The organism is Olsenella phocaeensis (genome assembly GCF_048189965.1).
Classification (GTDB): Bacteria; Actinomycetota; Coriobacteriia; order Coriobacteriales; family Atopobiaceae; genus Olsenella_I; species Olsenella_I phocaeensis.
Map to the genome: position 1 here is coordinate 1 of NZ_DBEZHV010000013.1, position 108,539 is coordinate 108,539.

Sequence of the window (108,539 nt, forward strand, 5' to 3'; positions counted from 1 at the left end):
CGCCCAGGGCGAAGGCGATGTCGGTGGCGATGGGGATGGCCCAGCCGTGGACGTTGCCCGCGGGGAGGTTGAGGGCCAGGTAGATGAAGGCCGGAACGCATACGCCGCCGACGGCCGCGAGCATGGGCAGGGCCGCCTGGCGGGGGCGACGGAGCTGGCCGACGGTCATCTCGTACTTGTGCTCGATGCCCACGAGGAGGAAGAAGATGGCCATGAGGAAGTCGTTCACGAAGGCCTCGACGCTCATGGAGGCGACGACGGGGCCCAGCCCGAGGACGAGCGGCGCCTCGAGGAACTTGTGCACCAGCAGGTAGGCCGGGGAGTTTGCCACGGCGACGGCGAGCAGCGCCGCCGCGACCATGACGGCGGCGGCGATGGTCCCGTTGCTGGTGATACGCTCTATCGAGCTCGAGCGGGAGAGGCGCCTCACCACCGCCGGCTCCCTGATGATCCCCGGATGGCGACGCAGCGCCGCTGCGCTGTGCCTCTTGCCGGACGCTTCCCTCTTGTCGGTCATTGCGCTCCCTGCATGCGTGTTCGTGTCTGGTTCGTGTCTGGTTCGTGTCTGAACCCGTGGCCCGGCGCCCGCTGGCGCCGACCTCCCGTGCGGGGCCGTCCCTATAGCTTACCCATGCCCCTCTCGCCTTCGGATGGGCCTGGGGCCGTTTCCATCACTCGCCCAAGGCGAGGAACCCTCTGCCGCCGCGGCATGCAGGAGGCGCGCCCATGCCCTACCATCGGCGTAGGGCGACGTCTCCTTCGCCCCATCCCAGCAGGCCGCAGACCCGGGAGGGCGCAGGCGCCATGAACGATCAACGCATCGCCGTAATCACCGATTCCGGAGCCGACGTCGACGCGACGTTCGCCCGGGTGCACGACGTCCGGGTGGTGCCTCTGCGCATCATCTACTCGGACGGCTCGACCTTCCAGAGCGGCGTGGACATAAGCCCCGACGAGGTCGTGAGGCGGCTCGCCGAAGAGATTCCCACCACCTCGCTGCCGTCGCCCAAGCAGATCCAGGCCACGATCGAGCAGGCGCGCGACGACGGCTACCAAAGCGCCGTCGTGGTGACCATCGCGAGCGCGCTCTCGGCCACCAACCAGACGGCACACATGGTCGCGGAGTCCATGGACTTCCCCGTCACCGTGGTCGACACGAAGTCCATCGGCATGATGGCCGGATTCGTGGTGGAGCGCGCGGTCGAGATGATCGAGGCCGGCGTGCCCTACGAGGAGCTGGGGAACCGCCTCGCCGACGTGGCCGAGAAGACCGACGTGTTCTTTGCCGTCAAGTCGCTCGAGTACCTCTACAAGGGCGGGCGTATCAACAAGCACATCTACCGCATAGGCAGCATGCTCAACATCAAGCCGGTGCTCACCTGCGACGAGGGTGGCTACTACGTCATGGCCAAGAAGGCCCGCGGATGGGAGAAGGCCCTCTCGACCATGGTCGAGCTCTGCGCCGAGAAGGCGGGCCGCTACGAGCGCTGCCACATCGGGCTCTGCGCCTCCATCAACACCAAGGACCTGCTCGATGACCTCGAGGCGCGCATCCGCGAGAAGGTGCCCAACGTCGCCTCCGTCCAGCGCTACGAGCTCTCGGCCGACCTTCTGGTCCATACCGGCCCGGATCTCGTGGGCATGGGCGCGCAGGAGGCGTAGGCGACGGGCGTGACGGCTCTGGATGAGACGAGCGTGCTGGGCCTCGGCCTGGGGGAGCTCGCCACGAGGGCGGGCTTTCTGGTCGTGGTGCTGGGCATCGCCCTGGTGGTGCAGCACTTCGTGGTGCGTGCCGCGCGCAAGGCGCTTGACGGCTCCAACGTGCCCTCCGCGTCGATCTTCGTCAACCTCCTGAGGGCGCTGGTGTGGTCCTTCGCCCTCCTGGGAGTGCTCAAGCCCGTCTTCGGCGTGGAGCCCACCGCCTTCGTCACGGCGCTGGGCGTCACCTCGCTCGTGGTCTCGCTCGGCCTGCAGGACACCATATCCAACCTGGTGGGTGGCCTGGGGCTCATGGTGGCGCGCGTGGTGAAGCCCGGGGACCAGGTGACCGTCGGTGACATCTCGGGCGAGGTGGTGGACGTGACCTGGAGGTCCACCATGGTCCGCGCGCGGGACGGCAAGCTCCAGCTCATCCCCAACTCGGTGCTCAACAAGACGGCGCTGACGCGCAGGACCCGCTGGCAGGTGACCGTGGCCGACCTGCCGCTCGTGGTCGCGCCGGGCGCGGACCTGGACGCCGTGACGGAGGAGGTGCGCGGGCTGGCCCAAACGCTGCTCGCAGGGCAGCTCGACCCGGAGTTCGACGTGGAGCTGACCTTCGGGGAGCTCACGCCGTTTGGCGCACGGGGTGTGGTGCACCTCCACGTGCGCGACGACGTGGTGCCTGCAGCCGCCGTGGACACACTGGCGCGGGCGCTGGCGGGGCGTGCCTGGCTCGCGCGGGCCGGGGTCGGGCAGACCTAGGCGTCGCGTACCATGATGACGTTGACGCCCGCGACGCATGACGTAGGCAGGAGGCCGCGGCGAAGGCCGCACGCCACTCTCGCCTGATGTTCTGCCCTCGCCTGACGCGTCGCTCTCACCTGGCATATCATCTGCTGGAAACGACATCGCAGCCGTGGGCGCGACCCCGGCAAGGAGGACAAGCATGGAGAAGATCGCCAGCTTCCAGATCGACCACCTCACGCTCGAGCCGGGCGTCTACGTGTCGCGCGTGGACTCGTGGCAGGGCGTGGACGTGACCACCTTCGACCTGCGCCTCACCGCGCCCAACCGGGAACCGCCGATGGACACCGCCGCGGCGCACGCGGTCGAGCACCTCGCCGCGACCTTCCTGCGCAACGATCCCGAGTGGTCCGACCGCGTGGTCTACTTCGGGCCCATGGGTTGCCGCACTGGCTTCTACCTGCTGCTCTTTGGCCTGCTCGAGTCCAAGGACGTGATTGGCCTGGTGACGAGGCTCTTCGAGTTCATCGAGGGCTTCGAGGGCGAGGTGCCCGGCGCCCGACCCGAGGAGTGCGGCAACTGGCACGACAGCGACCTCGCACAGGCGCGCTGGTGGGCACGGCGCTACCTTGAGGGGACGCTGCGCGGCATCGACGAGGCTCACATGAGCTATCCCACCGGAGTGTAGGACCTGGCGCCACCGGAGATTGCGCACTCGACCGTCTCCTGCGCTCAAGTCATGCCTCCCAGGACGCCCAGTGCGCACTTCTCGGCTGCCACTACGTCCGGCGCGCGCCTCTCATCCGCCACTACGTCAAACGCGCGCGAGCATCGCCCTCGCAACGTCAAATGCGTGCCTCGCTGCATCGACTACGTCCAGCACGCGTAAGCATCACCCGACTGCGCCCGACGCGCGCCGAATGCAGCCGAAAGCGTCCAATGCGTCCGAGAGCGTCACGTTTGCCCAGTTGGGCGATTGCCGCAAAGCGCGTTCGACGTTGTCGAGCGAAATTCGCACGCACCGGACGCCGCCGATGGCGCATGGCGCGCGTTGGACGTAGCCAGTAGCGCATGGCGCACGTTGGACGTAGCCAGTAGTGCATGGCGCACGTCGGACGCCGCCAGTAGCGCATGGCGCGCGTCGGGCGCCGTCGGTGACTGCCAACACGCACTGGGCGCTCCCGGCAGCCCCGGACGCTCGTACGAAACTCCGCTCGAAGGCCTAGAATCCGTGACGTCGACGAACGGAGCACAAGAAAGCCAAATCGCACGGCATGGCAGGGAGGAGCCGCACATGAAGGTCGGAATCATCGGCGCCATGGAAGTCGAGGTCGAGAGCCTCGTCGCAGGCATCGCAGACGACGAGGTCACGAGTCTCGCGGGTATGGAGTTCCACGAGGGCACTCTCGAAGGCGTTCCCGTCGTGGTGGTGCGCTGCGGCGTGGGCAAGGTCAACGCAGCCGTCTGTGCGGAGGCCCTGGCGGTCCGCTTCGACGTCACGCACGTCATCAACACCGGCGTCGCCGGCTCGCTCAACGCCCGCCTCGACATCGGAGACATCCTCGTCTCGCACGACGCCGTCCACCACGACATGGACGTGAGCGCGCTGGGATACGCCAAGGGAGAGGTGCCCGGCCTCCCCGTCGTGGCCTTCCCGGCAAGCGAGGGGCTCGTCTCTGCCGTGGCTCGCGCCGTAAGCCAACTTGACCTGGGCATCTCTTGCATAGAGGGACGAGTCGCCTCGGGCGACCAGTTCGTGAGCGGCCAGGGCCAGAAGGACCGCATCGTCCAAGAGTTCCAGGCCGACTGCTGCGAGATGGAGGGCGCGTCCATCGCGCATGCCTGCTGGCTGAACGGCATCCCCTTTGCCATCGTGCGTGCGATCAGCGACAAGGCGGACGGCTCGGCACAGCAGGACTACCCCAGCTTCGAGCGCAAGGCCGCCCACGACTGCGCGGCAATCGTGCGAAAGACCCTCGAGCTGCTGGGCGCCTGAGCTGCTGGGCGCCTGAGCCGCTAGCCCTCGATCTTGACGATGGGAGCGAAGCCCTTCATCAGCTTCTTCGTCTTGCCCGTCCGGCTGAAGAAGACCTCGATCGTGTCCCCCAAGGCGGACTTCACGACGCCAGGACCAAAGGTCTTGTGAGAGACGCGGTCCCCGGGGGCAAAGCTCTCGGCCGCCTTCGCGCGGTCGCGCTGGATCGGCACAGGACCCGTGGGACGGACCGCGGGAGAGCCTCCGGTCGAACGGGTCCGCGAGCCGAAGACGTGCCCTCCGTAGACCTCCGAGCCACGTCCGGAACCGTAGGTTCCATGGCGGTCGCCACGTTTCTCCCAGCCCACGCCGCTGAAGCCCGAGGAGCCCACACCGGTGGCATGGACGTCCTCCGCGGGAATTTCGTTCAGGAAGCGGCTGCGTGGGTTCGTCGAGACCGAGCCAAAGGTCCTGCGCGTCGCGGCATAGGTGAGATAGAGCCGCCTCTCCGCACGCGTGATGGCGACGTAGGCGAGCCTCCTCTCCTCCTCGATGCTCTCGGGGTCCCCCTCATGGGCACGGTGCGGGAAGATGCCCTCCTCGAGGCCGGCCACGAAGACGACGGGGAACTCCAGTCCCTTGGCGGAGTGCACGGTCATCATGGTGACGGCGCTGGACTGGCCCGCCAGGGAGTCGAGGTCGGAGCGCAGGGCGAGCCACTCCATGAGGGCGGGAAGCTTCTCCGCGGCTGCAGGTGGCATCTCTCTGTCTTCTGGCAGTTCGACGTTCGCTTCGCTCGCTTGCCAAGGCGACTCACTGTCAGAGGACGGAGAGACGGCAGCTGCGGGAGCTTGGTCCGCCGACACGTCAGGGGCATCGGCGAGGTCGAGGGCGCCGGCCTCGCGAAGCTGGCGCAGGCTCTCCAACGTCTCGGTGACGTCGTCGTGAGTCTCGTCGAACTCCTGCGCGACACCGAAGAACTCCTTGATGTTCTCTATGCGGCTGTCCGCCTCGACCGTCTGCTCCGCCTCGAGCGCCTTTATGAGGCCCGAGCGCTCCACGATCATCTGGACCACGTCGCCCAGGTCGCCCGAGAAGTGACGGGCGACCTCGATGGCACCGGTAAACTGGGCGAGGCCGCCTCGGGCCTTTGCGCCCACGATGCCAGGCTCGTCCACGCAGGCCTCCGCGGCGGCGAAGAACGAGATGCCCTCCTCGGCGGCGTACTGCTGGATCTTGCGGATCGAGGTGCTGCCGATGCCGCGCCTCGGCGTGTTGACCACGCGCAGGGCGCTCACGTCGTCGTTGGGGTTCACGACGAGCTTAAGGTATGCCATCACGTCACGGATCTCTGCGCGGTCGAAGAAGCGCGTGCCACCCACGATCTTGTAGGGCACGCCCGCGCGCAGGAACATGTCCTCGAGGATGCGCGACTGCGCGTTGGTCCGGTAGAAGACTGCCACGTCGTCGTAGCTGGTGCCCTGGTCGTGCAGCTTCTCTATCTCGGAGCCGATCCAACGTCCCTCGTCGCGCTCGTCGGAGGCCTGGAAGACCTCGATCTTCTCGCCATCGCCACCATCCGTGAACAGGCGCTTCGCCTCGCGACGCGAGTTGTTGCGCACCACGGCGTTGGCGGCGCTCAGGATGTGGCCGGTGGAGCGGTAGTTCTGCTCGAGCTTCACCACCGTGGCCCCCGGGTAGTCCTTGCGGAAGCTCAGGATGTTCTGGATGTCGGCGCCGCGCCAGGAGTAGATGGACTGGTCGTCGTCGCCCACGACCATGAGGTTCTTGTACTTGCGCGCCAGGAGGTTGGTGATGGCGTACTGCACGCCATTGGTGTCCTGGTACTCGTCCACGCTGATCTGGCGGAAGCGCTCCTGGTAGGAGTCGAGCACCTCGGGATACTTGGAGAGGAGCTCGAAGGTCTTGACCAGGAGGTCGTCGAAGTCCATGGCGTTGGCCCGGGCGAGGCGGCGCTCGAGGGAGTGGTACACGCGAGCGGCCGCGCGCTCGACGGGCGACTTGGCCTGCGCCTCCATCTCGTCGGGCGAGACGAGCGCGTTCTTCGCCTTGCTGATGAGCGAGCGGATGGCGGGGAGCGGGCATTGCTTCTGGTCTATGTCGAGGTCCGACATGATGGACTTGACCAGGCGCTTCGAGTCGTCGTCGTCGTAGATGCTGAAGTTGCCCCGGTAGCCCAGGCGCTCGCCGTCCTCGCGGAGCATGCGCACGCACATGGCGTGGAAGGTGCAGACCCACATGCCGCGGGTACCACCAGGCAGGAGCTTGCCCAGGCGCTCGCGCATCTCGGCCGCAGCCTTGTTGGTGAAGGTGATGGCCAGGACCTGCCAGGGTCGCACCCCCTCGTCCTGGATCATGTGGGCGATGCGGAAGGTGAGGACGCGCGTCTTGCCCGACCCCGCACCAGCGAGCACCAGCAGGGGCCCCTTCGTGCACTCCGCCGCCCTGCGCTGGGCGGGGTTGAGGCCCGCGAGGTCCACGCCGCCTTGCACGGCGCGGGGGTTCGCGGGCGGGACCCGGGCGGGCTCTTCCGCGGCACGGGCCGCATCGGCAGCCACGGGGGCTGTCGCAGCATCGGGCCGGGCGGGATGCGCCGGCATCGTGGGCACGGGCGCGGTCGTAAGGTCACTGCCAAAGAGGCTGGTCTGGAACTCGTCGAAGCTGGGCATTGCACTCCTGAGGTCGGTGGCGTCCGTAAGAGTCTAACCCCCGCCCCGGACACATTGGCAAACCCCATGCCCAATCCGCACGGTTGGCCTCATTCCCCGTCAGTCGGCAGCTCGTGCATAGTGTCGACGCCACACTCCTCGCAAAGTGACAGGAGCCCCTTGTCCAAGGTGAAGAGCGTTGCCCCGAGCCTACGAGCGAGCACCAGGTAAAAGAGGTCGTAGGCGGGATGGCCCAGCCTCATGGACTCGCCCAGCGCCTCACGGGCGAGCACCGCCATGTCCGCGAAGCCATCCACGAGCGCGAGAGAGTCTTCGAGAAGCGCCAGGGCACCAGCCCTGTCAAGCAGCCCCGCCCGGAAATACTTGAAGGCGACGTTGCTCGCCTCTGCCAGCAGGAGGGAGGGCGCGACAATGGTCTCGTCCTCATGCATCAGTCCCGCAAGCGCCCTGCCCTCAGCACTGTCTCGGGCAATCTCCACGGCCGCCGAGCAATCCAGCACGATCATCGGGTATCACGGTCCTCTCTCACGAGTTCCGCAGCGTTGGGAAAGCCATCCGGGAGCTCGAAGCAGACGCGTGAGCGAATCCTCTCGAGAACAAGCCGGCGCCTCGCCCTGCGCTCCTCGCGATTCCCCTCGATGCGGATTCCTAGGCTCTCGAGCTCGGGGGTCTCGATGTGGCGGTTCCGCTCACGGAGGACACGCCCCTCTGCGAAGTGCTCCTCGATAATCACTGTCATCTGCTGCGCCAAGGAGCGGCGCTCGAGCCGCGCCTCCTCCGCCACTTTCTCGTAGAGGTCCTGGGGCATCTCCCTCACCTGTACGGCTGGCATCTTATCTCCTTCGTTTTGCATGCGCCACGCATCCATACTAGCATGGTGAGAAAGCCAGAAAGACATGATTGGCGGCATGCCGTTCGCCAAGACGGGTTCGGGGTACCATTCCACGTTACCGGGCATCGCAAGCCCACGGACTCCAGAGCGGCGGTCGAGTCAGGAGGTAGCGGGTGTCTCACAAGATTCTTCTCCACACCGTCGTAGACGACGAGGAGGTCATGCGCATGGCCATAGGCGCAACCTGCGAGCTTCTCGTCGAGGGACGAACGTTGGCCCATGTCGTGGCCGCCACATCCCACTACAAGGAGGGCCATGACTGAGTGGCTGGTGCGGACCTTCGTCAGGGACGCGGACAACGCCTCGTCGGCAGCGGTGCGCTCGGGCTACGGCAGGCTCTCGAGCGTCACCTGCATCGTGCTCAACGTCCTGCTCTGCCTCTCCAAGGGCATGGTCGGCGTCGTGGTGGGCTCCGTCTCGATCGTCGCCGATGCCATCAACAACCTCTCCGACGCCTCGAGCAACGTGGTGAGCCTCATCGGCTTCAAGCTCGCCAGCCGCCCTGCCGACGAGGGCCATCCCTACGGGCACGGCCGCTACGAGTATCTCGCCGGCATGGTGGTGGCGGTCCTGGTCGTGGCCGTCGGCGTGCAGCTCGCCCGCTCCTCGGTGGAGAGGATCCTCGCCCCCCAGGCCCCCGGCCTCGACCTGGTGACCGTGGGAATCCTGCTCCTTTCCATCGTGGTAAAGCTGTGGATGGCACGCTTCAACAGGTCGCTCGCCCGACGCATCGGCTCGGGCGTACTCGAGGCCACGGCCGTCGACTCCAGGAATGACGTCATCGCCACCTCGGCCGTCCTTCTCGCCTCGCTCGCCTCCGCGGCAAGCGGACGCGACCTGGACGGCTGGGCGGGACTTGCCGTCGCCGCCTTCATCGTGGCGAGCGGCATCGGCCTGTTGCGCGACACCGTGGACCCCCTCATGGGCCAGACGCCCTCCGCCGAGCTGGTGCAGCGGGTGTACGAGAGGATCATGTCATATCCGGGGGTGTTGGGCACGCATGACCTGCTGATTCACGACTACGGTCCCGGAAGGCAGTTTGCCAGTGCCCACGTCGAGATGGCTGCGGACGCCACCGTGCGGCAGAGCCACCTGGTCCTGGACCGGATCGAACGGGAGCTGCTTCAGGACGAGCACCTGCGCATCATCCTGCACTGCGACCCCATCGAGACCGAGGTCGGCAGCGATGACCTGCGCAACTGGGTCTCGGGTGAGCTCGCTGGGCTCGACCGGCGCCTGAGCGTCCACGACGTGGACTTCTGGCGGGACCGGGGACTCATGCGCGTGCGACTGGACTGCAGGAAGCCGGACGGCGTGGACATCTCGGACGACGAGCTGCGCCAGGCGGTCGAGGCCATCGTGCGCAGGCGCGTGCCTGGCGCGGACGTGGAGCTCACCATCGACACGGGCTACGTCTCCCCCGCCTCAGAGGAGTAGCGCCCCCTCGGCTTGCGCTCTCGCGACCCCAAAGTTAGTCTTGACTAATGGACTCAACGAATGACTTCGTCGGGCGACGGAACGGGCGGGCCGAATTGGGCAAGGACGAAAAGGTTGAGAGAAAGCGCCGACGCGAGGCCGAGGTCGTCTCGCAGATGATCGCCCTGCGCTGCCATGCGCTCCATGGCTCGCGTGACGGCCTGTGCGACGAATGCGCCGACCTGCTCGACTACGCGCTCGCCCGCATAGCTCGCTGCCCCCACATGGCGACGAAGACCTTCTGCTCGCAGTGCCCCACGCACTGCTACGCCCCGGCGCGTGCGGAACAGATCCGCGAGGTGATGCGCTGGGCGGGACCCCGCATGCTCCTGCACCACCCCGTCATGGCCATCCATCACGCACTCGAGACCATGGCTGCGGCGTGGCGCGCCAGGCGCGCTCAGGCGAGCTGAGCGAGAGGCGCTCCCTTCTCCTCCGATCGCCCTGACTACGAGCCGACCTTTATCGCAAGCAAGGCATCTCGACTCGAATCCAAATCCAGACTCGTCAGATAGGGGATCGCACGGTCCAGCTGCCCGTCGCTGAAGTCCCACCACCTTAGGGCCTCGAGGAACTCGATGGTCTCGTCCTCGAAGCGAAACCTGACGACCTTGGCGGGGTTGCCCACGACAACCGCATATGCGGGAACGTCCTTGGCCACCACGGCACGCGCGCCGATGATTGCCCCATCCCCGATGCGCACGCCCGGCATGATGGTCGCCTGACGCCCGATCCAGACGTCGTTGCCTATGATCGTGTCGCCCCTGTCGGGCATGTCCTTCTTCTCGATCGTCGTCCAGCGCGCCCAATCCAGGCTCACCTGGTTGAAGGGAAAGGACGAGAAGCAGTCGGTCGCATGGTTCGCCGCACCCATGATTATCTCCACGCCCACCGCAATCGAGACGAAGCTTCCTATCTTCAGGCTCCCATGGCCGGGATAGTTGTAATGGACGACGTCCCGGTCAAAGACCGTGTCCGGGTCGTCGTCCAGCGAGTAGTAGGAGTACTTCCCGACCGAGATGTTATTGGCCAGCCTTTGCTCGCTCAGTATCAGCATGTTCTTGTTTCTGACGTCCATGCCAGGCTCTTTCCTCTCCGCTATGCCAGCTGCTATGCCAGCGCACTTCGTTCCGCCAGCAAGATGAAGTCGTCCGCCTTACTGGTACCCAGCGTCAATGCGCCTGGTCGTCGCAGACGAGCCGGGCGAGAAGCGCCGCACACCCAACGCTCACGTCACGATACGTTGCGTCGAAGTCGCCCGTGTACCAGGGGTCGGCCACGTCTCGACCCTCCCCCGCCCAGTCCAGGAGCTTCGAGACCTTGCCTTCCGGGTCGTCGCCGATGATGCGCGAGAGGCCCCGGCGGTTCTCCTCGTCCATGATCACCAGATAGTCGAAGGAGTCGTAGTCAGCGCGCGTGACCTGGCGGGCGCGATGGTGCCCACAGGGCACGCCCTCGCGCTCGAGCTTCCTCCGGGTGCCGGGATGGACGTCGTTGCCTATCTCCTCGCGGCTGGTCGCCGCGGAGTCAATCCGGAACTCCGTCTCGAGCCCCGTCTCGCGCACGAGCTGCTCCATCACGTACTGCGCCATGGTCGAGCGGCAGATGTTGCCGTGGCAGATGAACAGGATGCTGGTCATGGGTCTCCTCGTCAGTCTTGCCTTGCCCGGATGTAGTCCCACAAAGCACCCTTGGATGGTAGCAAGCACCGCAGCCAGCTGCGGACCTCCCTTTTGGCAAAGTCCGCAGCTGGCTCAAGCACACAAGGAGAAGCGGGCGAGAGAGGCGCCCCCTCTGGTCAGGGCCGACAGCCAAGAGGACCACCCCCTCGGCCCGAACCTCCGCAGCTCTCGCCTAGTGGCCCTTGATGGAGTCCAGGAAGTCCCTCGCACGCTGGGACTTGGGATGGTCGAAGAACTCCGCCGGCGAGCCCTCCTCCACGATTTGGCCGTCGGCCATGAAGACCACGCGGTCGCTCACGCGGCGGGCGAAGTTCATCTCGTGCGTGACCACCACCATGGTCATGCCCTGGCGGGCGAGCTCGACCATGACGTCCAGGACCTCGTTGATCATCTCGGGGTCAAGGGCACTCGTGGGTTCGTCGAAGAGCATGGCCTTGGGGTGCATGGCCAGCGAGCGCGCGATGGCCACGCGCTGCTGCTGCCCGCCCGAGAGCTGGGCCGGCACCTTCTGCGCCTGCTCGGCCACGCCCACGCGCCTCAGGAGCTCCATCGCCTCGGCCTCGGCCTCCTTGCGGGGCCTCCCCAGCACCTCGACCGGCCCCATGGTCACGTTGTCCAGGATGCTCTTGTGCGCGAAAAGGTTGAAGGACTGGAACACCATGCCGATCTCGGCGCGCACGGCGGCAAGATCGCGGCCCTCCTCGGGAAGCGGCTTCCCCTCGATGAGGATCCGGCCGCCGTCGATGGTCTCGAGCCGGTTGATGGTGCGGCAGAGGGTCGACTTGCCGGAGCCCGAGGGCCCGATGACCACGACGACCTCGCCCTTCTTGACCTTGAGGCTCACGTCGCGCAGGACGTGGAGGTCTCCGTAGTGCTTGTTGACGTGGTCAAGCTCGATGACGGGCAGCTGGGTGCTGGTCTCTTCCATGGCCATCTGTGTCTCCGATCGACGTTGCGTTTGGTTCTTTGCCCTGCATCGCGGCAGGGAATGGTTCGTGGCTCTCGCCTGCATGGGATGCGTCCGCTCGCCTCGCGCCGACGGACTTGGACAGACGAGCTGCCACGACGTCCGCGCGACCGGCGACTTCCCTACACGGCGGCCGTGCTCGTGCGCGAGATGATCTTGGTCCCCGTCTTGCGCGCCACCGCGACAGACGCCTTGTTGATGAGGTAGTTGAGCAGGATGTAGATGATCGCGATCACGAAGTAGGTGCTCACGAGCGCGTCGTAGTTGGTGATGAGCACGCGCGCGTTCTGCAGCATGTCGGGGTAGCTCACCACGTAGGCGACCGTCGTGTCCTTGACCACGACCACCAGCTGCGAGATGAGCGTGGGAATCACGAAGCGGATGGCCTGGGGCAGCACGATCTTGAAGGTGATCTTGTGCTTGCTCATGCCCAACGACATGGCCGCCTCGACCTGGCCGCGCGGCACGGCGTTGACGCCCGCGCGGAAGACCTCGGCGAGCACGCCCGAGGCGGCAAGCCCCACCGGCAGCGTGATCATCCAGAAGGACGAGAGCTTGATGCCGTACTGGGGAACGACCAGGAAGAAGAAGTAGATCAGAAGCAGGCTGGGCACGCCGCGGAAGAAGTCGATGACCACGCGCGAGACGAGCGCGACCGGCCTCAGGGCGCTGGTCCTTCCCAGCATGAGCACGAGACCCAGCACCAGGGCGATGACGCCCGCCACCAGGGCGACCTGGATGGTGCCCAAAAAGCCGCGACCCAGGAAGGCCCAGGTGGACGCCTGGCCGAAGAAGGTCCAGTACTTGGCGGCGAGCTGGCCTGTCAGGTAGAAGCGCTGGACGACGAGCCCCAGCGCGACGGCGACGAGGACAAGGGAGATGGCGGTGCCCACACGGATGTTGCGGCGCATCCTCGGGCCGGGCGCCTCGAAGAGGGCGTCCCTCATGGACATGGTATCGGTATGGGAGCTCATCGGACGATCCTCACCCTCTTGTCGATGCGGTTTCCGACGAAGCCGATGACCACGGCGGTCAGCACGTAGCCCAAGGCCGAGATGGCGAAGGCAAGGATGCCGCCAGTGGACCTCGTGTTGATGTACGACACTGCCCCCGTGAGCTCATTGGGGCTCAGCGGCACCTGGGATCCCAGGGCCGTGGTGAGCATCACCGCGATGAGCAGGTTGGTCATGGGGAGGACCGCCGAGCGCAGCGCCTGGGGAATCACGACCTGTCGCTGGATCTGGACGAAGCCCATGCCCAACGAGCGTGCCGCCTCGATCTGTCCCACGCCGATGGTGTTGATGCCGCTCATGAAGTTCTCGGAGCCGAAGGCGGATCCCAGGAGCACGCAGGCGATGACCACGCTTGGCCCATAGTCCAGCACGACCTTGAGGACGGGCAGCGCGTAGACGATGATGATCACCAGCGAGACGCCCGGGATGTTGCGGAACACCTGGACGTAGAGGTCGCCCACGACGCGCAGGGGCCTGATGGGGGACACGCGCATGACGGTGACCACCAGCGCGAGCACCATCGCGCCCACGTACGAGACGGCAGTCATCTTCCAGGTGGTGAGCAACGCCGTCAGGTAGACGTCGCCATATGTGGTGAGAAGCTCAGAGAGCCCCATGTGCCTCTCCTTACCGCAGCGGGGCCATCGCGCGCAGGGAACGCACGAAGGCCCCGTTGCCAAGGTTCATGTCGTGGGCGACTCGCCGCGGCCGTCCCGTCCGCTTCGGGCTAGGCCTGGATGGCAGGGGCCTCGGGAGCGGAGGCGACACCGGTGCGGTCACCGATGGCGATCTGCCAGAGCTTGGCCCAGGTGCCCTCGTCCTCGACCTTCTTGAGGAAGGCGTTCACGAAGGCGACGCCGTCGGAGTCGAGAGGCAGGCCGATGCCGTAGGGGTCGTCGGGGCCGAAGGGGTCGCCGGCGATGCGGTACTTGCCCGGGTTCTTGGCGACGCTGCCGTAGTGCAAGGTGATGTCGATGATGTAGGCGTCGACGCGGCCCTGCTCCAGAGCGGTACGCGCCTCCTCGTCGGTGCTGAACTCCTGGACCTTCGCCTCGGGCGCGAATTCGGCGACGACGCCGGGGCCGGTGGAGCCGGACTGCGCGGCGACGTTCTTGCCCTTCAGGTCGTCCACGCCGTTGATGTCGGTGTTGTCAGCCTTGACGAGGATGCCCTGCTGCGAGGTGTAGTAGGGGCCGGCGAACGAGATGAGCTTCTTGCGCGCGTCGGTGATGGAGTAGGTGGCGAAGACGGCGTCGACCTGGCCGTTGGTCAGCACGGACTCGCGGGTGTCCGAGGTCACCTGGGTGACCTCGATCTTGGACTCGTCGCCCAGGATGTAGCGGGCGAGGAGCTGCGAGAGGCCCGCGTCGAAGCCGCGGAGCTTGCCGTCCGTCTCGTTGAGGAGACTGAAGAGGGTCGAGGTGCGCGTGGTGCCCACACGGAAGCTGCCGGCGTCCTTGATGGCCTTGGCCCAGCTGCTGGCCTGGACGGTGGCGTCGTCGGCGACGGCACCGGAGGCGATCAGGCTGTCGTAGGCGGTGGCGTCGATGGCGACGGGGGTGGCGTCAGCCGAGGCGTCGGAGGAGCTGGCGCCATTGCTGGAGCTGGCGTCGTCGGGGCTGCAGGCGGCGAGCGCGAGGGCCGCGAACCCACCGACGCCCAGGCCGAGGGCCTGGCGACGAGTCGCGAAGGGCGTGCGCTTGGTAGCATCGTTCTTCATGGTGGTGCCTTTCTCCTTGGGCGGGCGCGGGCATGATGCCCTCCCGCACTCCTGCCCTCACGGGCAAGGTAGCAAAGCTAATCATACTTGACGGGTAGGAATAAGCTTCAGCTACGATACCCCCAAGGGGTGCCGTCCTATACAGCCGTTACCCCCTGTTCATCAAAATGCTCAGGGTCGCGGACGCGTCCCCTGAAAAGTCGAGCCGCCATCTCACGCCGCCATCCGCGACGATGCGGCAAAAAATGTGCTCCGGGCAGGTCTGATGGGACCAAGGCCGGGGCAGAGACTCGCGACGGGCAGGCAAGGCGAGAGGGGCGAGCGCCCCCTCCCCTGGCCCTAGGCCAGGAGGAAGTAAGCGATGACCGCCGCGCCCAGCGCGATGCGGTACCAGCCGAAGGACCGGAAGTCGTGCCTTCGGATGTATCCCATGAGGAAGCGGATGACGGCGAGGGAGACCACGAACGCCACCACGCACCCCACGGCGAGGACCATGGCCTCGTTGGGCGCGAATCCGTTGCCCTTGAGGAAGAACTTGACGAGTCGGAGGGCGCTCGCGCCAAACATCACGGGGATGGCCAGGTAGAAGGTGAACTCCGCCGCGACCTTGCGGGAGCAGCCCAGGATCAGGCCGCCGATGATGGTGGAGCCGGAGCGAGACGTGCCTGGCACCATCGAGAGCACCTGGAACACGCCGATGCCGATCGCCGTGGGCCAGTCGAGGGAGTCTATGTCACGCACGCGGGCGCCCGCGTCGGCAAGGGCAGACGGCCCGTCCGTCTCCGGCCCCTCGGCACGCGCCGCGAGGTGGCGCGGACCCTCCGCGGTGCCAGCGCGGCGCGCAGCCGACATGACGGCCCCGGCCCCACCCGCGGCGGCAAGCGCGGAGGCACGCCTCTCTCGCCCGGACTCGATGACGATGAAGGCGATGCCATAGACGATGAGGGCACCGGCGATCACGAAGGGACCGCCCAGGTGCTCCTCCATCCAGTCGTTGAGGGGGATGCCGATGACCGCGGCGGGAAGGCAGGCGACGACGATCTTGGCCCACAGCGACCAGGTGGCCCTGCGTCGCGCGGCGTCCTTCTCGCGCGAGAAGGGGTTGAGCTCGCCGAAGTAGAGCACGCAGACGGCGAGGATGGCGCCCAGCTGGATCACGACCAGGAACATGTTCCAGAAGTCGACGGACACGTCGAGGCTCACGAACTGCTGGAGCAGCAGCATGTGTCCTGTGGACGAGACGGGAAGCCACTCCGTGACCCCCTCGACCAGACCGAAGAGCGCGGCCTTCAGAAACTCGACCAGATCCATGGGCCCTCCCTACGACGCGGTTCCCGGGACGGACCCCGAGCGTTCGGGCTAACTATGACAGCGCCGGCACATGCCGGGCGCCGGGACGGCCTCTCACCACGAGAAACGCGAACGGCCCCGACACCACGTGCATGCCGGGGCCGTTCATGTCTGCCGCGGTGGCCAGGGCTAGCGTACGGAGAAGAGCACGTCCCCGCGGCGCAGGCTGCCGGAAGCGAAGTCGCTGACCTGCCGGTCGTCGGCGTCCGTCACCGTGACCACGGTCTCGGTGCTCTTGCCCGCCTTCCGGATGGCATCGAGGTCGGCATCGAGCAGGGGCTGTCCCGCCCTCACGCGGTCGCCCACCCTGACGTGCGCCACGAAGGGCGCCGCATTGAGCTCGACGGTGTCGATGCCCACGTGGAGCATCACGTCAAGGCCCGAGTCGGACCTGATGCCGATGGCGTGCAGGGTGTCGAAGACCACCTCGACGCTACCGTCCACGGGCGAGCAGAGCCGTCCCTCGCTGGGCAGGAGCACCACGCCCCGACCCATCATCCCCTGGGCGAACACCGGGTCGGAGCAGCTCGAGAGCGGGAGCGCCTCGCCAGCCGCAGGGCTCAGGACGCGCACCCCGCCCCTGCCCGAAAAAAGGTCGAAGAGCCCCATCCCTACTCCATCTCCAGAATCTCGCGCATCTGCGTGGCATAGAGCGACGCCTTGTTGCCATAGACGATCTGGACGCCACCGCTCACGTGGACTATGCCGTGGGCGCCCAGCTCCTTGGTGAAGTACTCGTCAGGCTCGACCGCGGAGGGGTCGACCAGCATGAGGCGGAGTCGGCTGAAGCAGGCGTCGGCGTTGCCGATGTTCTGGGGCCCGCCCACGGCCTCGACGATCCTCTCCACGAGCTCGGAGCTCGGCGCGCCGGCGCTGGCCACCTCCTTGACGTCCTGGCCGTCGTCCTCGCGGCCAGGGGTCTTGAGGTCCTGCTTGAGGATGAGGAAGCGGAACGAGAGGTAGTACACGGCGAAGTAGATGGGGCCGAGGACCAGGATCACCCACCAGTTGGAGCCCTTGGCGCTGCCCAGGATGCCGTTGAACACGAGCGAGAGGAACGGGCCTCCGAAGGCGGTCGACCCCGCCACGTTGAAGTTGAGCAGGTAGGTGAGGGCGTAGGCGAGGCCCGCCATGATGGCATGCACGACGAAGAGCACGGGAGCGACGAAGAGGAAGGCGTACTCGACGGGTTCGGTGATTCCCATGAAGACGCAGGGGATCAGCGAGGCCACCATGAGGGCGCCGACCTTGCGCCTGTTCTGGGGAAGCGCGGTGCGCCAGAAGGCGAGCGCGGCACCGGGCAGGCCGAACATGGCGAAGACGACCTTGCCGTTCATGACGAAGCGCGAGACCTCGATGTCGAAGCTCCTGTCGTTGGAGCTGACGATCGCGTTGTAGATGTTGACCGCACCGCTCACCGCGTTGCCGTCGATGGTCTGGCTGCCGCCCAGGTTGGTAAACATGAAGGGCAGGTACACGAAGTGGTGGAGGCCAAAGGGCAGCAGCAGCCTCTCGCAGGAGCCATAGACGAAGCTGCCCAGGGCACCCGCGCTACGGATGAAGGCGCTGAGGGCGCCGAGCGAGGCCTGGATGGGCGGGAACACGAAGGACATCACGATGCCCAGGAGGCTGCAGAAGGCGATGGTGGCGGCGGGGATGAAGCGCGTGCCGTTGAAGATCGAGAGCACGGGTGGGAGCTCGATCTTGTACCAGCGGTTGTGGACCCAGGCCACGAGCGCGCCCACGACGAGGCCGCCGATGACGCCGGTGTCGAGCGTGACGGTGCCAAGGATGGCCGCCTGGCCGGTCGCCAGATTCTTGGGGTCTATGGTCCCCAGCTTGGTGAGGAAGGTCCCCATGACGGCGTTCATCGTCATGTATCCGATGAAGCCGCAGAGGGCCGCGGTGGCCTTCTCGGACTTGGCGAAGCCGTAGGCCACGCAGATGGCGAAGAGCATGGGGATGTTGCCCATGACCACGTTGCCCGCCACCTTGCAGAGCGAGAAGAGCATGCCCGGCACCGCAGCGCCCAGCCAAGGCGCCACGTTGAGCAGGGACTTGCTGGTGAAGGCGCTGCCCAGGCCGACCAAGATGCCCGCGATGGGCAGGATCAGGACCGGCGTCATGAGCACCTTGCCGAGCCGCTGGAACTTGGCGAGTGCCTCTTCCTTGTTCATAGCCAACTGCCTTTCCTTGTGCGGGGGCGGCGCGCCCGGGCAGGGCCCCTGTCGCGCGCGTCGCCGCTCGCAGCTCCCCTGATGGTGCGGGACGCGACCCTGACGACGCGCCCCGCCGTTGCCCAAGGCCCCTAGTGGAGCTCGGGCCAGTAGCCCTCGTTGGCCTCGACGAGCTTGTCGAGGACCTTGCGGGCCTCCTTGCCGTCGTTGACGAGCCTGTTGAGGGTGAGCGCCTGAAGCGCCTTGCCGTAGGAGTGCTCGAGGTAGGCCTCGATGGCCAGGCGCTCGTAGGAGTACTGGTTCACCATGAGACCGTGGTAGAAGGTGTCGATCTTGCCCACCGCGTACGGCACGGGGCCGTTGACGCCCACGCTCGCGGCGACCTCGACCTGGGCGTCGTCAGGGAAGTCCTTGATGATGCCGTCGTTGCGCACCATGACGATGAAGGTCTTGCGGGTGTTGCGGTAGATCGCGGAGGAGACCTCGACGATCATGTCGCCGTGGGCGTCGTTCTGGACGACCGACGAGCCCTGGGCGGTGCCCACCTTCGCCACGCGGCGGCACTCCTCGAAGACGCGCTTCTCTCGCCCGTTTATGACCTCGTCGCTGCGGGTGTAGTTGGGGTCGAGGTGCGCGACCTTGTACTTGGGGTACAGGTAGTACTGCAGGTAGGTGTTGGGCAGGTACTCGGGGAAGTCGTCGAGCATGTCAGCCACCATGGCGTAGGTGTCGAGCCAGGACTGGTCGCGCTGCTCGGCGTCGACGGGCTTGAAGCCAAACTTCTTGGTGTGCTCCTTGATGTCGGGCACCAGGTCGTGGCCGGACTCGTCATAGAGGTGCGTGAACCATCCGAAGTGGTTGAGGCCGAAGTAGGTAGGCTCCCAGTTGCTGGGGTCCTTGCCCAGGAGCCTGCCATAGGAGCGCAGCAGGTTGACGGGCTGGTCGCAGATGTTGAGGATGCGCCTCTCGTCCGGGAAGACGCGTGCCAGGCCGTAGGCGACGAGGGCCGCGGGGTTGGTGTAGTTGATGATCCACGCCTTGGGGCTGCGGGCACGCACGTCCTCGACGATCTGGATCATGTCGCTCATGGAGCGGATGCCGTAGGCCATGCCACCCGCGCCGACGGTCTCTTGGCCGATCAGGCCCATGGACAGGGGGATCTTCTCGTCCTTGGAGCGCATGTCGTAGCCGCCGGTGCGAATCTGGCAGAGCACGAAGTCGACGTCCTCGTAGGCGACGTCCTTGTCGGTCGTGTAGTCGAACTCGACGCCGGGGGCCTCCTCGCGGAAGAGGATCTTGCCGAAGTCGCCGATCACGGCCTGGCGCTCGGCGTCGGTGTCGAACATGACAACGCGCCTGAGCGGGAAGATGTCCTGGTGCTTGGTAAGGGACTTGAGGATGCCGGGGCACCAGGTGGAGCCGCCGCCGACGATGACGATGTTGAGCTTGTCCTTCATGAGGATCACTGGCCTCTCTGTGCTCAGTTGCGCCTTCTCTTCCAAGGGGCCGGGCCGTCGCCTCCCGGGATTTGGCGACCGTCCTTCCCGTCGGCAACGTTGTACAGGAGGCATCTGCCGGAAGCGCCCTTGACCACGACGTTTGGACGCGCGCCACGCATCTGGTATACGTACACAATCGTGTGTAGGAATACACGAGCGCGCTCGTCGACGGGAGACGACATGAGGTTCTACGACGCGGTGAGGGAGAACTCGCTCAAGCTCAATCGCATGGAGACCGACATCCTGCGCTACGTGGTCGCCTCCAAGGACCGCGTGCGGCAGCTCAGCGCCAAGGAGCTCGCGGGGCACTTCTACGTGGCGCCCAACGCGATCACCCGGCTTGCTCACAAGCTGGGCTTCTCCGGCTTCAACGAGATGAAGTCCTCATATCTCGTCTCGCTCGAGGAGCGCAACTTCACCATCGAGCGGACCAGCCTGGACGAGTCCATCGTCCGCACTCGCGAGCTCCTGAACGACCGCCTCGTGGAGGAGGTCGTCGATGCCATCGAGTCCGCCGACCAGGTCGTCTTCTTCGCCTCGGGCCTCTCGGTCCTGCCCTGCGAGGACCTCTGCAGCAAGCTCAAGATCCTGGGAAAGCATGCGGAGGTGCTCAGGGAGCGTCACGTTATGACCCACACCGCCAAGCTCCTGGGCAGCAACGACCTGCTCTTCGCCGTCAGCGTGAGCGGCGAGACCGGCGTCTCGATCGACTCGACGCTCATAGCCAAGGCGCGCGGCGTGAGGGTCGTGACGCTCACGGGCCTCTCGAAGAACCGCCTGGCTTCCCTGGCCGACCACGCCCTCTATGCGGTCGACCGCCAGATCACCTACGACGACATGGACCTCAACAGCCGCCTGGCCTTCTACTACGTGATGGAGGTCATCTTCGAGCGGCTCTTCGCGCGCGTGACCTCGCGAGGCGAGGGGCCCGCCTCGGACGAGGGCCGCACGGACCCCATGTCGGAGGGGCTGCTGTCCTAGGGGCGCGTCCCTCTCGCCTACAGAGGCCGGGACGCCGCCCACGCCACCAGAGGGGCCGACGGCAGCGTGGCCGCGGGTGCCATCCGCGCCCGCGGGTACACTCCAGGAAACGTGCCATTCGTCCTCTGGAGGTGTTCCCATGGCAAGCTACCAGGACCTGGGCTACGACAAGATCCTCGTCACCCTGGACGGAACCGAGCAGCAGGGGGAGGTGCTGCGACGGGCGATCATCGTCGCGGCAAACAACAACGCCGAGCTCTACATAGGCCACGTCATCGACGCCACGGCGCTCGAGGCGGCGGGGAGTTTCCCCACGGGGCTCGTGGCCACGCTGGAGGAGGACTTCCGCGCGTCCATCGCCGACCAGGTGGCCGAGGCCGAGGCGGAGGGCCAGATCAAGCGCGTCGAGGTCATCGTGCGCGCCGGACGCATCCGCGAGACCCTGAAGGAAGAGATGATCGACGTCATCCATCCCGACCTCATCATCTGCGGCGCACGCGGGCTCTCGTCGATTAAGTACGCCCTCCTGGGCTCGATCTCGACCTTCCTCACCAGGAGCGCCAGCTGCGACACGCTGGTCATCAAGTAGGCCGGCAGGAGGCTCGGCCGGTCGCAAGGGTCCCGACACGGAATCGTTCAGGACTCGCCCGAGTTGGCAGAAAGTCGCCGTCTCGGGCGAGTTCTGCATGCCATGCCACCGGCGGAGACGGACCGCCCCCCACCTCTTCCAGGAGAGAATCCCCTCCCCCTACGCCGTAAGGAAGACCATGGCGATGATCATGGCGAAGCCGGTGAGCTCAGCCGGCCCGAACACCACCCCGAGCCAGAGCACCGAGCTCAGCGTGGCAACCACGGGTTCGACCGTGCCCAGCATCGAGCCGCGAACGGAGCCCACCTCCTTCATTCCCTGCAGGTAGAGGGCATAGGCGCCAAAGGTCCCCAGCACCACCGAGGCGGCGACCATGAGCCAGCCCACGCCGTCGAGGGAGGGCATGTGCTCCCAGGGTCGGTACGCCAGCGAGAGGGCCACGCCAGACACGAGGAATGCGATGCCGTTCACGGCGAAGTTCCCCCAGCGGCGGATGAGCTCGAGCGGCTGGATGTCCAGGATCGTCGCGGCGACGGCACAGGCGAGGCCCCAGGCGAGGCCCTCCGGCGGCAGCGAGAGCGTGGCTGGGTTGCCCCCCGTGGCGACCAGATAGGTGCCCCCGAAGGCAAGCACCACTCCCGCGAGCTCCCTCCTGCGAGGCCTCCTGCGCCCGTGCACGCACACCACCAGCATGACGATGACGACGTTCAGGCTCTGGAGCACCGTCGCGGTGGCGGAGTTGGTCCAGTCGATGGCCTCGAGGTAGGCGACCTGTGAGAGCAGGATGGAGCCGAAGGCCACGCCCACCACGCCGCGCAGCGAGCGACGGTCGCGCAGGAGCCCTCCCAGGCGCCCGGGCGAGCCCAGGCCCGCCATGGCCAGGAAGAGCCAGCAGGCGGTAAGCTCCCTCACGCAGACCATCCAGAGCGGGTCCACGGCGTAGCTGCCCATGAGGAGCTTCGAGAGCGTGCCGTTGAGCCCCCAGAGCGTGCCGCCCGCCAGGGTGAGGAGCGTCCCTCTGACCTTGCGCCTCGCATCCTCGTCGGCAGCGCCGGCACGGCTTCGAACGCCCGCCCCCACGGCACCGACGGATGCCCGTGCGGCACCGGACGCGAGGCCCTCTCGCCCGCAGGCGCCGTCCGCGGCGGCTCCCCCGTCGACGGCCGTCACGCTCCCCTTTGCCTCTTTCCCCACCGCAGACCTCCGTCGCACGCCATGTGGCGCGCAGAATCGTCCCAAGCTTTTGCCTGCTGAGCTTACAACGCGGCGGGCGGGGTAAGTTAAGCACATCGGAAGTCTATGCGGTCCACAGACGCCCGCGGCCGAGACCGCGGCAACGAGGGAGAGAAGATGCCAGCAAGCAAGAGCGGAGTTTCCTTCACCACGCCCGACCCCAGCCTCGCGCCCGGCACGTGGCACGCCGGGTTCACCGTCCGTTCGGTCGAGCCCCTGGAGGAGCTGGGGGGCACCGCCTACGTCATGCGCCACGACGCGAGCGGCGCGCGCCTGATGTGGCTCGCCGTCCCGGACGACAACAAGTCCTTCTCCATCGCCTTCAAGACCCCACCCAAGGACGACACGGGCGTCTTCCACATCCTCGAGCACTCCGTGCTCTGCGGCAGCGACCGCTACCCCGTCAAGGAGCCCTTCGTCAACCTGATCAAGAGCTCCATGCAGACCTTCCTCAACGCCATCACCTTCCCCGACAAGACCATGTACCCGGTGGCCTCCACCAACGTGGCCGACCTCGAGAACCTCATGGGCGTCTACCTCGACGCCGTCCTGCACCCCTCCATCTGGAGGCGCAGGCGCATCTTCGAGCAGGAGGGCTGGCACCTCGAGCCCACGGAGGACGACGGCCTCGCCTACAACGGCGTCGTCTACAACGAGATGAGGGGTGCCACCTCGGACCCCGACGACGTCCTCTTCCAGGCCCTCGACCGCCAGCTCTTCCCCACCAACGCCTACCGCTTCGACTCCGGCGGCGACCCCTCCTCCATCCCCGACCTGAGCTACGAGGAGTTCCTGGACTCCCACGCCCGCCACTACACCCTGCCCAACAGCTACACCGTGCTCTACGGCGACCTGGACATCGAGCGCGAGCTGGCCTTCATCGCCGAGCGCTTCGACGGCGCCGAGGACCGCCACGCCGGCGCCCCCAACCCGCTCGAGCCGCAGGAGCCCGTGCGCCCCGCCCTGGCCAAGGCGCGCATGGCCACCGCCCCCGGCAACGCCGCCGTGGGCCTCTCGTACGTCATCGGCACGGCAGGCCAGCGCGAGCGCGTGCTCGCGGCGGACGTCCTGCTCGACGCCCTCTGTGGCTCCAACGAGGCGCCGCTCAAGCGCGCGGTGCTCCAGAGCGGGCTCGCGGACGAGTTCCAGGGCATCCTGGTGGACGGAGAGCTCCAGCCTCAGGTCGCCTTCCACGCCAAGGGAACCAGGCCCGACTCCGGGCCGGCGCTCCGCGAGCTCGTGGAGGGGACCTGCGCCAGGCTCGTGCGGGACGGCATCGGCAGGGAGCGCCTCGAGGCGTCGCTCGCCCAGGCGGAGTTCAACCTGCGCGAGGGCGACTGGGGCTACTACGCCGACGGAGTGGCCCTCTCCATGCAGGCGATGTCGAGCTGGCTCTACGACGACGGACGCCCGGTGGACTACCTGCGCTTCCAGGACTGCATAGACTCCATGCGAGAGGGGCTCGCCGACGGCTACTTCGAGCGGCTCCTGGACGAGCTGGTCTGCCACAGCGCGCACAACGCCGAGGTGGAGCTCGTGCCCGTGGAGGACGGTGCCGCGGCCGACGAGGCGGCACGGCTTGCGGAGCTGCGCGCGGGCATGGATGACGAGGCCTATGCCGCAGTCGCGTCCGAGCTCGAGGCCCTGAGGCGCGAGCAGGAGGCGCCGGACGACCCGGCCGACGTGGCGCGCCTCCCGCGCCTGGGCGTCGCGGACATCGCCGAGGCCCCCGCCGAGCCACGCGAGGAGCGCGTCGAGGCACCTCTCCCCTGCGTCTGGCACGGCATCCCCACGCATCGGATCGACTACGTCTACCACTACTTCGACCTGCGCCGCCTGACGGCGGACGAACTTCCCTACGCGAGCGTCCTGGCCGAGCTCCTGGGGCGCCTGGGCACCCGCGAGCACAGTGCCGCCGAGCTCGACACGCTGGTGGAGGGCCGGCTGGGCAGCCTGGACTTCTTCTGCGACTCCTACGCGTGGCAGGGCAGCCTCGACGAGGCCAGGCCCTACCTGGTCGTGGGGGTGAGCTCGCTCTCGGAGCGCGTCGCCGACGCCGCGACCATCCCCGCCGAGGTGTGGGGCTCCACCCTCTTCGACGACCAGGAGCGCATCCTGGCCATCCTCCAGCAGAGGCGCATCGCGCTCTCCCAGTACTTCCAGAACAACGGGCACGCCGCCGCGATGGCGCGTCTCTCCACCCACTACTCGCGCTCCGCCACGGCGGCTGACGCGCTGGGTGGCGTGGGCCTCTACCTCTTCCTGAGGGAGCTCCTCGCCAGCTGGGACGAGCGCAAGGACGAGCTCTGCGCGCGGCTCGCAGACGTCGCGCGGCGCGTCTTCAGCTCCGACGAGGTGCTGGTGAGCTTCACCGGACCTCGCGCGGACCTGGACGCGTTCTGGGCGGCGGGCGGCAGCCTGGGTCTCTCCCCCGCAGGGGACGCGGCGGCACACAGGCTCGAGCTCCCCGCGCCCAAGGCCCAGGACGAGGCCTTCCTCATCGCCTCCAACGTGAGCTACGTGGGAGAGGGGGCCGCCCGCTCGGCTGCCGACGCCTTCGGCCCCGGCAACTGGGCCGTCGCCTCGCGCGCGCTGAGCTTCGACTACCTCTGGAACGAGGTGCGCGTGAAGGGTGGCGCCTACGGCGTCGGCTTCCGCCGCACCACCAGCGGGCTCCCGCAGTTCTGGTCCTACCGCGACCCCGCCGTCACCCCCAGCATCGCCCGCTACGAGGGCAGCGCCGACTGGCTGCGCTCCTGGGACGCCAGCCGGACCGAGCTCGAAGGCTACGTCGTGTCCTGCGTCGCCGCACACGACAACCCGGTGAAGCCCCGCCAGCTCGCCCGCAGGCAGGACGGCCTGGACCTCTCGGGCCGCCCCGAGGGCTGGCGCGCGGAGCTGCGCGGGCAGGTCCTGGGAACCACGCAGGAGACCCTGCGCTCCATGGCAACGTGCCTGGATGGGCTTGAGGAGAGGCGCAGCCTCTGCGTCTTTGGCCCCCAGGAGCAGGTCGAAGGCTCGGGCCTCACATTTGACCAGGTCATCGACCTAAGGGACGCGGCGGTGGAGAACGAAGCCGCAGAAGGCTAGGAGCGGGCCACCAAGCAAGGCGCAGGCGGGGACGGCCACGCGAGCGGTCGCCCCCACCCCTTTGGCTACGCGCCGGCGACGGTGGTCACCCCTAGGCCAAGAGCTCCTCCACGGAGAGCTTGGGCACGTGGTTGACTCGTTCCTCGTCATGCCAATAGGCAAGTCCGCCGACCCCATCGGCATCCTCGAGGCGCACCTCCTCGGCAGGCCAGCCCACCGCGACGAGCAGCAGGCACGCCAGGCCCCTCTCTCCCAGGCCCAGGACCTGGTCGAGCTCGGGACCATAGCTCTTTATCATGCAGGCTCCCAGGCCGCGGGCGCTCGCGGCGAGCGCGATCGCCTCGGCGGCTATGCCTGCGTCGACGTTGCGGATGGGGAGCTCCGCCATCTCTGACGGCGCACAGACGGCGAGGTATGCCGTGGGCCTCTCGCCCGGCTCAGGACCGTCCCAGTCCTTGATGGCGGCCGCCCAGCGATGGGTCGCAAAGGTCGCCGCGACCTCCTCCGGCTCGAACACCAGGCGGAAGCGCAGCGTCTGGGAGTTGTTTGCGGTGGGAGCCAGCCGCGCCGCGGCAACCAGCCCCAGGAGCCCCTCCCTGCCCACGGGCCTCGACCCGTCGAACCTCCGGATGCTCCTCGCCTGCCTCAGCAGCCCCTCGAACTCGTCCGCTCGCATCTCTTCCCCTCTCGCCTTGGCCCTGCTGCGAGCATACTCGTGGAAGTGGGCCGCACCCGCGGGCGCGGCAAGACGAAACAAGGGAGAGACGCATGACACGCTACACCCTGGACGAGCTCTGCCGCCTCGTGGACCACACCAACCTCCACGCAGACGCCCGCGAAGCGGACATCCTGCGCCTCTGCGACGAGGCGAGGAGGTACCACTTCGCCATGGTCGCCGTGAACCCCGTGCAGTCCGCCCTCTGCGCCTCAGCCCTCGCGGGCACCGACGTGCGGGTAGGAGCGGCGATCGGGTTCCCCCTGGGCCAGGTCTCCGTCGCGGCGAAGGTCTTCGAGACCAAGGACGCCCTGGCCTCCGGGACGAGCGAGATAGACTACGTGGTCAACCTCACCCAGGTCAAAGAGGGCAGGTGGGACTACGTCGCCGACGAGATGCGGCAGATGGTCACCACCTGCCACGAGGCGGGCGTCCTCTGCAAGGTCATCTTCGAGAACTGCTACCTGGGCCTGGAGGAGAAACTCGCGCTCTGCCAAATCGCGCGAGAGGTGGGGCCCGACTTCGTGAAGACCTCGACCGGCTTCGGCAGCGGCGGCGCCACCGTGGAGGACGTGCGACTGATGGTGGCCAACGTGGGCGAGAGGGTCAAGGTCAAGGCGGCGGGTGGCATCCGCGACGCCGACTCCTTCCTCGCGCTGGTGGCAGCCGGTGCCCGCAGGATCGGCTGCTCGGCGGGGATCCCCATCATGGAGGAGCTGCGCCACCGGCTCGATGCCAGTGGCGCAGCGTGTCTCGAGCTATAGGCCTTGGACCAGGACGTCGGCGGTCTGGCCGCCGTCCCCCAGCCCAGGCGGGAGCAGGGTCGTGCCCTTACGCCTCGGTCACGAGTCCCAGCCTGAAGCAGGCATTGTAGATGCCGCCCTCGTCCACGTCGTCGGTGACATAGTCGGCCTGCTCGCGAACATCGTCGTTGGCGTTGCCCATGGCGATCGAGGTGCCCACCACGCCAAACATCTCGAGGTCGTTGCCGCCGTCGCCGAAGCAGATCGCCTCGTCGGGAGCGATGCCGTACTCGTCGAGCAGGCGGCGCACCGCGCGCGCCTTGCCGCCGTGGCGGGGGAAGGCGTCCACGAAGTGCGGCGACCAGCGGGTGAGGCGCATGTTGCTGGTGGCGTTGGTCACCACGTCGGTCTGGCCGGGTGCCAGGAAGATGTTGAGCTGGAAGATCTCATTGTGGAGGGCCTGCTCGATGTCCCCCTCCTCGAAGCTGAGCCCGGCGGCCTCCTCCACGGCGCGCACCTTGTCATCGTGCCCGCTCACGTAGCAGCGGCCGCGCTCCATGAAGAGGCATTCGTAGAGGCCGTCCCTGACCTGCTGCACCACCGTCGCGACGTCGGCGGGGTCCAAGGCCTCGGCATGCAGGACGTCATCGCGAGTGACGATCATCTGGCCGTTGAGGAGGATGAAGGCCTCCAGGTTGTCGATGGGGATCTCGTCCACCTGGTAGGGGGGACGGCCCGTGGCGAGGAAGCACTTCACGCCGGCCTTCCGGAGCTCCGAGAGGGCGATCTGCGCGGAGTCGGGAACCTGGTGGGTCTTGAACGAGAGCAGGGTGCCATCTGCGTCGAAGAAGGCAGCCTTGACCCTGCCGGGTGTGTTCCAAAGTGGCATCTTGCGTTGCTCCTAGCGTCTTTGGCCGACCGGTCATGTATGTTAGTCGGCCAAAAAATTGTAGGAGGCAAGCCACGAACGGCCCAGACCGCTCGGCGAACGACACGATATGAGCAATTTTCCGCCTTTTATGCACACATGACGGAGAGGGGCACCAAAGCGCGCCGCCAGCCCCTCTCCCCTGCCTAGAGCCCCGAGGAGGCGATGGCTCCAACCGCCCGGCGTATGCGCTCGGGGGGCATGACCAGCGCGAAGCGCACGTAGCCCTCCCCCGCCGGGCCGAAGCTCGCGCCCGGGCAGACGATGACGCCGGAGCGCTCCATGAGCTCCAGGGTGAAGGCCACGGAGTCGCCGCGGCCGTGGGGCAGGCGCGCCCAGACGAACATCGTGCCGTGCGCGTTGGGACGCTCCCAGCCTATGGCCTCGAGACCGTCGCAGAGCGCGTCCCTGCGCTGCTGGTAAAGCAGGCGCTGTTCCTCCACCTGGTCACGGGGTCCCCTGAGGGCGGCAATCGCCGCGTCCTGCTCGGGGAAGAACATGCCGAAGTCGACCTGGCTGCGGAGCTTGCGCGCCGCCGCCACGACGTCGGGCCGTCCCACCAGGAAGCTCAGGCGTGCCCCGGTGACGTTGAAGGACTTCGAGAGCGAGAGGAACTCCACGCCCACGTCGAGCGCGCCCTCGTACTGCAGGAAGCAGCCGCCCGCCGGGCCGTCGAAGACGATGTCGGAGTAGGCGTTGTCATGGATCACGACGATGTCATGGGCGCGGGCGAAGTCGATGACCTCGCGGTAGACCTCGGGCGTGCCCACCGAGCCGACGGGGTTGGCGGGGAGCGAGACCACCATGTACTTGGCACGGTCGGCGACCTCGTCGGGGATGTCCGCCACGTGGGGCAGAAAGTCGTGCTCGGCCGTAAGCGGGTAGTACCAGGGCTCGGCCCCGGCCAGGAGCGTGCCCGCCTGGAAGACGGGGTAGCAGGGGTCGGGGATGAGCGCCAGGTCGCCAGGGTCGGCGAGCGCGGCGCAGACGTGGCCCATGCCCTCCTGGGTGCCGCGACAGCTCATCACCATGTCGGGCTCGATGCCCGCCACGCCGAAGCGGTCGCGGTAGTAGTCGCAGACGGCCCGCGTCAGCTCGGGCTTGTCGTGCAGACTGTACTTCCAGCTGTCCGGGTCTTGGGCGCTCCTCACGAGGGCGTCGACCACGTGCTGGGGCGGCCTGAAGTCGGGCGTCCCCACGGAGAGGTCGAAGACCTCCCGGCCCTCCGCCTCAAGGGCGCGACGACGCGCGTTGAGCGTGGCGAAGACCTCGCTGCCAAACAGGTCGAGCCTCTTAGAGAACTGCATGCGCCTCTCCCCTCGCATTGCCGTCACGGTGCCGGAGACGTCCCGACGCCAGCATTCTTGCACGCGAACTTTGCCGACGTGTGACGGACGGCGCCCGAACAATGCGCGGATGTGCGCAAATGCACGACGCGCAATCCGTTTGGGCCCCCAGGACGCACGGTACGCAATCCGTTTGGGCCCCAGCCGTGTTGGCACCCCGCCCCTCTCCCCCAAGGATGGCGCTTCCGCCCGCCGTCGGCGAGCGGTGGGGGGCGTACACAAACTCATCAGACGCCCCTCTCGCCTTAGTTAAATGTTTTTATCAGAACCAATTGCGGGAGCTGGGGCTCGGCAGTTATCAACAGACTTATCGACCAACTATCAACAATATCTAGTGGCAAAGTAAACCAAATGCCCCAAGTTGTTGTGGTAGTCTTGTCCTCGCATCCAATAACTCGGCGGTGTGCCCAACCAGCTGCGAACCAGCGATGACGAAGGCGGAAGCAATGAAGATCATCAAGCGCAACGGCTCCGAGGTCCAGTTCGACCTCAGCAAGATCGAGAACGCCATCAAGGCAGCCAATGCGGAGGTGCCCGCCAACGAGCGCCTCACCGACCGCGAGGTGCGCTTCGCCTCCCTCAACGTCGAGGACGCCTGCCGCCAGGCCGGCCACACCGTGACCGTCGAGGAGGTCCAGGACCTCGTCGAGGACCAGCTCATGGCGCTCGACAGGTTCTCCGTGGCCCGCAAGTACATCATCTACCGCTACGTGCAGAACCAGAAGCGCCACAAGAACACGACGGACGACAAGATCCTCTCGCTCATCGAGAGCAACAACGAGGAGGTCAAGCAGGAGAACTCCAACAAGAACCCCTCCGTCGTCAGCGTCCAGCGCGACTACATGGCCGGCGAGGTGTCGAAGGACCTCGCCATGCGCGAGCTGCTCCCCCGCGAGGTCGTGGACGCCCACAACGAGGGCATCATCCACTTCCACGACGCGGACTACTACGCACAGCACATGCACAACTGCGACCTCGTGAACCTCGAGGACATGCTCCAGAACGGCACCGTGATCAGTGGCACCATGATCGAGAAGCCCCACAGCTTCTCGACCGCCTGCAACATCGCCACGCAGATCATCGCCCAGGTGGCCTCCTGCCAGTACGGCGGCCAGTCCATCTCGCTCGCCCACCTCGCGCCTTTCGTGGACGTGAGCCGCAAGAAGATCCGCCGCCAGGTCTTCGCCGAGATGGAGGCCATCGGCGCCCACCCCACGCCCGAGCAGATTGACCAGCTGGTCGAGAGGCGCCTGCGCGAGGAGGTCGCGCGCGGCGTCCAGACCATCCAGTACCAGGTCGTGACCCTCATGACCACCAACGGCCAGGCGCCCTTCATCACCGTATTCATGTACCTCAACGAGGCCAGGGACGAGCAGGAGAAGCACGACCTCGCGCTTTGCATCGAGGAGATGCTGCGCCAGCGCTACCAGGGCGTGCGCAACGAGGCCGGCGTGTGGATCACCCCTGCCTTCCCCAAGCTCATCTACGTGCTCGAGGAGGACAACGTCCGCGAGGGCAGCGAGTACTTCTACCTCACCAAGCTGGCCGCCAAGTGCACCGCCAAGCGCATGGTGCCCGACTACATCTCCGAGAAGAAGATGCGCGAGTACAAGCTCAGCAAGGGAGAGACCGAGGGCAACGGCGACTGCTACACCTGCATGGGCTGCCGCAGCTTCCTGACCCCCGACCGCACGGGCAACGGCTACGACAACGTCGCCCACGCCAAGAACTGGGAGCCTGGCAAACCCAAGTACTACGGCCGTTTCAACCAGGGCGTCGTGACCATCAACCTGCCCGACGTGGCTCTCTCGGCCCAGGGCGACGAGGGACGCTTCTGGCAGATCTTCGACGAGAGGCTCGAGCTCTGCCACACCGCTCTGCGCTGCCGTCACGACCGCCTCGCCGGCACGCTCTCTGACGCCGCGCCCATCCTCTGGCAGTACGGCGCGCTGGCCCGCCTGGACAAGGGCGAGAGCATCGACAAGCTGCTCTACGGCGGCTACTCCACCATCAGCCTGGGCTACGCGGGCCTCTACGAATGCGTCAAGGCCATGACCGGCCACAGCCACACCGACCCCGAGGGCACCGACTTCGGCCTGGCCGTCATGCAGCACATGAATGACAAGTGCGCCGAGTGGAAGGAGGCCGAGAACATCGACTACTCCCTCTACGGCACGCCCCTGGAGTCCACCACCTACAAGTTCTCGAAGTGCCTCCAGAAGCGCTTCGGCAAGGTGAAGGGCATCACGGACCACGGCTACATCACGAACTCCTACCACGTGAACGTGCGCGAGGACATCGACGCCTTCACCAAGCTGCAGTTCGAGAGCCAGTTTCAGCGCCTCTCGCCCGGCGGTGCCATCAGCTACGTCGAGGTGCCCAACATGCAGGACAACCTCGAAGCCGTCATCCGCGTGATGCAGTTCATCTACGACAACATCATGTACGCGGAGCTCAACACCAAGAGCGACTACTGCCAGGTCTGCGGCTACGACGGAGAGATCCAGATCGTCGAGGACGACGGCAAGCTGGTGTGGGAGTGCCCCCACTGCCACAACCGCGACCAGTCCAAGATGAACGTCGCCCGTCGCACCTGCGGCTACATCGGCACGCAGTTCTGGAACCAGGGCCGCACGGAAGAGATCAAGGACCGCGTGCTGCACCTGTAGGCAGCCGGGGCGGACGTTTTAGTCCGCATGACATCGCGCGCTCGCAACTCGCGCCGTGCCTGGAGGCTTCCAGGTACGGCGCGAGTTTCTTCACCGTGGACTTCGCAAGTCAGATGCCCTTTGCAGCGCAGAGACAAGATGCTTTCTTTTGGTATCTAAAATAGTACTGTATATGGTATCTATTCCAAGGAAAGGGGCGAGGGCATGACAACCATCTATTCCTCCGCCGCCCTCAAGACCCGACAGCGAGAGGTCAAGGATGCCGCGCTTCATGACGTGGTCCACATCACGGAGAACGGCAACGGAGCGTTCGTGCTCATGAGCGAGGAGATCTTCGAGCGGCGGCTGCAGGAGGCGGCGGAAGGAGCCACATACGAGGAGAGGCTTCGTGCATGCCTGAGGAACGGGAGGGCAGACATAGAGGAAGGCCGCTACGTGGAAGGCATGGAGGCATTCTCTGATGCCCTCGACAAGAGGCTCGCACGGCATGGCTAGGCTTCTGTTCGCGGAACAGTTCATTGATGACGCAGAGACCATCTACACGCCAAGGCTCGCAAGCCGTCCGGAGCGAATCCTGCGGATGGTCGAGTCGTTCCCGCTGAGCGGCAGCAGCGACCTTCCTGATTCCATCCGCCGCGAATTTGGAGACGGGACCAGAAAGTGCTCTCTCCCACCCTTCGACCTAATCTACGAATACGACGAGAAGGACGATGCCGTAACGCTCATGGGCATCATCCCCCAACGCCGCATGTGGTGACGAGGACCCTGCGCAAGGGCACATCACAAGTACAAATGGGTGTAAGTCGACGTGGATTGACGGCGACCCACAGGGCCGATCAACACGCACCCGGCAAGGCCGGACCAACAAGACGGGAGGGGGAGCAGGGGCCAAGGGGCTCCCACCCCACCTCCCGGTCCATCCGGCACCTCGGCGCCTACAGCACGGTGGTCGCCTCGTCCTCGGAAGGGCACTGCCTGGAATCATCCGTGTCCGCGTCCATGCTGGCAGTGACACCCGCATCCAGCGGTAGCGTGAGCTCCACCTTGAAGAGGTCCGCGTCCACGTCTAGAGAAAGGCTGCCGCCCTGGAGTTCCATCAGGCTCTGCGCGATGGAGAGCCCCAGGCCCGAGCCCTCGGTCGTACGCGACGAGTCACCGCGCACGAAGCGCTCCAGCAGCTCCTCGGCGCTCACGTCAAGCGGGGCGGCGGACACGTTCTTGAGGCTCATGCGCGCGACGCCCTCCCCTGGGGCGAGGCTGACGTAGACGCGTGTCCCCGGCTGCCCGTACTTCGCCACGTTGCCCAGCAGGTTGTCCAGCACGCGCCCCATCAGGCGCCCGTCCGCCCTCACCGCAAGGGGCAGCTCGGGCAGCCTGTCCACGAGCTCCAACCCCGCACCCTCGATCCTCTCGCCCCACTCGCCGAGTGCCTGCGAGAGGAGCACGCCCGCGTCCATGGAGACTAGGTCGACCTGGACGTTGCCCGTCTGTGCCTTGGAGGCCTCGATGAGGTCCTCGATGAGCTTCTTGAGCCGTGCGGACTGCCTGCCCAGCACGTCGGCGCACTCAGCCAGCTTCTGCTCGTCTCGCTCGCCGGGCTCGAGGACGAGCTCGGACGCGAGCAGGTCCGCATAGTTGATCACCGAGGTCAGGGGCGTCTTGAGGTCGTGGCTCACGTTGGTGATGAGCTCGGTGCGCATGAGCTCGGCACGAGTCTTGACCTGCTCGGCCTCGAGGGCCTCTCGCAGCGCCCGCGCGCGCTCCTCCGCAGCCGCTGATGCGGCGCCGGCCACCTGGTTGAGCCGCTCGGACATCTCGACCAGGTCCCCCCTCATCTGGCCCACGTCCACCTGGGCCTCGAAGTCGCCCTGCGCCAGGCGAGAGACGACCTCCCCCAGCTCCGCCAGGCGCGCCTGGCGCTCGCCGAGCATCACGAACGCGAGCGAGAGCGCGACGAGGTAGGCGAAGATCACCAGGGGCGTCAGCTCCGAGGCCAGGCCGAGGACGAGCCCCAGCACGATGCCACAGAAGGCGAGCGCCCAGCGCCAGAGGTGGAGCCATGCCACGCGGATGTCGTCCTCCATGTGCCAGCGACGCCGCGAGACAAGCAGACCCGCCACGAGCGCCGCGTCGAATATGACCAGCAAGACGAGCTCCCCGTTCATCGTGAAGCCGGATCCGTTGAGCGTCAGGTAGACGTAGTGCAGAAGCGGCATGAGAAGGACGGGCGAGAGTGCCCCCACCACGCACGCCGACCAAACCCAAATCGCGCCTGCGTTCTCGTTCGCCGACTCGATGCCGTTGCGTCTCATCTCTGGCCTCCCATCATGTAGCCGCGTCCCCAGACCACCCTGAGGTAGCGTGGGTTGGCGGGGTCGATCTCGATCTTCTCCCTGAGGTGGCGCACGTGGACCGCCACCGTGCCCTCGCTGCCGCAGGCCGGCTCGCCCCATACCGCCTCGTAGATCTGCGCCGGGCTGTACACGTGCCCCTGGCGGGCCATGAGGAAGCGGCAGATGTCGTACTCCTTGGGCGTCAGCGCCGCGGGCTCGCCGTCCACGGTAACGCGCTTGCCCGCGTCGTCCAGCTCGATGCCGCCCAGGACGAGGGCGTCGGAGCCCGCCGGGCCGTCCGCCATGCCGGAGCTGCCGCCCAGCCTCGTATAGCGCCTGAGGGCGCTCCGCACTCGGGCTAGCAGCTCGGCAGGAACGAAGGGCTTGGTCACGTAGTCGTCCGCCCCCAGGTCGAGGCCCAGGACCTTGTCCGCGTCCTCTCCCTTGGCGGTGAGCATGATCACGGGAGCGTTGGTGAGGCGGCGGATCTGCACCAGGGCCTCGGAGCCGTCCATGACCGGCATCATCACGTCCAGGAGGACGAGGTCGATGGGCTCCCCCGCCTCGATGCCCGCCCTCACCGCCGCCACGGCCTGCCTGCCGTCGTAGGCAGCGTGGAGCTCGTAGCCGGGATCGTTCAGGTAGATCCTGAGAGCGCCGACGATGTCGTGGTCGTCGTCCACCAGGAGGATGCGCTGCATGTCGTTCCTTCCTCGTACGTCGCTGGCGGCGGGGCCCTCCTGCGGTCGGAGCCCTTCCGTCCGGCGGGAGACCCTGTGCCCCGCAACCTTTATACGCGAGCGGGGCGTTAAGGGGCTAGGACGCAAACGCAGAAGACTTTCTTAAGGCTGGCAGGGGGGCGAGAGAGGCGCGGGCACGCGGAATCCCGTTCCGGGCATCCTGCGGCACGCGTGGGCTGCATGGCCTGCATGACGAACGCAGCATGCGCGACGCGCGTGGGCTGCATGGCGCACGTGGCCTGCATGGCGCGCGTGACGCGCAATCCAGCCATAGACTGCGCTCCTCTCGCTTGCGACCTGCGCATTCTCCGAATCCCGCGCAAACCACGCATGACCTGCGAGCCGGGACGCCACCCAACGCACGGCCTGCGCCCAACCCCCCCCCGCGTCACGCGTTCCGAAGGGCCCACAGCGCCTGCACCTGCCCTGCAAGCCACTCGTAGCTCCAGAGCATCTTGGACCGGGACCTGCTGTTGGGGTCGCGCACCACGATCGAGTCCCCGTCCATACCCGCAAGGACGACGAAGTGCCCCGTGGTCGTGAAATCCCCTGGCCCCATGACGCAGATGACGGGGTTTCCCGCCTCGAGGTTGGCGCGCACGCGACCCTCGTCCAGCGGGAGCTCCGTCACGTCGAGTCCCAGGAGGCTCCCTCCCTCGGGTATGAGGCTCCACTCGCTGCCGTCCGCCCGACGCGAAGCCGTGCGCCGTGGCAAACTCCGCCGCCTCGCGCGGCAAGAAGGAAGGGTCTCCCGTCAGGTAGACGTACGCCATCGACAGGCAGGTGGGACCGCAGCCAGAGAGGGCGAGGTACTGGCCGGCATACCATTGGTAGCCCCAGCGCTCGTCCCACTGGAGCAGCAGCGGCACCTCCCGCGACCCCACCAAGGACGAGAGGTCGACCGGCTGCACGAGCTCGTGCTTCGCCGCGTAGTCAAGGACGAAGCGGCGCCTCGGGGTTGCGGTCGTAGAGCTCGACGAGCTCTGCCGGGGTCCCTTCGGGCGGTCGCGCCAGGGAGCAGCCCCCCTCCTGCCAGGCAAGCCAGAACGCCGCCAGGGCAAGGAGAGCCAACGGGACCAAGGCGGCAAGGAGCGCACGTGCGACGAGCCGCTCCACAAGCGCGGGGTCTCCCAGCACGAGGTCCCTGAGCATGGGCCGCCACGTCCTGCGCGCGGGGCGCCTCCGCAGGTCGCACCACGCCCCGCGCCCGAAGCCCTGCCGGCACCGGCGCCACATCCCACACGTGGAGCCCCTGCGTGCCAGCTGCCAATCGCCGTCCCGAGCTTCGCGCACGACAGCGCCCCCTGCCCTCGCGTACATCCAGACCTCCCCCACCCGCAGGCCAACGTTCCAACTACCTGCGTTTATACGGGTAGGGCAGCTTAAGGAGCCAGGGTCCAAGCGCGAAAGACTTTCTTAAGGCAGGCAAGGCGAGAGCTGCGCGGAATCCCGTGCCGAACGTCCCGCAACACGCGTGGCGCATGAGCCAACCCGCGGCATCCGGAGCCTCCGACATGGGAGTCCCACGGCTCGCGTGGTGCGCAAAGCAGCCGTAGCCTGCGCGCCTCTCGCCCGTGAACTGCGCATTCTCCGAATCTTGCACAAACCATGCGCGGCTTGCCCCTTCTCCGAATCCCGCGCAAACCATGCGCGGTCTGCGCGCGCAAGCGGCGCCGCCAGGCCAGCCCCAGCCGTGCAGCGCCTATACTGGGTGCACCGCGACCGAGGGAGCCCCATGAACTACGCGACCATCAAGTACTTCGACATCGCCAACGGCACGGGCGTGCGCACCACGCTCTTCGTCTCGGGCTGCCGCCTGCACTGCCCCCACTGCTTCAACGAGGAGGCCTGGGACTTCAACGCAGGAAAGACCTTCGATCGCGCGACGGAGGACAAGATCATCGCCAGCCTCGAGCCCGACTTCGTGGATGGACTCTCCATCCTGGGTGGCGAGCCCACCGAGCCCGAGAACCAAGCCGGCCTCGTCGACTTCCTCGAGCGCGTGCGCCGCGAGCGCCCTGACAAGGGCATCTGGATGTACAGCGGCCACAGCTGGGAGCAGCTGCGCCCCGGCGGATCCCAGCACACGGAGCACACCGACCGCATCCTCGCCTGCCTCGACGTGCTGGTGGATGGTCCCTTCGTCCAGGACCTATACGACATCACCCTGCGCTTCCGCGGGTCGTCCAACCAGCGAATCATCGACGTCCCCGCCTCGCTCGCCGCAGGCGAGGTCGTACCGTGGCAGGACGACCCCGTCTTCGCAACGCACACCATGGAGTAGCGCATGAGAATCTCTGACCTCGGCAGGCCCACCTTCCTCAACACCCTGACTAGCCTGGACCCGCGCGAGCCGCTGACCTGGCTCATCGTCCTCCTGGCCCTGGCGGCCGTCGCCGCGGTCATCGCCTTCTTGGCCCTGCCGCAGCTCGAGGACCAGCAGCGCCTGGTGCTCGCGGTCGCGCTCTTTGCCATCATCTGGGCCGAGACCTACCTCATGCAGCGCTACCAGCGCCGCAGCTAGACGCGCCGGTGCCTCGCCGTGCCCAGTGCGAGGGCGAGGGTATCCGCTACGCAGACGGCGGCGATTGCGCAGGCGCTTGACGTGACGCCCGCCCGCTGTCGTCGGTTTCCAGGTCGGCATCGCACTTTGGGTGATTTCAAAATTTGTGTGTGGCCTTCGCTTACAATCGTCTTTCTCGGCAAGCCTTCTACCTGCTCTTATATGTTTTCTAACCTTGTAATACACCCCGTCGGACGAGAAAAACCACATACAACTCTTTGTACGATCCGGTCGGGCGAGCCGCCCTGGGGCGAGAGGAGCCGCATGCCACGCGGCAGCCCCTACCTACGCGCGCGCCTCTGCGCCTGGCCCAGAAGCAGCTGGTGCAGCCCCCGCAGCGTGAGCGTCTGGTCGCAGCTCAGAAGCCCGGACAGCGGCCCCTCTCCCAAAAGGCGCGCCATGTCCTCCGCGCGGGTGCCCGTGAGCACCACCGTAGGCTCGCAGCCCAGCTCGCCCATCACGCGGCCGACCAGGCCCTCGACACGAGCGACCTCCCCCAGCACGATTCCCGCCTGCATGGCCTCGCGCGTGGAGCGGCCTATGACGGAGCTCGGAACCTCCAGCTCCACCTGGGGAAGACGCGCCGCCGCCTGCTTCAGGGCACGCGCGCCCAAGGCCAGACCAGGGGCGATCACGCCGCCCGCAAAGGCGCCGGACGCATCAACGACCTCGACGTTCATCGTCGTGCCAAAGTCCACCACCACGACGGGCGAGCCGTGGCTCTGACGCGCCGCGAGGGCATCGGCGATGCGGTCGGGCCCCACCTCGGCGGGGTCACGGTAGGCCATGCGCATCCCCGTGCGAAGGCCCGGCCCCACCACCAGGGGGCGCACGTCCAGGCTGCGTTCCAAGGCCTGGGCCCAGACGTCGCTCAGAGAGGGAACCACGCAGGAGAGGATCGACGCGACGCGCGTCCGGGCGGCAGCCTCACCGGCACACGACACAGCGACAGCCCCGCCCACGCCACCGCCGGCGGTCGCACCCCCCACGAGCGCTCCGGCGGCAACGCCCCCGCAAAGCCCCTCTCCCCCGCCCAGAAGCTCCAGCACGGAGCCGAGCTGCAGGCAGGCTTCGTCCACCGTGAGACTTTGCGGGGTGGTGAGCTCGCAGGTTCCCAAGGGCTCGTCCGTCTCCCCTGCCGACGCGGCAAAGAGCCCGAAGGAGCTCGTCGTGTTGCCCACGTCCACGGCAAGCGAGACGACCCCCGTCCCGCCTTCCCCGCGCTGACCCATCAGACCATCTCCTTAGCTCGTGACCCATGCGCTACACTCTAGCAAGTCTGTGGCGCTCGTCCGGCCCCGCAGGCGCCCGTAGCAACCCGACTCCTCGCCCGCGCACCGGCGCGTCGGCACAGGGGGAGCGGATATCCTGAAGGGACTGCATATGGACAACGGCACCAGCCGCGCCTCGTGGCGTGGCCAGCTCACCCTGCGCGGAGCGATCATCGGCTGCGTGGGCTGCGCGATCATCACCGCCTCCTCCGTCTACACGGCGCTGCGCCTGGGGGCGCTCCCCTGGCCCATCATCTTCGCGGCCGTCATCTCGCTCTTCTTCCTCAAGCTGCTCGGAAACGCCAGCCTCAACGAGGCCAACGTCACCCACACCATCATGTCCGCGGGCGCGATGGTGGCCGGCGGCCTCGCCTTCACCATACCCGGCGCCTGGATGCTGGGCCTCGCGAGCCAGATCGGCTGGGTCCAGATCTTCCTGGTGGCGCTTGCCGGCACGGGCCTGGGCCTCGTCTGCACGGCCCTCATCCACCGGCACTTCATCGTGGACGCGAACCTCGAGTTCCCCACCGGCAACGCCGCGGCGCAGACGCTCAGGGCTACCGAGGCGGGCGGGCGCACTGGCAGGCAGCTCTTCGGCTCGATGGGTATCGCCGGGACCTACGCCCTGCTGCGCGACGGGCTGCATCTCGTGCCCGCGATGCTGCTGCAGCTGCCCATTCCCGGCGTGGTCTTTGGCATCTACAACTCGCCCATGATGCTCTCCGTCGGCTTCCTGATCGGCGGCGTGGCGGTGGCCTGGTGGCTCCTGGGCGGGGTCGTCGCCAACTTCGGCATCGTCGTGGCCGGCAGCGCCGCCGGCCTCTGGGACGTCGCCAGCGCCCAGGGCATCGTGAAGAGCCTGGGCATGGGCCTCATGATGGGATCGGGCGTGGCAGTGGTGGCCAAGGACATCCTGCCCCAGATGGCCGGCGTCGTCCGCGGCCTGGGTTCCGGCGACGCGCAGGGCGAGGACGTGGCCGCGACGACCTCGCTCGTGAGCGGCAACCTCCGCCTCGACGCGGGCATCTTGGGGCTCGCCACCGCGGCGATCGCCGTGCTCGTCTGCTTCGGGCTGCAGCTCGGCCCCATCCCGGCCGTCGCGGTGGTGCTGCTGACCTTCGTCACCACCATCATGAGCGCCCAGTCCTGCGGCCAGACGGGCATCGACCCCATGGAGATCTTCGGGCTCATCGTGCTCCTGCTGGTCTCGGCCTTCGCACGCCTGCAGGAGGTGCAGCTCTTCTTCATCGCCGGCGTCGTGGCCGTGGCCTGCGGCCTGGCAGGCGACGTGATGAACGACTTCAAGGCAGGACACGTCCTGGGAACCGACCCCCGCGCCCAGTGGCTGGGCCAGGCCATCGGCGGCGTCCTGGGGGCGCTCGTCGCGGCGGGCGTCATGGTCGCCCTGGTGAGCGCCTACGGTCCGGACGCCTTCGGGCCGGACAAGGAGTTCGTGAGCGCCCAGGCCTCCGTCGTAGCCACGATGGTGTCGGGCATCCCCAGCGTACCGGCCTTCGTGCTGGGACTTGCGGGAGGGCTTGCGCTCTACTTAGCAGGGCTTCCCGCGATGATGCTGGGCCTGGGCGTCTACCTGCCCTTCTACATGAGCGTCACCGCCGCGCTGGGTGCCGTGGCGCGCATCGTCTACGAGCAGGTCAGCGCACGCAGGAACGCGGGCCTCAGCGAGGCGGAACGCCAGGAGGCGGCCGAGAAGGCACAGGAGAGCGGCCTCGTGGTGACATCCGGACTGCTGGGCGGAGAGTCCGTCATGGGCGTGATCATCGCCTTCGCCTCGATCTTCGCCAGCATGGCGTAGGCGAGAGGGACACGGGGCTTGGCCCGGGGCGTCGCTCGTGCGGGCGGCGCCCCTCTTCTTGTGGCGGTGTCGCCTGGGGAGTGGGGCGTCGCCGTGGAGAGCGGCGGCGTCGCCGCGGGAGGCGCGATGTGGGTGGTTTGCCGGCCACGCCGCCGCGGGACGTGCGATGTGGGTGGTTTGCCGGCCATGAGAGGCCTGATGTGGGTGGTTTTGCCCCATTTTGGGGAGAAAAACTACCCACTTCTCGCATCTCGCGATGCGCTGGGGGCGGATTTCGAGATCTCCCGGCATCGAGGAACTACGTCATCTAGCGACCAGCGAGCTCTTGCAGGTGGCCAAGGTGGATGCCGATGTGGCCGACCCCGAGGACGACGGCGGAGAGGCCGGCCACAGGCGACTGGTGCCAGATGCCGAGCAGCACGAACGCGGCGACGGGCAGCGTGGCGATTGGAACTGGAACGGGGCCCAGGGGCGCGTACATGTCGGTGAGCCGCGCCCCACCTTTGAAATAGCGGGCCCAGGCGAGCTCATACAACGCCATCAGCACGAGGGCGGAGACGAGCCACAACAACCAGGGCAGCTCAAAACCCTGGGGAGAGATGAACACGACGGCGGTGCAGGTGGTGGCGACCTGGCCAATTCTCTCGAGCGCCAGCAGGATGCGGCTCTCGTGCCTGGAGATCTCGGCGTAGCCATCAGGCTGGTTCCTCGCCCACCTGATGTTGGGAACGAAGAGCATGAGCAGGAAGGCAACGCCCACCACCGAGAAGCCGAGATGCATGGTCACCCTCCGATTCTCTCACTGGCCGGAACGATGGGAGTCGACCTGCTCGGCCGCATGTCCGCGAGCATTTTAGACGCAGGGCCTTTGATGTTAGACCACCAATCAGAACGGTACTACTCCAAATCCCTCAAACCCTCACTGCCATTCCTTGAGCCGCAGGGGCGATTCTCGACCTCACGAAACCCCCGTCGGCCGGCCGGAACGAATGGGAAACGGCCTCTTCGGGCCTCGCGATGACATGCACTACAGGTCCGGAGTGATGTCACGAATGCCACAAAGCCGCACGGCCCGAGAGAGAAGGAAGGGCATCGGCGGTGATGCAAGCCACAGGCCGCGTTCTGCCTTCTGAACCGATGTCCACTTGCATGTATACGATGAACCTATACACAAGTCCCATCCACGCAATAATGCCCCCATCGCGTGAGCAGGACCGAATCTAGGCCGCGAACTTGCAGAGCCAGAAGAGAAGCCAGAGCGGGAAAAGCAGGACGAACAGGATTGCCTTAAGCAACGCCTTGATCACATTGCCACCTCCGTCACGTTATCGCCGCCACCGGATGCATATCGACTGGACCGCAGGGTCCGTAGTCGCCGATGCGACAAAAGGCAACGAAATCCTCCAACTTCGATATCGACTGCTGCGAATCATCATACGGCAATTCGCACGCAGCCTTTGGATCCCCGTCCTCGCCCAACGGTATATGCGCGGAAATGGTCGATTGAAAATCCCAACGCAACACTGAAGGACTTTCTCGCAACAGTTTGTCCTGCAATACGTCGGCAAAGCACTGCGTTGAGTTTATCAATCAACTAATGCGGACCTCCAGGGCCTGGAACTCCGTCATTGAACTAGCGGGAAATGGGTATAACCGAAGTGCCTATCAGGGACCCGCCATTCGTGGGAGGCAAGCCGGATAGGCTTTCTATTTTTTGAAGTGTCTCATGTGCTCGTCGCCCATGACATTCATCTCAATGAAGTCGCTTCTTCTCCCGAAAGCTACCTCTGCCTTTTCGCAGACCTCTGCAAACGTAAACGGAGACTTTCGCCACATCTATGACGAGCTTGCTACTCTGTCCCAAGGCCTCGTTGGGCTGGTTGTAGATGTTGAAATCATCTCCGTGCGTCGGGGACAGTCACGGAGGTTGGCACGGTCATGGTCTCCGGTCGCTCTGCTGGTCGGGGCGGCGAGACTCGGCCTCGCACGTTCGCGAAGACACATACTCCCAGGTCACGCATGTCTACCGATTCCGCCACTCTCCGAGATCGCATATACTGTCCTCGGCGCCGAGCGCCGCCCAGGTATTCGAGCCAGGGAAGAGCATTGGCGTCATTGCTATCTGAAGGCTTTTCCGAACGTCTCAGGGTGACAGTCACCTTGATGCCGTCCTACTTAGCCATCCGCTCGAGCCCCCCTACCCTATGCCTAGCCGAAAATGCGAAGTGACAGGCCACGATGATGTTTGCGCACTGTTGCACCACGTCGCAGATTCTCACATCGCGCGCTCAGCAATTGAATTGCCAGCCAAAGCGACATTGCTCAAAACAAACGACACAACGTAAATTGAAAAAAGCATCATCGAAGAGACAGGGCGCAGGATGGCAAAGTGCTCCACTTGAGGCCATCTACACCTTGCGGAACGGTTTCTCCGCTCTCTCTTCCTACGAAGACGCAAATGAGGCCGTTTCCTCCCAATTAGCTGGGTGGGCGTGCCTCGACGCAAGTATATCCAGAATCGGCCTTTGGCGGAAGCGAGGCGCATATTTCTGGCTGGCAGAGTGCCGCTCTGCGGCGGCCCCATGCGCCTCGTGGCCGAGTTTCAGTCCACTCGCCCCGTGCGGGGCGCGACATTAGCAAGCTTAGGCGTAGTAACAGCACCATCAGGTTTCAATCCACGCGCCCCGTGGGGGGCGCGACACGTCGGGGGAGCCGGGGATGATCGCCTTCTTCGGGTTTCAATCCACGCGCCCCGTGCGGGGCGCGACCATAGACGCCCAGCAGCTGCTCGGCGGCTTCCCGGTTTCAATCCACGCGCCCCGTGCGGGGCGCGACCCGGCTTCCCGTCCCCGTCGTCAGTCACGGTCCAGTTTCACTCCACGCGCCCCGTGCGGGGCGCGACCCTCGCGCACCCTCGTCTCAGGTGACTGGCCGGGGTTTCAATCCACGCGCCCCGTGCGGGGCGCGACTTACCCTCTCCCGCAGTCTTGGCGCTGCGGTAGACGTTTCAATCCACGCGCCCCGTGCGGGGCGCGACCTCCGGGTCCTTCAGGTCGATGACCTTGAGCATGTTTCAATCCACGCGCCCCGTGCGGGGCGCGACCATAGACGCCCAGCAGCTGCTCGGCGGCTTCCAGGTTTCAATCCACGCGCCCCGTGCGGGGCGCGACCCGGCTTCCCGTCCCCGTCGTCAGTCACGGTCCAGTTTCAATCCACGCGCCCCGTGCGGGGCGCGACGGGGAACCCGTCGAGGATGCCCTCCCCCTCCTCGGTTTCAATCCACGCGCCCCGTGCGGGGCGCGACTTGCGCGGACTCGGAGGGGCGCTGCCACAGCTCGGTTTCAATCCACGCGCCCCGTGCGGGGCGCGACCCGGTGGCGATAGCGAGGACCCCGGGGACGGGGACGTTTCAATCCACGCGCCCCGTGCGGGGCGCGACATGTGCACGGTGAGTTGTGGGACCCGTGCATGGTGTTTCAATCCACGCGCCCCGTGCGGGGCGCGACCGTCGTAAGACCGCACGCCAACGAGCGCGTAGGTGTTTCAATCCACGCGCCCCGTGCGGGGCGCGACCGTCAATTCATGCGCAGCCATGAATTATCTGCAAGCATACATTCCATTCTCAAGGAACGCCACCCACATGCTGCATTTTCAAGACGATCGATCACGCGTATTGAAGACAGAAATGGCGCGAACCTCCCAGAGTTACCCCGGCACTACAGGTTCGCGCAGGCTATCGGATGGCTATATGCATAAAAGCCCTTCAGGGTTGTACGTTTCCTTGGCACCAAGATGCTCCACGCGGCTTTCCCAGCGTTTGCCAAGGTTGTAAAACCGCAAGCTATCCCTCTCCTTGTCGATTAGTCCAAATAGCTCATGCTTCATGCTCTCGTATTGCGCGGGATCCACGAGGCACTCAAAGACGGAATACTGCACCCTCTGCCCATATTGCGTACATACCTTTGCCACCCGGCGCAGCCGCGCAGAACCACCCGCATCGCTACTCGCCACGTCATACGTCACGAGAACATACATCGCTACCTCCAGAGAAAGGCCGGGTAGTCATCAAGATCACCACGCAAGAAGCGCGCGAACAATTGTGCTTGCACGAACGGTACAAGACCAAGGGGCATTTTCTCTTTCAAGAACGGGTGGACAATCTGCTCCTGCTTCCTTTGCTGCCACCAGCCAATCACTTTTTTCCGAGATCCATCTCGCAGGAGAAATCCTTGAGAGAATCCCTGGAAGTCGCTCTCCGACAGCTGCCTTCTGTTGAAGAGAGAAAATGCGAAGCGGTCAACGATGGGCGCTCGAAGCTCCTCGATGAGGTCGAGTGCGAGGCTTGCCCGACCTGGCCGACACGCATGCAGATACCCCATTTGTGGATCCAGCCCAACAGACTCGCAGGCAGAAATGAGCTCCCTGGCTAGCAGCGTGTAAAGAAATGAGAGCAGGGCATTGACCGGATCTTCCGGAGGACGCTTAGTGCGACCCCGGAAGTCCATGTCCTTGTTGCGCAGCGCCCCTCCCAGCACCGAGAAGTAAGCGTGGGCAGCATTTCCCTCCACACCCCTCAGCTCATCAAGGCTATTGCAAAGCGCGACATTCCTCTTGCTCTCCGCCAACTCATCGATGACCGCAGGGGCGTTCCCCTCCTTCATGTCGGGGTAGTCCCTCAAATAGTGCTGCAGGACGAGCCTCCCGTTATGCACCTTAGCCGTAACAAACCGCCTTGCCACATCGAGACAGGCGCCCTCGTCCATCGAACGGCGGTACTGTTCGCGTCGCAAGAGGATATTTCCCGACGTAGGACCACACACGCGAGCCTGGAAACGCCCGGTCTCGTCAAGAATGACAACTGTTACGCCATGCAGAGCACATGCGCCAAGAACCGAGGTGCTGCATCCCACGTGACCAAACAGCACCACTCCGTCCAACAGATGAAATGGCACGCTCATCGCTTTCTCATCACCAAGATACACTGCTAGCGCGTCATCTTTCTTGCGGAGATAGGCATCGGGATTTGTGAGATAGAGGGTATTAAGAAGCCTCTTCATACCAATGCCTCCTCGCCGTTTTGTGCCCAGTAGTCATGCACGGTCAAGCTACCAACCTCAGGCAAACACTCATTTACGAGCGAGCAACGTCTGCACCTCGTCCCCATTTCAGCGCGAGGAGTAATAGACGACGAGAAGAGCTCATGCATGCGAGCGGCAAGGGTCTCCACCCTATCGCGAAGCTCTTGCGTAATGTCAACTCTTTCCCGTCTCCGCGTTTCGCCGTAGAAAAGGGTACCTTCCGCTATGGAAACGCCAAGCATCTCCTCGAGGCAGAGTGCCTGTGCTGTCACCTGCACGCAATCCCAGTCTTCCACCTTTGGCCTACCGACTTTGTACTCAACGGGACGCACGAGGAGGCCTGCGTCACCAGTGCTACGCTCGACGATGTCGGCGATACCGTAAATGCCCAACCTTCGGTTAACGAGGCGGACGCCGCGCTCAGCCTTTATGTCGTCCGAACAGGAATATCCTGCGGCGTCCACTCGCTCATGAAAGTAATCACCGCGCAACGTATCTGCGCTGTCCTCCCAAATCTGTTCCAGGTGGATGAGTGCCCACTGGCGTTCGCAGAAGGCGAGGTGTTGAAGGCCCGAAAGAGCCAGCAGCTCGTCATCCTGGTATATATCGCTAGGAGATCTCATCATCTCTCCCGAGCTTCCCTACTCCTGGGGTGGAATGTAATCGAAGCTTTTCACCGTCACTCCTGTGGGCAGGTTGTCCTCGTCGACCGAAATCATGTAATCGGAGAAGTGACGCCCCGGACGCGAGGGGTTCGCATCCGCCCTCTCTGCCTTCACGAGATCGAACAGTCGGTGCGCAGGGGCATTTCCGAGCCTGCTCTCGTGCCTGAACACGATCAGCCTTCGGGAGGTCATGAGTCCACGAGACGCACTGCGGTCGTTCTCGAACATATTCATAAGGGCTTCCCAGAGGAGGTTCAGGTCATCGTCGGAGAACCCGCTCTTCTCCGCAAGGGGAGCCGAGACGAAGCCCTCGAGACGATACAGGCCATAGGGCACGTACTCCTTGCGCCCCATGGTCTTTCCTTTGTCGGCATCCTTTGAGTTGGTAACTGCCATGCGAGTGATGCTCATCTCGGCAGGCATGATGGGTTCGACGGATCGGGAGAAGCAAAGCTGCACGGGACCCCTTACCTGACCGCAGTTGACTTCGGTGGTCATTACCGCACCGAAGGTGCGAATATCATAGAAGTTGTCACACATGAACTTTGTGACCTTGACTTGGTCTTCCAAGTTCTTTGGCAGTTTCTTGGACTCCTGCTTAATGTCATTATTGATGTATGATTCTTTGTTGCGATCGTTAAGCACGGCACCGTTCTGCACATAGATGCGATAGCCCGCAGTACCCTCACGCGTAAGGTCAATATAGTTGCGGACCTTACGCTTGAGGCACACGTCGGAGACGATGCCTATGCCGGTCTCGGCGTCGATGCGAGGCATGTTACCTGCGTCTGGATCTCCGTTGGGGTTGCCGTTCTCCACGTCAAAGTAAAAGACGAAGTCATAACGATTCTTGATCTCTTCCATGCTAGTCAATCCTCTCCGTTACATCGACTTTTGCTGTCTTGTCGCCTTTCTCAGACTTCTTGTAAAGCGCCTCGCGTTGCTGATAGAAACCGATGTAGAACTCCCCCTGGTCATCGTATGACAGGGTTTTTGGGAATCCGCTATCGTCGACTTTGGAGATGACCCTCTGGACGAGGACATCTATACGGCTACCCCATGAACTCTTGCTGATGTGGTGCTGCGACAACTTCAAAAGCTGGGGAAACACCCGTGCTGGAGTAGTCGAAGCGGCGCCCATGTAGCGCTCGCGAATTCCCGCATTTATGTCGCCCACAGCGTCCACCTGCACCTTGTCCAGCAAGGCGAACAACCTGCCGAGGAGGTATCCTTGATTCTCATTCTCTTCATTAAGCGCCACGGTAAGTCTCCTTTCTGCGTCTTCCCTAACTACTTGGCCTGCATTGCGTGACTTTCTCAGGAGGTACGCTCGCAATATTGCCGCACGCCTCCCCATATCAAAGGTATTCCTGGAGCCATGGTCGGCCCTTGTGCGCAAGATAATTTCTTTTGCAAGAGAATCTGGGAATGCTGTCCCATCAAGCAGGGCCCTCACACAGGAAGTGATGAGCGACCTTGGCAGGTTCTTTGACTCAACCTGCACTGCAGCTTGTTCTAGGTATCTCTTGAGGGAACAAAGCCTTACCCCAACCATTTGGGTGTCACGAAGGAACAGTGAGACGTTGCGCTCAAGGTCACCGAAACTTCCGGTCTGATAAAAGCGGACAGCGAGACGTGCCTGATATGGAGCGATTCCCATCACGTGGTACTTTGTGTCCGCCGGAACGTCTACGGGTGGAAGGCCATGGATCATCTGCTGCAGTGCCTCCTGGACGGCATCCCTCACCTCGACGTTTTCACCCCTACCAGAGATAATGGCGTTAGAGCCCCCGATGCCGTCGCTGTCGAAAATAAACGAAAGGCAGGCGTCAGCTATCGAGTCGCTCGAATTGGTCCAAAAGCAGACGTAGTCATCACCCAGACGCATATGGTGAGAATCATCCTTGAGAACGTAGTTCAAGGCGCCCCCTGCCTTCTCTGCCGCCTCCCGTGATATAGAACCCACCGTTGCGATCTTCTGTCCGTAGGAGCTAAAGGCGTCAGCATTGCAGGAAACCAGGGCAGCCCCGGCGCTCTGCGCACCAGCAAGACCGCTCACCTGAGGAAAGAGCTTCGCCCTTGGAGCGGCCTTCCCCAACACGAGGCAAGTACACTGTTCCGACTCTTGCTCCGCTGCCTCCGCATAACGGTCCCAAGCCGCGACGATGGCGGTACGCTCGTGCAGGAGGCTCCCGTCAGGGAGGAAACGGAAGACCAGATTCGACTTAAGGTTGGGGTTTTCTTTCTCATTCGAGCCTGGCCGCACGTCCTCGCCCATGGCCTCCGCACACAGACGAGGGAGCATGCCCGCTCCATAATGCCTGAGCATGCTTAGGTAGGCCCGAGCGCCGTCGTCGTCGACTTCAGAGAGAACGTCTTTCGCAAGCTGCTCGTGCATCAAGCGGAGCTCCTCGCGAAACTTGTTCTTTCCGACGCCAAACACGTGCTGAGCGTCATCACAGAGAAATCCAGGCACAGGCTTCTGGCCCGACCTAGTGACATACGCCATCGGCACCACGAGCTTCGGAAGCTTTTGCCCTTCCGCTGCAAGCGGCACGCATGAGACGATTGTCCCATCCCGATCAAGGGTCAGCTCGTACCCAACACTCGTGCGGCACCATCGTCTGGGGGGAATTGCATCTGGATCGGTCTGTCGCTTGAGGTCAAAGAGGTCGCAAAGGTCTCTGAGCATCATGCGACCACCGCCGTACGCGCCGCGGCAACATCGATTGCTCCACGATGCATAACGGCCCTATAGAACTGGGGCATTGGATCCTGACCTGTTTTATAGGAGAGGTCGTAGAGCATATAGCCGAGGTCGTGGCTCGCTTCACCCTCATAGTAGGAAGACGGTGGCTCATCTTCCTCCCCCACGGCTTCAACTTCCGCAGGAAACTCCCTGCAGCCCAGGTAGGGCTGGTTAAAGCACTGTCCCAAACGTAGCCGCCTCAAGGCAATGTTGTAGTGCTTTGAGGCGGTGTCAGCCTCCCCCGCCCGTTCGGGCACCATTTCGAAGTGGGCATCCACGACGTAGTCAACATTCCTGAGGTAAAGGGTATTCCTTTGCTGGCGGTCCTCAACCACATTGACGCCAAGGGCCCCCGTACCAGACGTATAGGCCGCCTTCGCCGCTCTATACGAAACCTTTGACGCAACCTCATTACGACGGATTGTGTCAAAGGTTATGGGGTTAAGCACCTCAATGCGATCGATTACCCAACGGATGGCTGGCTTCCAATAGACCGCCTCCAAGATTCCCCTTGCGGCAGAGGGAGTGATCACGTCGTAGCTTGTTCTCTCAACGTGCATCTCTGGCCGTGTGAAACAGGCCCTCGGACCCTTTATCCGAACCCTTATGCCATATCCCATCTCGTGTTCCTCCTCCCTTCATTGCCAAAGAGCTAAACAATCAGTGCCGAAAGATCAACGGTTTCCGGATCAAGCAGCCCCCTCTCTTCGTCATAGACAGGACGACTCCCATCGCGCATTTCCAGGACCGAGATCGGGAAACCATCGATTCGCCGAATCTGCCCTGCCTCCTGGAGCTTCTTATAACTCCAGGGTGCGACATTAATTGAGTGGCGCTGTATCTGGGGGAAGAAGTCGTATCCCCAGGCCTCATCGGACTCTATGCGCCCCAAAAGCCTCTCTCCCCCCTCACCCCATGGGACAAAAACGCCTATTTCCTCGTTGTCGATGAAACGATATCTCTCGGAAATCGTCTCGAAGGGATAGCTCCCATCAGAAAGGTATTTCTGCCAGTGGTCATCGACGATGCATCCGTAGATCGGTTTCCCATCGGTCCCATCAAGATTTCCGACCTGATGGCGCCTCTTGAAGTAGTAGGCAACGGACTGAGCACCGAATGGCTCCCAGCCCTCAAGTGCGGCAACTTTGAGCGTCTCCCTTCCTAGGGCCTTCAACTTCGCAAGCCAACTGCGCGAGGGCCTCCGCGCATTCGCAAAGTCCTTGCACTCGAACACGACGACACGACCGCGCCTTCCAAGCGCTCCTTCGCGGTTGCACCTACCGGCAGCCTGCAATATCGAATCGATGCCGGTAAGCTCCCTGAGCACAAGTGGAAAGTCGACATCCACACCCGCCTCTATCAGCTGGGTGGACACGAGGAGGCAGGGTTCCCCCACCCTCAACCTATGCCGCACCTCCTCAAGCACTTGCGTCCTGTGCTCTGGCACCATGAGTGCGCTCAGATGGAGCACGCTGTCGGCGCATCCCAACCTCTCCCTAAGCGCATCAAAGACCTGAGCTGCGGCCCGGCGTGAGCTGACGACACAGAGCGCCTGATTGGCGGACGTGATCTCGTCGGCAAGACAATCGATGTCAATCGCCCCTTCGCCGCCGGACTCCTCAGAAACATGGGAGATGTCGAATTCGACGCGTCCGCCGAAGAGCTCAGCATGGCGCGTACGCTCGTCAATAATCGATTTGACCTGCGATCTGAAGGGCATGCACTCCTCAAGCCCGGGCTGCGTAGCGGTGCAAATGACCACGCTCACATTCGCGATGCACACCAATGACTCAAGCATCGCAAGAGTCGACTTGAGCAGCTCGTCAGGAAGGTTCTGTGCCTCGTCCAATACGATGACGCTGTTGGCGATGTTATGCACCTTACGCGAGCGTGTGGTCCTATTTGAGAAGAGCGATTCAAATAGCTGAACATTCGTAGTCACTATTACGGGCGCAGACCAATTTTGAACAAGCATGCGCTCTTTTAGACCAGCATCGCCCTGCTGTGCGTTAGTCGAATCCTTATCCACCTCTGAAAAACCGAAGTCATAGCTAGAGTAATGCTCGAGTACGTTCTCTCGACCGAGCGCCTCCTTAAAGACTCGAGCGTTCTGTTCGACAATGCTCATGAAGGGTATCGCGTAGACGACGCGTGTCTGGTGGTTCTTTTTTGCATGTCTCAAGGCGAACTCAAGAGACGTAAGCGTCTTTCCGCTCCCCGTAGGCATGTCAAGCAAGAAGATGCCGGTGGGGCTATCCGCCAACTGGCATGCGCGCTCAAGCATCTCTGCACGAGCTGAGTTAACCGGAGTGTTTGGAGCACCCGAGAAGCGCTCGGATCGATAAGTCACGAGACGCTCAAGCAATTGTTCAACAGTACATTGCACTTCCCTGGCTGCTAGGCGGACTTCGTAGTTTTCCGGACTTCTCACACGCTCTGTATCAAGCCAGTCCGCATCCACGAGAGAGCTGAAGATAAGCCTTTCCATGGTGAACATATTGAACGTCGCGAGTTCTTCGCGTCTGCAATCGACTGGACGCCTCAATGGAAGCAGGGCCCTTCTCGTCGAAATATCCTCTGGTGGAAGCATCGTTTCATATGCCGCGAATTCGTCACGAAGGTCATCATCCGGGTGTGTCTCGCTGTCAAGCCGAATTCTTCCCTCGACTTCCGAATTGTTCTGCAGCCCGGTATGGTGTCCAGAAACTATAGGTACAAGGGGATTCCCCTCATTAATCTGGTTTTTCGGATACACCAAGCGAGCGAGACGGGCGCCCGCACTCGAGTGATCGAAGGCGGGGTACTTCCCCTCGAGACGCAGCTGAAACTCCGGATACGCCTTGCCCGCATCGTGGAGCGCACCGGCAGCTTCTGCCCAAGGGCCTGCATCGAACGGTGCGGCAAACTCTCCTGCCATACGGCTGACTTCGTGGAGATGGTCCTCCAGCGTCTGCCAGTCACTCTTGTCTGGCAGCAGACCTGAGTGTGCGTACTTCGTCATGCGACCCCCCGCCCATCTTGCTTCATTTCGCTAGTAGCAATATATCTTTCATGTTAGTGAGACGGGTAAATAAAATGACTTGAACGGGAGCATATTGCCGCCAAACGCAAAAGCCCTGTGGCAGATATACATGCCACAGGGCTTTTTCTGACGCGAAACCCGTCTAACAAACATGTTTCAATCCACGTTGCAGCCAAAGGCATGCAACGACAAACGCCGATTCGACTTTACCATCGAAGCGCAACTCGGCTATTCGTCAAACAAATCCGAATGAGTTCCAGTCCGTGCCGCAACGAGTATGAACGCGTCCCTATCAATGGAGTACACAAGCAACCAATCTGGCCGAACATGGCATTCTCGGAAGCCAATGTATCTACCTACAAGCGCATGGTCACGATATCGTTTTTCAAGCGTCTCTTCATTAGACAAGCTTTCAAGTACGGTCCGCAGCTCGCTCATATCTAAGCCACGTCTTTTTGCCTTCTTGTAGTCCTTTTTGAACTGCGACGTAAATACAAGCTTCAGCCACATCGCTCGTACCTACTCGTCCAGCGCGGAAAACATAGATGCAACGGAATCGTATGAGTCGGCCGACACCTTCCCATTCATGATGTCACGAGCCTCGACCATTGCCACCTCTGTTTCCGTGTTGTAGCGAGGCTGGCGTACGTCAAACGGCAGTCCGCCCTCCATGACTGACTTGCAGAGGAACACATTGATTGCCTCGGTAAGGGTCATGCCCAGGTCCGAGAAGATGGACTCAGCGTTAGTCTTCACCTGTGGATCTACACGCATGCTAATTGTGGCTGTCTTGGCCATGTTTTAATCCTCTCTTATGTATTGCATTGTGTTGTTAATGTAACACATTTGTACCAAGAGAACTTGAGTGAACAATCTGCGTCTCATGAAGTCACGCCTGAGAGAAGTCATTCGATTTGGACTTTGCTCAGACAAGAGTCAAGACCCTTACTCGCCATTGACGCAGTTAGCTCTGAAGACGGAGAGCCGACATAAATTCTTATGAATCAACTCAATCTCATACCATCGTCTCCCCCACAAAAAAGCGCGGCCCCCGGATGTCCCAGGAGCCGCGCTACGCGTTCTGCCATGTCGTCCCCGCCTTACTCGCGGAACGCAATCTCCCCCGTCTCGGAGTCCATCGACTCAACGATGGCCAGCGAGTCGACGCGGTAGCCCTTGGCCCGCAGACTGTCGCCGCCTGGCTGGAAGCCCTTCTCCACCGCGATGCCAATGCCCTCGACGGTGGCCCCAGCCGCCTCGCAAATCTGGACTAAGCCCTCCATTGCGCAGCCGTTGGCCATGAAGTCGTCGATGATCAGCACGTGGTCGTCGGGCCCGAGAAACTTGGCGGACACGATCACGTCGTACTCGCGCTTGTGGGTGAAGCTGGTGATGCGCGTGGAGTACACGGTGCCGTCCAGGTTCACGCTCTGGCTCTTCTTGGCGAAGACCACGGGCACGCCAAACTCCTCGGCCACGATGGCGGCGATGGCGATGCCGCTCGCCTCGATGGTGAGGACCTTGTTTATGGGCGCGCCGTCGAAGTCGTGCCTCCACTGGCGCGCCATCTGACGGAAGAGGCCAATGTCCATCTGGTGGTTCAGGAACGAGTCGACCTTGAGCACCTGGTCGCTCTTCACAACGCCGTCCGCCTTGATGCGCTCTTCCAGCAGCTTCACCTGCGACCCCCCGCTCGCGAATAGATTTGCAACAGGATACGACATCGCGCACGATGGCGGGCCATCCGGCGCCCAAGCCGACACAAAGCATCCCAAAGGAGGCGTCACATAGCTTCACGCAACTATTGACCTACTTTGCTCATGACTTCGCATTGCGTCGCAAATCTAGTCGCCGTCTTGCATGTTCGAGAAAATGCATGCAGGTCATTTAGAGACTTTTTTGATGCTTTACTATCTTTCGTGAAAGGCCGTAGCGCCACTCTCACCTGGTAATACACAAATCACGTAACAATCTTGAAATATATATGGAAACATGTTACAACGAACTTGGTCAGCGGTTGGCTCGCTAGCGGGGAAAGGTAGGTTGCCATGTCGGTCACTGGTGCTCTGGTCTTCGACTCCCTGTTCACGGTCATCGCCGTGCTGCTGCTCACGGCGGTCGTCTCTGGCATCGGCGCCATCTGCCACAGGAGGCAGAACCAGTCTGGGCCCGAGGCCAACCACAGCAAGCGCTGCGACAGCTCCGCACAGCGCATCCGCCCCCAGGGGCTGTATCCCCTCTAGCGCGTCGCAGGCGCTTCCGCCCAAAAACCTCGCGAGGCCGGCACGATGACCTGGCCGCGCAGACGCCCCGTGGGTCCGGCTGGCCCACGGGGCGGTTTGTTGCGCAGAAAACTGCTCGAGACACTCGCGGCAAAGAACGAAGGCTTCTCTCTTTCGTCTGCCTACTGCCGGTAATACCTCAGGAAGTCGTTGAGCTTCACCATGGCGTCCTCGAGCACCTCGATGCGCGGCAGGTAGACGATGCGGAAGTAGCCCGGGGTCTCCCAGTTGAAGCCCTTGCCGTGCACGATCAGGACCTTCTTGTCTCGCAGCAGGTCGAGGGCGAAGCGCTCGTCGTCCTGGATGTTGAACTTCTTGGGATCGAGCCGGGGGAAGATGTAGAAGGCCGCCTTGGGCTTGACCACGCTGACGCCGCCCATGTCGCACAGCGCGTTGTACACGAACTCCCTCTGCTCGTAGATGCGCCCGCCCGGCACGATGTAGTCGTTCACGCTCTGGTGCCCCCACAGCGCCGTCTGCACGATGGACTGCGCCGGCACGTTGGAGCAGAGCCGCATGTTGGACAGCATGTTGATGCCCAGCATGTAGTCCTCCGCCATGTGCTTGTTGCCGCTCAGCACCATCCAGCCGATGCGGTAGCCCGCGATCATGTGGGACTTCGAGAGCCCGCTGAAGGTCACGCAGAAGAGGTCCGGCGCCAGCGAGGCGATGCTCACGTGCTCGCCGCCGTCCATGACCAGGCGGTCGTAGATCTCGTCCGAGAAGATGATCAACTGGTGCTCGCGGGCGATGTCGACGATCTCTTGCAGGACCTCGCGGGGGTACAGAGCGCCCGTGGGGTTGTTGGGGTTGATGATCACGATGGCCTTGGTGCGATCGGTGACCTTGGAGCGGATGTCGGCCATGTCGGGGTACCAGTCGCTCTGCTCGTCGCAGAGGTAGTGCACCACGGTGCCGCCGGCCAGCATGGCGCAGGCCGTCCACAGGGGGTAGTCGGGGCTGGGAATCAGGATCTCGTCGCCGGAGTCGAGCAGCGCCGACATCGAGAGGTTTATCAGCTCGCTCACGCCGTTGCCGGTGTAGATGTCGTCTACTGAGACGTTGGGCAGGCCCTTGATCTGCGAGTACTGCATGATGGCCTTGCGAGCCGCAAAGAGGCCACGCGACGCGGAGTAGCCCTCGCAGTCGGTGAGCTGGTGGCGCATGTCATGCACGACCTCGTCGGGCGTGCGGAAGCCGAAGGGCGCCGGGTTGCCGATGTTGAGCTTGAGGACGTGGGTGCCGCTCTCCTCCATGCGGTTGGCCTCGTCGACCACGGGTCCGCGCACGTCGTAGAGGACGTTGTCGAGCTTGCTGGACTTCTTGAACTGGCGCATCTTGCTTCCCTTCGAAGGCTGCGCATCGGCAGCGTGGCTGTGGTCGGTCTGGAGGCTGGGGGTCGTGGGAAACGACGTTGTTGCAGATGCCGCATACGGCTCGCGCGCCGTAGATGCGTTGGACACCGGGGGCGTGGCCTCCGTCGCTTCGGGCCCGAAAGCCTCCATAGCTCGCCCATCGCCCCGCGCGAGCCAGTCGACGTCGACGCCGAGGAGCGACGCGAGCAGCGCCATGGAGGCCGAGCGCGGCAGGGTCTTGCCGCTCACGTACTGGCTCAGTTGGCTCTTGCCGAGCTTCTCTCCCCTGTCTTCCGCCGCGCGGATGAGGTCGACTTGCTTGAGCCCGCGCTCTGCCATCGCCTGCTCGAGGCGGGCTGAGAACGCCTGGACGTCGGTCTTTCCTGCCATGTCCCTCCTCTTGTTCAATTCTCTTGTCGTGTGAAGTTCAATTTAGGGGAGAGAATAGCACTCACACAACCGGAATAGTGGCTCAAGTTCAAAATAATTTTGAACTCCTCGTGGCGCCTATGGATCGCCGGGGCGCGAGCGGACGCGTCGGCCGCACGCCGGCACCACTCGCGTGCGCGTTGAGCACCGGTCACGTAACGACGGCATTCCTGTCAGAATGCTGTCTTTCCTCCCCATCAACTGGTCAAATGCAAGAATCGACAGCATTCTGTGAGATTTGCTGTCTTTCCAGCACGTGATGGGACGACCGATGTCAGCGTAAGCATCCGGCACGAAACTACGACAAACCCCACCCCGTGCCAGAATCGTCCTTGACCCCCACGTAACGTGAGGCCATACGCTCGTGCCAAGGAGGTGCCACAGTGGAAAAGTACACGACAAAGCAGCTGGCGGAGCTCGCAGGCACGAGCGTACGGACGCTCCACTATTACGAGGAAGTAGACCTGCTGCACCCCAAACGCATGCCCAACGGCTACCGCAGCTATGGTCCCGCTGACGTGGAGCGCCTGAGGCAGATCCTCGCCATGCGGGCATGTCGCATGCCACTCGCCGAGATCAGGCAGTTGCTCGACGGCAGCGACACCGACGCGGTCGGACTCCTCGCACGGCACCTCGAGGAACTACGCGCGCAGGAACGCCAGGTCAAGGAGGCCATCGCGCGCACGAGGGCAGCCATGGAGCTGCTGGAGGGAGTGAGCAGGATGGGAACGAAGGAAGGCTTCGAGGAGCTCAAGCAGCGTCGGCTCGAGGAATTCGAGAGCAGCTACGGCAACGAGGCGCGCAAGCGCTATGGGACTGACGTCATCGACCAGACCAACGAGCGCCTGATGGGCCTCTCACAGGAGGAGTGGAACGAGAAGGACCGGATTGAGAAGCGCATCATCGAGCTCCTGGCGGAGGCCAAGGCAGACGGTGACCCGCGAGGCCCCAAGGCTCAGGAGCTCTGCCTGCTCCACCAGCGCTGGATCAAGATCCACTGGGGAGAGGAGAGCTACAGCACAGAGGCGCACTGCGGACTGGCCAGGCTCTACCTCGCCGACCCGCGCTTCATCGACTACTACGACGGTGCAGCGGGGACGGGGGCGACGGAGTTCCTCGTCGCCGCACTCGAGGCCAACCTCTAGGCCTCACGGCGGCGCGCGAAGTGCCCTTGAGGCTATCTGCATGCCAAAAAACTGCGCATTGGATTTCTTTCAGGCGAATGCGACCTGGGCAAACGTCCGTCATCTCCACAATTCGGAGCTACCGTGCGCAATTTTTTTCGCGTGACGCCACGAAGACCACGCGACGGACGTAGTCGACGCCCCCGAACGATATCCGCGGGCCCGACGCACCGCCGCTCCCGATGCACTCGCTGCGCCCGACGCACCGCCGCTCCCGATGCACCCACAGCACAAAAGGGCTGCGACCCCAGACGGAGCCGCAGCCCTTCCCCATCCCAGCCGGCACGAGGGCCGACCAACCTGCGCTACTTGGCGGGCAGGACGTCCTGTCCGTAGGTGTCGGTGAGGTACTGCTTGAAGTCGTCGGAGGTGAGCACGGCGACCAGCTTCGCGATGCGCTCGTCGTCCTTCTTCTGGGGCGTGGTCACGATGTAGTTGGCGTACTGCTCGACGGCCTTGCTCCGTGCCGACTCGACGGCCACGGCGTCAGCCACGTGCAAGCCGGCCTCGATGGCATAGTTGCCGTTGATGACGGCGAAGTCCACGTCCTGGAGCTGACGCGCGACGGCGGCGGCCTCCACCTCGACGAACTTGAGCTCGTGGGGGTTCTGGGCCACGTCGAGAGGCGTCGCGTCGAGCTTCTCGGGGTCGCTCAACGTGAGCAGGCCCTCCTGCTGCAGGAGCAGGAACGCACGACCCTCGTTGGTGGGGTCGTTGGGCACGGCGATGGAGGCGCCGTCGGCTATGGCCTTGAGGTCACTCGACTTGCCCGCGTACACGCCGAAGGGCTCGTAGTGGATGGCGGCGACGCCCACGAGGTCGGTGCCGTTCTGCTCGTTGTAGTTGTTGAGGTAGTTGATGTGCTGGAAGTAGTTGCAGTCCACCTCTCCGGAGCTCACCACCTGGTTGGGAATGATGTAGTCGGTATACTCGCGCACGTCCAGCGTCAGGCCCTGCTCCGCCAGCTTGGGGGCGGCGAAGTCGGTCAGGATCTTGGCGTGAGGCGCGGGGGACGCGGCGACGGAGAGGGTCGAGGCGTCCGCGGCGGCGGAGCCGCTGCCAGGCTTGGAGCCGCAGGCGGCGAGGCCAGCGAGGGCAAGAGCGGCGGCGGAGGCAGAGACGAAGTTCCTACGAGTGATCATCGTTGTTCCTTCCCTTTAGCTAATAATTTATTAATTGATGTGATGGAATTCGGACAGACAAGTGCGTGGCACAAGAGGTCACACTCGGGGCAACCCAGCGCCCCGAAGCCTCCCCTAGCGGTGGTCGATGCGCTTGGCCACGAGGTCGCAGCTGCTCTGGATGGCCTGCACCAGCACCACCAAAAGCACGATGGTCAGGATCATCACGCCGTCCTCGTAGCGGTAGTAGCCGTAGCGGATGGCGATGTCTCCCAGGCCGCCGGCACCCACGGCACCCACGATGGCGGTGTATCCCAGGACCGAGATGAGCGTGACCGCCACGCCGCGCACGATGGAGGGCAGGGCCTCGGGCAAAAGCGCCGAGAAGACCACGCGGGGGACGGTGGCGCCAAAGGACTCGGCCGCCTCGATGGAGTCGCGCGGGACCTCGGCCAGCGACTGCTCGATCATGCGCGCCACGAAGGGCGCGGCCGAGAGCACCAGCGGCGGGATGGTCCCCCGCACGCCCACCACCGTTCCCACCAGCGCCTTGGTCATGGGCATGACCGCGACCAGCAGGATGATGAAGGGGATGGAGCGGGTCATGTTGACGATCCATCCCAGCACGGCGTTGAGCGCGCGATGGGGCCTAAGACCTCCGGGGACCGTCACATAGAGCACGACGCCCAGGAAGGTGCCGATGAGGTAGGCGATCGCGGTGGAGAAGAACAGCATCGCGAGCGAGGCCAAGAAGCCCTGGGCGAGGAGCCCCGAGTACTGGTCGAGAAGCGACTGCAGGCTACTCATGCCAATCACCCCTTCCGAGCAGGGCGCGGGTCGTGGGATCCTGGGGGTTGGAGAAGACCTCGTCCACGGAGCCGGTCTCGACCAGCTTGCCGCGCACCAGCACGGCGACGTCCTTGCAGATGCTCTTGACGACATCCATGGAGTGGGTGATCACCAGCATGGTGACATCGGTCTCCTGGTTGACCTGGCGCAGGGTGTCCAGCACGGAGGCGGTGCTCGCAGGGTCCAGCGCCGAGGTCGCCTCGTCACAGAGGATGTACTCCGGGTCAAGGGCCAGGGCACGCGCGATGGCGACGCGCTGCGCCTGCCCGCCCGAGAGCTGGGACGGGTAGGCCCCGGCCTTGTCTGCCAACCCGACGCGGTCCAGGAGCTCGAGGGCATGTCTGCGGTCCGCCTCGGTGACACGGCCGTTGGCGGCCAGGAAGGGGAAGCAGACGTTCTGCAGCGCCGTCTTCTGCGCCAGGAGGCCGAAGCCCTGGAAGATCATGGCGACGCGGCGACGGTAGCTGCGCAGCGCGGCGCCCTGCAGGTCGGTCACGTCCTGACCGTCCACCACGATGCGACCCGAGGTCGGGCGCTCGAGGAGGTTGACGCAGCGCACGAGCGTGGACTTGCCCGCACCCGAGATGCCTATGATGCCAAAGACGTCGCCGTCGGGAATCGTGAGCGAGACGTCCCTCAGGGCGTGCTCCGCAGGGGCTCGGCCCGGTGCGTCAAAGCTCTTGCTTATGTGTTCCAGAGATATCAAATCGTCACTCCACTCGCGAGATGCATGGAGGGCAGGCCCCCTGCCAGGGACCGCCACGTGGAAAGCCCGGTCCCTATGCGCGAAGGCAAGGGCGCCCGGGCTTGGGCATCCTCATGTCCATCCCAGGGATGGCCGGGAGCGGGGTGGTATGTGAGCTTCTGTCATTCATCAGGTCCTATATCTTAGGCGGGAGGGGTACGAGTCACAAATACCAAGTTCCACTAACTGGTTATCTGCCATTTCGATAACAGGCGAGACGAGATGGCGGCCGCACTCGAAAGCACGTCTAATCCGGCGGCACACCGTGCCTGGCAGGGCCACCTGCCTTGGCGGCATGCCAGACACGCCGACGCGGGGGGGACAGCGCGCGGCAGCAAGAAAAGCGCGCGAGCTCGACGGTGACCGTCAGCTTTTCCTCCCTCGTTCGTGTTGTTGGTAGATGGAGCCATCGAGGACATGCGGAAACGACACGCGAAGGGAGGTCCCATGAGGCAAGGAGCCAAGGGCGGGCACGAGCGCGTCGTCCAAGCGGAGGCCAGGCGCGTCGTCGATGCCTATTCGGACATGGTCCTGCGCCTGGCCATGAGCTACCTGCACTCGCTGCAGGACGGCGAGGACGTGTGTCAGGGCGTCCTTTTCAAGCTGCTCTGCCACGAGGGCGGCTTCAAGAGCCCGGAGCACGAGAGGGCCTGGGTCATACGCTGCACCGTCAACGCCTGCAAGGACCTGCTCAGAAGTGCGGGGCGCAAGAGACTGGTGCCACTTGACTCCGTGGCGGAGCCCACGGCCGCGCCAGACGAGGAGCCGGGCCGCTACGACGAGCTGCTGGAGGCGGTGCGAGAGCTGCCCGAGGCCTACCGACTGGCAGTGCACCTGCGCTACCTGGAGGGCTATGACATCGCATGGATCGCGGCGATCACGGGCGACAGCACGGCAGCCGTGACCAAGCGTCTGAGCCGCGCCCGCCAGATGCTGAGGACCAGATTGGGGGAGCATGATGAACGAGCTGTTTGACGACTACGCCAAGGGAATGGGCAAGTACTCGCTCTCTGAGGACCAGAAGGACCAGATGGCACGGCGTCTGGCAGATGCGGTGCTGGCAAGGGAGAGGGACAGCGCGAGCGCGGTGGGGACCGCATCCGACGTCACGCGTCCTGCCACCCGCAGGCACGCCTGGTGGCGCGCCGCCGCGGCGGCCGCGGCGCTGACGGCGGCCCTGGGGCTGGGCGGGGTGGCCTATGCCACCGGCACCCTCACAGACGTCCAGGGGATCTTCGACGACATCTTTGCCGGCGCCCCTGCCGCGACCGAGGTCGTGAACAAGGTGGGACACCCCCTCGACGCAACGAGCTCGGACGGCGGCATCACCGTCACCGCCGACGCGGTCATAGGCGACCGCTCCAACTACGTCGTCGTGCTGAGCCTCGCCAAGGACGACGGCACACCCTTCGAGGGTCTGAGCGCCACCAAGGACGGCAAGCTCAACCTCATGTTCGGCACGGAGGACGTGATGGTGGACGGGGTCCGCGGCGCCTACGGCAGCAGCTACTTCTACGACCGCGACCCCAGTGACAACTCCATCCAGTTCGTGCGCCAGATCTCGCTCGTGGACAGCCAGAGCCTCGTGGGCAAGACCATGCGCGTGAGCCTGGGCGACCTGCGCCTCCTCGACGACTCGGGTTCCGTCAGCACGCTCGCCGACGGCAGCTGGAAGCTCAAGTTCAAGATGGACTACGAGGACAGCAGCATCGACCTGCCCGCAGGCCAGGGCATCGAGGTCGGTGGCATCAAGGGGCAGCTCAAGAGCGCGTCCCTCTCGTCCATCGCGCTCAAGCTGGGCTACGAGCTCGACGAGGCGGCCAACGTCCCCGAGGGTCCCAGCGGCAGGATGGGCGACCAGATGTCCGCGCGCATGGACCAGCTCCTCGACCTGGGCACCGTGACGCTCAACATGAGGGACGGCACGACGGTCGAGGTCACCGACAACGGTGGCGGGAGCTTCGACGACAACTCCGCGACGTCGACCACGGTGGAGAAGAGCCTCTTCCTCCCCCAGGCCATAGACCCCACGCAGGTGGAGTCCGTCTCCCTGGCGGGAGCCACCATCCCCGTGGCGTAGGGACACGGGAGGCGGACGGGTGCCGACGTGGCAGCGCGGCAACGGCAGCACGAACGGACCCAGAGGCCAGGCGAGAGGGACCGCGCGTCCCTCTCGCATTCCCTGTCCCAGATTCGGTGACCTCTCCCTAGAAGATGACGGCAGAGAGGCTGACCACGCCATCCTTCCAGCCCGCCCGGATGCCGCCCTCGTACTGCTCGCAGATGCGCTGCGCGATGGAGAGGCCGATCCCGTAGCCCTGTTGGTTGCTGTGGGCCTCGTCCGCACGGTAGAAACGCTCGAAGAGGCGCGACCAGTCGTGACCCTCCCCCCGGGCAAAGCTGTTGGAGACCACGATCCTCGCGCCCCGCCTCCTGCGACCCGAGAGCGCGGCGCGCCTCACGGGGGACACCGACACCTGGATGCTGCCGCCCTCGTCGCAGTACTTGCAGGCGTTGTCCACCAGGAGGCGGACGAGCTGCACCACGCGCTCCACGTCCGCGAGGGCCATGACCCCGGGCTCGAGCTCGCTCGCCAGGCTCACGCCGCGCCGCTGCGCCACCGACTCGAAGGGCTCCAGCGCCTCGCGTGCGGCGGCGGAGACGTCCACCTCGCAGAGCTCCTGGGAGTCCGCCCACTCGTCGGCGCGTGCGGTGTCAACCAGGTCCCTCACCAGACCGTCCAGGTAGTCGACCTGCCTCAGGGTCGAACTGGTCCACTCTCCCTCGCCACCCAGGGCCTCGAGTATCTCGGTGTTGGCGCGGATCACGGCAAGCGGCGTCTTGAGCTCGTGGCTCGCATTGGTCACGAACTCGCTCTGGCGACGGGCCGCCTCGAGCTCGGGCTGGATGGCGCGACGCGAGAGGAACCACACGATCACGAACGAGAGCAAAAGCCCCGCCGCCAGGAAGTCCAGGGTGAGCGAGAGGACCTCCCTGCCCTCCCCCAGCTCCACGCTGCCGTCCACGAAGGCCACGACGTGCCCGCCGCCGTCGGCCTCGGCCACCTTGTAGTAGTAGTCGCCAATCGAGCCGGAGCGCAGGAGCGAGGGGATGACCGCCTGGGCGAGCTCCTGGGCTTTCTGGACGTCCATGTCCTCGTCGTAGCCCCCCACCAGCGAGCTCAGCCTGCCGTCGGCGTCAACGGTCACGAGCAAGTAGCGCAGGACACGCTGCGACTCAACGAGCGAGCGGCCGTCCACGGGCTCCTCGATCACGCCCCCGCCCTGGATGATGGCGTCGAGCACGCGGTCCATGCGCGACTGCGCGAGCACGATGTGGGCGCCGTTGACCAGCACGGCGATGAGGAGCATGGCCACGAAGAAGGCGGCGAGCATGATGGCGATGATCTTGATCCTGAGCCGCTGTATGGCACGTGCGCCCATCGATCGCTGCCCCCTACTCCGCGCTGAGCCTGTAAGAGCCGTCCTCGTCGCGCACGATGGTGGCCTTGGACGCCACCGAGGCGAGCTTCGCGCGCAGGTACGAGACATAGAGCGCCAGGGTGTCCTCGTCCGCCTCGTCCTCCCCCTCCCAGACGCGTCCCAGGATGAAGCCGGGTCCCAGCGGTCGGTCGGCGTTGAGCACGAGCAGCTGCAGGAGCTCCATCTCCTTCACGGAGAGGCGCACCGTGTTCTCGGCTGACAGCTCGAAGCTGTCAGCCCTGAGGCGCAGGTCGGCGTAGCTGAGGTCACGCGAGGAGTAGTCCGAGCGACGCTTGGTCATGGCGCGCACTCGGGCGAGGAGCTCGCGCATGGCGAAGGGCTTGGGCAGGTAGTCGTCCGCGCCTGCGTCGAGCCCCGCCACGCGGTCGTCCACCTGGGCCTTCGCCGTGAGCAGGAGGACCGGCGCCACCACGCCGCGACGGCGCATCTCGGCCAGTGCGGCAAGCCCGTCCATGCGCGGCATCATGATGTCCAGGATGATCGCATCGAAGCTCTGGGACATGACCAGGTCGAGTGCCTCCTGCCCGTCGTAGGCGGGGACCACCTCGTAGCCGTTCTGTTCCAGGATCGCCTGGAGCGCGCGGTTGAGGTCGCGCGTGTCGTCCGCAACCAGGAGCCTCATCGCCCCTCCCCTCCCGTGGCGCGCTCGCCGCGGATCATGTCGCGTATGGCCTGCATCGAGAGGTCCGTCGAGGCGAGCTCGTCGGCGCAGCGCTTGAGCTCGCTGGTTATGAGCCTGAGGTCCCCGTCCAAGTCACGCTTGTACTTGAGCTGGTGCTCCAGCGAGGCCCAGGTGTCCATCGAGACGGTCCTGACCTGGACCTCGGCGAAGAGGCCCGACTCGAGCCTCAGCAGCAGATGGTAGCTGCGGTAGCCGTTGGGCTTGACGTGGCGGATGTAGTCCTTCTCGCCCACGACCTCCGCTCCCGGGAGGCGCGCGATGGCGTCGCGCATGAGGTAGACGTCGCTCAGGAAGGCACAGACGACGCGCACGCCGATGATGTCCCTCACGTGGGCGAATGCAGACTCCGCGCTTGGCTCGAGGCCCTTGCGCAGGCACTTCTCGCGTATGCTCTGGGGCGTCTTGACGCGGCCCAGGCAATGCACCACCGGGTCCTCCCCACGGGAGTCCCTGAGCTCCGCGCGCAGGCGGTCGATGCGTTGGATGAGGGAGGCGAGCTCTGACTCCAGCTCGCCCAGGCGACCCCCGTAGATGGGGTCCTCCGCGGTCGTGGCCACGGCGTCGGCTTGCGTCGGGCCCTGGCCCGTGTTGGTCTGCGTCATGAATCAGCCCCCTGCGCTTGAGGTGTGAGAAGAACATACCCAAGGTCCTTGCGCCCGTGTCGGGCCAGCCGGCGAGCGATGCAATCGCCACAAGGGATAGACTGGTTGGACCCGCACCCATAGTCCGTTGGGGTCGCACCAAGAGACCATCAGGAGCCGCACCCAAGAACCGCCGGGTCCCTCACCCAGGACGCCGGGCACGCGGCCCGGCGGCATGCTTCGCAAGGAGACGCGCATGAGAATCACGCTCGCCATAGGACTTCTGCTCGCAGCCATAGGCGCCTACCTGCTGGTCACCGCCAAGAACCCACTCGCCCGCCAACGCGAGGGGGCCCTTGCCCGACAGGACCGCATCGGCGCGCGCACCAGCGGGATCATCGACCTCTCCGCTGCGGCGGGCCTCGTCGTGCTGGGAGTCTTTCCGCACGCGACGATAGCCGCCTCCGCCGTGATAATCGCCGGCTTCGCGGTGGCCTTCGTCTACCAGTCCCAGGCCCGCCGGGGCTAGGCCTCGAGGAACCACTTCCACGCGGGGACCTGTCGTATCCTCCGGTTCCCCTGGACGTAGGACGCCTCGTCGCCCCCCGCGACGACGAGCGTGGCCTCCTCGAGCCCCGTCTCCTCCAGCGCCTCCCAGAGCGCGCGAAGCCCCCTCGTGCGCGTCGTCTCGTCCTCGACGCCCACGCTGACCTGCACGAGCTCCAGCGCATCCTGGAACATCACGTCCCCCACCACGAAATCGACCTCGTAGCCGTGCCCCCTCGTGACGAAGGAGGAGACCGACTCCGCACGCGTGCCCACGTTCCTACGCCTCAGCTCGAGGTACACGGCGTCCTCCAGGCGCTGCCCGAGCTCGTTGGAGTTGGCACGCCCATTGGCGAGCGCCAGGCCCGGGTCGATCGCATAGACCTTGGGGGGCTTCCTCGTGCCCTCGGCCAGGGCATACGAGAACTCCTGAACGCGAAAGACCAGATAGGCCTGCTCGAGGTAGTCCAGCAGGGTGGCGAGGAGGGCACGACTCGTAGGAAGCCCAAGCGCCCTGAGGTCGCCCTCGGCGCGGCGGACCGAGAGCGTTTTGGCATTGGTCCCCAGCACCCGACGCGCGAACACGCTCGCCACGCGCGGACGGGCGAGGGCATGACGGTCGACGACATCCCTCACCACGACGCGCTGCACGTAGCCCTGCAGCAGCGACACGCGCTGCGCCGTGGGCAGCCCCAAGGCGGCCGGGAACCCGCCCTCCTCAAGATAGGCATCGAAGAGCCGCCGCAGGCTCAGCCGCTCGAGAGTCGAATGCGCCGGACCAAGCGAGAGCCCCGGCTCCTTCGCCCCGACGTATTCCCTGAACGAGAGGGGAAGCAGCTCGAAATCGATGGCCCGGCCCCTGAACTCCGTCAATATCTCCTGCGAGAGCATCTTGGACGACGAGCCGCTGACGTAGATGGTCGCCTTGGTCGTATCCACGACGCGTCGCAGCCACGCGCCCCAGCCATCCATCTCCTGCAGCTCGTCCAAGAAGAGGTAGGCCCCCTCCTCCAAGGCCGAGGGGCAGGTCGAATAGAACGTCTCGAGGACCTCGTCGCCTATGGCGGGCGTGACGGGGTCGAGCCTGTCATCCTCGAAGTTGAAGTAGCAGATGCGATCCCATGGCACGCCGGACTCGTGGACCCGAAGCATCTCCTGGAAGAGGCGATAGCTCTTCCCGCTGCATCGCATGCCCACGACGACCTTGACGAGGTTTCCCCTGCGTGGCGGCAGCAGATCGCCCAGGTCGAGCATGCGTTCGTGGATGGGCAGGTAGTCTGCTATGTCGAAGCCCCTGATCTGCTCGGCTATGAGTTCGTTCATGTTCATCCCTCCCTATCTGGCAATATAATCTTACCAGTTAGATTTTAAACTGGTAACTTCATCTTGCCAGTTAGGTATTATTGCAGGTAGAGATGGGCAAAAGCCGACGTGGCGAGAGTCGCTTCGGCCCACCGCCCGGAACCGCCGCCCACATGCGCCGAGCGCGCGGCCCCTACTCGTCGTCCGGGAAGCGCACGCCCGCCTGCCTGCGCGCCTCGTCCATTACGGCAAGCGAGTCCAGGGTCACCCGCTCGAAGCGGGCCGCCCGTGCGAGTGCCGCCTCCTCGCCCCGCGCTGCCGCGGCAAAGAGCTCCAGCTCGCAGACCATGTCGTTCTGGGGCACGTCCGCACGCACCAACTCCTCGCTCCCGCCCACCGTCGAGTAGGCCATGCCCACGTCCTCGTGGTGGACGAGCCTGAGGTCGCGGGGGCAGCTCGTCTCGTCCCAGAGGAGGGTCGCCTCGTCGCCCATGACCTGGGATTCCAGGAGGTCGTCCCCCACCTTGCTGTAGCTGAGCTCTACCACCTTGTCCGCGTACTCCAGGGCAATGCTGCCCGCCAGGTCAACGCGCTGATAGGGGGACTCCGACCCCCAGGGCACGTCGATGGTGACCAGCGAGGCCCGCACCGCCTCCGGGCGACCGAAGAGGGCCACCGCCGGCTCGACGCAGTAGACGCCTATGTCTACGAGGGCGCCCTCGCCGAGCGCCGGGTCGAACTGGTTCACGTGCTCGCCGGCGCGCAGCCTTCCGATGCGCGAGGTGACCTTGCCGAAGCGCAGGCTTGCCTGGGTCACCCTGCCCAGTCGCCCCAGCGCGCCCTCGATGTTGTCGAAGCCCTGGGTGTGCAGGTTGCGCATGGCCTCCAGGCATACCGCGCCGTTGGTATGCGCGGCGTCGAAGAGCTCCTTGGCACGCCGCTGGTTGGGGGCCAGGGACTTCTCCACCAGGACGTGCTTCCCGGCGGAGGCGAGGACGAGTGCCTGCGGGACGTGCAGGCCGTTGGGAGAGGCGACGTAGACGGCGTCCACCTCGTCCGACGCCGCAAGCGCCTCCAGGTCGTCGAAGAAGAGGCGCGCGCCGCGAGGGCGACCGAAGCCCTCGGCCCGCGAGAGCTCGCGGGAAAAGGCAGCGACGTACTCGACGTCCGCCACCTCGCCCACGGCCTCGACGAGCCGCTGAGCGATGGCGGACGTTCCGATGGTGGCTATGCGTAGGGCTGGCATGGTGGCTCCTCTCGCTTGGGTGGATGGGAACGCAGCCGGGACGCGGCGAGTGCCAGCCCGGCCCGTGGCGTCACTACTTGGATGCGCCGCGGGCGGCAGCGACGGCCGCGGCCATCTTTGCCGGGTCGTTGAGACGGTCGGTCTCTATGCCCGTGTTGAGGGCGACGCCCCAGGGCGCAAGCCGGCCGATCGCGCCACCCAGGTTCTGGGGCGTGAGGGCGCCGGCCAGGATGTAGGGACGGCACACGCCCCCGGCAAGCTCCCAGTCGAAGGCGACCCCTGCCTGCCATCCGCCATAGAGCACGACCAGGTCGGCCTTGCTCTGGTTGGCGCGCTCCACGTCCTCGGGGCCGGCCATGCGGATGGCCTGCACGATGGGAATGTCCACCAGCTCCCGCAGGAAGGTGATGTAGGGGTTGCCTTCGTTTCCGTGCAGCTGCACCACGTCCAGGACCTCGTCCGCGAGCTCGCTCACGTAGCCCAGGGGCTGGTCGACGAAGATGCCCACGGCGGGGATGGTGGGGTCCAGCTTGCCCACGAGCTCGCGCAGGCGGTCGCGGTCCACGTGTCGGTGGGAGCTAGGGTAGTTGACCACGAAGCCACAGAGGTCGGGCCTGAGCTCGTTGACCGTGGCGACGTCCTCGTCGCGGAAGATGCCGCAGAGCTCGACCCTCGTGTAGGGGTCGGGGTTGTAGAGGATGTCGTGCGTGACGATGGTGGTGATCCTGCGGCCCAGCATGCAAAGCCCCTCTCGCCAAGAACGAAGCGTGCGCACCCCTGCATCATCGCACGAGAGGGAGCCCGGACGGGCGAGAGGGGCGGGCGGCCTAGGCGCGCGGCTCCCCTCCCCTGGCGAAGAGCGCGATCATCTCGTTGGTGAGGCTCGAGTCGTCGGCGGGGTCGAGGGGGACGTCGGCGCGGCGGACCCAGCCACCCAGCTGGAGCTCGTCGTGGTCGACGTGGATGGTGGGGTCTCCGTCGACGTCGCAGAAGAAACCGGCGAGGAGGGTGTCGGTGAAGGGCCATGGCTGGCTCCTGTAGTAGCGGACGTTCTTGACCCTGAGACCCACCTCCTCCCTGACCTCGCGCGCAACGCACTGCTCCAGAGTCTCGCCCACCTCGACGAAGCCGGCCACCAGCGCGTAGTGGTTGTAGGCGCGGCCGGCGTACTTGGTCATGACCAGCTCGTCGCCGTTGGTGATGCCCACGATCACGGCGGGGCAGATCTTGGGGTAGAGAACGTTGCCGCAGGCGGGACAGGCGAGCTCCCGGCTGGTGGCGACGTGGCCCAGCTCGCTGCCGCAGTGCCCACAGTAGCGGTTGGAATGGTACCAGTTGCGCAGCTGGTAGCCAGTTATGCCGGCGAAGGCCAGACAACGGGGCCGAAGGAAGCGGAACTGGTTCACGGGCTCGAGGCGGAAGCCCTCGGGCAGCTCCTCGCTGCCACGGGGGCGCGGGTCGCGCTCGGCCATGAAGAAGCGACGGTCGTCGATCGAGAAGAGGTAGCGTGGGGCGAGGTCGGGGGCGGAGAAACCCCAGTCGCGCAGGCGCGGGAGCTCGAGCTCGCCCGTGCCGCCATCCAGGCGCACGACCGCCTGGCCGCGACCGTAGGCCAGCACGTAGTCCTCGGGCCGCGCCTCGAGCGGTCGATAGGCGTTGTCGAAGGCGTAGCTGCCGATGTCCTGGATCACAGGTCCTCCCCCGCTGGCTGTCGGGGAAACATGATACGTCTGCCCGCGACCACGGGGGGCAGGTGTGGGAAAGCACAAGCAAATCGACGTCTTGGGGCATCTGGGGAGAGATGGCTGCGGTTTGCTTGTGGGCTGCGGCTTGCTCGTGTTTCTCAACGGTCCAAACACAAGCAAAACGGCGTCTCACGCCCCATAAAGCAGAAACGGCGCAGTTTGCTCGCGTTTCTCTCCCAATGAAACGCGAGCAGACTGCGCCACCACAAGCAGACCGCTCCCGCGCCGTGGCCCTACAGCATCTGCCGGTAGATGTCCTTCAGCGCGGGATACATGCTGTGCCAGGTGCTGTAGTGCCCCCGATAGAGCGCGATGATCTCCTTGTTGGGAAAGACCATCTGCTCCTCCACCCGCGCGAGGCGGTGCGCGCACTCAGCCACGTCGGGAAAGGCCCCGCAGCAGACGCTCGCGAGCATGGCCGCGCCGAAGGCCGGGGCCTGGGGCGTCTGGGGAATCTGCAGGGGGATTCCCAGGACGTCGGCACAGATGGCCCTCCAGAGCGGGCTCGTGGCGCCGCCGCCGCAGATGGTCGAGGCCATGACCTCGACCTCCTCCGCACGGGCAATTTGCAGGCAGTCGCGCAGGGCGAAGGCGACGCCCTCCAACACGGCCTGGGTCATGTCGGCGCGGGTGGTGTCCATGCGCAGGCCCACGAAGGCGCCGCGCGCACGCGGGTCGTTGTGGGGGGTCCTCTCGCCCATGAGGTAGGGCAGGAAGTAGACGTCGTTCTGGCCCAGCTTGCCGCCGGCGACCAGCGCCTGCTCCGCGTCGTAGGAATCGGCACCCAGGATGTCGTCCATCCACCACTTGTTGCAGCCGGCGGCGGTGAGGATGCAGCCCATGAGGTTCCAGCCACCGTCGGCCGAGCAGAAGGAGTGCAGGGCGTTGTGCTCGTCCACCACGCAGCCGTCGGTGGTCATGAGGATGGTCCCGGCGGTCCCCATCACGATGTTGCAGCGGCCCGGGCCCACGGCGCCCGTGCCGACGGCGGCGGAGGCGTTGTCTCCCGCGCCGGCGCAGACCAGCGTCTCCTCGGGCAACCCCAGCTCGCGTGCCACCCCGGGAAGGAGGGTCCCCAGGGGCTCCCAGCTCTGGTGCAGCTGAGGGAGCTGCCGCTCGCGCAGGCCGCAGATAGAGAGCATCTGACGGCTCCAGCAGCGGTTGCGCACGTCGAGCAGGAGGGTGCCCGAGGCATCGGAGAAGTCCGTCGCGTGCACGCCCGTGAGGCGGAAGTTGACGTAGTCCTTTGGGAGCATGACCTTGCGGATGCGGGAGAAGTTGACGGGCTCCTCCTCGCGCATCCACAGGAGCTTGGGCGCGGTGAAGCCCGCGTAGGCCACGTTGCCGGTGTAGGAGGCGATGGTCCTGCGGCCCACCTCGCGGTTGAGGTAGTCGACCTGGTAGCGGGTGCGGCTGTCGTTCCAGAGGATGGCCGGGCGGATCACCTCGTCGTCCTTGTCCAGCACGACGAGGCCGTGCATCTGGCCGCAGGCACCGATGCCGGCCACCTGGCTGGCGTCAAAGCCCCGAAGCAGCTCGGGGATGCCCTGGCGGACGGCGTCCCACCACAGGATCGGGTCCTGCTCGCTCCAGCCCGGCTCGGGGAAGCTGATGGGGTAGCTGCGGCTCCTGATGTTGAGGACCTCGCCGTCCTCGTCCATGAGCAGGAGCTTCGTCGCCGAGGTGCCGATGTCCAGTCCGATGAAGTACATGGGACGCCCCCTTAAGGCAGCTGCGGCAGATGAGCGGTGGGGCCGTGGCCTCGCCGCGCCGTCCCCCATTCTATGCCTGCCGGAGCCGCGGGTGCTTCTTGTGCCACACCGCGCGCGGCACCGACGAGCCCCGGACAATGGAAGACCGCCCATCCCACGCCGGAGACAGGCGGTCCCACATGGCCGCAGGGCGGCCGGAATCGCAGCTGGGAAGAGGTCCAGACTACTGTGCGTAGCTCACGACGGGCTTGCCTGCCTCGATGGCGCCAGGAGCGGTGAGCTCGACGGACGAGAGGTCGTCGGAGTTGGTGATCGCCATGATGACCACGTCGTCGTGCCCGGCCGCCTTGATCTTCTCGCTCGAGAACTTGATGAGGGGCTCGCCGGCGCTCACGTGCGCACCCTTGCTGCCGAAGACGGTGAAGCCCTCGCCCTTCATCTCGACCGTGTCGACGCCGATGTGGATGAGCACCTCGGCACCGTCGTCGCACACCATGCCCAGGGCATGGAAGTTGGGCGCGCCAATGGCGCTCAGGGTCCCTGCCGCAGGCGCGTAGACCGTGTCGCCTTCGGGGAGGACCCCGCAGCCCTTGCCCATGGCACCACTGCTGAACACGGGGTCGCTCACCTCGGAGAGGGAGACGGCCTTGCCGGTGACGGGAGCCAGCAGGGTGCCCGCAGGGGCGCTGACGCCCAGGGCGGCCGGCTTCGAAGGCTTCTTGAACATGTCGAACAGACCCATTGAATACCTCCTAACCCGAGGGTCCCCCCTCGTCGCGACCCCGATGGTATGGCCTCTGGCCCGGTCGCTATATGGATTATCCCACTAAGTCCCCTCCCGGCGTAAGCCAAAGTGAATAACGCCGCCCATTCGACCTCTTGTGGGCAGACGGTCTTGCCACCAAAAAACTGCGCACGGAATTTGGAATCGAGAGAAGCGACCTGGGCAAACGCCGCTCGTCTCCATAATTCGAGGCTACCGTGCGCAGTTTTTGGCCGGCCCGCACGCATCAGCCGGCATCCACACGTGACAGCAAGAGGCCCGGGGCGTCAGCCCCGGGCCTCTCTCGTCCTATGGATCATGCACTGGCCGGCGCAAGGTGCGCCGACCGGACGCACCTACTCGCTCTCGGCGCCCTTCTGACCCGCTCCGTCGGCCTTAGGCGCGGCGCCGACTGCGTCCGCGACCTTCCGCGCGGCATCCGCGACCTCGCCCAGTCCGCCTGCGTCGATGCTCACCTTGCGGTTCACCTTCGCGTCGTAGGTGTCGGCGCGCATGACGTCGGCCAGGTCGACGCCCGTCACGCTCTTCACCATGTCGAAGGCGGCCTTGATGGACTGCGGAGCCATAGACGTCACGCCCGCGGCCGGGGAGCCCTCCCCTTCGCCGCCGACGGTCGAGTAGATGTTGATGGCGTCGATGCCCTCGATGGGCTTGGAGGCCGCGGCGATGATGTCCGGCAGCACGCCGATGATCTGCTGGGCAAGGGCGGCCTGGCCGTACTTGCGCAGGGCCTCTGCCTTCTTGTCCATGGCCTCTGCCTCGGCGATGCCCTTCGCGCGGGCCGCCTGGGCCTCGGCCTCACCCTTGGCGCGAATCGCCTCGGCGGCCTTCTGCGCGGAGTAGAGCTCTGCCTCGGCGGCCTTCTGCCTGGTCACGAGGTCCGCCTGCGCGCGCTGCTCGGCAGCGTAGCGGTCGGCGTCCGCCTGCTTGCGGATGGAGGCGTCGAGCTCCTGCTCCTTGACGGCGACCTCCTTCTGCTTCAGCTCGGCCTCGCGGTCGGCCTTGGCGATCTCGGCGTTGACCTGCTCGGTGTTGATGGCCTTCTGCTGGCGCTGCGCCTCGATGCCCTTGGCGGCGTCCGCCTTCGCGGCCGCGGTGTCCGCCTCGGTCTTGAGCGAGGCCTGGCGCAGGGCCAGGGCGTTGTTCTGCTCGGCGATGGCCGTCTCGGACGTGATGCGGGCGTCGTTGGCGATCTTGTTGGCCTCGGCACGGGCGACCGCGATCTCCTTCTCGGCGTTCGCCTTCGAGATCTGGGCGTTCTTCTGGATGGCCACGGTGTTGGCGATGCCCAGGTTCTCGATCACGCCGATGCCGTCGTCGTCGATGTTCTGGATGTTGAACGACACGATGTCCAGGCCCATGCGCTGCATGTCGGTCATCGCGTTCTCCTGCACCTTCGCGGCGAAGGTCTTGCGGTCGTTCATGATCTCGGTCAGGCGCATGCCGCCGATGATCTCGCGGAGGTTGCCCTCCAGCACGTTGACCACCATGTCGTTGATGTAGTCGGAGTCGCGGTTGAGGAAGTTCTCCGCCGCCTTGGCCAGGCCGTCCTCGGTGTTCGAGATCTTAACCACGGCGACCGAGTCAACCATGATGTTGATGTAGTCGAGGGTGGGAATGGTCTTCGTGGTCTTGACGTCGACGGAGAGCATGCGCAGCGACAGGCGGTCGACACGCTGCAGGAAGGGAATCCTGACGCCGGACTTCCCGATGAGGTAGCGGGGCTTCTTCCCGCCGCCCGAGATGATGTAGGCCTGGTCGGGCGGTGCCTTCACGTACCCGGAGGCGATGATGACGAGCACCGCGATCACGACGATGCCGATGAGGACGAACCTTATGAGCTCCATGACGCACGCTCCCTTTCTGGAGGCAACGCCAGCCCGACGCGGGTGGCGGTCCTGGCCGGCCACGAACAGAGGAGATGTTATCTGATTGGAGAGGGACAACGTCCCGGCCGGAAGGCCGGACCATCCGGAACCACATCTGCGCCACAGATGCCACGACCCGTCTGACCTGGTCGTTTACAGTTTCAATCGTCCACTCTGCGCCAGGGTGGAGCGGGGTCGGCCCCTTGGCACGAACGTGCCCCGGCATCCCCCGCCATAGCAAAACACCATCCAAACACAATAGGAGCCTCTCCCCGAAAATTAGCGACTTCTTGCTTGAAATCATCTCTCCCATTCGAGAAATGCCTGCTTCGTTGCGGTAAGTTGGTACAAAACAGTGCGACTAAACTTTTGGGGATGATCAGATGAAGGTAGGGGTCCGGGACATCAGCCGCAAGACCGGCTACTCCCCCGCCACGGTCTCGAACGCGCTCAACCACAAGCGCGGTGTGAGCAAGGAGACCGCCGAGGCCATCCTCAGGGTCGCGCAGGAGCTGGGCTACCAGCGCCCCAGCCGCCTCGACCGCATCCAGTTCGTCGTCGTGCGCAAGAGCGGCAAGGTCCTCGACGAGTCGGACTTCCACCCCGCGGTGGTGGACGGCGTCGAGCGCGAGGCGAAGCTCCACGGCCTCACCACCAGCTACGTCACCATCGACCTCGCCGACCCCGGCTCGCACTCGCAGCTGCGCGAGCTCTGCCAGGACAGCACCAGCGGCATCGTGCTCCTGGGCACCGAGATGATGGAGGAGGACTACGAGCCCTTCTACGACTCCGCCGCCCCCCTGGTGATCGTGGACGGCTGGTGCTACCACAGCTTCATCGAGTCCATCGTCATCTCCAACGAGAGCTCCGCCTACCGAGCCGTCCACTACCTCATCGGCAAGGGCCACACGCGCATCGGCTACGTCAGGGGCAACCCCGTCATCCGCAACTTCCCCCTGCGTGAGCGCGGCTGCCGGAGGGCGCTGGAGGAGGCGGGTCTCAGCTGGAACGACGACTACTGCGTGACCGTGGGGACGAGCCTCTCCACCGCCTACGCCGCCGCCAAGGAGTGGCTCGAGGGCGACCCGGAGCTCCCCACCGCCTTCTTCGCCGAGAACGACGTGATGGCCTGCGGCATGATGCGCGCCCTCCTCGAACGCGGCGTCAAGGTGCCGGAGGAGGTCTCGTTCGTCGGCTTCGACGACCTGCCCGTCGCCACCGTGATGCTCCCCGCCCTCACCACCCTGCACGTTCCCAAACACGACATCGGCGCCATGGCGGTCCAGAAGCTGATCGCACAGGTCAAGGCCCCGAGGGGCTTCACCTGCACCACCCACGTCTCCACCACCTTCGTAGAGCGGGACAGCGTGGCACAGCTGTAGGCACCTCTCCCCTCCGTGGGATAGAATCGCCTCATTCACACAAGCGCGCGCGGCCGGTCGGTCGCGGGAGGAGGAGCCATGGCAGCAGAGAACACGGACTTCCAGACGGACGCGCCCGAGCCCGAGCTCGAGTTTGGCGACGCGGCGCCCGAGGTCAGGCTCGACGAGCCCGCCGGCGCGGACCCCGTCACCTCCTCCCTCACCCCCCAGGAGCTGGAGAAGGTCTCGGCCTTCGTCCAGAAGATCGACATCACCGACACCGCCGGCGTCCTCGCCTACGGCGTGGGGTCGCAGCGCAAGGTCTCGGAGTTCTCGGAGCGCGCCCTCGCCGGCGTGCGCGGCCATGACCTGGGCGAGGTGGGCGACCAGATCAACTCGCTGGTGGTGACCCTCAAGAACTTCGACCCCGGGCAGAAGGAGGGGGGCCTCCTGGGCCTCTTCCACAAGGCCAAGAACAGCCTCGAGGCCCTGAAGGCGCGCTACAGCGACGTGGAGAAGAACGTGCGCTCAATCTCTGACGCACTCGAGGGCCATCAGGTCACCCTGCTCAAGGACATCTCGATGCTGGACCAGCTCTACGCTCTCAACGAGTCGTACTTCAAGGAGCTGACCATGTACGTGGCGGCCGGCAAGCAGAAGCTCGAGGGGGTGCGCACGGGCGAGCTCGCCGAGCTGCAGGCCAAGGCGGCGAGGACGGGGCTCGCCGAGGACGCCCAGGCCGCCCGCGACCTTTCGCAGAAGTGCGACCGCTTCGAGAAGCGCATCTACGACCTCGAGCTCACCCGCCAGGTTGCGCTCCAGACCGCGCCGCAGATTCGCATGGTCCAGGCCTCGGACGCCGTCATGGCCGAGAAGATCCAGTCCACGGTGGTCAACACCATCCCCCTGTGGAAGAACCAGATGGTCATCGCCCTGGGCATCGAGCACGCCAACCAGGCCGCCCGCGCCCAGCGCGAGGTATCGCAGATGACCAACGACCTCCTGAGGAAGAATGCCGACCAGCTCAAGGTGGCCACCGTCGAGGCCGCCAAGGAGGCCGAGCGCGGCGTGGTGGACCTCGAGACCCTGCGCCACACCAACGAGCAGCTCATCTCCACCCTGGATGAGGTCGCGCGCGTCCAGGCCGAAGGGCGCGAGAAGCGCCAGCTTGCCGAGGAGGAGCTCACGAAGATCGAGGGCGAGCTCAAGACGAAGCTCCTGGAGGCCTCGCAGCGCTAGGCTCGCCCAGTCAAGGGGCGAGGACGCAGGCGAGAGTCCCCGCATGCGAGCCCGCAAGCGCAGTCATGAGGGGCGGCGTCACGATCGCTCGTGGCGCTGCCCCTCTCGCCTGTCTTGGGAAAGCCTGGTGACGCCGTCGGTCGGGTCGACCGCCGTCAGGGACGCAGCTCGTCCCCCGTGGAGGTGAGCCCATCCTGCTCGAGCATGGTCCTCATGACCTTGAGGTCGCCCGTGAGGTCCATGCTCTGCTCCTGCAGGAGGTTGTCCAGAGTCCGGGAGAGCCCCTCGTCCACCATCTGCAGGGTCTGGGCCAACTCCGCACGCACGGACTCGACCCCGGCACCGCCAGAGCCGCTCTGCACGAGCTCGGCGTAGGACGCGGCGAGCTTCGAGGTCTGCGGCAGGTAGTAGTTGGCGACCCGCCTGAGCTGTGACGCGCACTCGGGATGCGACCTCAGGTACGACGAGAGCTGCTGCGTGCGCACGACGATGGACTCGAGCGAGGACCTGAGGCCCTCGTCCACGATGCGCACGCGGGACTCCTCGACCATGCGACCGAAGTCGGAGAACACCCCCAGGAGCTCGCGAATCTCGGGAGTCAGCCCGTCGTCCACGGACTTGGGCTTCTTGCCCTGGGACCCTCCCTGGCTCTCCTTGCGGCGGTTCCACTCCTTGCGAGCCCTCTTGTAGGAGCCGTCGGTGAGGTAGAGGGTCGTCCCGTCTCCCAGCGAGGCGATGTGCCCCTGCGGGATGAGTCCCCGGGAGATGGCCTCCTGAAGCAGGGGCTGCAGCTCCTTCACGGTGAGCTCGACCCTACCGCCCAGATCCCTCAGGCGCATGCTCGTCTCGTCTCCCACGGCCTTCGAGAGCGCAAGGCAGAGACGTGCGATCTTCCTGCGCCGGGCGCCCTTCGCGAAGGACTTGACCGCCCCCGTGCCCAGACCGACGAGAACCGCCAGACCAACGAGGAACGAGACGAGGCCGTCGAAGGCCATCATGATGGTCGGGACGATCATCATGATGGCCAGGTAGCCCAGGATGATCCCGCCGATCAGGTCCTTGGCGCGGACCTTCTCGTCGCCATGCCGACACACGACGTAGGGAGAAGAATCCACCTCCGCCATGCCCAGCTGCGCGGCGACGGCCGCGGCAGCGCGCTCGATGGAGCTGGCGATGCCATCGAAGTCGACCTTTGACATCAGCTCGCTCGCCTTCTCGGCGGCTGCGGGAATCTCCCTGTTGAGGACGTCACCCACCTGACGGGCGACGTCGGTGCCCTGGCGGACGAAGTCGTCCGCCGAGGTCCGGGGGTCCTTGGGGCCCCTCTCGTCCTGTGCGTCGTTGTCCATGGCGGCCATCCTCTGGGTTTGGCTGAAGTCACATGCGAGAAACCACCCTATGAAGGTACACGATGGCCGTGAATCCCGTGTGCTCGAAATGTCGGCAAGTCGTCACTGCCACGCCATGCAGGACGGCCCTGCGCCTACCGCAAGCGACGCCCGCAAAATGCAGGCCCCTGGCCTATGGCCTGAGCTCGTCCGCATCCTTGGTGAGCCCGTCCTGGGCGAGCATGGTCCTCATGACCTGGATGTCTCCCGCGAGGTCGATGCTCTGGTCCTCGATGAGCTCCTCCTGGAGCCGCGCGAAGCCGTCGTCGACCATGCGGAGGGCCTCCCCGAGCTCGCCCGTCACCTCCCGAGCGCGTTCGCCCTCGGCGCCGCTGCGCTCGAGCTCGAGGTAGGAGGCAACGAGCTTCGCCGTCTGGGGCAAGTAGTAGCCGACCGCACGCCCAAGCTGGCCAGCAAGCTCCGGATGGGCCTCCACGTAGCTCGCGATGAGGCCCGCCCTGCGCGCGATGCCCTCCATGGAGCCGCGCGCCGACTCGTCCGCCGCCTGGCTGGCCCGACCCGCAAGGTCCTGGCCGAAGTCCCTGAAGGCGTCGACCACCTCGCGCTGCTCGCGGGCGAGAGGGACATCGGCCGTCGTCGTGGCAACGTCCTCCCCGAGGCCGGTGCCCCGCGGCTCGGAAGCGGAAGCGGGAGCGGCGGAGAGGGCCCTCTCGTATGCCTCGCCGCTCAGGTAGAGCGCCTGCGCGGCGTTGGGAAGCGTCTTCACGCGCCCCTGGGGAAGGGAGCCCTGGCGGATGGCCTCCTCGCAGAGGCCGGCAAGATCGTCCTGCCCGATTCCCGTGCGCTCGGCGAGCTCCGCCAGGGGCACGACCTCCCGATCGGCGGCGAAGCGCGAGATCATGGCGAGCATGTCGGCGAGGCGCCTGCGACGGCGGGAGTCGAGGAGGCGCTTCGTGGCGAAGGCGAGGCCCGCCGCGCCCATGCCAAAGAGGAGGACGGAGGCGGGTACGGAGGCGCGGAGCACGGGGAAGCCCAGTACGAGGAGGAGCAATCCCATGTAGCCGAAGAACGCGACGCGGGGGAGCTCCCCGGGCCGCCAGGCGGCGTCTTCCTCGACAAGCAGGACGTAGGGCGACGCCTTCTGCGGCTCCGACGCCGGTGCCGCTTCGGCGGGAGTGCCAGTAGCTGCGTCGGTGACATCGGCAGAGGCAGAGGCGATGGCGGCGCAATGGTCGTCGGCAGGGGCAGCCAGCTCAGGTTCCGCCTCCACAGTCTCGGCGGCGACCTCCTCCGGCGCCTCGGCAGGCGCCGGTTCCGCGGTGACGTCCTCCACGTTCTGGGGAGAGGGGCTCGGCTGCGGGGCCGTGGGCGCATCGCCTTGGCACGAGCCGAGGACGACGGGGGCCTCGTCACGTCCCGGCACCTCCTGGCGCAGCTCGTCGACGGAGGTCGCGAGGCTGGCGAAGTCCACCAGGGCGAGGAGGTCAAACATGCCATGGGCGAACCGCATGCCGTCGGCGCGTGAGCCCTGGCGCGCCATCCTTGCCTCCAGCTCCCGCAAAGCCTTGTTCTCCATGAGAGCACGCCCTCCACGCGACCGGGGGCGATCCTCTCGCCCGGAACCAGACGTTTTCCAGTATACGGACAAGCCACGACATCAGCCTTCACGGGCGAGACATGCCGCTTGCTTCTCTGCGCTTGCTGGCCCCACTCCTCTCCACCGGCCCAATCTTGTGATTGTGGACAGAATTGCCGCCGGAGGGCAAGAAAAGTGTCCGCGTTTGCAAGATTGGACGTCGCGCCAGCAGGCAGTCACGGCCCCGACTTGTGCGTAGCGTGCGTGCCGTGGGGCTTGGGCGTGCCGTGGGGGTCCGGCTTCGCAGCCCTACAATCACCCGCTACCTCGCCAGCCAGGCGTAGACGGGGACGTCCCACCCACATTCCTTCCCCTCCGCCTCCGCGAGGGCGCGCACGGCAAGCTCGTGGTCGAGGCCCTCGTGGAGGCCGCTCACGCAGAGCGTGGCCAGCAGGGCGCCGCGCTCGTCTCGGATGGGGAAGGCCCCGGCCACCGGACAGGCGAACTCGGGCGTGCCAAACTTGTCGGGTGTGCTGCGGTCGACGAGGTCCTGGAAGCTGCCGTCCACCTCGTGGGCCACGTCAGCCCATAGCGAGGAGTGGCCGCAAGCGAGAGACGCCCGACGCTTGCCCTGGGCGAACTCCTGGTTGCGTGGCGCCTTGTCGTCCGCGGCCCACTCGAACATAGCCAGGCCGTCCGGCTCGCGCACGACGCGCACGGTGACGCCGCGGTCGTACTCCCGCGACAGGCGCGCAACGGCGTTGCCCAGCTCGAGTGCGTCGGAGCTGGTGAACTCGCCGTGCCAGCGCAGTGCCCCTTCCTGAACCTCGAGGGCGCGCAAGGCGTCCCGACCAAGCGAGAAGCGAGCCTTGACGGCGTCGACGATGCGCGCGCAACGCACCGTAGCCTGGAGCGGCATCACGTCGCTCTCTTCTGCTCCGGCGGCTACGAGCTTCGTGAAGTGCAGCGCCTCTCCGTAGAAGTCGTCCACCTCGTAGGGGGCGTCTATCACGCGCGGCTCGCATCCGTCCGCGTACACCGTCGCACGCTGGCAGCGATGCAACTCCTCGATCACGACACGCCCCCTCGTGCCCACCAGCACGGCCTGGCGGGGCTTCGCACGGTCGAAGGCGCACTCGAGCGTGGCGCTCAGCCCTGCGACCTCGAGCGTGGCGCTCGCGTACATGTCGATGCCCTGGTCATTGGCGATGCCCGCGAAGGCAGTCACCTGCGCCTCTCCCGCCGGCAGGAAGTCATCGAGCCAACTCGCGCAATAGATGCCGCAGTCGAGGAGCACCCCTCCCCCCACGGGTTTGCTGTGGTACGTCTTGCCAGATCGGACGAGCTCGCGCATGTCGTTGCAGAGGGTGGTCTCGACATGAACCACATCGCCTATCTCGCCTTTGTCCACCAGCTCGCGCACCGTCCGGTAACAAGGGGTGAAGCGCGCCTTCATGCTCTCCATGAAGAGCGAGCCACACTCGCATGCCACCCGCGCCACGTCGGCCGCCTCCTCGGCGCCCAAGCAGGCGGGCTTCTCGCAGAGCACGGCCTTGCCGGCACGAAGCGCCCGGATGGCCCAGTCGTGGTGCAGGGCATGCGGGAGCGAGAGGTAGACCGCGTCCACGCTGGGGTCGGCGAGCAGGGCCTCGTGGGCGGCGCCCGGCCTGCCCAGCGACTCATCGGACAGGGCACCGGAGGGTGCGATGCCGTGCTCTTTGGCAAAGGCCTGCGCCTTGTCCGCTGAGCGACAGCTCAGCGCCACCAGCTCGGCGGCCTCCACGTTGCTCAGGCTGCTCGCGAAGCGACGCGCGATGTTGCCGGCACCCAGGATGCCCCAGCGAACGACTCCCTCTTCTGCCATGCCCGTCTGCCCCCTCCTACGCCAGCTGGCCCATGCCGTCCTCGAGGATGCGCATCTGCGCCAGGGTCTCCTCGGGGGTCACGAGCTGGGGTGCGCCGTTGGCGACGGTATGGAAGAGCGCGTCGTACCACTGCGAGTAGGAGCTTCGCTCGGAGGGCACGCGCTCCTCGTGCAGCCCGTCCTCGTCCTGGTAGCGCAGGGTCCCCCACTGCTCGGGCGCGTCCAGGCCGAAGTCGGGATGACCCGCGGGCAGGTAGAAGTGCTTGAGGTCCCGCTCCTGCTGGTCCTTCTCGAACTTGACGTACGCCCCCTTGTCACCGTAGATCTCGAAGCTCGGACGCTGGATGGCCATGCGGTAGTTCGCGTGAGCGGTGGCCTTGACGCCCAGCTCGTCGTAGTACAGGTCGTAGTCGAAGTAGTCGCAGACCATGCCCGCGCCCTGGAGCTGCCGCAGGTCGGAGTGGACGCGGTCGGGCGTCCCGAACCAAGAGATGATCTGGTCGAGACAGTGGCTCGCATGTCCGTAGGGGGCGTTGTTGACGGGGTCGTTGGCCATGCCGTCCATCATGGTCGGGCGCCAGTAGTCGTAGCTGGTGACGACTTCGAAGACCTTGCCCAGCTTGCCTGACTCCACGACCTTCCTGGCCGTGAGGTAGTCAGAGTCGAAACGGCGGTTCTGGTAGCACTGCACGGTGACGCCGTTCTTGGCTGCCAGGTCGAAGAGCTCGGCGGCCTCCTCGTAGGTGGCCGAGAAGGGCTTGTCCACCGTCACGTGCTTGCCTGCCTCGAGCGCGCGCTTGGCCATGAAGTAGTGCAGCGCCGAGGGGGTGGTGATCTCCACGACGTCGATCTGGGGGTCGCCCAGGATCGCCTCCGTGTCCGTGACGTACTCGACGCCGGGGATGGCCGCCCAGGCGGAGTGGTCGACATGGCGGGCCTGCATCGTCTTGATGCGAAACTTGTCGCTCCGGTCGAGGACGTACGGGGCATGGTAGCGATTGGCGCTCTTGCCGTTGCCGATGTAGCCGACGATGACCTTGCCGTCCTGCATGGTGAGTCCTCCCTGGGTGACATGCTACGTACGATTCTCCTGCTTGTTGTTGCCATTGTAGGGTGCGGTCCGGCGACGACGGTCCCTACCCGCGAAGTGGGAACAGAGGTTCACGGCCTCCCGCCCCTGCAGCAAGCTTGCCGCACCTTTTTTCCAAGAGGCGATCGCATCCGAAGGCCTGCTACACCCTCTCGACGTCACCGGTGTAGGAGATGTCGAAGGGACCGTCCATGATGAAGAGCACGTCGACGTCCTCGGCGGCCGTCGCGCCGTGGAACATCGGAGTGCCCGCGTTCCACCAGACGAAGCTGCCGGCGGGCAGGTCGCCCTGATCGGTGTGGAGCGTGCCGCGCAGCACGTACATGCCCTTGCCGCTTTCGTGGGTGTGAACCGAGAGCGGCATGCCCTTCTCGTAGCGCGTGAGCTGCACGTTCATACCGGTCTTGGGATCGTCGTGCAGGGTGATGGCCTGGTGCTTGGCACCCGAGCGCGGACTCACGAAGACGTGTTCTGCCGGGTTCAGGTCTTGGGGGAGAAACACCGTGACGCCGTTCTGACTCTTGCCCATTCGTTCCCCTCTCTTGGCGGAGGCGCGGACAAGATCCGTCGTCTCACGCCGATTGACGGCCGCTCAGGGCAACCAGTCGCCTTGTCACCGACAAGCCAGAGGCCCACCGGCAGGAAGCTGTCGGTGGGCCAGGAAGTTGAGCTTGTTCGGACGCTACGCCGTAGCCTTCTCGACTCCGGCCTCGGCCTGCTCCTTGGTCACGCCGAAGAAGTAGTTGATGCCGAGCGAGAGCGCGAAGCCGATGCCGCCCGCGATGGCCGCGAAGACGACGTTCATGGGCTTGTCCGGGGCGATGAAGTTGAGCAGGCTCAGGATCGAGGTGGCGCCCATGTTGTAGAAGTACACGTGCGTTATGCCGATGAACAGGCCCGCGACCGCGTTGGCGATGGAGACGCCCACCAGGCAGCGAGTGTACTTGCTTCCGACACCTCGGCCTTCCGTGTCTTCCCTCCAGCTAGAAGATAGCCAGCAGCAAGAGGCGATCCGAAACGGTTCGCATTGCTGGACGGCAGGTCCGCAATGGGCTGGGGCAACCGTCCGATGGGCGGACATAATGTCCAGGCGGGACGCGACCCACCCCATCGCGCCTCTCGCGGCGTATTGCCAAGTTCGTGCGCACTAACCAGGCGAGAGGGGCGCGCATTCGCCGCGCCGCCGGCGGGTCCTGGCGCGCGGCGGGCACGACGCGCCGGGGGGCGTGCGCATACGGCGAGGGGCCGCCCCCAGTCTGAAGCTGGAAGCGGCCCCCGGAGCGGACGCTGTGTCACTCTCGCCTAGAGGGCGAGCTCGACGAAGTAGGCGCTACTCGTCGTAACTTTTGATTAGTTTATGCAAGTAATGTAGTGATGCATAAGTGCGATTTACTTGCTGTAGCTGGCATAACGCCACGTAAGCTATGCGCTGGTGGACACGGTTGGGACACGCTAGGGACACGAGACTGCCCCCGCCCTCCCTGAGGAGGACGGGGGCAGTCTCATCGTCTGTTGGGACAAGGTTGGGACAAAAGACGGGCCTTGATGGGACATGACGGGACGGTCCCGTCAGGGCGTCACGCCGCCCGGCCCGACCACCGCCGAGCACCTTCGCTCGCGCTCGAACCACGTGACCTGCGCGGCCCGGACGTGGCGCTGCATCCACGCGCAGAGCGCGGCGCGGGTCCTGAAGTCGGCGTCGCGGTAGCGCTCGTGGCCGGTGCCGCCGGGCTGCCGCCGCCACACGGTGAGGTGCCAGAGCGCGCGCCTCGTCTCCTCGTGCAGGCAGCGGTTGCAGTGCCAGGTCTCGCGGCCTCCCGCGCTGTCGGTCTGCACGAGGCGCATGGCTCCGCCGCAGAGCGGGCAGCGCGGGGCCCCGTCACTCCCCGGCATCCTGGCCGCCCCCGTCGTAGACCCCCAGGGCCTCCTCGAGCGTCATCTCGCGGAACTCGCCCTCGGGGATGGGGTCGGGGCCTCCGTTGACCAGCTCCCCGACGGCCTCCCTGACCTCGTCCGCTCCGCTCACAGCACCACCCTCTCCCTGGCGAGCAGGTCGCTCAGCCTCTTGCCCCACGGGGCCCTCTTGGTCCCGAGCTTGAGGCACGGTATGTCGCGCCCGACGGCGGCGCGGTACGCCTGGTTGAGCGCCCCGATCTCGTCGGGATGCCCGGCGTCCCTGAGCTCGTGCCCGTCGAAGTAGGTCAGGCACGGGCGGTCGTCCAGCTGCAGCACGCAGTTGATGGGCATGTCTTCCTCCTCTTTCGCAGTGTTCCTTGCCGGCGCCCCGCCGCACATGGCCTGCCACTCGTCGCGCGAGAGGCCGGACACGTCGCGGTCCGTCTGGCCGCCCGAGCTTGAATACTGCCAGACGGTGTAGGAGTCCCAGGGTCCGGTGCCGTAGCGGAACCTGGGCACGTCGAAGCTGTTGCGCAGGTCGGGGTAGCCCGCGACCCAGAGCGGGCACTCGGGGTGGCACGAGGCCGCCTGCCAGAGCGCCGACGCCTGCACGTAGACCATGGGCCAGACGCCCGTGCGGTCGTGGACCGCCTCGCAGAAGCGGCGGCACCAGGAGTCGTCGCCCCAGGAGCCGTTGCCGCCCTCCTCCCAGTCCAGGCACGGGACGGCCCTGCCGACCCACGGCGAGGCCACGGAGAGCATGTGCCCTGCCTCGGCCACGGGGTCCCCGCCGCTCGCGTAGTGGTAGAAGCCCAGCAGCTTCCCGTCCGCCTCGGCGCGTCCCATGGCACGGGCGAAGTGCGGGTTGACGTACCCCGTGCCCTCGGTCGCCTTGGCGATGAGGAAGTCGGACTCCCGGTAGGCTCCCTCGGTGTTGGGCTTGAACGGCCACCTGTCGTGGCTGCTGACGTCGATGCCGAGCATCGGCTACTCCGCCCCCTCGCCGACCTCGGGCAGGCCCGCCAGCGAGGTCAGCAGCGACAGCACCATCGCCGTGGCCGTGACGCCGAGCATCTGGGGCCAGTCGAGGTCGAGGACGCCCACCGCGCCGGTCCCGATGAGGGACGCCAGGGTCTGCGCGCCGGTCTTCAGGCAGCGGACCCCGGCCGCCGCCCACCACTTGCCGTTCGTGATCTGTAACATGTCCTTCTCCCGTCTACTCGCTGCCGCCGATGCGGCAGCCCTCGCAGCGGCGCTCGATGGCCTCGATGCGCCGCCCGTAGTCCTCCATGCGCTGCTCGACGCGCGCGAGCTCCCGGCTGTGGTCGGTGAGCTGTCGGCTCATGTCGCGCACGGTGTCGCGCGTCTCGCGCGCCATGTCGGTGATGTTCGCGAGCTGGTCGGTGACGACCTGCTGCTCGGCCGCCCTGGCCGCCTGCCTCTCGCGCTCCCCCATGCCGTCCCGGCGGATGGTGAGCGCGATCGTGGCGGCGGCGAATACGACCGAGAGCAGCGCCACGAGCTGCTCGAAAGTGAGGGGGCTCACATGACCTCCTAGGCGTCGCCGAGGCAGGTCCAGTAGCGCTCGTCGACGCCCGGCGCCCCCGGCTCCCACACGTTGTCGTCGATGGCCGACTCCCAGATCTTCCCGAGGTTCTCCGCCCTGTCGCCCCTCATGTAGGGCGACTCGTTCGTGGGCTGGACCCACTTGCCGACCTCGCCGGACTGCCCGGGGCTGACCCTGGTCACCAGGGCCGGGACCGCCGATGGGTCGGGCCACGCCCTCGAGTCGTAGTCCTGCAGCACCCTGTAGAGCGTCTCGCCGACCCTGAAGCGCTCTCCCCTCCCGTACGTCCTCCCCTCCTCGAATCGCCCGTACGCGGACGGTATCAGCGCCGCCACGTCGTCGGGGAGCGCCTCTATCTCATCCCTGAGCCTCCTGGCGTCGTCCGAGAGGCCAAGCGCCCACGTCTGCCTGATCTCGGTGCCCGTCTCCTCCCAGCCCATCGTCGAGACGTAGCCCTCCGGCGCCTCGGGCTCGACGGACTCGATCACCGGCTTCCCCTCGCTCGGGACGGTGAGCGTCACCGTCCCGTCGCTCAGAACCCCGTAGAGCATGCGTGCCTCCCTAGTACCTGTATCCCTCGACGCGCACGACGGTGAAGTAGTCGGCGCTGTGGTCGCCCGCGACGGCGTAGCCGGACTTGCAGGGGATGTTCGCGTAGCCGCGCTGCGCCTGGCCCTGCACGGTCGCGAGGGTGACGCTCTTCCCGCTGATGGTCATGGCCTTGTACGACAGCTGCGCCCAGAGGTCCGTGGCGTTCTTGTACGTGCTCATGTAGAAGGTCTTGCCGTCGGGCTTGTAGAGCCTCACCGAGCCGTAGATGCCCGCGTTGTCGTGGTAGAGGACCTCGACGTGGGTGAACTGCGACACTGACGCCGTCAGGCTGAAGTCGCCCGTGGCGGCCCCGTCGAAGATGACGAAGGGGCCGTTCGGCGGCAGCCAGCCGGACCATGCGCCGCCGTTCTGGCAGCGCATGTGCAGGGACGGCCTCCCGTACGCGTTGCCGAGCGCGGCCTGCAGGTCGTGCTTGCCCGCGTTGTCCCACGAGAAGTGGGCCACGAAGCCGTCGGTGGGCGGCTTGTTCGACTTCATGGAGGACGACGCCTGGAAGAGGCTCATGCCGAAGACGCCCGTGTTCGCCGCCACCGCCGTGTTGGCGTCCGCCGGGCGCTGGACGTCGCTCGCGGCCTGGAGCTTCCCCTCCAGCAGGCACCTGAGCCTGGACGTCGGGGCGACGGTCCCGTTCACGTTGACGCTCGTCGAGTTGAGGTACGCGACGCTCCTCCCGGAGGAGTCCGACGCCATGGCGATGCCGCCGTCGAGCAGGCTCCCGCCCGAGTCGACGCCCGCCGAGAGGAGCACGGCGGCGTCACCCGCCGAGTTCCTCTTCTTGGGTATCAGGGCGAGCTGGCCGGAGGACTCGTCGTAGCGTATCTCGCCGTGCCCGCCGCAGAAGTCCACGAGGGCCGACGGGGACGACTTGCCGAGCTCCACCACGTCCTCCGAGAAGCTCGAGCTCACGGTCGACCCGACGCGCACGTCCACCGAGTCGGAGTCGATGTAGACGTTGCCGCCCGCCGGGTTGCCCACCGTGACCGTGGACGCGTAGACGGGCACCGAGCACACCTGCCAGTACGTGCCGTCGAAGACGAAGCTCACGGCGGTCCCCGCCACCCAGTAGGCGTAGGGCGTCCCGTTGGTCCTGACGGGGAAGGCGCCCGTCCCGGACACGTCCAGGGTCGGGCCCTCCGCCGTGTTGGCCTGCGAGAAGACGACCGAGACGGACGCGCCAGGCGCGAGCGAGAGGCTCCCGGACCTGAGGACGGCGACCTTGGCGGCGACGCCGGCGGCGGTGGCGCTCGTCGCCACGAGCGTCCGCCCGTCCTCGCCCCTGGCCCCGGTCGGACCCTGCGGGCCGGTGGCCCCCCTCGGACCCTGCGGCCCCGCCTCGCCGGTAGCCCCCCGCGGCCCCGGGTCGCCCTGGGGCCCGGGGTCTCCCCGCGGGCCTGCCTCGCCGGCGGGGCCCTGGTCGCCCTGCGGGCCGGGCGATCCCTGGGGGCCCGGGTCGCCGGCGGGTCCCCGCGCCCCGTCCTCGCCCTTCGCGCCCTGGATGCAGGCCATGGTGACGCGCTGCGTCCCGTCCGCCGAGGTGACCGTGGTCCGCTGCCAGACGTACTTGCCCTCCACCCACGCGGGGGTCGCCTCGGACCATCCCGACGCCGGCGCGACGTCCGGGTCGTCGCCGACCGCGAACTCGACCACGACGCCGCGCACGGCCCTGGCGGCCGCCTGCGCCGCCTCGTCGCCCGCCCGACCGGCCACGATGGCGGCCGCCTTCGCCTCCTCGGAGATGGCGGCGGCCGCCTCTATGCCGTCCGAGAGCTCGCGCCTGACCTTGCGCTGGCGGGCCACCTGCTGGTGGGTGAGCGTGCGCCTGGTCGCCCCGAGCTGGTAGGTGCAGCCGTCCGGGGAGAGCGGGTCGACGCGCACCTGCATGCACATGAGCCGCTCGTCCACGCCGAAGGGGCGGGCCTTGACGCGCACCCACTGCCCCAGCCTGACCGGCGGGACGGTGGGGTCCAGCTTGTGCAGGTCGACGGCGGAGACGCTCACCGACTCCACGAGGGAGTGGGCGCCCGAGAGCCACTCGGCCGCCCTCGCCGCGAGCTGGGCGGCCGTCCTGCACCCGTCGAACGACCTGCGCGCGCAGACGACGCCGTGCTGCCTCACGCCCTCGTTGGACATGATGGCGTCGCCCTCGACGTGGAAGCCGCTGCCGAACTCGCCGTCCTCGACCCCGTCGAGGGTCAGCTGGACGGTCCTCTTGCCGTCCTGGTAGCTCGCGTACGGGACGACGCAGGTCACGAGGTCCTCGGCCTCGGTCACGTCGGAGAACTGGGTGATGGTCTCGCCGAACTCGACCACCTGCGGGTTGTCCCCGTACCCCTCGGCGAGGAAGTCGACGTAGCGCCCCAGGCCGTCGTGGCCCGCCACGACCTGGTAGCCGCCGGAGAGGACCTTGTCCTCTATCTCGGCCATGGTCTTGGGCCACTGGGTCGAGGAGCGCGTCACCTGCGTGTCCGGCAGCTCGTTCTTGCGGACGCGGAAGGCCTGCGTGCCGTCGCTGTGGCGGGAGTGCTCGTCCACGTAGAACGCGGCCACCTCGCGCAGCGACCTGGACGGGGTCACCTTCCACCCCTTGGACTCGTCCGCGTAGGTCCCGTAGGGGCGCACGAGGGAGTCGGAGAGGTAGGCGAGCTGCCCCTCGCAGGTGAGCCTCTCGGTACCGTCGACGGAGGGCTTGACCGAGGTGATGCGCCCCCTGAAGACCTCCTCGCCGTCCTCCTCGAGCACGACCTCGCGGGAGGGGTCGTAGCACTCGAAGGTGCCCGAGAGCGGGTGCGTGGGCGGCACGTCGCAGGTGAGGCTGCCGGGCTCGCTCACGGTCAGCCTGCAGTCGCACGACGTCACGACGCGGTCGGGCAGCCTCGGGTCGTGCAGGGTCTTCCCCGCGTAGCTGAGGCGGTACACCCTACGCCGTCCTCTTCCAGATGTAGACGGAGAGGTAGGGCGGCAGGATCTTCCCGGAGTAGTCCTCGCCCGCGACCACGACGCGGTCCTTGTAGCCGCCCGTCTGCGTGAGGCCGTAGCCCGCGACCTCCTCGCCGGAGCGGTGGACGCCCATGGTCCTCTGCCCGCCCGTGGTGCCCGCCGCGAAGTCGGATCCCGCGCCGACGAGGAAGCGCCCCTCTATGCGCGCCCAGGTGCCGCCCAGGAAGGTCGACGGGTTGGTCGCGGCGGCGCTCATGTAGATCGAGCCGACGGGCCACATCCTGTCGATCCAGTCGAAGTTCGACGCGAGATCGGCGATGGTCTGCTGGACCTTGTCCGTGATGGCCGGCTTCACGAGCTTCATGCTCGCTGTCTTGGTGCTCATCTAGAGCTCCTTCCACTCGTACGCGAAGTAGACGTTGTACTCGCCGCCCGACGTGTCGAGCGGGAAGGCGAGCGAGTCCCAGCTGCGGTCCTCCACGTCCCACCAGGCTCCCATGCCCTGCCAGGCCGGGAACTCCTGCAGGGGCGAGGAGGCGGTGGCCATGGCGCACCACATGCCCCGGTGCGCGTCCCAGGAGTCGGCGAACCCCTGCCAGGCGTCGTCGCCCATCCCGGGCGTCGTGTCGATGGCCACGCGGTTGTCGCCGGGGCTGAGCCACATGTCGTCGAGGGTCCAGGAGCCGGGCTGGAGCACCCACTCCCTGTCCCCGACGTCGAGGACGCACTCGCGGGACACCTCCACCACCGGCTGCACGTGCATGTCGCCGCAGGGCAGCGACACCTCGATGCCGCCGGCGGCGTTGGCGACGAAGACCCTCGTGCCGAGGCTCCTGAAGGGCTCGCAGGTGAGCTCCAGCGTGATGGCCGCCGTGGTCTGGTAGACCTCCTGCGACACGGACGCCCGGCCCCTGTAGGTCGCGCCCGGCTCCCAGGAGGTCACGAGCTCGTGGCGCCTGCCGTGCAGGAGCGACCTCAGGCGGGCGAGGACGCGCACGGACGCCGCGGGGCCCACCGGGTCCCTGACGTAGAGGGTGGCGGTGACCCTGCGGTCGCCGAACGTCGGCCACCCGGTGACGGCCTCGGTGAGGTCGAGCGTGCCGTCGCGCCCCATGATCTCGACGCGGCTCTCCCTGACCTTCGGGGGCTCGTCGGACCACTCGGCCAGGACGAGCCCGTAGGTCTCGCACAGGGGCGTGCCGTCCACCCAGACCTCCATCTCCGTCTCGCTCACGCCAGCGCCCCTATCCTGCCGAGCTCGGCGTCCATCTCGTCGGCGATGCCGCCCACGAGCTCCTTCTTGTCAAGGTAGATGCGGAGCCTGCCGACCTCCCTAGCCACGGCGGCGGCGAGACGGTCGTAGTCGAGCGTCTCGCCGGGCGCGTCCATGTGGCTCGCGATCGCCGCGCCGTACTTGTCGAGGTACGGTCCGTAGGAAGGCCAGGCAAGCTCGGTCCCGCGCTCGCCCACCCCGATGAGGGACGCGCCGTCGAAGAGGCCGCCCGCCCCGTACCACGAGACGTGGGGGATGGGGATGGAGGCAGGCCCCACTTGCAGGCTCTCCCAGCTCACGCTGGGCTGCGGGAAGTGAATCGAGCCGATGGCGGACGTGATGCGGTCGCCGATGCCGCTGAAGAAGCCGACGATTTTGCCGGGGATGGAGCTTATGGCGCTCACCGCGTCGTCGAAAGGTCCCTGCAGCGCCGCGGAGACGCCCGAGAACGCCCCCGTGATTCCGCTCACGACGCCCGAGAAGAAACCCGCGATGGGCGACCACGCGCCCTGGATTGCACCAGCCACCGTCGAGAACGTCGAGCCGACGGCGTCGAGGGCTGCGCCGAGCACGGAGAAGAGGCCGGCCACGGCGTTGATGGCGACCGACAGCGCGCCCGCGAGGACAGATACGACGGGCGAGACGAACGAGAACAGCGCTGAGAACAGCGCCCCGGCCACCTGCAGCGCGCCGCCCACGGCCGAGAGGGCGCCGCTCACGACAGGCAGTATCGACGCCCCGAGGTTGCCCAGGGCGTCCACGACGGGCTGCAACACCGGCTGCATCTGCGCGAGTGCGCCTGAGGCGAGCTGGCCCACGGCGTCGGTCACGGGCTGCGCCGCCTGCGACAGCCACGACATGGCGTCGGACAGCCCCTGCATGGCGGACGATGCCGCGGACCACACGGCCGACCCGAGCGGCTCGAGGGCCGCCGTGATGCCGTTCTGGATGAGCTGCCACTGCTCCGGCCAGTCCATCGTGGCTTCCTCGGTCGCCTCGATGTCGCCCGAGGCGCCCAGCGCTGACTGCCCCAGCTGGTCGAGGCTCACGGCGCCGCTCTTCAGCGCGGCGACGAACTGCGGCGCGTTGCGCGCGCCGAATATGTCCTTCGCCGCGGCGATGGCGCTGGCGTCGTCTCCCGCCGCGACGAACCCCTGGATGGCGTCCACGGAGTCGTGGAACGTCTGTTGCACGTCCCCGCCCTCCTCGGCGACGGACGAGAGGGCCTTCTTCATGCTGCCCATTACCTGGCTGGCGTTGATGCCAGCCTTGTCGAGCTGCCCCGCGAAGTCGGCGGTGTCGTTGAGGCTGAACCCGAGCTGCTGCATGGCGGGGCCCGCGCCCTGCACGATCCCGACGAGCTCGTTGAAGCCGATGCCCGTCTGCTGGGTCACCCCGAACAGGTAGTCCATCTCGACCCCGGCCTGCTCGCCGGAGACGCCGAACTCGTTGAACATGCCCGTGAGGTTGCCCAGGTCCACGTCGCCCACGACGTTCTGCAGGCTCGCCGCCTTGCTGGCGACCTCCTGCAGCGTGTCGCCCGAGAGCCCCATGCGCTGCGAGAAGGCGGCGACCGCGCCGCCTGCCGTCTCCATGGACGTGGGGACGGAGGTGAAGACGGAGGTCGCGGTGTCCGCGAGCGCCTGCAGCTCGTCGCCGCTCGCGCCCGTCGAGATCTGGATCGAGTCGTTCAGCTCGTCGAACTGCCCGCCCACGCCCAGGAGGACGGCGCCGACGGCGGTGCCCAGCGCCGCGACGGACGCCACGACCGCCGCGCCGCCCGCGCCGCTGGCCACGGCGCTGATGCCGTCGAAGAGGGAGGTGCCCACGTCGCCGCCGACAGCCGCGAACTGCGAGCCCAGGCCGGAGAGCGCGGAGGTGATGGCGGAGCCGATGCCCTCGCCGCCCTTGGAGCCGGCCGCGTCGGCCGCGGTCTCGACGGCGCCGGACAGGGCGTCCGAGATGTTCTGCTGGGCGCCCTGCATCGACGGGATGATCTGCACGTAGGCGTTCGCGACGTTCGCGCCGTCTGCCATGTGAACCTCCCATGCACGTGAGAAGGGGCCTCCTGGGGGAGGCCCCTAGTCGCTTCCGTAGTACCAGGCGTGGAACTCGTTCGACGGTATGGCGCCGCTGCCCACGCTGCGCTCGCCGGGCGAGGCGTCCGCCCACGGGCGCGGGTAGGGCCTCGGCTTCGGCACCCTCGCCCTGGAGTGCGTCTGGGCCGTGGCGTAGGCGACCTCCATGACGGCGTCGAATACGTCGGCGAGGATGACGTTGGTCATGGTCGTGGACGACCAGCGCTCCATGCCGGGGTTCAGGGCCCTCCACGTCGCGCACCCCACGGGGAGGTGCCGAACGAGGAGGGAGAGGCCGTCCCAGCCGATGGTGGCGGGCACGTCGCGCAGGCGGATGCCGAGCGTGGCCATGAGGTCGCAGTCGAGCGCCCCGTCCGTCTCCTCGTCTAGGCGGACGAGGCCTGCGATTCCCCCGGCTTCATGCCGGAGTCGGCGACCCACGCCTTGACGAGCGCCCCGAAGTCCCCGATGGTGAGCCCCTCGGTGCACCCCGGCGCGTGTCGCTCGAAGAACGCCTGCATGCCGGCGGTGGCCTCGACGTTGTCCGAGCTGCCCCGCAGGGCGAGCGCCTCGGACAGGCTGATGCAGCGGTACTTGGGCACGGAGTACGGGCCGCCCTCGCCCACCTTGAAGTCGAACGTCTCCGCCTCGTGGCGGACGAGCTGGAAGGTGTCAGCCATGTCCTACGCTCCCGTCACGACGCCGTCGTCGTAGATGAAGTGCACGTAGCAGCCGTCGGGCGCCTTGTTGAGCGAGATGGTCATCGAGTAGGTGTTGTCGTCCGGTTTGAAGCTCACGTCGGACAGCTCGGTGACCTGGCCGTCGTACACGTAGACGCGGATGCGGCGGTTGCCGTCCTTCATGGAGAAGCAGAGCGACCGCTCGGGGCCCGGCTTGCCGGTGAACCCCATGTCGATGACCTCGCCGTGCTCGGCCGTGGCGGGGGTGACCTTCACGTTGCCGTCTCCCACGAGCATCTTGGCCATGGTGGAGTCAACCTGGATGGACGGGAGCGTGATGGACGGGTCGGCCTCTCCGGGCACGACGCGGATCTTCTTCTTCCACCAGTCGCGCAGCGCGTCCCCCGCCTCGATGAGGCCGGAGACGGCGAGCCCGTCCGCGCCGACGTAGCCCAGCGCGTCCGGCCACGTGGCCTTGTCCAGCTCGGAGCGAGCGTCGGTCGGGGCCTTCGCCTTGCCGGGGAGGCCGACGTTGACCTCGCCGGTCACCGGCAGGTAGACCTTGTTGCTGTCCTCTTTGCCCATTCGTTCTCCTTACTGCTCTGCGCCGCGCAGGGCGGCGTTGGCGGCCACGGTCACGCGCGGCACGCCGGGATGGTTTGGGTCTGGGTTCGGGTAGACGGAGGTCACGGACGGGTCGTGCCAGGTGTTCCCGCTCGCGGGCGTGCGCCGTGCCATGGCGGAGATGGCGCCTGCGATGCGGTACGCCGCCTGCGTGGCCTCGGCGTAGTCGTCCCCGGCGCCCGCCCACACGTCGATCGACCAGTCGTGCTCCCACGTGACCGCCGTGACCGGGACGCACCCCACCTGGCGCACGTGGGCAAGCGGCTCCCCGGTGACCTCCTCGGGGTACTGCGCGACGCACGCGATCCCAGTCGCCTCGGCGATGTCCCGCGCCATGAGCCACTCGCCGTCCCTGGGCACCGTCATGCTCTGCATGCCTGCACCGCCAGCGTCAGCGTCTTGTCGGTCGCCTCGGCCACCTTGGCCTCCCTGGTCATGGCGCGCACGGACACGACAACGCGCGAGTCTCCGTGGTAGGCGTTGCCGACCTCGAAGCCGTCCCCCGCAACGGCGGCGATGCGCTCGGCGCTCTCCCGGACGGCCGACTCGACCTCCGGCGACTGCAGGAGCTCGCGGATGCCCTCGTGGTCCAGCTCGAGCCGGAAGCCCCCGACCCTCTCAGCCATTGGCGCTCCAATCCACGAGCGGGACCTCGAGGTGGTCGACGCCGCCGAGCGGCGACGGGTAGGCCATCGGCTCGCCGTCCACGGCGTAGTCGCGGCCCGCGTAGGTCACCCTGTCCCCCTTGCGCACGTCGGCCCCGGGCGGCAGGTAGAGCGTCGCCCTGGACGTGGCGGGCATGGCGGTCTGCGTCTTGTCCGTGGACGTCTGGGGGTTGCCCACCCAGCAGCCAGAGATGGTGGCTTTCGTTGGCTTTGACCAGTCCGCCACCTCCGTGCCACGCGACACCCTCTTGCCGGGCCGCGCGACGGCGATCGCGACCAGGTTCCACATCGGCATCGGCATGCTAGGTCACCAGCCTGTAGGGCGTGAGCTCCGCCGAGTGCGCCATGACGCCCTGCTGGGCGCTGTAGCTCACCTGCGTCCCGCCCGCCGTCTGGCTGCTGATGCCGGGGTGCCCGACGAGGAACTCCGAGACGAGGGCGACGAGCGTCGACTGCAGCGCTCCCATCGCGTCTGACCCGGCGACGTAGCGCACGGTGACGCCGCGCCAGCCCGCCCGGAGCGCGGCGCAGGGCCGCACGAAGCGCACCAGGCCGTCCTGGCTCCACTCGTAGCACTCGGGGTCGACTGCCTCGCCTCCCACGGACACGGAGTCCACCGAGGAGACCGACATGGCGGGGAGCCGTATCAGCCGCCCGCCGTCCGCGACGTAGGCGCACGCCAGCGAGGGGGCGACGTGCCACCCGCACTGCCGGCGGATGGCGTCCGAGTACGCCCCGAGCGCCCAGTCGACCGTCTCGGCGGTCGCGCTGAGGGTCCCGCCCGTTGCCGCTGCGAACTCGTCGGGGGTCATGATGGGCGGCAGCTCGCCGTCGACCTCATATCGGTAGGCGCTAGGCATCCTCGCCCGCCCCCTTGTTCGCGGCCTTGCGGGCCTTGTTGCGGTGCTTCGCGGCCTTGGGCTTGGCGGTCTCCCGCCCGTCCCCGGCCGGCCTCGCCCCGGAGGGCTGCCATCCCTCCTCGTACTGGAAGGTCAGCCCGCCCACCTCGTAGATGCGGAGCATGTCTCACCTCCTGGCTTCGTGCGTGGGGCCGCCCCGGAGGGCGGCCCGGCTGGTGTCATGACTAGGCGGCGGCGATGGTCAGCTTGTCGAAGGCGGCGGGGTAGCGCAGGGCGAGCGCGAGGCGCTCGATGACGCGGACCGCCACGAGGTCGTGCTCGAAGTCGTCCTTGTCGGAGTTCGAGACCTCGACGCGCAGGCCGTCGCCCGCCTTGGTGAAGACGGAGCCGCCCTGCTTGAAGGCGCCGACGTAGGCGGTCCCCGCCGCGACGGCGGGGGTGACCACGGTGGTCATGCCCCACACGTCGGGGTAGAGCTGGACGGCGCCCAACTGGGCGTAGGCGGGGGTGAAGAAGCCGCCGCCCATGTACTGGCCGTTGGTGTCCTTCTGCAGGCGCAGGGCCTTGTAGTCAGCAGGGTTGAGCACCACGGCGTCGGCCATGAAGGGGGACGCCTGGCCGATCGAGCTGATCGCCCCGAAGATGTCGTCTGCGAGGGTCGCGGCCTTGGCGGAGGCGGCGAGGATGCCGGACGTTCCGCCGAGGTCGGAGACGAGCGTGTCCTCGACCTTCAGGTCGTGGGTGTAGACGCCGCGGTTCTGGATGGCGGTGGCGAGCCACGCCTCGTCCTGGGTGATCTCCCAGCTCTCCTTGAAGATGCCGAAGACCTTCTTCAGGGCGGCGTTCTTGGGGGTCTTGTCGCCGAAGTGGAACTGGTGGCCCGCCTCGCCCTCGGCGGAGATGCCGGTGTCGCCCTCGAGCGCGCCCTCGACCAGGTACTGGATGGAGGTCGCGTCGCGGGACTCTTCGCCGAAGAGGTCTCGGACCTGCAGGCGCCGGCGCGCGCCGGTGACCAGGTTGGTGTCGTAGAAGGTGTCGAAGCCTGCCGCGCCCGCGGGCTTTGTGTGGGAGTCGGTCGCGGCCTTGTAGCCGTCGGCGGTGGCCACGGACGCCTGACCCTTGCCGGAGAAGGCGCCGAGGTCCATGGACTTGACGGCCCACTCGCCGAAGCCCTTGGCGGCGTCGTGCCCGCGCTCGCCCGCGCCGTCGCCGTGGAGCAGCGCCCCCTTCTCGTCGGCCATCTTCACGATGTGCTCGTACTTCTCGGCGAGCTCGCCCGCCTCCTTGGCCTTGGCGGCGTCGCCCGCCTTGAAGGCGGCGGCGAAGTCCGCCTTCGCCTGCTCGAACTGCTCTCGGATGGTAGCCATGCGTTACCTGCTTTCTCTAGTCGATGAATCTCGCGTACTTAGCGGCCACGTCGGCAAGCGCCTTGGCGTCATCGTCCGGCGCGCCCTGTGCCTGCGCGCCGCCGCCGTCCTCGTCGCCTTCCTCCGTGCCCTCGGCCTGCCCCTCGTCGCCGATGAGCTGGTCAACGATTTCCAGCGCCCCCGCGAGGGCGTCACGGAGCCGGGACAGCTGGCCCTCGTCCGCCTTGGATTTGCGCCTGCCGTACTTTGAGGCCTTCACGTCCGTGACGAGCGCGTTGGGGTTGGCCGGGATGGGCACCGCCGAGATCTCGAAGAGCTCGAGGTCTATGAGCTGGTTGGCCTTGACGCCAGAGTCCAGCGTGACCTCAGCCTGCTCCCGCACGTCGTAGGCGAAGGAGAACTGCGAGATGCGGCCCTCCCTGTAGAGCTTGTAGGTGTAGGCCGCCTTCGGGTTGTCCAGGTCGAGCCTCGCCGTGAACTTCAGGCCGTGCTCGTCCTCCTGGGCGGTGGCGGCGCCGAGGTTGCTCTCGGGCTGGCTCACGTCGTGGCCGAAGAGGAAGGGGATGGGGCGCTCGCCGCGCTCCCTCAGCGTGCGCGAGAAGGCCCCCGCCTTGATCACGTCGCCGTAGGAGTCGGGCACGTCCTCGTCGAAGGTGGCGGCGTACCCCTCGATGATGCCCTCGCCGAGGTCGGACGCGCCGTCCGCCTTCACGTCGAAGCTCTTGTGCCTGTGCATCTTGCCTGCTTTCTGTCGCTCGTACCATTCGCGGATGACCTGGGCCGTGCGCGCGGGCCTCCCGTCCTCGCCAGCCCGCCTGAGGCACTCGTCCATGCCCGGGTCGAGCGTCACCACGTCCGCGCCCGCGGCCTCGTATGCGGCGAGCTGCCCCTCGGACGGGGAGGTGTGGATGACGTAGTGGTCGGCGTCCCCGCCCCCGCCTGCGAGGGCGCGCTCTATGACGGACGCGCGGGCGGCGAAGGCGGCGTCCCTGACCTCGCCGCGCGCCTCGTGCGGGTGGCGGTTGCCCAGCGCGTCGGCCAGGGCGTCGTAGTCAACCACCACGTCCCCGTCCCGCGCGTGTTCTCGGCAGTAGGTGGACTTGCCCGCGCAGGGCGGACCGAGGATGACGTGTATCACGCGATCACCGCCTGTAGATGCTTATCTCGACCTCGCACTGGCATCCGTAGGTGTCCTCGGCCGTGAGCGAGTCGTCGTGTGGCCAGTGGGCCCCGTTGGAGAACGGCTCGTCGTAGCCCACCGTCTCGCCGTCCATGGCGAGGTGCTCGTCGCGCGGGTTGGCCTCGCCGCTGCCGGCGTGAACCCACGTCTTGCGGCGTTCGAACTCCGAGGCCGGGACGCGCTGTCCGATGGCTTCCTTGCAGCCCCACACCGCCGCAGTCGTGGCGAGCGTCAGCCCTGCGCGGGCCGCCCCGCTGGACTTCGCCTTGTCGTAGACGCCCCTCGGGCTGTCCTTGGCCACGTCCTCGTCGGCCTCCTCGGGGTCGACGTCGAGAGACGCCAGGAGCTGGCGGAGCATCGACGCGTTGAGCGCCTTGGCCCTGCCGTCGCACATCGCCTTGAGGTAGCTCACGGTGCGGTCGCTGTCGTAGCCGTCCGGGTCCATCCCGACGTCGCGGAGCGTGGCCCGACCGCTGTGCCTGGTGAGCTCGAGCATGATCGGGCGGAGGTCGGCAGAGAGCTCGCGGTCCCAGCGCTCGGCGTCCCACCAGTCGGGGTCGCCGTCGGCCTTCGCGAGCCTCCCGCGCGACTTGGCGCTGTCGATGGCCGGGAGCACCTTCTTGGACTGGCGGTCCCAGAACCTCGTCAGCGTGGACGTGAGCAGGGCCGCACCCGCCGCGTCCGCGCGCTGGTGGCTCTTTGCCGACCACCCCTTGGACTTGGCGGGCGCGGCGCGCGACGCCTCGCCCGGCGCGCCCGCGTCGGTTGCCTGCGCCATCTCGTCCCCCAGCAGGAGGTTGAGCGGCGTCGCCAGCTCGGCGGCGGCCCCGCCCAGAGCGGGGCGGTTGAGGATGGCCCTCGCCTCGTCGGTGAGGAGCACCGGGCGGCCCGTCGCGGAGACGAGCGTGGGAAGGAGGTCCTCGGGCGAGGCCTGCAGCTTGCTCTGCAGGTCGAACTCCGCGTAGTGGCGCGTCGCGTCCATGCCGAGCAGGTCCATGAGCTGGTGGTTCACACGTTCCTGGATGAGGTCGAAGTACGGCGTGAGTGTCTCCGCGTAGAGCGCGCGGGCATTGTCCCTGGCGCTCGCGTACGTCTGCGTGTCGTTGTGCCAGACCATGGAGGGGTTGACGCCGTAGACGGCGGCGACGTCCTCGCGGGCGAGCGTCGTGGCCTGCGCCCACTCCGCGTCGCGGGCGTTGAGCTGCGCGTCGTGCAGCTGCATGCCGTCCTCGAGCAGCGGCGTGCCGCCCGTATCGGTGGCGTCCGCGCCCGAGAAGCGCTCCTTCCAGTCCTTCGCGAACCGCTCGCGGGCGCCGGGGGACCACGAGGCCTCCCTGTCGCGCGAGATCCAGCGGTTGACCAGGCCCCCGTTGCGCCACACCTTGTTGCGGTAGTCGTAGGCGCTTATCTGCTCTGCGAGGACCAGCTTCAGCGCCTCGACGGGCGAGGCGGGGCTGATGGGGTCGCTGGGGTCGTAGAGCGCGAAGCGCACGCAGTCCGCCGCCTGTATGCGCACCGGCGCGCGGCCGGCCTGGGGCACCTGCAGCAGCCAGCTGGACGGCTCGAAGCCGTCCTTCGTGTACGGCTGCGTGACCCACTCGGGCGGGACGCGCGTGGCCTCCCACCCGCTCTCCATGTCCGCGTTCGGCACGACGTACCACAGCGCCCAGCCGTAGATCAGTATGTCGGACACGGTGGCCCGCACGAGCTCGTAGGTGGTCACGGAGGCGTTGGGCCGCGTCAGCAGCAGCGCGAGCTGGCTCGCCACGTCGCGCGGTCGGTCGTTGTCGCCCCTGCGCTCGTAGACCTTGATCGGCGTCGCCGCGACGTTGCGGGCGAGGAACCCAACCACGGCCCTGAGCGCTGGCTGCTCGCGGTACACCTGGCCGGGCGTCTTGCCCAGCACCGCGGTGGCGCGGGGGCCCGCCACGCGCTCCCAGCGCGGGCCGCGACGGAAGAGGCGCATGAGCGCGTTCGCCATCGGCGCCCTCCTTCGGCATGGGAAAGGCCACCCTCGCGGATGGCCCTACTTGCGGAAAATGTTTAAGAAATATGGGATTCCCCCTAGACAATCTATAGGGTGAATCCTATAATAGGGCCAACAAGAGACGAGAGGAGGTGGTCAACTTGGAAGAGATAAAGGAAATCGCCATCGCGGTGATAGCGGGACTCGTGGTCCACTACGTCGCGAAGGCGATTGACGAGCGGCCCCACCGCGACGGCCAGCCAAAGCACATGCGGTAGGGCGCGGGGCGGGGGCTTCGGCCCCCTCCCCTCCCATCTTATACGACTAGGGGGCAAGGGCATGGAAGATATCCTCACGTTCGCGAAGTGGATCGTCGCGTTCTCGATCGTGGCGATCGTGGCGAGGTTCATAGACGGAAGGAGGCGCTGATGGCCGTGTCTGACGCCCAGAGGAGGGCGGACGCCAAGTACAAGCGCGAGAGCACCAAGGCCGCCGTGGCGAGGTTCTACCCTGCCGATGCTGACCTCTGGGAGTGGCTCTGCGCCCAGCCCAACAAGGCCGGGTACATCAAGCGGCTCATACGGGAGGACATGGAGCGCCGCAGTGGCTAGGGCGGCGGGTCATATGACCAGCAGTCCCTCATCCTCGTAGGCGCTCCCCGCGCCCTCGTCCTGCCTCGCCCACGTGGCGAAGCCGTAGGCCATGGAGCAGGCCACGAGCGGGGACACGTCCTCCTTGCTCCTCGCGCGGTCCCACGCCCACGCGCCGTCTCCGAGCGGCTTGGTGGCGGCGACGTTCGCCGCGAGGTCGAGCACCGGCTGGGGCCGGTGGAACACGGGCGCCGCGTCGCTGCCGCCGTCCCCGCGGCCGGGGTCGAGGGCCGCAACGCCGTCCCAGAAGCGCCCGGCGAACGCAGCGACGTCCGAGCCGGTGACCGGCACCATCTCGACGCCGTCCACCTGGCCGTACACGTCGGCCATGGACGTGACGGGGGCGCCCTTGCCCTGGTACGCGATCCGCCACGGCCTCGCCGGGTCGGCGCGCTCGCGGAGCCAGTCTGTCACCCAGCCGAGCCCGGCCCTGTGCGCCACCACCTCCACGTGGTACGTGCGGTCGGCCCGGAGGCCGCAGACCGCGACGGCCGTATGCATGCGGTCGGCGCTCACGTCGACCGCCCACCAGAGCGGCGAGTCGGGCGCGATCTCGGACGCCGGGTCGGTGCCCGCCTCCCACGATCCCTCGGGGAAGACGCTCCTGGCCATGGTCACGACGAACTGGCAGAGGTTCTCGGTGCGGGCCCCAGCCTCGGTCTTGCCCGAGATGGACGCGCGGAGCTTGCGCTCGGTGAGGAAGCCGTACCCGAGCGACGGGTTGGCCTCGCACCAGCCGTCGACGTCCCAGAGGCTTCGGTCGGGCCGCGCGCTCCACTCGAAGACCGCCATGGTCGGCGCGTCGGCCATCGACGCGAGGGCGGGCGTCTCCACCGCCTTGCACCAGCCGTCCGGGTCGCCCAGGGCCCTGTGGGCCTGGTAGCGCTTGGCGCGCAGCACCTCGCTCAGGGCGTCGCCCGCGTTGGACGCGCACCAGATGAGGCCGTTGCTCTGGGCGAGGATGGTGTCGCTCACCGCGTCCCAGGCGTCCCACGTCTGCTGCTCGCGCATCTCGTCCATGATGACCAGCTGCGCGGAGGGTCCGCGGGCCGCCCCGCGCGTCGGCGGCTTGGTGACGTAGTGCCTGTGCCCCGAGAGCACGAGGTCGCGCCCGCTGTTGCCCCGCTTGCCCTTGACCTTCTCCCTGGCGAGGGCCGGGGTCGCGTCCACCATCTGCTCGGTCGCGTCCCACGTGTCCCCCGATCGGGTGAGGTCCTGCGCCATGCCTATGACGAGGGCGCAGCGCATCATGAACATCCAGTACAGCGTCACGACGACGATCAGCGTGGTCTTGCCGTTCTGCCTGGCGACCAGGACGAGGACCACCGTGAAGCGCAGTCGCCAGTCCCCGCCGAACTCGCCCTCGATCTCGAGCGCGTGGACGAGCAGCCACCTCTGCCACGGGAGCAGCTCGACGCGCAGCACGCTCTCGGCGAACCTGATGACGTCGAACCCGAGCGAGGTGTCCTCGTCCAGCTCGCGGAGCGGCGGCGTGAGGACGCGCGGCTCCGTGTTGCCCCTGCGCAACCAACGACACCCCCTAGCGCCTCAGCGGAGACCCGCCCATCATGCCGTCGAGCGTCTCCGCGTCGCCTGCGGCGACGCCCTCCATGTCGGAGAGGAGCCTGACCGCGCCGCGGTACTCGCGCAGGAGCGACTCGTAGGCGTCGAACGCGGGGTTGCGCCTCGTGACCTCGTGCGGCGTCCTGTCGCCGACGACCTCCCTGATGTAGGGCGACTGGTCCCTGAGCTCGCGGCGCAGCCTGGCGAGCTTCCTTGCGATGAAGCTCGCGTTCCTGCGGAGCTGGGCGATGTCACCCTCCCTCTTGCTCTTGGCCACTTTCGCCCCCTTACGGTGCCGTGGGGAATTTTTGGGTTCCCTTCGTCGGGGGGAAATGAATGCTGCCGGGTAAGAGCGTCGGCGGTCGGGAATCTCCAAGATTCCAACCCCCTACCTCCCCTACCACTCGCGCGAGGCGATACCCAGCGGTTTCGTCGACGCTCGCTTTCCTCGGGCGCGGTTGCATCGGCAGTGCGACGGCCTGATGTTGGACAGCTCATATTCGAGCTCGGGATGGCGCGAAACGTCGAGATAATGGTCCGGTTCGTACGCGTCTGGGGTCCCCGTGCGCGAGCTCAGGCCGAGCGAGTAGTCGATGCGCCTGCCGCAGATCCAGCAGCGGGCGCCGAGCTCCTTGTCACGGGCGAACGCCGCCCGGCGCACCCGCTCCCAGGCCGCCGACCCCCTCCGCCCCATGGGACACCCCCCGGCATGCTGGAGGGGTCGCACCACCCCCCTGGTCAACTAACGGAGGGCGGGGCCGCACCCCTGGAGTTGCGGCCCCGCCTGCTTGCGCACCATACGTATATCACGCCATGGGCCGCCGACGGCCGCCGAACGACGCCGATTGCCGCCGAAATGCGCCGACGGGCGCCGATTGCCGCCGACGGGCGCCGAACGACGCCGATATCTGCCGAAAGCTAATATTCGGGCGCGGTTATTCACGCTCCCAAGTCACGCAGATAATTACTTCTTATCTGCGCGGGACGCGCTCAGGCGGGGGCGGAAACCGCCGCCGACCTCGCCATCTCCCGGCGACGGACCCGAGGACGAGCGCCCGCCCGCTGCCACGGTTCTGCCACACATGGCTTTGCGGGTGCGACAAGTCCCGGGGCGCGGGTATGATGGCATCAGACGAACACGTTCGAGGGGAGGTACCGGCATGAGGGCACTGGACATCGCGAACGCATTGATCGTCAGGCACGGTACCGAGGACTATCTGACGAACATGAAGCTCAACAAGCTCGTCTACTTCGCCTATGCGGATGCCCTCCGCAGGGGCGTCAAGCTCTTTGCCGAGGGCGTGGAGGCATGGCCGTACGGCCCCGTCATCCCGTCCGTCTACCGGGCTTTCCAGACGAACGGTGGGAGGGCGGTCCTCTGCCCCGAAAGCATGACGATCCCGATGGATGCCGCCATGGCCGCCGACGAGACGTGGGAGCGCTACGGCGCGCTCACCGCCATCGACCTGATGAGCTTCAGCCACAGGGCAGGCGGAGCATGGGGCAGCTCCTATGACAGGGACGGAGCCCATTCGCTCATTACCGACGCCGACATTCTCGCTTCCCGCGATGGCGTCGAGACGCCGACCGGAAGCCCCACCCTCACCGATGCCATAGGGAGGGTTGGCTCCGACTGGGCAGGAGCCCTAGAGATACTCGCCGACAAGTGACCGAGGACTGGAACCGCCCCGTCGACCTTTCTCCCGAGATGGCCTCGGCCCTCGTCGAGGCCATCATGCAGATATACAGCGGCATCATCCATGGGAATGGATCACAATCTCTTGCCATCTCAGACAGTCCGGAGACGCAGGGGGCGATAGAGTCAGCCGTCACCGCATCGCTTTGTTCTCACTTCGGGCAGTACCCCTGCGATAGCTGCGTCGGCCAGATCGTCAAGCTGTCGACACTCATCGCGAAGGACCACTGCTTCCCAGACGGCAACAAGCGAACCGCCATCGTCGTGCTCATGGCCCTGATGAAGTTCTTCGTCGACGAGGACGCCACCGTCGACTGTTCTCAGGAGATCATGGCGGACATCGTCCAGCAGATTGCCAGCTGCGGCGAGGAAAAGTTGGACGCATACCAAAGGGCGCTCACCGCCTTCGTTCTTGACTGTCTGGTAATCGGCAGCGGTGAGCGGACCCCTAGTGGCGGAATCTACTATGCGAGCGGACTTTCGAGGTTCAGGGAGTGAGGGCTCCGCACCAGCCCCTCACTCCCACACCCCCTCGATCGCGAGCTCGTACCCGACCGTGTCTATCGAGTCGAGCGCCACGTTCGCCCGCGTCCTGACGGTCGAGGGGGCGAGCTCGAGCCTGCGCGCCACGGTCTCCCAGGGCATGTCGTCGACGTAGTGCATGCAGAGGGCGTCGGCGTACTCGCCGCCCAGGAGGCGGCGGACCCCGCCCGTCCCGTCGGTGCCGTAGCAGATCACGAAGGCGAGGTCCACGAGCTCGTAGTCCTCCCTGAGGCGAGCCTCGTGCGCGGCCTCCCAGTCGATTCTGCTCTCGGTGGCGGACATCCCGCCTCCCACGGAGCCCGAGCGCCCGCGGGCGGCGTAGGACTGGGCGCGCACGCCCTCCCTGGCGGCCATCCCCTGCAGGCGCAGGGACAGCCGCCGGGCGTCCCTCGACGCCTCGGCGGCCGCCTCGAAGAGCTCCCGCGCGTCGCGGTAGAGCCCGGGGTCAGCGGACATTCCCCGACCACCTCCCGCGGGCTCGGTCCCAGGCGGACAGCGGCACCCACACCGGCGCGAGCACGACGGCCATGAGCAGCCCCACGAGCGCGCCCAGGCCCCAGCCCAGGTCCGAGCGGGTCACGAGGCATCGCCGCCAAGGACGCGGGCACCGCAGTTGGGACAAAAGCGCGGCATGTCCTTGTCGCGGTAGTGCGCGTGGCAATAGCTGCACTCCCAGTAGTGGATGTACCAGCCGCGTGGCTGCAAGTCGCTGTGTTCCGCCATCCTGCAGGTCTTTTCTGGGACGTACCGCACGCTTTTGCCGCGCCGGCCCTCCTCCCGGAACGCCGAGCGCTCCTCGTCCGTGAAGCTCCCGTAGCCCCCGGTCGCGTAGATGCGTATCTCCCGCTCCACGTCTGCCTTGCGCGTCACGTAGCCCAGGGTCACGTCGTGCTCCACGGCGTAGGCGCGCAGCTCGCGCAGGGTCATGCCGTCAGTCGGTCTCATTCGTCCCCCTCGGCCAGTGCCTCGCTCGAGCCTGCCCGCGCCGCGCCCTGGCCGGTCGGCCCCCAGCCGCCCGGCACCCCGCCGACCTCGCGCACGCAGGCCAGCAGGTCCGCCACCATGGCCCGGCCCTCCGCCGTCCCGGCGTCCGCCCCGGAGTACTCGCGCAGGCACTCCTCGGCGATCAGCCGCCTCCTCGAGTCCCGGTCGTCCCGCGCGGCGCATGCGAGCCCGTTCTCGCCCGCCACGAGCTCCAGCGCGTCCGCCAGGGCGTCGGCCACGAAGCCCCTGCCCCCGAGTCCGACGCCCATCCGCTCCGCGGCGGCGAGCATCGCGCCCCAGGCGTCGCACCTGTTCTCGCGGACCGCCCTCGCCGCGCGCAGCAGCAGGGTCGCCCCTTCCCTCGCGTCCAGCTCACGCATCCCCGCTCGCCCTCCTGTCGCTCCCGCCCGTGCGCACCAGGTCGCACGAGCCCCTGAGCCGCGACACGATGGCCGCGGCCGTCTCCTGGTCGCCCCTCGACGCCAGGCGCTCCGCCATGGCCCGGGGGTCCTGCTGGCTCGTCACCACGGTCGGGAGGCGCGCCGAGTAGCGCGCGTCCACGACCTCGAACAGCTTCGCGAGCGCCCACTGGCTGGGGGCCTCCTTGCCCAGGTCGTCCAGGACGAGCAGGGGGGTCCTGGCGTAGGCCGCCGTGGCCTGCCTCTCGCGGTGCTCGCCCATGGCGTCGCGCAGGTCGGCGAGCATGGCCACGCAGGGGGCGAAGCGCGCCCCGCGCCCCGACGAGGCCCAGCCCTTCAGGGCCGCGGCGGCCGAGTGGGTCTTGCCGGTCCCCTTGTCGCCGTAGAGCCAGAGCCCCCGGCCCCTCGCCATCGCCGGCACCCTCCTGAGGTCGGCCGGGACCCCGAGGAAGCGCTCGGGCACGCCGGCGGCGACCATCGCCGACCTCAGGGCCTCGGCCTCCGCGTCGCGCCTGGCGCCCGAGTCCCGGGCCAGCGCGGCGCGCCTGGCCTCGCGCTCGGCCTCGACCGCCAGCGCGTACTCACCCCTCGTGGCGCGGTTCGCCTCCCAGACCTCCTCGGCGGAGAACCCGCCCTCGGGCATCTCGCCGCCGTGCCGCTCGAACAGCTCACGCAGGCCTCTCATCGCACGCCTCCTCCCCCAGCGGCACCCACGGCTCCCCCAGGCCCTCGAACTCCGAGAAGTCCGGGGCGGCCCTGGCCCCTCCGGGCGGCGCGGCGTTGAGGTAGCCCTCGAAGTTCCCGGGCCTGAGCAGCGTGGACGGCCTCAGGAACTGCCTCATGCGGGCGTCGCCCGACCACTGGGCGGCCATGTTGTCGACGACGCGCTCGAGCTGGGAGGCGTCGTAGCCCTCCCGCAGGCGCGCCGCCACGAGCCGCCTGGTCGCGCGGGAGTCCGCCCGGTACGACGCCCCCGTCGCGGCGTTGAGCCTGGCGACGAAGCGCCCCGTGGCCTCCGCCACGCCGGGCGGGACCTCGCGCTCCCCCCTCTGGGGGGTTAGGGGGGCTCTTTTCTCATTCTCAGTCTCATTCTCATTCTCAGTACGGCATTTCTGCTCATGCTCGTCTGGCGTCGCAGCATCGCGAATCTGTCGATGCTTGTCTTGCTCCGCAGCATCGCGAATCTGCGCATGCGTCGCGACCTGCGACTCCTCCGGCTCGTCCGTACCGCCCGCGCCCCCCGTGGCGGCCCAGCGCGCCTCGGCCATGTCGCCGCCCTTGCGCGAGCGCCTGGCGCTCATCTCGATCCTGCCCTTGAAGGCGTCGAAGAGCAGGCTCCAGGGCTCCGCGCTCGGCTCGGGCTCCTCGCCCGTGAAGCCGTAGGCGACGAGCGCGCCCACGAGGAGGTCCCTCTGCCCGCGCGGCAGCCTCGCCGCCACGTCCCACATGTCCTGCTGTATGCAGACCTTCATCGCCCGTCCTCCGATGCCCTCGTCCTCATGTCCTGGAATGCCGCCGCCGCGGCCGCGTCGCGGCCGGGCAGCACGTGCCCGTAGATCCTGAGCGTGGTCGCCACGTCGGCGTGGCCGAGCCGCTCCGAGACCACCTTGGGGTCCGCCCCCGAGAGCAGCAGCCACGTGGCGTGGGTGTGCCTGAGGGAGTGGAAGGTGACCGAGCGGGGCAGCCCCGCCCCGTCGCAGATCGCCCTGAACTCCCGCGAGACGGCCGACGGCCGCGCCCACGAGCCGTCCCAGGTGACCACGGGGGCGGAGCGCGAGCGGCCCCACCTCTCGCCCGTGCGCCCGAGGGACGAGAGGACGACCCCCATCGCGGCGGGCGCGAGCGCCACGTTGCGCGAGCGGTGCCCCTTGGTGTCGGCCTGCCGCCGGGCGGGGCCTCCCGCCTCCACGACCGTGCCGGCCACGTGCAGGCACGAGCGGAACGACTCCACGTCGCGCCTCCTGAGGCCGCACGCCTCCCCGCACCTGAGCCCGGCGTTGAGGGCCAGCCACGCCGCCAGGGCGCAGGCGCGCCTCCTGTCCGCGGCCGCCCCCTCGCCGCCTCCGAGCGCCTCCGCCTCGAGGAGGGGCGAGAGCGCGGCCATGCCGTCTGCGTCAAGCGACGCCGCCTCGCGCCTGGGCGGCGTCGG

The 108,539-nt window shown here is 66.5% G+C and carries 112 protein-coding genes, 1 pseudogene and 1 CRISPR repeat array (1 of these 114 running past the window's edge); of the genes and pseudogenes, 27 read left to right on the plus strand and 86 right to left on the minus strand.

Annotation, left to right across the window (positions count from 1 at the left end):
- Positions 1 to 517, minus strand: a 517-nt coding sequence (locus tag ACMPH2_RS06430; protein WP_417118953.1) for a Na+/H+ antiporter NhaA, incomplete at its 3' end; no start/stop codon positions are given.
- A gap of 287 nt (positions 518 to 804) precedes the next feature.
- Here ACMPH2_RS06430 and ACMPH2_RS06435 point away from each other — a divergent pair.
- The 4 genes from ACMPH2_RS06435 (at position 805) to ACMPH2_RS06450 (ending at position 4,441) form a co-directional block, all read left to right on the plus strand.
- Positions 805 to 1,662 (plus strand): DegV family protein, encoded by an 858-nt coding sequence (locus tag ACMPH2_RS06435; protein WP_417118954.1) that lies wholly within the window; start codon positions 805 to 807, stop codon positions 1,660 to 1,662.
- Between the two features lie 9 nt (positions 1,663 to 1,671).
- Positions 1,672 to 2,463, plus strand: coding sequence for a mechanosensitive ion channel family protein (locus tag ACMPH2_RS06440; protein WP_417118955.1), 792 nt, complete (start codon positions 1,672 to 1,674; stop codon positions 2,461 to 2,463).
- A 184-nt stretch (positions 2,464 to 2,647) separates the two neighbouring features.
- Positions 2,648 to 3,133 (plus strand): S-ribosylhomocysteine lyase, encoded by a 486-nt coding sequence (locus tag ACMPH2_RS06445; protein ID WP_417118956.1) that lies wholly within the window; start codon positions 2,648 to 2,650, stop codon positions 3,131 to 3,133.
- A gap of 606 nt (positions 3,134 to 3,739) precedes the next feature.
- Positions 3,740 to 4,441 carry a 5'-methylthioadenosine/adenosylhomocysteine nucleosidase gene (locus ACMPH2_RS06450; RefSeq protein WP_314639116.1) on the plus strand — a complete coding sequence of 234 codons (702 nt, stop codon included), beginning with the start codon at positions 3,740 to 3,742 and terminating at the stop codon, positions 4,439 to 4,441.
- Between the two features lie 20 nt (positions 4,442 to 4,461).
- Here ACMPH2_RS06450 and ACMPH2_RS06455 read toward each other — a convergent pair whose 3' ends face one another.
- The 3 genes from ACMPH2_RS06455 to ACMPH2_RS06465 form a co-directional block, all read right to left on the minus strand.
- The gene (locus tag ACMPH2_RS06455; RefSeq protein ID WP_417118957.1) at positions 4,462 to 7,110 is read right to left on the minus strand and encodes an ATP-dependent helicase; all 2,649 of its coding nucleotides are present in this window, start codon (positions 7,108 to 7,110) and stop codon (positions 4,462 to 4,464) included.
- A gap of 89 nt (positions 7,111 to 7,199) precedes the next feature.
- Positions 7,200 to 7,616, minus strand: a complete 417-nt coding sequence (locus ACMPH2_RS06460; RefSeq protein ID WP_417118958.1) for a type II toxin-antitoxin system VapC family toxin — start codon at positions 7,614 to 7,616, stop codon at positions 7,200 to 7,202.
- Positions 7,613 to 7,942, minus strand: coding sequence for a hypothetical protein (locus ACMPH2_RS06465; protein WP_417118959.1), 330 nt, complete (start codon positions 7,940 to 7,942; stop codon positions 7,613 to 7,615). The genes ACMPH2_RS06460 and ACMPH2_RS06465 overlap by 4 nt, the downstream gene beginning before the upstream one ends.
- 173 nt (positions 7,943 to 8,115) lie before the next feature.
- Between ACMPH2_RS06465 and ACMPH2_RS06470 the strand changes: the two genes are divergently transcribed.
- The 3 genes from ACMPH2_RS06470 (at position 8,116) to ACMPH2_RS06480 (ending at position 9,891) form a co-directional block, all read left to right on the plus strand.
- Positions 8,116 to 8,265, plus strand: coding sequence for a hypothetical protein (locus ACMPH2_RS06470; RefSeq protein WP_009278756.1), 150 nt, complete (start codon positions 8,116 to 8,118; stop codon positions 8,263 to 8,265).
- Positions 8,258 to 9,439 carry a cation diffusion facilitator family transporter gene (locus tag ACMPH2_RS06475; RefSeq protein WP_417118960.1) on the plus strand — a complete coding sequence of 394 codons (1,182 nt, stop codon included), beginning with the start codon at positions 8,258 to 8,260 and terminating at the stop codon, positions 9,437 to 9,439. The genes ACMPH2_RS06470 and ACMPH2_RS06475 overlap by 8 nt, the downstream gene beginning before the upstream one ends.
- 95 nt (positions 9,440 to 9,534) lie before the next feature.
- Entirely contained in the window at positions 9,535 to 9,891 is a 357-nt protein-coding gene (locus ACMPH2_RS06480; RefSeq protein ID WP_009278754.1) for a nitrous oxide-stimulated promoter family protein, read from the plus strand.
- A gap of 35 nt (positions 9,892 to 9,926) precedes the next feature.
- Here ACMPH2_RS06480 and ACMPH2_RS06485 read toward each other — a convergent pair whose 3' ends face one another.
- The 10 genes from ACMPH2_RS06485 to ACMPH2_RS06530 form a co-directional block, all read right to left on the minus strand.
- Positions 9,927 to 10,556 carry a CatB-related O-acetyltransferase gene (locus ACMPH2_RS06485; RefSeq protein ID WP_417118961.1) on the minus strand — a complete coding sequence of 210 codons (630 nt, stop codon included), beginning with the start codon at positions 10,554 to 10,556 and terminating at the stop codon, positions 9,927 to 9,929.
- A gap of 94 nt (positions 10,557 to 10,650) precedes the next feature.
- A complete protein-coding gene (locus ACMPH2_RS06490; protein ID WP_062530597.1) occupies positions 10,651 to 11,118 on the minus strand; it encodes a low molecular weight protein-tyrosine-phosphatase in 468 nt (155 codons plus the stop codon).
- A gap of 214 nt (positions 11,119 to 11,332) precedes the next feature.
- The gene (locus ACMPH2_RS06495; RefSeq protein WP_417118962.1) at positions 11,333 to 12,094 is read right to left on the minus strand and encodes an amino acid ABC transporter ATP-binding protein; all 762 of its coding nucleotides are present in this window, start codon (positions 12,092 to 12,094) and stop codon (positions 11,333 to 11,335) included.
- 155 nt (positions 12,095 to 12,249) lie between these two features.
- Positions 12,250 to 13,101: an amino acid ABC transporter permease gene (locus ACMPH2_RS06500; RefSeq protein ID WP_009278750.1), complete on the minus strand. Its 852-nt coding sequence runs from the start codon at positions 13,099 to 13,101 to the stop codon at positions 12,250 to 12,252.
- Positions 13,098 to 13,757 carry an amino acid ABC transporter permease gene (locus ACMPH2_RS06505; protein ID WP_062530593.1) on the minus strand — a complete coding sequence of 220 codons (660 nt, stop codon included), beginning with the start codon at positions 13,755 to 13,757 and terminating at the stop codon, positions 13,098 to 13,100. The genes ACMPH2_RS06500 and ACMPH2_RS06505 overlap by 4 nt, the downstream gene beginning before the upstream one ends.
- Before the next feature lie 110 nt (positions 13,758 to 13,867).
- Positions 13,868 to 14,860: a glutamate ABC transporter substrate-binding protein gene (locus ACMPH2_RS06510; RefSeq protein WP_417118963.1), complete on the minus strand. Its 993-nt coding sequence runs from the start codon at positions 14,858 to 14,860 to the stop codon at positions 13,868 to 13,870.
- Between the two features lie 339 nt (positions 14,861 to 15,199).
- Positions 15,200 to 16,171 (minus strand): undecaprenyl-diphosphate phosphatase, encoded by a 972-nt coding sequence (locus ACMPH2_RS06515; RefSeq protein WP_417118964.1) that lies wholly within the window; start codon positions 16,169 to 16,171, stop codon positions 15,200 to 15,202.
- A 168-nt stretch (positions 16,172 to 16,339) separates the two neighbouring features.
- Positions 16,340 to 16,819: a PTS sugar transporter subunit IIA gene (locus tag ACMPH2_RS06520; RefSeq protein ID WP_062530587.1), complete on the minus strand. Its 480-nt coding sequence runs from the start codon at positions 16,817 to 16,819 to the stop codon at positions 16,340 to 16,342.
- A gap of 2 nt (positions 16,820 to 16,821) precedes the next feature.
- Entirely contained in the window at positions 16,822 to 18,387 is a 1,566-nt protein-coding gene (locus ACMPH2_RS06525; protein ID WP_072500116.1) for a PTS transporter subunit EIIC, read from the minus strand.
- A gap of 131 nt (positions 18,388 to 18,518) precedes the next feature.
- Positions 18,519 to 19,844, minus strand: coding sequence for a 6-phospho-alpha-glucosidase (locus tag ACMPH2_RS06530; protein WP_417119059.1), 1,326 nt, complete (start codon positions 19,842 to 19,844; stop codon positions 18,519 to 18,521).
- Between the two features lie 222 nt (positions 19,845 to 20,066).
- Between ACMPH2_RS06530 and ACMPH2_RS06535 the strand changes: the two genes are divergently transcribed.
- Entirely contained in the window at positions 20,067 to 20,867 is an 801-nt protein-coding gene (locus ACMPH2_RS06535; protein ID WP_072500117.1) for a MurR/RpiR family transcriptional regulator, read from the plus strand.
- 139 nt (positions 20,868 to 21,006) lie between these two features.
- On the plus strand, positions 21,007 to 21,456 hold the full coding sequence (locus ACMPH2_RS06540) for a universal stress protein (RefSeq protein ID WP_062530582.1): 450 nt from the start codon (positions 21,007 to 21,009) through the stop codon (positions 21,454 to 21,456).
- Between the two features lie 159 nt (positions 21,457 to 21,615).
- Here ACMPH2_RS06540 and ACMPH2_RS06545 read toward each other — a convergent pair whose 3' ends face one another.
- Positions 21,616 to 22,650, minus strand: a complete 1,035-nt coding sequence (locus ACMPH2_RS06545) for a DMT family transporter (protein ID WP_417118965.1) — start codon at positions 22,648 to 22,650, stop codon at positions 21,616 to 21,618.
- A gap of 156 nt (positions 22,651 to 22,806) precedes the next feature.
- Here ACMPH2_RS06545 and ACMPH2_RS06550 point away from each other — a divergent pair, with 156 nt between their 5' ends.
- Positions 22,807 to 25,779 (plus strand): insulinase family protein, encoded by a 2,973-nt coding sequence (locus ACMPH2_RS06550; protein ID WP_417118966.1) that lies wholly within the window; start codon positions 22,807 to 22,809, stop codon positions 25,777 to 25,779.
- A gap of 91 nt (positions 25,780 to 25,870) precedes the next feature.
- Here ACMPH2_RS06550 and ACMPH2_RS06555 read toward each other — a convergent pair whose 3' ends face one another.
- On the minus strand, positions 25,871 to 26,455 hold the full coding sequence (locus tag ACMPH2_RS06555; RefSeq protein WP_009278710.1) for a nitroreductase family protein: 585 nt from the start codon (positions 26,453 to 26,455) through the stop codon (positions 25,871 to 25,873).
- Between the two features lie 92 nt (positions 26,456 to 26,547).
- Here ACMPH2_RS06555 and deoC point away from each other — a divergent pair, with 92 nt between their 5' ends.
- Positions 26,548 to 27,258 (plus strand): deoxyribose-phosphate aldolase, encoded by a 711-nt coding sequence (gene deoC, locus ACMPH2_RS06560; protein ID WP_417118967.1) that lies wholly within the window; start codon positions 26,548 to 26,550, stop codon positions 27,256 to 27,258.
- A gap of 67 nt (positions 27,259 to 27,325) precedes the next feature.
- On the opposite strand, the gene ACMPH2_RS06565 is transcribed toward deoC, so the two are convergent.
- Together ACMPH2_RS06565 and ACMPH2_RS06570 are read right to left on the minus strand one after the other, a co-directional pair.
- The gene (locus ACMPH2_RS06565) at positions 27,326 to 28,126 is read right to left on the minus strand and encodes a Cof-type HAD-IIB family hydrolase (protein WP_009278706.1); all 801 of its coding nucleotides are present in this window, start codon (positions 28,124 to 28,126) and stop codon (positions 27,326 to 27,328) included.
- A gap of 185 nt (positions 28,127 to 28,311) precedes the next feature.
- A complete protein-coding gene (locus ACMPH2_RS06570) occupies positions 28,312 to 29,472 on the minus strand; it encodes a pyridoxal phosphate-dependent aminotransferase (RefSeq protein ID WP_062530574.1) in 1,161 nt (386 codons plus the stop codon).
- A gap of 485 nt (positions 29,473 to 29,957) precedes the next feature.
- On the opposite strand from ACMPH2_RS06570, the gene nrdD reads away from it, so the two are divergent.
- The 3 genes from nrdD (at position 29,958) to ACMPH2_RS06585 (ending at position 32,937) form a co-directional block, all read left to right on the plus strand.
- On the plus strand, positions 29,958 to 32,180 hold the full coding sequence (nrdD, locus tag ACMPH2_RS06575; protein ID WP_417118968.1) for an anaerobic ribonucleoside-triphosphate reductase: 2,223 nt from the start codon (positions 29,958 to 29,960) through the stop codon (positions 32,178 to 32,180).
- Between the two features lie 204 nt (positions 32,181 to 32,384).
- Positions 32,385 to 32,675 (plus strand): hypothetical protein, encoded by a 291-nt coding sequence (locus ACMPH2_RS06580; protein WP_417118969.1) that lies wholly within the window; start codon positions 32,385 to 32,387, stop codon positions 32,673 to 32,675.
- Positions 32,668 to 32,937, plus strand: a complete 270-nt coding sequence (locus tag ACMPH2_RS06585) for a type II toxin-antitoxin system RelE/ParE family toxin (RefSeq protein ID WP_417118970.1) — start codon at positions 32,668 to 32,670, stop codon at positions 32,935 to 32,937. Before ACMPH2_RS06580 ends, ACMPH2_RS06585 begins: the two co-directional genes overlap by 8 nt.
- A 178-nt stretch (positions 32,938 to 33,115) precedes the next feature.
- Here ACMPH2_RS06585 and ACMPH2_RS06590 read toward each other — a convergent pair whose 3' ends face one another.
- The 4 genes from ACMPH2_RS06590 to ACMPH2_RS06605 form a co-directional block, all read right to left on the minus strand.
- Positions 33,116 to 34,492, minus strand: coding sequence for a histidine kinase dimerization/phospho-acceptor domain-containing protein (locus ACMPH2_RS06590; protein WP_417118971.1), 1,377 nt, complete (start codon positions 34,490 to 34,492; stop codon positions 33,116 to 33,118).
- A complete protein-coding gene (locus ACMPH2_RS06595; protein ID WP_417118972.1) occupies positions 34,489 to 35,214 on the minus strand; it encodes a response regulator transcription factor in 726 nt (241 codons plus the stop codon). The genes ACMPH2_RS06590 and ACMPH2_RS06595 overlap by 4 nt, the downstream gene beginning before the upstream one ends.
- 427 nt (positions 35,215 to 35,641) lie before the next feature.
- Positions 35,642 to 35,968 (minus strand): C39 family peptidase, encoded by a 327-nt coding sequence (locus ACMPH2_RS06600; RefSeq protein WP_072500123.1) that lies wholly within the window; start codon positions 35,966 to 35,968, stop codon positions 35,642 to 35,644.
- A gap of 218 nt (positions 35,969 to 36,186) precedes the next feature.
- Positions 36,187 to 36,405 carry a hypothetical protein gene (locus tag ACMPH2_RS06605; protein WP_129583185.1) on the minus strand — a complete coding sequence of 73 codons (219 nt, stop codon included), beginning with the start codon at positions 36,403 to 36,405 and terminating at the stop codon, positions 36,187 to 36,189.
- Positions 36,406 to 36,988: 583 nt separating this feature from the next.
- Here ACMPH2_RS06605 and nrdG point away from each other — a divergent pair.
- Positions 36,989 to 37,537, plus strand: coding sequence for an anaerobic ribonucleoside-triphosphate reductase activating protein (nrdG, locus tag ACMPH2_RS06610; protein ID WP_062530561.1), 549 nt, complete (start codon positions 36,989 to 36,991; stop codon positions 37,535 to 37,537).
- A gap of 3 nt (positions 37,538 to 37,540) precedes the next feature.
- On the plus strand, positions 37,541 to 37,777 hold the full coding sequence (locus ACMPH2_RS06615; RefSeq protein WP_072500125.1) for a hypothetical protein: 237 nt from the start codon (positions 37,541 to 37,543) through the stop codon (positions 37,775 to 37,777).
- A gap of 320 nt (positions 37,778 to 38,097) precedes the next feature.
- On the opposite strand, the gene ACMPH2_RS06620 is transcribed toward ACMPH2_RS06615, so the two are convergent.
- The gene (locus tag ACMPH2_RS06620) at positions 38,098 to 39,048 is read right to left on the minus strand and encodes a type III pantothenate kinase (protein ID WP_417118973.1); all 951 of its coding nucleotides are present in this window, start codon (positions 39,046 to 39,048) and stop codon (positions 38,098 to 38,100) included.
- Positions 39,049 to 39,199: 151 nt separating this feature from the next.
- On the opposite strand from ACMPH2_RS06620, the gene ACMPH2_RS06625 reads away from it, so the two are divergent.
- Complete coding sequence (locus tag ACMPH2_RS06625; RefSeq protein WP_417118974.1) at positions 39,200 to 40,903, plus strand: OPT/YSL family transporter; 1,704 nt, start codon at positions 39,200 to 39,202, stop codon at positions 40,901 to 40,903.
- Between the two features lie 307 nt (positions 40,904 to 41,210).
- Here the strand turns inward: ACMPH2_RS06625 and ACMPH2_RS06630 are convergent, their stop codons facing one another.
- The 11 genes from ACMPH2_RS06630 to ACMPH2_RS06680 form a co-directional block, all read right to left on the minus strand.
- Positions 41,211 to 41,690, minus strand: coding sequence for a hypothetical protein (locus tag ACMPH2_RS06630; protein ID WP_303133630.1), 480 nt, complete (start codon positions 41,688 to 41,690; stop codon positions 41,211 to 41,213).
- A gap of 1,812 nt (positions 41,691 to 43,502) precedes the next feature.
- Positions 43,503 to 44,476: direct repeats of the CRISPR family, unit length 33 nt; unit sequence GTTTCAATCCACGCGCCCCGTGCGGGGCGCGAC.
- 171 nt (positions 44,477 to 44,647) lie between these two features.
- Positions 44,648 to 44,938 (minus strand): CRISPR-associated endonuclease Cas2, encoded by a 291-nt coding sequence (gene cas2, locus ACMPH2_RS06635; protein ID WP_009278659.1) that lies wholly within the window; start codon positions 44,936 to 44,938, stop codon positions 44,648 to 44,650.
- Between the two features lie 2 nt (positions 44,939 to 44,940).
- The gene (gene cas1c, locus ACMPH2_RS06640) at positions 44,941 to 45,960 is read right to left on the minus strand and encodes a type I-C CRISPR-associated endonuclease Cas1c (protein WP_417118975.1); all 1,020 of its coding nucleotides are present in this window, start codon (positions 45,958 to 45,960) and stop codon (positions 44,941 to 44,943) included.
- On the minus strand, positions 45,957 to 46,604 hold the full coding sequence (gene cas4 / locus ACMPH2_RS06645; RefSeq protein ID WP_303132629.1) for a CRISPR-associated protein Cas4: 648 nt from the start codon (positions 46,602 to 46,604) through the stop codon (positions 45,957 to 45,959). Before cas4 ends, cas1c begins: the two co-directional genes overlap by 4 nt.
- A gap of 18 nt (positions 46,605 to 46,622) precedes the next feature.
- Entirely contained in the window at positions 46,623 to 47,510 is an 888-nt protein-coding gene (cas7c, locus tag ACMPH2_RS06650; protein ID WP_417118976.1) for a type I-C CRISPR-associated protein Cas7/Csd2, read from the minus strand.
- A gap of 1 nt (position 47,511) precedes the next feature.
- On the minus strand, positions 47,512 to 49,341 hold the full coding sequence (gene cas8c, locus ACMPH2_RS06655; RefSeq protein ID WP_417118977.1) for a type I-C CRISPR-associated protein Cas8c/Csd1: 1,830 nt from the start codon (positions 49,339 to 49,341) through the stop codon (positions 47,512 to 47,514).
- On the minus strand, positions 49,338 to 50,015 hold the full coding sequence (cas5c, locus tag ACMPH2_RS06660; protein WP_417118978.1) for a type I-C CRISPR-associated protein Cas5c: 678 nt from the start codon (positions 50,013 to 50,015) through the stop codon (positions 49,338 to 49,340). The genes cas8c and cas5c overlap by 4 nt, the downstream gene beginning before the upstream one ends.
- Before the next feature lie 32 nt (positions 50,016 to 50,047).
- Positions 50,048 to 52,396 carry a CRISPR-associated helicase Cas3' gene (cas3, locus tag ACMPH2_RS06665; protein WP_417118979.1) on the minus strand — a complete coding sequence of 783 codons (2,349 nt, stop codon included), beginning with the start codon at positions 52,394 to 52,396 and terminating at the stop codon, positions 50,048 to 50,050.
- A 249-nt stretch (positions 52,397 to 52,645) separates the two neighbouring features.
- Complete coding sequence (locus ACMPH2_RS06670; RefSeq protein WP_417118980.1) at positions 52,646 to 52,927, minus strand: type II toxin-antitoxin system YafQ family toxin; 282 nt, start codon at positions 52,925 to 52,927, stop codon at positions 52,646 to 52,648.
- A gap of 9 nt (positions 52,928 to 52,936) precedes the next feature.
- Complete coding sequence (locus ACMPH2_RS06675; protein WP_009278652.1) at positions 52,937 to 53,215, minus strand: type II toxin-antitoxin system RelB/DinJ family antitoxin; 279 nt, start codon at positions 53,213 to 53,215, stop codon at positions 52,937 to 52,939.
- A 302-nt stretch (positions 53,216 to 53,517) separates the two neighbouring features.
- Positions 53,518 to 54,096 (minus strand): xanthine phosphoribosyltransferase, encoded by a 579-nt coding sequence (locus ACMPH2_RS06680; protein ID WP_417118981.1) that lies wholly within the window; start codon positions 54,094 to 54,096, stop codon positions 53,518 to 53,520.
- A gap of 369 nt (positions 54,097 to 54,465) precedes the next feature.
- Here ACMPH2_RS06680 and ACMPH2_RS06685 point away from each other — a divergent pair, with 369 nt between their 5' ends.
- On the plus strand, positions 54,466 to 54,660 hold the full coding sequence (locus tag ACMPH2_RS06685; RefSeq protein ID WP_417118982.1) for a hypothetical protein: 195 nt from the start codon (positions 54,466 to 54,468) through the stop codon (positions 54,658 to 54,660).
- A 161-nt stretch (positions 54,661 to 54,821) separates the two neighbouring features.
- Here ACMPH2_RS06685 and ACMPH2_RS06690 read toward each other — a convergent pair whose 3' ends face one another.
- Entirely contained in the window at positions 54,822 to 56,444 is a 1,623-nt protein-coding gene (locus tag ACMPH2_RS06690) for an aminotransferase class I/II-fold pyridoxal phosphate-dependent enzyme (RefSeq protein WP_417118983.1), read from the minus strand.
- A gap of 422 nt (positions 56,445 to 56,866) precedes the next feature.
- Between ACMPH2_RS06690 and ACMPH2_RS06695 the strand changes: the two genes are divergently transcribed.
- Positions 56,867 to 57,628, plus strand: a complete 762-nt coding sequence (locus ACMPH2_RS06695) for a MerR family transcriptional regulator (RefSeq protein WP_417118984.1) — start codon at positions 56,867 to 56,869, stop codon at positions 57,626 to 57,628.
- 344 nt (positions 57,629 to 57,972) lie between these two features.
- Here the strand turns inward: ACMPH2_RS06695 and ACMPH2_RS06700 are convergent, their stop codons facing one another.
- The 3 genes from ACMPH2_RS06700 to ACMPH2_RS06710 all read right to left on the minus strand — a co-directional run bounded on the left by ACMPH2_RS06700 (position 57,973) and on the right by ACMPH2_RS06710 (position 60,343).
- Positions 57,973 to 58,809 (minus strand): MetQ/NlpA family ABC transporter substrate-binding protein, encoded by an 837-nt coding sequence (locus ACMPH2_RS06700; RefSeq protein WP_417118985.1) that lies wholly within the window; start codon positions 58,807 to 58,809, stop codon positions 57,973 to 57,975.
- A gap of 114 nt (positions 58,810 to 58,923) precedes the next feature.
- Complete coding sequence (locus tag ACMPH2_RS06705) at positions 58,924 to 59,595, minus strand: methionine ABC transporter permease (RefSeq protein WP_009278646.1); 672 nt, start codon at positions 59,593 to 59,595, stop codon at positions 58,924 to 58,926.
- Complete coding sequence (locus ACMPH2_RS06710; protein ID WP_009278645.1) at positions 59,588 to 60,343, minus strand: methionine ABC transporter ATP-binding protein; 756 nt, start codon at positions 60,341 to 60,343, stop codon at positions 59,588 to 59,590. The genes ACMPH2_RS06705 and ACMPH2_RS06710 overlap by 8 nt, the downstream gene beginning before the upstream one ends.
- A gap of 486 nt (positions 60,344 to 60,829) precedes the next feature.
- On the opposite strand from ACMPH2_RS06710, the gene ACMPH2_RS06715 reads away from it, so the two are divergent.
- Positions 60,830 to 61,357, plus strand: a complete 528-nt coding sequence (locus ACMPH2_RS06715; protein WP_417118986.1) for an RNA polymerase sigma factor — start codon at positions 60,830 to 60,832, stop codon at positions 61,355 to 61,357.
- Positions 61,341 to 62,462 (plus strand): DUF4179 domain-containing protein, encoded by a 1,122-nt coding sequence (locus ACMPH2_RS06720; RefSeq protein WP_417118987.1) that lies wholly within the window; start codon positions 61,341 to 61,343, stop codon positions 62,460 to 62,462. Before ACMPH2_RS06715 ends, ACMPH2_RS06720 begins: the two co-directional genes overlap by 17 nt.
- Before the next feature lie 127 nt (positions 62,463 to 62,589).
- On the opposite strand, the gene ACMPH2_RS06725 is transcribed toward ACMPH2_RS06720, so the two are convergent.
- The 4 genes and pseudogenes from ACMPH2_RS06725 to ACMPH2_RS06740 form a co-directional block, all read right to left on the minus strand.
- Positions 62,590 to 63,825, minus strand: coding sequence for a sensor histidine kinase (locus tag ACMPH2_RS06725; protein ID WP_062531794.1), 1,236 nt, complete (start codon positions 63,823 to 63,825; stop codon positions 62,590 to 62,592).
- 13 nt (positions 63,826 to 63,838) lie between these two features.
- Positions 63,839 to 64,195, minus strand: a complete 357-nt coding sequence (locus tag ACMPH2_RS06730) for a winged helix-turn-helix domain-containing protein (RefSeq protein WP_417119060.1) — start codon at positions 64,193 to 64,195, stop codon at positions 63,839 to 63,841.
- Positions 64,181 to 64,507: pseudogene (locus ACMPH2_RS06735) on the minus strand (response regulator transcription factor); the annotation flags it as partial. The pseudogene ACMPH2_RS06735 and the gene ACMPH2_RS06730, both read right to left, overlap by 15 nt.
- The gene (locus ACMPH2_RS06740; protein ID WP_009278640.1) at positions 64,504 to 65,169 is read right to left on the minus strand and encodes a GTP pyrophosphokinase; all 666 of its coding nucleotides are present in this window, start codon (positions 65,167 to 65,169) and stop codon (positions 64,504 to 64,506) included. The gene ACMPH2_RS06740 and the pseudogene ACMPH2_RS06735, both read right to left, overlap by 4 nt.
- Positions 65,170 to 65,404: 235 nt before the next feature.
- Between ACMPH2_RS06740 and ACMPH2_RS06745 the strand changes: the two genes are divergently transcribed.
- Positions 65,405 to 65,677: a hypothetical protein gene (locus ACMPH2_RS06745; protein WP_009278639.1), complete on the plus strand. Its 273-nt coding sequence runs from the start codon at positions 65,405 to 65,407 to the stop codon at positions 65,675 to 65,677.
- Here the strand turns inward: ACMPH2_RS06745 and ACMPH2_RS06750 are convergent.
- From ACMPH2_RS06750 to ACMPH2_RS06780, 7 genes are all read right to left on the minus strand, one after another.
- Positions 65,674 to 67,017 (minus strand): ATP-binding protein, encoded by a 1,344-nt coding sequence (locus ACMPH2_RS06750; RefSeq protein WP_417118988.1) that lies wholly within the window; start codon positions 67,015 to 67,017, stop codon positions 65,674 to 65,676. The two genes, ACMPH2_RS06745 and ACMPH2_RS06750, sit on opposite strands and share 4 nt — an antisense overlap.
- A gap of 172 nt (positions 67,018 to 67,189) precedes the next feature.
- On the minus strand, positions 67,190 to 68,242 hold the full coding sequence (locus ACMPH2_RS06755; RefSeq protein WP_417118989.1) for a Gfo/Idh/MocA family protein: 1,053 nt from the start codon (positions 68,240 to 68,242) through the stop codon (positions 67,190 to 67,192).
- A 73-nt stretch (positions 68,243 to 68,315) separates the two neighbouring features.
- A complete protein-coding gene (locus ACMPH2_RS06760; protein ID WP_417118990.1) occupies positions 68,316 to 68,981 on the minus strand; it encodes a phosphoribosylanthranilate isomerase in 666 nt (221 codons plus the stop codon).
- A gap of 88 nt (positions 68,982 to 69,069) precedes the next feature.
- Entirely contained in the window at positions 69,070 to 69,933 is an 864-nt protein-coding gene (gene nudC, locus ACMPH2_RS06765; RefSeq protein ID WP_417118991.1) for an NAD(+) diphosphatase, read from the minus strand.
- A 287-nt stretch (positions 69,934 to 70,220) separates the two neighbouring features.
- The gene (gene xylB, locus ACMPH2_RS06770) at positions 70,221 to 71,699 is read right to left on the minus strand and encodes a xylulokinase (protein ID WP_303132591.1); all 1,479 of its coding nucleotides are present in this window, start codon (positions 71,697 to 71,699) and stop codon (positions 70,221 to 70,223) included.
- Positions 71,700 to 71,922: 223 nt separating this feature from the next.
- Positions 71,923 to 72,441, minus strand: coding sequence for a PTS sugar transporter subunit IIA (locus ACMPH2_RS06775; RefSeq protein ID WP_009278633.1), 519 nt, complete (start codon positions 72,439 to 72,441; stop codon positions 71,923 to 71,925).
- A gap of 377 nt (positions 72,442 to 72,818) precedes the next feature.
- Complete coding sequence (locus ACMPH2_RS06780; protein WP_417118992.1) at positions 72,819 to 74,330, minus strand: flotillin family protein; 1,512 nt, start codon at positions 74,328 to 74,330, stop codon at positions 72,819 to 72,821.
- A 404-nt stretch (positions 74,331 to 74,734) separates the two neighbouring features.
- Between ACMPH2_RS06780 and ACMPH2_RS06785 the strand changes: the two genes are divergently transcribed.
- Positions 74,735 to 75,733 (plus strand): LacI family DNA-binding transcriptional regulator, encoded by a 999-nt coding sequence (locus ACMPH2_RS06785; RefSeq protein WP_417118993.1) that lies wholly within the window; start codon positions 74,735 to 74,737, stop codon positions 75,731 to 75,733.
- Positions 75,734 to 75,811: 78 nt separating this feature from the next.
- Complete coding sequence (locus ACMPH2_RS06790; protein WP_417118994.1) at positions 75,812 to 76,951, plus strand: toxic anion resistance protein; 1,140 nt, start codon at positions 75,812 to 75,814, stop codon at positions 76,949 to 76,951.
- 155 nt (positions 76,952 to 77,106) lie between these two features.
- Here ACMPH2_RS06790 and ACMPH2_RS06795 read toward each other — a convergent pair whose 3' ends face one another.
- The 27 genes from ACMPH2_RS06795 to ACMPH2_RS06925 form a co-directional block, all read right to left on the minus strand.
- Positions 77,107 to 78,300, minus strand: coding sequence for a 5-bromo-4-chloroindolyl phosphate hydrolysis family protein (locus ACMPH2_RS06795; protein ID WP_417118995.1), 1,194 nt, complete (start codon positions 78,298 to 78,300; stop codon positions 77,107 to 77,109).
- Between the two features lie 172 nt (positions 78,301 to 78,472).
- Positions 78,473 to 79,876, minus strand: coding sequence for a hypothetical protein (locus tag ACMPH2_RS06800; protein WP_417118996.1), 1,404 nt, complete (start codon positions 79,874 to 79,876; stop codon positions 78,473 to 78,475).
- A 322-nt stretch (positions 79,877 to 80,198) separates the two neighbouring features.
- The gene (locus ACMPH2_RS06805; protein ID WP_417118997.1) at positions 80,199 to 81,740 is read right to left on the minus strand and encodes a Gfo/Idh/MocA family oxidoreductase; all 1,542 of its coding nucleotides are present in this window, start codon (positions 81,738 to 81,740) and stop codon (positions 80,199 to 80,201) included.
- 16 nt (positions 81,741 to 81,756) lie between these two features.
- Positions 81,757 to 82,791: a Gfo/Idh/MocA family oxidoreductase gene (locus tag ACMPH2_RS06810; protein ID WP_009278625.1), complete on the minus strand. Its 1,035-nt coding sequence runs from the start codon at positions 82,789 to 82,791 to the stop codon at positions 81,757 to 81,759.
- A 181-nt stretch (positions 82,792 to 82,972) separates the two neighbouring features.
- Entirely contained in the window at positions 82,973 to 83,359 is a 387-nt protein-coding gene (locus tag ACMPH2_RS06815) for a cupin domain-containing protein (protein WP_417118998.1), read from the minus strand.
- 153 nt (positions 83,360 to 83,512) lie between these two features.
- On the minus strand, positions 83,513 to 83,758 hold the full coding sequence (locus ACMPH2_RS06820; protein ID WP_009278623.1) for a hypothetical protein: 246 nt from the start codon (positions 83,756 to 83,758) through the stop codon (positions 83,513 to 83,515).
- A 641-nt stretch (positions 83,759 to 84,399) separates the two neighbouring features.
- Positions 84,400 to 84,723, minus strand: a complete 324-nt coding sequence (locus ACMPH2_RS06825) for a hypothetical protein (RefSeq protein ID WP_417118999.1) — start codon at positions 84,721 to 84,723, stop codon at positions 84,400 to 84,402.
- A complete protein-coding gene (locus ACMPH2_RS06830; protein WP_417119000.1) occupies positions 84,710 to 84,856 on the minus strand; it encodes a hypothetical protein in 147 nt (48 codons plus the stop codon). The genes ACMPH2_RS06825 and ACMPH2_RS06830 overlap by 14 nt, the downstream gene beginning before the upstream one ends.
- Positions 84,853 to 85,710 carry a GH25 family lysozyme gene (locus ACMPH2_RS06835; protein WP_417119001.1) on the minus strand — a complete coding sequence of 286 codons (858 nt, stop codon included), beginning with the start codon at positions 85,708 to 85,710 and terminating at the stop codon, positions 84,853 to 84,855. The genes ACMPH2_RS06830 and ACMPH2_RS06835 overlap by 4 nt, the downstream gene beginning before the upstream one ends.
- A gap of 3 nt (positions 85,711 to 85,713) precedes the next feature.
- Positions 85,714 to 85,929, minus strand: a complete 216-nt coding sequence (locus tag ACMPH2_RS06840; RefSeq protein ID WP_417119002.1) for a holin — start codon at positions 85,927 to 85,929, stop codon at positions 85,714 to 85,716.
- Positions 85,930 to 85,942: 13 nt separating this feature from the next.
- Complete coding sequence (locus tag ACMPH2_RS06845; protein ID WP_072500384.1) at positions 85,943 to 86,272, minus strand: hypothetical protein; 330 nt, start codon at positions 86,270 to 86,272, stop codon at positions 85,943 to 85,945.
- 8 nt (positions 86,273 to 86,280) lie between these two features.
- A complete protein-coding gene (locus ACMPH2_RS06850; protein WP_417119003.1) occupies positions 86,281 to 86,844 on the minus strand; it encodes a hypothetical protein in 564 nt (187 codons plus the stop codon).
- 10 nt (positions 86,845 to 86,854) lie between these two features.
- Entirely contained in the window at positions 86,855 to 89,821 is a 2,967-nt protein-coding gene (locus ACMPH2_RS06855; RefSeq protein ID WP_417119004.1) for a hypothetical protein, read from the minus strand.
- 1 nt (position 89,822) lies between these two features.
- On the minus strand, positions 89,823 to 90,227 hold the full coding sequence (locus tag ACMPH2_RS06860) for a phage baseplate protein (protein ID WP_417119005.1): 405 nt from the start codon (positions 90,225 to 90,227) through the stop codon (positions 89,823 to 89,825).
- The gene (locus ACMPH2_RS06865) at positions 90,228 to 91,076 is read right to left on the minus strand and encodes a hypothetical protein (protein WP_417119006.1); all 849 of its coding nucleotides are present in this window, start codon (positions 91,074 to 91,076) and stop codon (positions 90,228 to 90,230) included.
- Positions 91,073 to 93,151, minus strand: coding sequence for a phage tail tape measure protein (locus tag ACMPH2_RS06870; RefSeq protein WP_417119007.1), 2,079 nt, complete (start codon positions 93,149 to 93,151; stop codon positions 91,073 to 91,075). Before ACMPH2_RS06870 ends, ACMPH2_RS06865 begins: the two co-directional genes overlap by 4 nt.
- Before the next feature lie 45 nt (positions 93,152 to 93,196).
- A complete protein-coding gene (locus tag ACMPH2_RS06875; RefSeq protein ID WP_417119008.1) occupies positions 93,197 to 93,634 on the minus strand; it encodes a hypothetical protein in 438 nt (145 codons plus the stop codon).
- The gene (locus ACMPH2_RS06880) at positions 93,580 to 93,873 is read right to left on the minus strand and encodes a hypothetical protein (protein ID WP_417119009.1); all 294 of its coding nucleotides are present in this window, start codon (positions 93,871 to 93,873) and stop codon (positions 93,580 to 93,582) included. The genes ACMPH2_RS06875 and ACMPH2_RS06880 overlap by 55 nt, the downstream gene beginning before the upstream one ends.
- A 3-nt stretch (positions 93,874 to 93,876) precedes the next feature.
- Positions 93,877 to 94,458 carry a phage tail tube protein gene (locus ACMPH2_RS06885; protein WP_417119010.1) on the minus strand — a complete coding sequence of 194 codons (582 nt, stop codon included), beginning with the start codon at positions 94,456 to 94,458 and terminating at the stop codon, positions 93,877 to 93,879.
- Positions 94,459 to 94,467: 9 nt separating this feature from the next.
- Positions 94,468 to 94,872: a hypothetical protein gene (locus ACMPH2_RS06890; protein WP_417119011.1), complete on the minus strand. Its 405-nt coding sequence runs from the start codon at positions 94,870 to 94,872 to the stop codon at positions 94,468 to 94,470.
- A complete protein-coding gene (locus ACMPH2_RS06895; protein WP_417119012.1) occupies positions 94,860 to 95,123 on the minus strand; it encodes a hypothetical protein in 264 nt (87 codons plus the stop codon). Before ACMPH2_RS06895 ends, ACMPH2_RS06890 begins: the two co-directional genes overlap by 13 nt.
- Positions 95,116 to 95,463 (minus strand): hypothetical protein, encoded by a 348-nt coding sequence (locus tag ACMPH2_RS06900; RefSeq protein ID WP_417119013.1) that lies wholly within the window; start codon positions 95,461 to 95,463, stop codon positions 95,116 to 95,118. Before ACMPH2_RS06900 ends, ACMPH2_RS06895 begins: the two co-directional genes overlap by 8 nt.
- 1 nt (position 95,464) lies before the next feature.
- Positions 95,465 to 96,022, minus strand: a complete 558-nt coding sequence (locus tag ACMPH2_RS06905; protein ID WP_417119014.1) for a hypothetical protein — start codon at positions 96,020 to 96,022, stop codon at positions 95,465 to 95,467.
- Entirely contained in the window at positions 96,015 to 96,185 is a 171-nt protein-coding gene (locus tag ACMPH2_RS06910; RefSeq protein ID WP_417119015.1) for a hypothetical protein, read from the minus strand. The genes ACMPH2_RS06905 and ACMPH2_RS06910 overlap by 8 nt, the downstream gene beginning before the upstream one ends.
- A gap of 61 nt (positions 96,186 to 96,246) precedes the next feature.
- A complete protein-coding gene (locus tag ACMPH2_RS06915; RefSeq protein ID WP_417119016.1) occupies positions 96,247 to 97,389 on the minus strand; it encodes a phage major capsid protein in 1,143 nt (380 codons plus the stop codon).
- Positions 97,390 to 97,405: 16 nt separating this feature from the next.
- On the minus strand, positions 97,406 to 98,527 hold the full coding sequence (locus tag ACMPH2_RS06920) for an HK97 family phage prohead protease (RefSeq protein WP_417119017.1): 1,122 nt from the start codon (positions 98,525 to 98,527) through the stop codon (positions 97,406 to 97,408).
- Between the two features lie 4 nt (positions 98,528 to 98,531).
- Positions 98,532 to 100,550: a phage portal protein gene (locus ACMPH2_RS06925; RefSeq protein WP_417119018.1), complete on the minus strand. Its 2,019-nt coding sequence runs from the start codon at positions 100,548 to 100,550 to the stop codon at positions 98,532 to 98,534.
- A 413-nt stretch (positions 100,551 to 100,963) separates the two neighbouring features.
- On the opposite strand from ACMPH2_RS06925, the gene ACMPH2_RS06930 reads away from it, so the two are divergent.
- Entirely contained in the window at positions 100,964 to 101,146 is a 183-nt protein-coding gene (locus tag ACMPH2_RS06930) for a hypothetical protein (protein WP_417119019.1), read from the plus strand.
- Between the two features lie 9 nt (positions 101,147 to 101,155).
- Here the strand turns inward: ACMPH2_RS06930 and ACMPH2_RS06935 are convergent, their stop codons facing one another.
- From ACMPH2_RS06935 to ACMPH2_RS06945, 3 genes are all read right to left on the minus strand, one after another.
- Entirely contained in the window at positions 101,156 to 102,712 is a 1,557-nt protein-coding gene (locus tag ACMPH2_RS06935) for a hypothetical protein (protein WP_417119020.1), read from the minus strand.
- A 13-nt stretch (positions 102,713 to 102,725) separates the two neighbouring features.
- Entirely contained in the window at positions 102,726 to 103,025 is a 300-nt protein-coding gene (locus ACMPH2_RS06940) for a hypothetical protein (protein ID WP_072500612.1), read from the minus strand.
- A gap of 120 nt (positions 103,026 to 103,145) precedes the next feature.
- Positions 103,146 to 103,442: an HNH endonuclease gene (locus ACMPH2_RS06945; protein WP_072500613.1), complete on the minus strand. Its 297-nt coding sequence runs from the start codon at positions 103,440 to 103,442 to the stop codon at positions 103,146 to 103,148.
- Between the two features lie 466 nt (positions 103,443 to 103,908).
- On the opposite strand from ACMPH2_RS06945, the gene ACMPH2_RS06950 reads away from it, so the two are divergent.
- Together ACMPH2_RS06950 and ACMPH2_RS06955 are read left to right on the plus strand one after the other, a co-directional pair.
- Positions 103,909 to 104,418, plus strand: a complete 510-nt coding sequence (locus ACMPH2_RS06950; RefSeq protein WP_072500614.1) for a Panacea domain-containing protein — start codon at positions 103,909 to 103,911, stop codon at positions 104,416 to 104,418.
- Positions 104,415 to 104,942 carry a Fic family protein gene (locus tag ACMPH2_RS06955; protein WP_417119021.1) on the plus strand — a complete coding sequence of 176 codons (528 nt, stop codon included), beginning with the start codon at positions 104,415 to 104,417 and terminating at the stop codon, positions 104,940 to 104,942. Before ACMPH2_RS06950 ends, ACMPH2_RS06955 begins: the two co-directional genes overlap by 4 nt.
- Positions 104,943 to 104,960: 18 nt before the next feature.
- Here the strand turns inward: ACMPH2_RS06955 and ACMPH2_RS06960 are convergent, their stop codons facing one another.
- The 7 genes in view from ACMPH2_RS06960 to ACMPH2_RS06990 are tightly spaced (each overlapping or abutting the next) and all read right to left on the minus strand, a layout consistent with a single transcriptional unit that may run on beyond the window.
- Positions 104,961 to 105,443: a hypothetical protein gene (locus ACMPH2_RS06960; RefSeq protein ID WP_417119022.1), complete on the minus strand. Its 483-nt coding sequence runs from the start codon at positions 105,441 to 105,443 to the stop codon at positions 104,961 to 104,963.
- Entirely contained in the window at positions 105,433 to 105,567 is a 135-nt protein-coding gene (locus tag ACMPH2_RS06965) for a hypothetical protein (RefSeq protein WP_417119023.1), read from the minus strand. The genes ACMPH2_RS06960 and ACMPH2_RS06965 overlap by 11 nt, the downstream gene beginning before the upstream one ends.
- Entirely contained in the window at positions 105,564 to 105,932 is a 369-nt protein-coding gene (locus ACMPH2_RS06970; RefSeq protein ID WP_417119024.1) for a hypothetical protein, read from the minus strand. The genes ACMPH2_RS06965 and ACMPH2_RS06970 overlap by 4 nt, the downstream gene beginning before the upstream one ends.
- The gene (locus tag ACMPH2_RS06975) at positions 105,929 to 106,351 is read right to left on the minus strand and encodes a hypothetical protein (RefSeq protein ID WP_417119025.1); all 423 of its coding nucleotides are present in this window, start codon (positions 106,349 to 106,351) and stop codon (positions 105,929 to 105,931) included. Before ACMPH2_RS06975 ends, ACMPH2_RS06970 begins: the two co-directional genes overlap by 4 nt.
- A complete protein-coding gene (locus tag ACMPH2_RS06980; protein ID WP_417119026.1) occupies positions 106,344 to 107,075 on the minus strand; it encodes an ATP-binding protein in 732 nt (243 codons plus the stop codon). Before ACMPH2_RS06980 ends, ACMPH2_RS06975 begins: the two co-directional genes overlap by 8 nt.
- Complete coding sequence (locus ACMPH2_RS06985) at positions 107,059 to 107,862, minus strand: conserved phage C-terminal domain-containing protein (protein WP_417119027.1); 804 nt, start codon at positions 107,860 to 107,862, stop codon at positions 107,059 to 107,061. Before ACMPH2_RS06985 ends, ACMPH2_RS06980 begins: the two co-directional genes overlap by 17 nt.
- Positions 107,859 to 108,539, minus strand: partial view of a tyrosine-type recombinase/integrase gene (locus ACMPH2_RS06990; RefSeq protein ID WP_417119028.1) — the 3' portion only. It continues 498 nt past the right edge of the window; only the last 681 of its 1,179 coding nucleotides appear in the window; the start codon falls outside the window, past its right edge; it ends in the stop codon at positions 107,859 to 107,861. The genes ACMPH2_RS06985 and ACMPH2_RS06990 overlap by 4 nt, the downstream gene beginning before the upstream one ends.

What these genes read in the sequence shown, in the direction of transcription:
- ACMPH2_RS06435 (WP_417118954.1), top strand. Translation starts at nt 805, where the DNA reads ATGAACGATCAACGCATCGCCGTAATCACCGATTCCGGAGCCGACGTC.
- ACMPH2_RS06445 (WP_417118956.1), top strand. Translation starts at nt 2,648, where the DNA reads ATGGAGAAGATCGCCAGCTTCCAGATCGACCACCTCACGCTCGAGCCG.
- ACMPH2_RS06450 (WP_314639116.1), top strand. Translation starts at nt 3,740, where the DNA reads ATGAAGGTCGGAATCATCGGCGCCATGGAAGTCGAGGTCGAGAGCCTC.
- ACMPH2_RS06455 (WP_417118957.1), bottom strand. Translation starts at nt 7,110, where the DNA reads ATGCCCAGCTTCGACGAGTTCCAGACCAGCCTCTTTGGCAGTGACCTT.
- ACMPH2_RS06460 (WP_417118958.1), bottom strand. Translation starts at nt 7,616, where the DNA reads ATGATCGTGCTGGATTGCTCGGCGGCCGTGGAGATTGCCCGAGACAGT.
- ACMPH2_RS06465 (WP_417118959.1), bottom strand. Translation starts at nt 7,942, where the DNA reads ATGCCAGCCGTACAGGTGAGGGAGATGCCCCAGGACCTCTACGAGAAA.
- ACMPH2_RS06475 (WP_417118960.1), top strand. Translation starts at nt 8,258, where the DNA reads ATGACTGAGTGGCTGGTGCGGACCTTCGTCAGGGACGCGGACAACGCC.
- ACMPH2_RS06485 (WP_417118961.1), bottom strand. Translation starts at nt 10,556, where the DNA reads ATGGACGTCAGAAACAAGAACATGCTGATACTGAGCGAGCAAAGGCTG.
- ACMPH2_RS06490 (WP_062530597.1), bottom strand. Translation starts at nt 11,118, where the DNA reads ATGACCAGCATCCTGTTCATCTGCCACGGCAACATCTGCCGCTCGACC.
- ACMPH2_RS06495 (WP_417118962.1), bottom strand. Translation starts at nt 12,094, where the DNA reads ATGGCCATGGAAGAGACCAGCACCCAGCTGCCCGTCATCGAGCTTGAC.
- ACMPH2_RS06500 (WP_009278750.1), bottom strand. Translation starts at nt 13,101, where the DNA reads ATGAGCTCCCATACCGATACCATGTCCATGAGGGACGCCCTCTTCGAG.
- ACMPH2_RS06505 (WP_062530593.1), bottom strand. Translation starts at nt 13,757, where the DNA reads ATGGGGCTCTCTGAGCTTCTCACCACATATGGCGACGTCTACCTGACG.
- ACMPH2_RS06510 (WP_417118963.1), bottom strand. Translation starts at nt 14,860, where the DNA reads ATGAAGAACGATGCTACCAAGCGCACGCCCTTCGCGACTCGTCGCCAG.
- ACMPH2_RS06515 (WP_417118964.1), bottom strand. Translation starts at nt 16,171, where the DNA reads ATGGATCTGGTCGAGTTTCTGAAGGCCGCGCTCTTCGGTCTGGTCGAG.
- ACMPH2_RS06520 (WP_062530587.1), bottom strand. Translation starts at nt 16,819, where the DNA reads ATGGGGCTCTTCGACCTTTTTTCGGGCAGGGGCGGGGTGCGCGTCCTG.
- ACMPH2_RS06525 (WP_072500116.1), bottom strand. Translation starts at nt 18,387, where the DNA reads ATGAACAAGGAAGAGGCACTCGCCAAGTTCCAGCGGCTCGGCAAGGTG.
- ACMPH2_RS06530 (WP_417119059.1), bottom strand. Translation starts at nt 19,844, where the DNA reads ATGAAGGACAAGCTCAACATCGTCATCGTCGGCGGCGGCTCCACCTGG.
- ACMPH2_RS06535 (WP_072500117.1), top strand. Translation starts at nt 20,067, where the DNA reads ATGAGGTTCTACGACGCGGTGAGGGAGAACTCGCTCAAGCTCAATCGC.
- ACMPH2_RS06540 (WP_062530582.1), top strand. Translation starts at nt 21,007, where the DNA reads ATGGCAAGCTACCAGGACCTGGGCTACGACAAGATCCTCGTCACCCTG.
- ACMPH2_RS06550 (WP_417118966.1), top strand. Translation starts at nt 22,807, where the DNA reads ATGCCAGCAAGCAAGAGCGGAGTTTCCTTCACCACGCCCGACCCCAGC.
- ACMPH2_RS06555 (WP_009278710.1), bottom strand. Translation starts at nt 26,455, where the DNA reads ATGCGAGCGGACGAGTTCGAGGGGCTGCTGAGGCAGGCGAGGAGCATC.
- deoC (WP_417118967.1), top strand. Translation starts at nt 26,548, where the DNA reads ATGACACGCTACACCCTGGACGAGCTCTGCCGCCTCGTGGACCACACC.
- ACMPH2_RS06565 (WP_009278706.1), bottom strand. Translation starts at nt 28,126, where the DNA reads ATGCCACTTTGGAACACACCCGGCAGGGTCAAGGCTGCCTTCTTCGAC.
- ACMPH2_RS06570 (WP_062530574.1), bottom strand. Translation starts at nt 29,472, where the DNA reads ATGCAGTTCTCTAAGAGGCTCGACCTGTTTGGCAGCGAGGTCTTCGCC.
- nrdD (WP_417118968.1), top strand. Translation starts at nt 29,958, where the DNA reads ATGAAGATCATCAAGCGCAACGGCTCCGAGGTCCAGTTCGACCTCAGC.
- ACMPH2_RS06580 (WP_417118969.1), top strand. Translation starts at nt 32,385, where the DNA reads ATGACAACCATCTATTCCTCCGCCGCCCTCAAGACCCGACAGCGAGAG.
- ACMPH2_RS06585 (WP_417118970.1), top strand. Translation starts at nt 32,668, where the DNA reads ATGGCTAGGCTTCTGTTCGCGGAACAGTTCATTGATGACGCAGAGACC.
- ACMPH2_RS06590 (WP_417118971.1), bottom strand. Translation starts at nt 34,492, where the DNA reads ATGAGACGCAACGGCATCGAGTCGGCGAACGAGAACGCAGGCGCGATT.
- ACMPH2_RS06595 (WP_417118972.1), bottom strand. Translation starts at nt 35,214, where the DNA reads ATGCAGCGCATCCTCCTGGTGGACGACGACCACGACATCGTCGGCGCT.
- ACMPH2_RS06605 (WP_129583185.1), bottom strand. Translation starts at nt 36,405, where the DNA reads ATGCTCAGGGACCTCGTGCTGGGAGACCCCGCGCTTGTGGAGCGGCTC.
- nrdG (WP_062530561.1), top strand. Translation starts at nt 36,989, where the DNA reads ATGAACTACGCGACCATCAAGTACTTCGACATCGCCAACGGCACGGGC.
- ACMPH2_RS06615 (WP_072500125.1), top strand. Translation starts at nt 37,541, where the DNA reads ATGAGAATCTCTGACCTCGGCAGGCCCACCTTCCTCAACACCCTGACT.
- ACMPH2_RS06620 (WP_417118973.1), bottom strand. Translation starts at nt 39,048, where the DNA reads ATGGGTCAGCGCGGGGAAGGCGGGACGGGGGTCGTCTCGCTTGCCGTG.
- ACMPH2_RS06625 (WP_417118974.1), top strand. Translation starts at nt 39,200, where the DNA reads ATGGACAACGGCACCAGCCGCGCCTCGTGGCGTGGCCAGCTCACCCTG.
- cas2 (WP_009278659.1), bottom strand. Translation starts at nt 44,938, where the DNA reads ATGTATGTTCTCGTGACGTATGACGTGGCGAGTAGCGATGCGGGTGGT.
- cas1c (WP_417118975.1), bottom strand. Translation starts at nt 45,960, where the DNA reads ATGAAGAGGCTTCTTAATACCCTCTATCTCACAAATCCCGATGCCTAT.
- cas4 (WP_303132629.1), bottom strand. Translation starts at nt 46,604, where the DNA reads ATGAGATCTCCTAGCGATATATACCAGGATGACGAGCTGCTGGCTCTT.
- cas7c (WP_417118976.1), bottom strand. Translation starts at nt 47,510, where the DNA reads ATGGAAGAGATCAAGAATCGTTATGACTTCGTCTTTTACTTTGACGTG.
- cas8c (WP_417118977.1), bottom strand. Translation starts at nt 49,341, where the DNA reads ATGATGCTCAGAGACCTTTGCGACCTCTTTGACCTCAAGCGACAGACC.
- cas5c (WP_417118978.1), bottom strand. Translation starts at nt 50,015, where the DNA reads ATGGGATATGGCATAAGGGTTCGGATAAAGGGTCCGAGGGCCTGTTTC.
- cas3 (WP_417118979.1), bottom strand. Translation starts at nt 52,396, where the DNA reads ATGACGAAGTACGCACACTCAGGTCTGCTGCCAGACAAGAGTGACTGG.
- ACMPH2_RS06670 (WP_417118980.1), bottom strand. Translation starts at nt 52,927, where the DNA reads ATGTGGCTGAAGCTTGTATTTACGTCGCAGTTCAAAAAGGACTACAAG.
- ACMPH2_RS06675 (WP_009278652.1), bottom strand. Translation starts at nt 53,215, where the DNA reads ATGGCCAAGACAGCCACAATTAGCATGCGTGTAGATCCACAGGTGAAG.
- ACMPH2_RS06685 (WP_417118982.1), top strand. Translation starts at nt 54,466, where the DNA reads ATGTCGGTCACTGGTGCTCTGGTCTTCGACTCCCTGTTCACGGTCATC.
- ACMPH2_RS06690 (WP_417118983.1), bottom strand. Translation starts at nt 56,444, where the DNA reads ATGGCAGGAAAGACCGACGTCCAGGCGTTCTCAGCCCGCCTCGAGCAG.
- ACMPH2_RS06700 (WP_417118985.1), bottom strand. Translation starts at nt 58,809, where the DNA reads ATGATCACTCGTAGGAACTTCGTCTCTGCCTCCGCCGCCGCTCTTGCC.
- ACMPH2_RS06705 (WP_009278646.1), bottom strand. Translation starts at nt 59,595, where the DNA reads ATGAGTAGCCTGCAGTCGCTTCTCGACCAGTACTCGGGGCTCCTCGCC.
- ACMPH2_RS06715 (WP_417118986.1), top strand. Translation starts at nt 60,830, where the DNA reads ATGAGGCAAGGAGCCAAGGGCGGGCACGAGCGCGTCGTCCAAGCGGAG.
- ACMPH2_RS06720 (WP_417118987.1), top strand. Translation starts at nt 61,341, where the DNA reads ATGAACGAGCTGTTTGACGACTACGCCAAGGGAATGGGCAAGTACTCG.
- ACMPH2_RS06725 (WP_062531794.1), bottom strand. Translation starts at nt 63,825, where the DNA reads ATGGGCGCACGTGCCATACAGCGGCTCAGGATCAAGATCATCGCCATC.
- ACMPH2_RS06730 (WP_417119060.1), bottom strand. Translation starts at nt 64,195, where the DNA reads ATGCGCGAGCTCCTCGCCCGAGTGCGCGCCATGACCAAGCGTCGCTCG.
- ACMPH2_RS06740 (WP_009278640.1), bottom strand. Translation starts at nt 65,169, where the DNA reads ATGACGCAGACCAACACGGGCCAGGGCCCGACGCAAGCCGACGCCGTG.
- ACMPH2_RS06745 (WP_009278639.1), top strand. Translation starts at nt 65,405, where the DNA reads ATGAGAATCACGCTCGCCATAGGACTTCTGCTCGCAGCCATAGGCGCC.
- ACMPH2_RS06750 (WP_417118988.1), bottom strand. Translation starts at nt 67,017, where the DNA reads ATGAACGAACTCATAGCCGAGCAGATCAGGGGCTTCGACATAGCAGAC.
- ACMPH2_RS06755 (WP_417118989.1), bottom strand. Translation starts at nt 68,242, where the DNA reads ATGCCAGCCCTACGCATAGCCACCATCGGAACGTCCGCCATCGCTCAG.
- ACMPH2_RS06760 (WP_417118990.1), bottom strand. Translation starts at nt 68,981, where the DNA reads ATGCTGGGCCGCAGGATCACCACCATCGTCACGCACGACATCCTCTAC.
- xylB (WP_303132591.1), bottom strand. Translation starts at nt 71,699, where the DNA reads ATGTACTTCATCGGACTGGACATCGGCACCTCGGCGACGAAGCTCCTG.
- ACMPH2_RS06775 (WP_009278633.1), bottom strand. Translation starts at nt 72,441, where the DNA reads ATGGGTCTGTTCGACATGTTCAAGAAGCCTTCGAAGCCGGCCGCCCTG.
- ACMPH2_RS06780 (WP_417118992.1), bottom strand. Translation starts at nt 74,330, where the DNA reads ATGGAGCTCATAAGGTTCGTCCTCATCGGCATCGTCGTGATCGCGGTG.
- ACMPH2_RS06785 (WP_417118993.1), top strand. Translation starts at nt 74,735, where the DNA reads ATGAAGGTAGGGGTCCGGGACATCAGCCGCAAGACCGGCTACTCCCCC.
- ACMPH2_RS06790 (WP_417118994.1), top strand. Translation starts at nt 75,812, where the DNA reads ATGGCAGCAGAGAACACGGACTTCCAGACGGACGCGCCCGAGCCCGAG.
- ACMPH2_RS06795 (WP_417118995.1), bottom strand. Translation starts at nt 78,300, where the DNA reads ATGGACAACGACGCACAGGACGAGAGGGGCCCCAAGGACCCCCGGACC.
- ACMPH2_RS06800 (WP_417118996.1), bottom strand. Translation starts at nt 79,876, where the DNA reads ATGGAGAACAAGGCTTTGCGGGAGCTGGAGGCAAGGATGGCGCGCCAG.
- ACMPH2_RS06805 (WP_417118997.1), bottom strand. Translation starts at nt 81,740, where the DNA reads ATGGCAGAAGAGGGAGTCGTTCGCTGGGGCATCCTGGGTGCCGGCAAC.
- ACMPH2_RS06810 (WP_009278625.1), bottom strand. Translation starts at nt 82,791, where the DNA reads ATGCAGGACGGCAAGGTCATCGTCGGCTACATCGGCAACGGCAAGAGC.
- ACMPH2_RS06815 (WP_417118998.1), bottom strand. Translation starts at nt 83,359, where the DNA reads ATGGGCAAGAGTCAGAACGGCGTCACGGTGTTTCTCCCCCAAGACCTG.
- ACMPH2_RS06825 (WP_417118999.1), bottom strand. Translation starts at nt 84,723, where the DNA reads ATGCCGGGGAGTGACGGGGCCCCGCGCTGCCCGCTCTGCGGCGGAGCC.
- ACMPH2_RS06835 (WP_417119001.1), bottom strand. Translation starts at nt 85,710, where the DNA reads ATGCTCGGCATCGACGTCAGCAGCCACGACAGGTGGCCGTTCAAGCCC.
- ACMPH2_RS06840 (WP_417119002.1), bottom strand. Translation starts at nt 85,929, where the DNA reads ATGTTACAGATCACGAACGGCAAGTGGTGGGCGGCGGCCGGGGTCCGC.
- ACMPH2_RS06850 (WP_417119003.1), bottom strand. Translation starts at nt 86,844, where the DNA reads ATGCTCTACGGGGTTCTGAGCGACGGGACGGTGACGCTCACCGTCCCG.
- ACMPH2_RS06860 (WP_417119005.1), bottom strand. Translation starts at nt 90,227, where the DNA reads ATGAGCACCAAGACAGCGAGCATGAAGCTCGTGAAGCCGGCCATCACG.
- ACMPH2_RS06870 (WP_417119007.1), bottom strand. Translation starts at nt 93,151, where the DNA reads ATGGCAGACGGCGCGAACGTCGCGAACGCCTACGTGCAGATCATCCCG.
- ACMPH2_RS06880 (WP_417119009.1), bottom strand. Translation starts at nt 93,873, where the DNA reads ATGGCTGACACCTTCCAGCTCGTCCGCCACGAGGCGGAGACGTTCGAC.
- ACMPH2_RS06885 (WP_417119010.1), bottom strand. Translation starts at nt 94,458, where the DNA reads ATGGGCAAAGAGGACAGCAACAAGGTCTACCTGCCGGTGACCGGCGAG.
- ACMPH2_RS06890 (WP_417119011.1), bottom strand. Translation starts at nt 94,872, where the DNA reads ATGCAGAGCATGACGGTGCCCAGGGACGGCGAGTGGCTCATGGCGCGG.
- ACMPH2_RS06895 (WP_417119012.1), bottom strand. Translation starts at nt 95,123, where the DNA reads ATGGCTGAGAGGGTCGGGGGCTTCCGGCTCGAGCTGGACCACGAGGGC.
- ACMPH2_RS06900 (WP_417119013.1), bottom strand. Translation starts at nt 95,463, where the DNA reads ATGCCGATGCCGATGTGGAACCTGGTCGCGATCGCCGTCGCGCGGCCC.
- ACMPH2_RS06905 (WP_417119014.1), bottom strand. Translation starts at nt 96,022, where the DNA reads ATGCCTAGCGCCTACCGATATGAGGTCGACGGCGAGCTGCCGCCCATC.
- ACMPH2_RS06910 (WP_417119015.1), bottom strand. Translation starts at nt 96,185, where the DNA reads ATGCTCCGCATCTACGAGGTGGGCGGGCTGACCTTCCAGTACGAGGAG.
- ACMPH2_RS06915 (WP_417119016.1), bottom strand. Translation starts at nt 97,389, where the DNA reads ATGGCTACCATCCGAGAGCAGTTCGAGCAGGCGAAGGCGGACTTCGCC.
- ACMPH2_RS06925 (WP_417119018.1), bottom strand. Translation starts at nt 100,550, where the DNA reads ATGGCGAACGCGCTCATGCGCCTCTTCCGTCGCGGCCCGCGCTGGGAG.
- ACMPH2_RS06930 (WP_417119019.1), top strand. Translation starts at nt 100,964, where the DNA reads ATGGCCGTGTCTGACGCCCAGAGGAGGGCGGACGCCAAGTACAAGCGC.
- ACMPH2_RS06945 (WP_072500613.1), bottom strand. Translation starts at nt 103,442, where the DNA reads ATGGGGCGGAGGGGGTCGGCGGCCTGGGAGCGGGTGCGCCGGGCGGCG.
- ACMPH2_RS06950 (WP_072500614.1), top strand. Translation starts at nt 103,909, where the DNA reads ATGAGGGCACTGGACATCGCGAACGCATTGATCGTCAGGCACGGTACC.
- ACMPH2_RS06960 (WP_417119022.1), bottom strand. Translation starts at nt 105,443, where the DNA reads ATGTCCGCTGACCCCGGGCTCTACCGCGACGCGCGGGAGCTCTTCGAG.
- ACMPH2_RS06970 (WP_417119024.1), bottom strand. Translation starts at nt 105,932, where the DNA reads ATGAGACCGACTGACGGCATGACCCTGCGCGAGCTGCGCGCCTACGCC.
- ACMPH2_RS06975 (WP_417119025.1), bottom strand. Translation starts at nt 106,351, where the DNA reads ATGCGTGAGCTGGACGCGAGGGAAGGGGCGACCCTGCTGCTGCGCGCG.
- ACMPH2_RS06980 (WP_417119026.1), bottom strand. Translation starts at nt 107,075, where the DNA reads ATGAGAGGCCTGCGTGAGCTGTTCGAGCGGCACGGCGGCGAGATGCCC.
- ACMPH2_RS06985 (WP_417119027.1), bottom strand. Translation starts at nt 107,862, where the DNA reads ATGAAGGTCTGCATACAGCAGGACATGTGGGACGTGGCGGCGAGGCTG.